Source organism: Thioclava sp. F36-7 (genome assembly GCF_002020075.1).
Classification (GTDB): domain Bacteria; phylum Pseudomonadota; class Alphaproteobacteria; order Rhodobacterales; family Rhodobacteraceae; genus Thioclava; species Thioclava sediminum.
The window spans coordinates 111,341-222,606 of the sequence record NZ_MPZR01000003.1 but is presented as its reverse complement, the minus strand read 5'-3'; the positions used below and the strand labels follow the sequence as shown (position 1 = coordinate 222,606).

Sequence of the window (111,266 nt, the reverse complement as noted above, 5' to 3'; positions counted from 1 at the left end):
GCTCTCGCAAGAGCGCGACGCCCGCGCCGCCGAAGCCCTTGCCGCACAGGACCGTTTCCAGACCGCCCTCGAGCAGGTCTCGAAGATGCAATCCACGCTGCTCGCCTCGGAAGAACGCAAGCGCGAGCTGGAAACCGGGATCGGCGTGATCCAGGCCACCCTGCGCCGCACCATGGACGAGCGCGACACCGCCCGGCTCGCGTTGGCCAAAGCCGAGGGCAAAGGCCCAGACGCGGGTCCGACGCCGATCGCCCGCGCCGAGGACATGGAAAAGACGGTCGACATGCTGTCCACCGCGCTCGGCGAGACCGCGAAGGAACGCGACACGGCGAATGCCGATGCCAAGACCGCGCAACTGCAGATGGACAAGATCGCGCTGCAGAAGCGTCTCCTCGAACAGCGCAACGACGAGATTTTCACCACGCTCGAAGGGGCGGTGAAAATCTCGATGGAGCCGCTCGACAAGGTCTTCAAACAGGCCGGCATGGACCCCGATCACGTGCTCAAGGAAATCAAACGGGGCTATTCGGGCACCGGCGGGCCGCTCTCGCCGATCTCGCTCTCGACCAAGGGCACGGCCGATCTCGATGGCGACACCGCGCGCGCCGAGAACATCCTGCGCAAGCTCGACGAGATGAACATGTATCGCATCGCCGTCGACAAGCTGCCCTTCTCGATGCCCGTGAAGGCGCATTTCCGCTTCTCGTCGCCCTTCGGCTGGCGCTGGGGCCGGATGCACGAGGGCGTCGATATGGCCGCGCCGATCGGCACCAAGGTCTATGCCCCCGCCGATGGCGTCGTGATCGCCGCCGAGCACGAACGTGGCTACGGCAATATCGTCAAGATCCGCCACGAGTTCGGCATCACCACCCGCTACGGCCACCTCAACAAATTCCACGTGAAAGTCGGGCAAAAAGTGTCGCAAGGCGAGTGGATTGCTGATATGGGCAATACCGGACACTCCACGGGACCGCATCTGCACTACGAGATCCGGCTCGGAGGCAAGCCAATTAACCCGATGACCTTCATCAAGGCTGGTAAGAATGTTTTCTAAATCGAAAATCCATGAACCGGGCCCCAAGGCCGACGGCGACAAGCCCAAAACCGGTGAGAGCTCGACCACTCCGAGCCGCCCGACGTCCAGCTCGAGCGACTACACGCCGAGCGCCGCGCCGCGCTCGAAGCCCGCACCCTCGGTTCTCTCCTCGGACCTGACCATCACCGGCAACGTCAAGACGACCGGCGACATCCAGATCGAAGGCACCGTCGAAGGCGACATCCGCGCCCATCTGCTGACCGTCGGCGAAAGCGCCACGATCAAGGGTGAGATCATGGCGGACGACGTCGTGGTCAACGGCCGCGTCGTGGGCCGTGTGCGCGGCCTGAAGGTGCGCCTGACCTCGACCGCACGCGTCGAAGGCGACATCATCCACAAGACCATCGCGATCGAGAGCGGTGCGCATTTCGAAGGTTCGGTGCAGCGTCAGGACGACCCGCTGCAAACCGGTCAAGGCACGCGGAAACTCGCGCCCCCGGCCTCCGAGACCGCCGCCGCAGCACCGGCGCCGACGGGGTCGGAACAGAAATAAAATCAGGCGATAGCCAGAGCAGGAGGGGCGGCCGATCGGGTCGCCCTTTTATTTTGCGCCGGTACATGCGGCGAGGCGGGCAACAGGGGCGCTGCCCCTCTTCGCATGCGCGAATTCACCCCGGGATATTTCGACCAAGCCGAAAGATGGCGCCTTGCTTTCGCCTTGGCGAAAATATCCCGGGGGCGCGCGCAGCGCGTGGGGCGGAGCCCCTCTCCCCATCGCACCACCGGGGCCTTCCCAAAACAAAAGCGCGCCGCGTGGGGGTGCCACGGGCGCGCGAGGTTGGAATGGCGGGGCATGAGACCGGGTTCGGTCCCTGCCCCGCTCGGCTTATTTCACGACCGTCTCCGGCCCCATCGCCATCGTCGGCAGCCAAGTCGACAGGAATGGCACATAGGTGACAAGGATCAGGAAGACGAAGAGCACGGCGAGGAAGGGCGCGGCCGCCTTCACGACCCGCATGATCGGCATCCCCGCCACCCCGGAGGTCACGAAGAGGTTCAGGCCGACCGGTGGCGTGATCATCCCGATCTCCATGTTCACCACCATGATGATGCCGAGATGGATCGGATCGACGCCCAGCTCGATCGCGATCGGGAAGACCAGCGGCGCGACGATCAGGATCAGGCCCGAGGGTTCCATGAACTGGCCGCCGATCAGCAGGATGATGTTGACGATCACGAGGAACATGATCTTGCCCAGACCTGCGCCGAGCAGGGCCTCGGTGATCTTCTGCGGGATCTGCTCGTCGGTCAGCACGTGCTTGAGGATCAGCGCGTTGGCGATGATGAACATCAGCGTGATCGTCAGCTTGCCCGCCTCGAACAGCGTATCGCGCGTGCCCTTGTGCCAGATCGCGGTGAAGATTGCCTGCGGCTTCTTCAGAAGAGAAGTTTTCTGCTCGCCCTCATCGAGCGGGCCCATGTCGCGATAGATGAAGTTCGCGACGAACCACGCATAGACAGCGGCGACGGCAGCGGCCTCGGTCGGGGTAAAGATGCCGCCCGTGATGCCGGGAATACCGTAGAGGCCGACCATGATGATCGCGATCAGCATCAGGCCCCAGAACGCGTCGACGAAGCTTGCGGCGACTTCGCCCCAGCCTTGCCACTCGCCTTTCGGCAGGTTGCGCTTGATCGCGAAGAACAGGATCGTAGCCATCAACATCACGCCCGCCAGAAGGCCCGGAATGACGCCCGCGAGGAACATCCGGCCCACCGACACGTCGGTCGCCGAGGCATAGACTACCATCACGATCGACGGCGGGATCAGGATGCCGAGCGTGCCCGCGTTACAGATCACGCCAGCGGCGAAATCCTTCGAGTAGCCCACCTGCCGCATCGCCGCGATGACGATGGAGCCGATGGCGACCACGGTCGCGGGCGACGAGCCCGAAAGCGCCGCAAACAGCATACAGGCGAAGACGCCCGCGATGGCCAGACCGCCCGGCAGGTGGCCCACCACGGCGATGGCGAAGCGGATGATGCGCTGAGCGACCCCGCCGGTCGACATGAAGCTCGAGGCGAGAATGAAGAACGGGATCGCCAGCAGCGTCGCGTGATTGTCCATCGCGTCGTAGAGCGACTGCGCGATGGAGGCGAGCGAGGCGTCCGAGAAGATCAGCAGGAACAGCGTCGACGCGAGGCCCAAGGAGACCGCGATCGGCACGCCGATCAGCATGAAGCCGATCACCATCACGAAAAGGAACAGGATATCCATACCTCAGTCACCCTTGTTGATATGGGCCACGTCGGCCACTTGGTCTTCGGCTTCGTGGCTCACGATCAGCGCCGAACGCTTGCCCACGGCGACCCCGATTGCCGCCTGCACGAAGCGGATCAGCAGAAGCGTCACGCCGATCGGCAGGATCAGGTAAGGGATGAAGCGCGGCAGCTTGTCATAGGCCTCGCCCATGTTGAACCGATCGCCCAGCCAGACGGCGAGCCAATGCGCGATCGGCACCTGATCCGTCTCGTAGAAGGCGCGGTCGCGGGTGTCCTGAAAGCCCGTCGGGAACCAGCGGCCCGAGGTCTGCTCGAACCCGGCGAAGGGGGCCCAGTAATCCCATGCCCCTTTCAGCAGCAGTACCGCGTAGAGAATGCAAAGGCCCGCCGCGACGAGGCTCATGGCCTTACGCGGCCCGGGGCGCAGCATGTTGATGATCGCATCGACGCCGAGATGCGCGGTCACTTTCACCGCGTAGCTCATGCCCAGCAGAACCAGCCAGGCGAAGAGGATCAGTGTCGTCTCAAGCCCCCAGATCAGCGAGGAGTTGAAGACGTAGCGCAGCACGACATTGACGAAGGTGATCACGGTCATCGTGCCGAGGATCAACGCGATCAGCGTCTCCTCCAGATGATGGATCGCCCGCGAAAACCCGTTGCGCGGCTCATAGCGCTGGCTCATGGCTCACTCCGGTCTGAGGTCGAGAGTTGAAAGTGGCGCGCGCAGGTGTGTGGGGGACCGCGCGCGCCGTGAGATCGGGCGACGAGTGGGGGTCGTCGCCCGTCCGTTCCTGATCAGTGCTTGGCGTTGATCGCCTGCGCTGCGTCGATGTTTTCCTGACCGACGTCATCGGTGAACTGGTCCCAGACCGGTTTCATCGCATCGACCCATTGCTGGCGCTGCTCGGGCGTCAGTTCGCGGATCGTCGCACCGGCGTCGAGGATCGCCTGACGGTTCTCTTCGTTCACCTGATTGATCGCGGCGTTACGCTCTTTGGTGACCTCGTCGAGGATCGACTTGATCTGGTCGCGCATCGCCGGGTCGAGGCTGTCCCACCAGTCGACCGAGGTCACGACCATGTAGTCGAGCAGGCCGTGGTTGGTCTCGGTGATGCCGTCCTGCACTTCGTAGAACTTCTGACCGTAGATGTTCGACCAGGTGTTTTCCTGCCCGTCGACAACGCCGGTCTGCAGCGCGCCATAGACTTCCGAGAAGGCCATCGGCTGCGGCGAGGCACCCAGCGCTTCCATCTGTGCGATCAGCACGTCGGACGGCTGCACGCGGAACTTCAGACCCTTGGCATCGCCCGGCACGAGCAGCGGCTTGTTGGCCGAGAACTGCTTGAGGCCGTTATGCCAGAAATCGAGACCCAGCAGACCGCGACGCACCATCGCCTCTTTCATATTCTGACCGATGTCGGAATTCTGGAATTCGTCCACGGCGTCCATGTTCTTGAACATGAAGGGCAGATCGAAGATGCGGTACTTCTTGGTGAAGGTCTCGAATTTCGAGAGGCTCGGCGCAGCCATCTGCACGTCGCCCTGCAGCATCGCTTCCAGCACCTGATCATCGTTGTAGAGGGTCGAGTTCGGGTAGACCTCGACGCAGGCCTTGCCGTCCATCTCTTCGTTCACGCGCTTGGCGAACAGCGCCGCCGCGATCCCTTTCGGGTGCTTGTCGGTATTGGTGACGTGGCTGAACTTGATGACCATCTCGCCTTCGTCGCAGCCCGTCGGATCGGCCATTGCGACCGAGGCCGAAGCCATGAGAGCGAGCGCCGAAACGGCGGCGGTAAATTTCTTCATAATGTCCTCCCGGAATTCATGTCACGCCGGTCCTCCCCGGCATTGGGGTCAGCAGAAAGCCGCCGAGAGATCCGATCAACTGTTTCGTGAAGCTCTTGTGACGAAGACATTATCCACGCGGAATCAGGGCCTTACGAGGACACCTTCATTACAGCGCGCGGAGGTGTGTGCGAAATCCCGCACAGATAGATACGGCTTAGTGCGAATCCTCGCCCGCCGCTAGTCGCGGTATTCCTCGGGCCGCAGCCCGTGGCGCGCGAGCTTGTCGTAGAAGGTCTTGCGCGGCAGTTTCAGCGCGGAGGCCGCCTCGGTCGCATTGCCGCCCGCGCGGGTCAGCGCCTCGGCCAGCAGCGACTTCTCGACCGCCGCCATGCGCTCGGACAGGCCCAGTTCCTCCGGCGGCTCGCCCGCCTCCAGACCCATCGCGAAGCGCATCGCCTCGGACATCAGCGCGCGGGCGTTGCCGGGCCAGTCGCGCGCCATCAGCTGCGCGGTCATCTCCGGCGGGATTTCCGGGGCGCGCAGATTGGCTTGTTCGCAGGCGGTAGCGACGTAATGGCGAAACAGCGCGGGAATATCCTCGGGGCGCTCGGACAGCGAGGGGATGCGCACTTTCAATGCCTCCAGCCGCCAGTAGAGATCGGGGTGGAAGCGCCCGGCCCGCGCCTCGCCCGGCAGGTCGCGATAGGTGCCCGCGATGAGGCGCGTAGCGGGCCGCGTCTCCAGCAATTCGATCAGCGCGAACTGTGCGGGGCGCGGCAGATCGGCCACCTCATCAAGATAAAGCGTCCCGCCCTCGGCCTGTGCGAAGCCCGCCTCCAACGCCGCTACGTCGAGGCCCGCCGCGGCGAGCTTCACGAAGGGCCGCCGCGCATTGGTGGACAGCAGGTGGATCACCTCGGCCAGCTTGGAATTGCCCGCCCCCGGCGCGCCGGTGATCAACACCTCGGCGCCCGAGCGCGCGGCGCGTCGGGCGGCTTCGCGCAAACCCTCCGCCACCGGAGAGCTACCCACCAAAATCCGCGCCGCCGCGTCGCCGCGCTTGCCCGCAGCCCGCGAGAAGCGCGCCTCCATCACCCGCGCGCGGGTTTCCAGCGCCTTCTCGACAACGGCCAGCAAGTCTTTCCCCGTGCAGGGCTTTTCCAGAAAATCGAACGCACCCGACGCCATCGCACGCACCGCCATCGGCACATCGGCCTCGCCGGTCAGCAGAACTACGGGCAACTCGGCGTCGGCCTTCTGCACGAGGTCCAGCAGCGCGAACCCGTCCTTGCCCGGCATCCGGATATCTGTGACCACGACCCCCTCGAACTCGGTCGAGATATGGTCCTTCGCCTCGATATAGCTGCCCGCGAGCGTCGGCTTCAGCCCCGCCAGTTCCAGCGTCTGGCCCAGCGCCTCGCGCACCGCGCGGTCGTCATCGACAAAGAGAACCCGGCGCATCATGTCTCCACCTCGATCGGTTTGGGTTGGGCCGTGGCTTCGCGCAGCTCGATGGTGAAACGCGCCCCGCCGCCGGGCACATTCTCGCCCCGCAGGGTGCCGCCGAACCCTTGCACCAGCCCGTAAGAGATCGAGAGGCCGAGGCCAAGCCCCTCCGCCGATCCCGCCTCCTTGGTCGAGTAGAACGGATCGAAAATGCGGTCCGGATCGGCAATGCCCGGCCCGGTATCGCGCAGGCTGAGGCGGATCATGCCATCCGCGCGCGCCATGCGGATCGTCAGGCGGCGCTCGGGCTGCCCCTCCATCGCCTCGATCGCATTCGAGATCAGGTTGATGACGACCTGGCTCAGCCGCACCTCACCACCCATCACGATGGCGGGGAAGTCGGGGCGCTGCCAGTCCACGGTGACGCCAGCGCGCCGCAGTCGCTCGTCGAGCATCTCCAGCGCGCTCTCCACCACTGCCGCGAGCCCCACGCGGGTCGCGGGTTCGCTTTCCTGCCGCGCGAATGCTCGGAGGTTGCGGATGATGCGCGCCATACGATGCGCCATCGCGCCGATCTTGCCGAGCGTCTCGCCCGCCTCCTCGGTCCGACCGCGATCGAGCAGCAATTCGGCATTCTCGGCATAAGACGAGATCGCCATCAGCGGCTGGTTCAACTCGTGACTGATCCCCGCCGACATTTGCCCCAACGCCGAGAGCTTGCCCGCCTGCACGAGTTCGGCCTGCGTGCGGCGCAATTCCTCGTTCGCGGTCGACAGTTCCGCCGTGCGTTCGGCGACGCGGACCTCGAGCGCGGCATTGGCCTCGGAGAGGGCCTGCCTGCGCTCCCACAGGGCGAACATCACCGCCCCTACGGCGAGGAACCCGGCCGCGGTCGAAAGGGCAGCGAGCCGCGCCGCGCGCAGCACCGGATCGGCGGCTGCGAGGGCATGCCCCTCCATCTCGATCACCGGCAAGGCGCGCGAGACGTCCAGTGCGGGACCGGAAAGCGAGCCATCTCCCGACACCAGGCGATGACCCGCAAGGTTGCGTTCGCGCAGGTGCAACACCCCGGCGAGCGACCCCGCCGGATAGGTCGCGGGATCGGGCTTTGCACCGGGCTCGGACAGCAGCACCAGATCGGTGCGGTTGGTCAGGAAACTCACGCCGCTATCATCGGTGAACCAGACCGGCACCGGGTTGCCGCGCCCCTCGGCCTCGACATCCTCGGCATTCAGCCGCAGCAGCACGATCCCCGCAACATTGCCGCCCGAAGCAAAGACCGGGGCTGCGAAGACGAACAGCCGATCGCCCGTATCAGGATCCACGAAATGCTCGGAGCCGGTTGCGCCTTGCGCCGCCCGCGCCAGCGCCCGGTTCATCGTGACCCGGTCGGGGCTATCCGCCGGACCTGCGAGCACCGTGCCCCCCGGCGCGATCAGCCAGATGTCGCGCGCGCCCGCATGATCGGCGAGGCGTTGCAGCGTCAGGCTCACCGCCGCATCGCGCCATGTGCCGACCGCCTTGCCCCCTTCGGCGAACCGCGCCGCCAGCGCGACCACGTCGGGATGATCGGCGGCCAGCACCGCCACCTCGCGAAACTGCAACAGCGCAGCCACCAGACGATCCGAGGCCAGCCGCAGATCGGACTGTCCCTGCGCTTCGATCCGCGCCAGACCCTCGCGTGCCGAAACCCGCCACACCCCGATAGAGGCGGCGAGCGTCAGCGCGATCCAGATCAGCAATATGGCGACACGACCCAGCATCAGCACTCTCCCGCCCCTTTCCTTGCGCCAACCGCGCGGCAATGCAAGGCGGAGCGTTCGCTTGGTCTTGCATCCCCGGGCGCGTTGCGGCCAATCTGGCCCCGAGTAACCGGAGCGCCGATGCAGACCCTTTCCCAATCCCCGCTCGATCCCGATTTCGTCCAGAACCCCTACCCGTTCTATGATCGGGTGCGGCAGGGCGGCCCCTTCGTGCAATGGCCCGAATACGGGTTTCGCGTCACCGCGCGCGCTGCGATCGTCGGCGCGGCGCTGCGAGACCGGCGCTTGGGGCGCGAGGCCCCGCCCGAGCAGGCGGTGGACATTCCTAAACATCTCGAACCCTTCTACGCGATCGAGCGCCATTCGATGCTGGAACTGGAGGCGCCGACCCACACCCGGCTGCGCAAGCTGGTGACAAAGGCCTTCACCCCGCGCCGGATCGCAGGGATGCAAGACGAGATCGCCACGCTCTGCCACCGGCTGATCGACGATCTGCCCGAGGGTGGCTGCGACCTGTTGGAGCATTTCGCCAAGCCCCTGCCGGTGATCGTGATCGCACGGCTTCTGGGCGTACCCGAAAGCGACGCGGACAAGCTCTTGGCGTGGTCGAACGCGATGGTGCAGATGTATCAGGCGCGCCGAGATATCAGCCTCGAGGAAGACGCGGCACAGGCTTCAGCGGACTTCGCCGCCTATCTGGGGGATCTGATCGAGACCCGCCGCAAAGCGCCCGGGGAAGATCTGATCTCGGAGCTGATCGCGGTCGAGGAAGAAGGCACCCATCTGACCCGCGACGAGCTGATCTCCACCGTGATCCTGCTGTTGAACGCGGGCCATGAGGCGACCGTCCACCAGATCGGCAACAGCGTGAAAACCCTGATCGAGCAGACCGTCGCACCGCATTGGCTGGAGCCCGCGCGGATCGACGGCACCATCGAGGAGCTGCTGCGCTTCGATCCGCCGCTGCATCTGTTCACGCGCTGGCTCTATGAGGACATGGAGTTTCAGGGACAGGTGCTGCGCAAAGGCGAGCGGATCGGGCTGTTGCTCGCCGGTGCGAACCGCGATCCGTCGGCTTGGGACGATGCGAGCGTCTTCGACCCGTCGCGCCCCGTGCGCACCAATTTCGGCTTCGGCGCGGGGGCGCACTTCTGCATCGGTGCGCCGCTGGCGCGGCTGGAACTGAAACTCGCCCTGCCGATGCTGATGGAGCGGCTACAGGGGCTCGATCTGCCGCGCCGCCCCTATTACGCGGATCTCTACCACTTCCACGGGCTGGAGAAGCTGCAGGTCACCTATACCAAGCGCTGAGCCTCACAGCGGCAGCGCGGTGGTGGATTTCAGCTCCTCCATCGACAGAAGCGCGGTCACGTTGTGGATTTTCACTTCCGAGATCAGCGCCTGATAGAAGCGGTCATAGGCGCGCGCATTCTCGACCCGCACTTTCAGGATGTAGTCGATATCGCCTGCCAGACGGTGCGCCTCCATCACTTCGGGGCGCGCGCGCAGGGTGGCGAGGAACTTGTCCTGCCACTCGGCCTCATGCTCCGACGTGCGGATCAACACGAAGAAGCAGGCATCGAAGCCAAGCGCCTCGGGATCGAGGATCGCGGTCTGCTTTCCGATCACCCCCGCCGCGCGCAATTTGCGAATCCGGTTCCAGACCGGGGTCTTGGAAGACCCTGTTTTCCGCGCGATTTCGTCGAGCGACTGGCTCGCGTCGTCCTGAAGCTCCGCAAGGATTTTCCGATCCAGCTCGTCGATCTGCACCGCCATTCCGATTTCCCTCCGCTTGTTAGGAGATTGTCACTCCCTCCAAATCCATAAGGAACGAATGTCCTTATTGGCAAGGGCATATGGTCAAAAACCGGAATAATTTCCTATATTCACGCTCAAGACGCAGACGAGGAGCGTGACATGGAAACTCTCGAAACTCAGACCCAGGTGACACTTGCTGGCGCCGGTCCGGGCGACCCGGACCTGCTGACCGTGGCGGTGCTGCGCGAGATGATGTGCGCCGACGTGATCCTGCACGACACGCTGGTGAGCGCCGAGGTGCTCGCGCTCGCGGGCCCGCAGGCGCAGCTGATCGAGACCGGCAAGACCGGTTTCGGCCCGTCGATGAAGCAAGGCGACATCTCGTCCCTGATCGTCCGCCTCGCGCAGGAAGGCCAGCGGGTACTGCGCCTGAAATCGGGCGATCCGGGCGTGTTCGGTCGGCTGGGCGAGGAGCTGGACGCGCTCGACGCGGCCGGGATCGCCTATCGGGTACTGCCGGGCATCACCGCAGCCTCCGCTGCCGCTGCCTCGCTCGGCCAGAGCCTGACGGAACGTGGCCGCAATCGCGAGCTGCGCCTGCTCACCGGGCATGACGCAGACGGGCTGGCCGAACAGGATTGGTCGGCGCTGGCCCGCCCCGGCGCGGTCGCCGCGATCTACATGGGCAAGCGCGCCGCGCGCTACGTGCAGGGACGCCTGATGATGCATGGCGCCTCCCCCGCGACCCCCGCCTGTGTGGTCGAGAACGCCTCGCGCGCCGATCAGGTCATCCGCCCCGCGACGCTCGCCACCCTGCCCACCGTTACCGCCGAGGCCAAAGGCCCCGCCGTGATCCTACTCGGGCTCGCCCCGCGCGACGCCCGCACCGCCCTCAAGGAGGCCGTGCTATGAGCAAGAAATTCATCCCCGGCGTGATCAGCGCCAATGACCTGCGCGAAGGCCATGTCGTCTACATGAACGATGCGGGCCAATGGGTGCTGCGCCTGAAAGACGCTGCCTTCCTCGACGATCCGGTGATCGCGGACATGTGGCTCGATCTGGCCAATGCTCAGCCTGAGAAAGTCGTGGGCGCCTATCTCGCGCCTGCCACGCTCGGTCCGAACGGCCCCGAGCCCGCGCATTTCCGCGAGGCCTTCCGCGCCGCCGGCCCTTCCATCGAGCTACCCGGGAGCTGATCCATGTTCCAACCCAGCGATTTCGACCGCGCCGCCGTCCGCGCGCGCGCCGAGCAGTTTCGCCATCAGGTCGCGCGCCGCCTCGACGGCAGCCTGACCGAGGACGAGTTCAAGCCGCTGCGCCTGATGAACGGGCTCTACCTGCAGCTGCACGCGTATATGCTGCGCGTGGCGATCCCATATGGCACGATCGAGGCCCGGCAGATGCACCAGCTCGCCAAGATCGCCGATGCCTGGGATCGCGGCTACGGCCATTTCACCACACGCCAGAACATCCAGTTCAACTGGCCGAAACTGATCGATGTGCCGGACATGATCGACGCGCTCGCCGATGTCGGCATGCACGCGATCCAGACCTCGGGCAACGCGATCCGCAACACGACGACGGATGCCTTCGCAGGTGCCGCCGCCGATGAAATCGCCGATCCCCGCCCTTACGCGGAACTGATCCGTCAATGGTCCACCGACCATCCGGAATTCCAGTTCCTGCCGCGCAAGTTCAAGATCGCGATCAACGGCGCCGAGGCCGACCGCGCCGCGATCCGCGCCCATGACGTGGGCCTGCAACTGGTCGAGCGCGATGGCGAGATCGGGTTCCAGGTCTTCGTGGGCGGCGGTCTCGGCCGCACCCCGATGATCGGCAAGGAAATCCGCAGCTTCCTGCCCGCGGTCGATTTGCTGCCCTATCTGGAATCGATCGTCGCCGCGTGGAACCTCGCAGGACGGCGTGACAACAAGTATAAGGCGCGCATCAAGATCACCGTGCACGAGCTTGGAATCGATACGTTTTCCGAGATGGTCGAGGCCGAATTCCCGGCCCGGCGCGCGGCGTTCAAGGGCGCGGACCAAGCGATCCTCGCCGATCTAAAGACGCAATTCGCCCCGCCCGCGCTGCCCGCCCGGGAGAGCGAGAGCTTCGAGACCGCGCTCGGTGTCGACGCGCTTCTGCGTGACTGGGCCGCGCGCTCGGCCTCGCCCCATCACAACCCCGATTACGCGGTGGTCACGGTCAGCCTGAAGGATCACGGCGCGCCTCCGGGCGATGCCACCTCGGACCAGATGCGCCTGCTCGCCGATCTGGCCGAACGCTACGGTCAATCGGAGCTGCGCATCAGCCACGAGCAGAACGTGATCCTGCCGCATATCGCGAAGGCCGATCTGCCCGCGCTGTTCGAGGCCCTGCGCAAGGGCGGTCTCGCCACGGCGAATATCGGACTGACCTCGGATATCATCGCCTGCCCCGGCATGGATTACTGCGCGCTGGCCACGGCCCGCTCGATCCCGCTGGCACAGCAGATCTCGACCCATTTCCGCGATCTCGGGCTGGAGCAGGAGATCGGTGCGCTCAAGATCAAGATCTCGGGCTGCATCAACGCCTGCGGCCACCACCATCTGGGCCATATCGGCATCCTCGGTCTCGACCGTGCGGGCGTGGAGAACTACCAGATCACGCTGGGCGGCGACGCGACCGAAACGATGGCGCTTGGCGAACGTGCCGGCCCCGGCTTCGCCTATACGGAGGTGATCCCTGCGCTGGAGCGTCTCCTGCGCGCCTATCTCGAGCTGCGTGAAAGCGCCACCGAGAGCTTCCTCGACGCGCTGCGCCGCCTTGGCCCGGACCCGTTCAAGGAAGCGCTCTATGCAGAGGCTCAACGCCATGCCGCTCAGTGATGGAACGGATATCGCCCCCCGCGTCGCCGGGCTGAACGAACGCTACCGCCACCACGCCGCAACCGCGGTGATGGAGCGGGCGTTGCGGGACCCCGATGTGGGCAATGTCGCGCTGGTTTCGTCCTTCGGGGCGGAATCGGTGGTGTTGCTGCATATGGTCTCGGTGATCGCGCCCGGCACGCCGGTGCTGTTCATCGACACGCAGATGCTGTTTCCCGAGACGCTCGCCTATCAGCGCGACGTCGCGGCCAAGCTGGGCCTGACCAATGTGCAGGTGATCCAGGCCGATGAGGCCGCGATTGCCCGCGACGACCCGGACGGCACGCTGCACCAGTACAGCACCGACGCCTGCTGCACCCTGCGCAAGACGGTGCCGCTGGAAAATGCGCTGTCGGGCTATGACGCGTGGATCACCGGGCGCAAACGCTTTCAGGGCGGCCAGCGCGCGGCGCTCGATTTCTTCGAGATCGAGACCGACAGCCGGATGAAGATCAACCCGCTCGCCCATTGGGACAAGCAGGACGTGCAGGATTACATGGTCGAGAACCGCCTGCCTCGCCATCCGCTGGTGGCGCAAGGCTACCCTTCGATCGGCTGCGCACCCTGCACCTCGCCTGTGAAACCGGGCGAAGACGAACGTGCGGGCCGCTGGCGCGGCGCTGCCAAGACCGAATGCGGCATCCACTTCATCGGCGGCAAGGCCGTCCGTGTGAACAGTGAAGGCCAAGTGATTGAGAACAAGGAGAATGTGGCATGAGCGTGATCGTTCGCGACGACGGCTTCCACAATGACGACTTCACCGGGGCGAGCCTCGACATCGCGCCGGAGACCGATGCGGGCTACCTGCCTGCGCTGATCGAAGGCGCCGAGATGATCCGCGTCCTGTTCCCGACCTTCTCGGACGGGCGCGGCTTTTCGCTGGCGCGCCGCATCCGTGCGCTCGGCTATACCGGGCGTCTGCGCGCGGCGGGCCCGCTGATCGCGGATCAATACGCGATGGCGCGGCGCGTGGGCTTCGACGAGGTCGAGATTCCGCCGGAACTGGCCGAGCGCCAGCCGCAGGCGCAATGGCTGTTCCGCGCCGACTGGGCCGCGCATGACTACCGCGCGCGGCTCGCCGGCTGAGGCTTTCACCCGTCCGCGATATCCGATAGACCATAACGAAACCGGCAATTGAGCCAGATCAAGGGCCAGCGCTGACGCAAGCTGTATCCGATCTGTATATTTGCCAGACCGAGGCGCCTGCCCCGGCCCGAGAGAGATGTGACAATGAACGAGAGCGCCGTGACCGAGATCCCCAAGGTGAAGACCCTGCCCGACGCGCAGACCGTGACCGAAGTGACCCATTGGACGGACCGGCTGTTTTCCTTCCGCGTGACCCGGCCGCAAAGCCTGCGCTTCCGCTCGGGCGAGTTCGTGATGATCGGGCTGATGGGCGACAATGGCAAACCGCTGCTGCGCGCCTATTCCATCGCCTCACCCAACTGGGACGAGGAGCTGGAATTCTACTCGATCAAGGTGCCCGACGGCCCGCTGACCTCGAAGCTGCAGCATATCAATGTGGGCGACCAGATCATCCTGCGCCCGAAGCCCGTGGGCACGCTGGTCCATGACGCGCTGCTGCCGGGCAAGCGGGTGTGGTTCCTCGCCACCGGCACCGGCATCGCGCCCTTCGCCTCGCTGATGCGCGACCCCGAGACCTACGACAAGTTCGACGAGGTCATCATGATGCATACCTGCCGGACGGTCGAGGAACTGGAATATGGCCGCCAGCTGGTCGAGAACCTGATCAACGATCCGCTGATCGGCGAGATGGTGGACGGCAAGCTGAAATACTACCCGACCACGACCCGTGAGGAATTCCATCACATGGGCCGGATCACCGACAATCTCGAGAACGGCAAGGTGTTCAAGGATCTCGGCCTCGAGCCGATGAACCCCGAGACCGACCGCGCGATGGTCTGCGGCTCGCTCGCCTTCAACAAGGACGTGATGGCGGTGCTCGAAGGCTTCGGGCTGCGCGAAGGCGCGAATTCCGAGCCGCGCGAATATGTGGTCGAGAAGGCCTTCGTCGGCGACGGTATCTGATCTGGTTCAGGGGGCGCTGCCCCCTCGGGCTTCGCCCTCACCCCCGGGATATTTCTCAAGAGCGAAGATGGGCGTCTGTCCTGTCTTCGCTCTTTTCAAATATCCCGGGGGGCGCGCGGGGGCAGAGCCCCCTTGTGACCCAGCGTTTTTTCCGCCGCGACTTGGGAGATCGCCTCATCGTTGCTATCTTAAAGGCATGACTGAGGGGATCACCACGATGACGCGCCACCAATTGAGCCACAGCTTTCGCGAACATGTCGCCGATGGCGTCGTCCATGTGCTGGGCGTCGTTTTCGCCGTGGCAGGCGTCAGCGCACTGATCGTCTGGGCGTCGCTGGCCGCACCGGCCGGGCGGGTTTGGCCGCTCGCGGTCTATTCGGTGGGGCTGATCGCCTCTTTCTCGCTCTCGGCCGCCTATAACCTCACCCTGCATGCACCGATGCGCGCGGTACTGCGGCGCTTCGATCACGCCGCGATTTATCTTCTGATTGCGGGCACTTACACGCCGATGGCGCTGATCGGCCTCGGCGGGGTCGCCGGCTGGGCGCTGACCGCGACGGTCTGGGCGCTTGCGACCTTCGGCATCGTGATGAAGCTCGGCTTTTTCCACCGCGCGGAGCGCACGGGGTTCTGGCTCTATCTGGCGATGGGCTGGCTCGGGATGATCGCGATGTGGCCGCTGATCGTGGCCCTGCCGCTGCCCGCGCTGATCCTGCTGGTCGTGGGCGGGCTGACCTATACGGTCGGCGTAATCTTCTACCAGACCGAGCGCATCCCCTTTTCGCGCGCGATCTGGCACGGCCATGTGCTGGCCGCGGCCGCGACGCATTACGCCGCTGTGATCGTGATCTCGCACTGAGCGGAATTTACAGCGGCTCGATATCGCCCATCGCACGGGTCTCGTGGAATTCCGAGACGAAGCGCGCCAGCGCCCCCTCGTCGATCGCCGCGCGCAGGCCCGCCATCAGCTCCTGATAGTAATGCAGGTTGTGCCAGGTCAGCAGCATCCCCGAGATCATCTCGCCGGAGCGGAAGACGTGGTGCAGATAGGCGCGCGAGTAGTTCGAGCAGGCCGGGCACGTGCAGGCCTCGTCCAAGGGCCGCGGATCATCGGCATGGCGGGCGTTCTTGATGTTCACCTGACCGCGGCGGGTCCAGGCCTGGCCGGTGCGCCCCGAGCGCGACGGCAGCACGCAATCCATCATGTCGACGCCGCGCTCCACTGCGCCCACGATATCGTCGGGTTTGCCGACGCCCATCAGGTAGCGGGGTTTGTCCGGCGGCAACATGCCCGGCGCATAGTCGAGCACGCCGAACATGGCTTCCTGCCCCTCGCCCACGGCGAGGCCGCCGACGGCGTAGCCCTCGAAGCCGATTTCCTTGAGTTTCTCGGCACTTTCCTCGCGAAGCTCACGCGTCACGCCACCCTGCTGGATGCCGAACAGCGCATGGCCGGGACGGTCGCCGAAGGCATCGCGCGAGCGTTGCGCCCACCGCATCGAGAGGCGCATGGACTTCGCCACTTCTTCCTCGGTCGCGGGCAGCGCCGGGCACTCGTCGAAGCACATCACGATATCCGAACCCAGCAACTTCTGGATCTCCATCGAGCGTTCGGGCGAGAGCATATGTTTCGAGCCGTCGACATGGGAGGCAAAGGTCACGCCTTCCTCGGTCAGCTTGCGCAAGCTCGCGAGGCTCATCACCTGAAAGCCGCCCGAGTCGGTCAGGATCGGCTTGTCCCAATTCATGAACTTGTGCAGCCCGCCCAGACGCGCCACCCGCTCCGCGCCGGGGCGCAGCATCAGGTGGTAAGTATTGCCCAGAAGAATATCCGCGCCGGTCGCGGCCACCGATTCCGGCATCATCGCCTTCACGGTGGCGGCGGTGCCCACGGGCATGAAGGCCGGCGTGCGGATTTCGCCGCGGGGCGTCGAGATCGTCCCGGTGCGCGCAGCACCATCGGTGGCCTTGAGGGTGAAGCTGAACTTGGTCATCTGGGGCTCTCCTTCGGCCCCGGCTGATAGACCCAAAGCGGCGCGAAGGGAAGGCCACGTGGGGCGCAAGGGCATGGACCGGAATCGCATTTTGGCCTTACGCTAGGGCAAAAGGAGGCTCGCCATGTTTCGTTCCATCCTTCTAACCCTCTGCGCCACGCTCGCGCCGTTCGCCGCGGCTGCGCAAAACCAGCGCATCAGCCATTGTATCGCGATTGCCGATGCCGCGCCGGGGATTGAGTATCTGCACAAGGCAAGCTGGTCCGACCCGGTGCCGGAGCAATCGGTGCGGTTGCATTACATCGACCATTCGATGGTTCTGTTGCAGACTGAGGGCGGGCTATCGGTCGTCACCGATTTCAACGGCTGGACCGGCGGGGCGCGCTTTGCCCCTGATTACGTCACGATGAACCACGCCCATTCTAGCCACATGACCGATATGATCCCCGAAGGCACGGTGGCCCTGAAAGGCTGGTCGGATCAGTTCGGCGTCGCCGCCGAGCACCACCTGGACCTCGGCGAGATGCTGATCCGCAATGTGCCCACCGCAATCCGCAGCTTCGGCGGGGTCGAGGAGAACGGCAACTCGATCTTCGTCTTCGAGGTGGCCGGGCTCTGCATCGGCCATCTGGGCCATCTGCATCACGAGCCCGACCCCGCGCAATATGCGGCGCTGGGGCGGCTCGATGTGGTGATGGCGGCGGTGGACGGCTCCTACACGGTCGATCAGCCGACGATGATCCGTATCCTGAACCGGCTGCGCTCGCGCATCGTGATCCCGGTCCATTGGTTCGGCGAGCCGACCCTGCAGAGATTTCTCGACGGGATGAAAGACGAGTTCGCGGTAGAGCGGCCCGGCGTGAGCGAGGTGATCGTTTCGCTCAGGACCCTGCCGCGCGAGCCGACCGTGATGGTGCTGGAGCCGGAGCGACTGCAATAAGCTCCTCTCAACTCTCCGCCTTCTTCTCCCAGCGGCCGCCCTCTTCCGACCAGTAGATCGCCTTCGCGCCCGCGCCGGTCAGGGTCTTCCATTGCCCGCGCGCATGTTGCACCGCCTGAGGGTCGTTGCCGTCGAACAGAATCCAGACGCGCTTATGGGCGTCGGTTTCCTCTGCTGCGACCTCGGCGCCGTCCACGGCCATCATCGCCTCGCGCCCGTCGCCTGCGGGCGTGGTGCCCAGCAGGATCGGCTGCAGCGCGTCATGCGGCCCGCCTGCGAGCCCGTGCGGCAGGAAGCTCGCCTCGTTGCCTATCAGCCAGAGCCTCTGGTCGAGCCAGTCGAGCCGCGCGGAATCGGTCCCGCGCAATTCCACCTTCCAACCCTGCTCCACCGCCCGGGAGGCGAGGTTCAGCACCACCTCCTCGAGGCTGGAGCGGGTCAGATGGTAGAAATTGACCTGACCCATCTCAGGCTTCGAACTTGTCGCGGATCAGACGGTCGAGCATGCGCACGCCCCAGCCGGTCGGGCCTTTCGGGGCCAGCGTGGTCTCGTTCGGCGGAAGCGCCACGCCCGCGATGTCGATATGGCACCACGGCACCTCGTCCTTCACGAAGCGCTTGAGGAAGGCAGCCGCGGTGATCGCACCGCCCCAACGGTTGCCGACATTGCGCATATCGGCCAAACGCGATTTCAGCGCCTTGTCATAGGCGGGCTGCAGCGGCATGTGCCACGCGCCCTCGCCCTCGGTCTTCGCCGCTTTAAGAATGTCGGCTACGAACTTGTCATCATTGGCGAAAAGGCCCGCGTTCTCGTGGCCGAGGGCGACGATCACGGCCCCGGTCAGCGTGGCGAGATTGACCATCGCCTTGGGCTGGAACCGGTCCTGCGCGTACCAGAGAACATCGGCCAGAACGAGGCGGCCCTCCGCATCGGTGTTGATGACTTCGATCGTGTCGCCCTTCATCGAGGTCACGATATCGCCGGGGCGTTGCGCGCGCCCGTCGGGCATGTTCTCGACCAGACCGACGAGGCCCACGACATTCGCCTTGGCCTTGCGCAGCGCCAGCGTCCGCATCACGCCCGAGACGACGCCTGCGCCGCCCATATCCATCGTCATCTCTTCCATGCCCGCGCCGGGCTTGAGCGAGATGCCGCCCGCATCGAAGACGACGCCCTTGCCGACGAGCGCGAAGGGCGCCTCGCCCTCCTCGCCGCCCTTCCACTGCATCACGACCAGCTTCGAGGGCATCTCCGAGCCCATGCCGACGCCCAGAAGCGCACCCATGCCGAGCTTCTTCATGTCCTCTTCTTCGAGGATTTCGACATCGAGGCCCAGCTCCTGCATCGCGGCGAGGCGGGCGGCGAAATCGTCGGTGGTGAGGATATTGGCGGGCTCGTTGACGAGATCGCGGGTGAAGAACACGCCCTCGGCCAGTGCTGCATGCGGGGCCGCGGCGGCGGCGACCTCTTCGGGCTTGTCGACCATGATCGTCACCGGCCCGTAGGCCTTCTTGTCCTCGCCGGTGTGATAGTCGAAGCGATAGGCGCGCAACGCGAGGCCCAGCGACAGATCGGCCGCGCGCGGATGGTTCTGCGCCACCACGAGCGCGCCCGCCTCACCCAGTTTGGCCCCGATCGCAGCCCCCGCCTTGCGGGCCTCGTCGGCGCTGGCCTTGCGGTCGAGCCGCACCAGCTGCACCGCTTCGGCGGCGATCGCGGCGGGCCAGCTCAACTCCATCGCATCGCCCGCACCGAGCCCCGCGAAGGCTTCCGAGTCCACCGCGCGCTTGATCGCGCCTTTCATCGCCCGATCCAGCTTGCGCCCGGCCTGCCCCAGCTTGCCGTCACCGCCCACGACCAGCGCGATCCGCCCGCTTTGGGTAGCGAAGCCCTCCGGATCGGTTTCCTTGAAGGCGATAGCAACAGGTTGGGTCATGTGGGGTTCTCCGAAGATGAGACCGGCGCGCGCGTCGGCGGCGCTCGGTCGCGATTGGCATCAAATTGCGCGCGAGCCTAGCCCTGCCTCCGGAAAATGAAAAGCACCCCCGCTGTGCCCTTCCCTCACTTCGCCCGACAGGCTAGAGAAAGGGAAATATTCGGGGGTATTGAGAGGGTCGTGACGCAACTGGACAGATATGTTTTGTCCAAATTGATGGCGCTGTTCGGGTTTTTCGCGCTCGTGCTGGTCTCCGTCTATTGGGTCAACCGGGCTGTGATCATGTTCGACAGCCTGATTTCGGATGGCCAGACCGCGACGGTGGTGCTGGAATTCACCGCGTTGACCTTGCCTTACGTCATCCGCATCGTCCTGCCGGTCGCCGCCTTCGCCGCCACGATCTACGCGTTCAATCGGCTCGATCAGGACAGCGAATTGGTAGTGATGCGCGCCACTGGCACCTCGAACTGGCGGCTGGCGCGTCCGGTGCTGGTCTTCGGGCTGATCGCCTCGGTGATGATGGCTTTGCTGGTGAATTTCCTCGTCCCCGCCGCGAAGGCCCGGCTGGCCGAGCGCCAGCAGGAGGTCGCGCAGAACCTGACCGCGAAATTCCTCACCGAAGGCACGTTCCAGCATCCCGCGCCGGGCATCTCGATCTATATCCGGCGCATCTCCGATCTGGGGGAGTTGCAGGATATCTTCGTCTCCGACAGCCGCTCGGCGCAGACGAGCACAATCTACACCGCCGACAAGGGCGTGATCGTGAAGACCGAGACGGGGCCGAAACTGATCATGTTCTCGGGCATGGCCCAGACCCTGCGCAAACCGTCGGACCGCTTGTCGGTCACGCGGTTCAGCAATTTCACCTATGATATCGGCTCGTTCCTGAAGGCCGGTAAGGCGCGGGCGCCGAAGATCGACGAGATGACGACGCCGCGCCTCGCCGCGATGATGGCGGGGACCGATCTGGACGCGACACCGGGCGCGGAGAGCGCCAAGGCAGCCCGCGACGCGCTGCGGCTGGAGCTTGCCCGGCGGATCACCCAGCCCCTGCTGGCGCCGATCGCGGCGCTGATCGGCTTCTCGGCGCTGATGATGGGCACATTCTCGCGCTTCGGCATGTGGCGGCAGATGTCGCTCGCCATTGGCGGGCTGATCGTGGTGCAGGTGCTGCAAAACGCTGCCGAGACGAGTTCCGGGCGCGACCCCTCGCTCTGGCCGAGCCTGATCGCGCCGACGCTGGGCGGGATCGTGATGGTGCTGTTCATGCTGTGGTGGTCGGGGCGTCCGCGCCGTATCCGGCCCAAACGGGAGGCTGCCGCGTGACGCTTGCCCTCTATCTTGCGAAACGGTTCCTCCGCAGCTTCCTGATCGTCGCGGCGAGCTTCTGGGGCATCCTGTTCCTGATCGACGTGGTCGAGGAAATCCGCCGCTTCTCCGATCAGGGGCTGAGCCTTCTGCAGCTCTCGGTGCTCTCTGCGCTCAATATCCCCGAGACGATTTACACCATCCTGCCGCTGATCGTGATGCTGTCGGCGGTGGCGCTGTTCGTCGCGCTGGCGCGCAGCTCGGAACTGGTGGTGATCCGGGCGGCGGGCCGGTCCGCGCTGCGGATGCTGGCCGCGCCGATCGCCGCGGCGCTGGTGCTTGGCCTGCTGGCGCTTCTGGTGGGCAACCCGCTCGTCTCGGCGACCTCGAAGCGCTACGAGATACTCGTCGATCACTACACCTCCGATGGCGGCTCGACCGTCTCGATCGGGCGCGAAGGCGTGTGGATGCGGCAAAGCGCGGGCCTCGCGTCGGACGGCAAGTCGCTGGCGCAGGCGGTGATCCATGCCGAACGCGCCAATGGCGATGCCACGACCCTGCATGGCGTGACCTTCCTGATCTTCGACCCTAATCGCGGCCCGGTGCGCCGGATCGACGCGAAGACCGCGACGCTGGTGCCGGGCGCATGGCAGTTGCAGGACGTGAAGGACTGGCCGCTGGGCGAATCCACCAACCCCGAGCGCGACGCCACGACCCAAGACAGCCTCTCGCTGCCCTCGGACCTGACGGTCGCCAGCATCCGCGACAGTTTCGGCAAGCCCTCCGCCGTGCCGATCTGGCAATTGCCGAGCTTCATCGCGTCGCTCGAGGATGCGGGCTTCTCGGCGCGGCGCCATATCGTGTGGTTCCAGATGGAGCTGGCGCTGCCGGTGCTACTGGCCGCGATGGTGCTGATCGCTGCCAGCTTCACGATGGATCATGTGCGCTTTGGGGGCATCGGCGCGAAGGTTCTTTTGGCCTTGGCGGCGGGTCTGGGCTTGTTCTTCCTGCGCAATATCGCGCAAGTTCTGGGCGATAACGGACAGATTCCCGTTCTGCTCGCGGCTTGGGCGCCGCCGGTGATCGGGTTGATGCTGCCGCTGGCGCGGCTACTGCACCGGGAGGATGGGTGATGCGGCGGCAATTCGGCGCCTTGGCAGGACGGGCGAGCGCCTTGGCGCTGATCGTCGCGCTTGGCGTGGCGGGACCGCAGACGGTGCGCGCACAAGACGCCACCGCGACAGCCTCCACCACGACACAGGACGCGGCGATCCCCTCTTCGGACGAATTGGCGACGTTGCTGGCCGACCGGGTCTCGATCCGCAATCAGAACGAGCTGGTCGCAGAAGGCAATGTCGAGGTCTTCTACAAGTCGAACCGGCTTTCGGCCAAGCGCGTGGTCTATGACCAGAAGGCGGACAAGCTCTACCTCGAAGGTCCGATCCGGCTGGTGCAGCCCGGTCAGTCGCAGGCGGTGATCCTCGCCTCGCAGGCGGAGCTCTCCTCGGATCTGCAGAACGGCATCCTTCTTAGCGCCCGGATGGTGATGGCGCGCGAATTGCAGCTCGCCGCCGCCCGGATCGAGCGGCGCGACGGCGCGATCACGATCATGAACAAGGTCGTGGCCTCGTCCTGCGAGGTCTGCCGGACCAATCCGACGCCGCTTTGGGAAATCCGCGCGAGCCGCGTCGTGCATAACGCGACCACGCGGCAGATCGTCTTCGAGGATGCGCAGTTCCGCGCGGCGGGCGTGCCGATCGCCTATCTGCCGCGGCTGCGCCTGCCCGCGCCGGGCGTGCGGCGGATGACGGGCTTCCTCGCCCCGCAGTTCCGCACCACGAGCGGTCTCGGACCGGGGCTTCTGGTGCCCTATTTCATCGCGCTCGGGCCCAGCCGCGACCTGACGGTGACGCCCTATTTCGCGACCTCGCGCACCGAGACGCTGAACCTGCGCTACCGGCAGGCCTTCAACTGGGGCAAGATGGAATGGTCGGGCGCGCTGAGCAATGACGACATTCGCAGCGGCACGCGCGGCTATCTCTTCGGCGATCTCGAGGCACAGCTGCCCCGCGAATTCCGCCTGACCGCGCAGCTTCGGCTGGTCAGCGACGACAGTTACCTGCTCAATTACGGGCTCGGCGACGACGATCGGCTGTGGTCGGGTGTCGAGCTCGAAAGGGTACGCCGCGACGAGCTGATCTGGACCCGCGTGGGCAACGTTCACTCGCTGCGCGCGGATGAGAGCAACTCCACCGAACCGATGCTGAGCGGCACCGGCGAATGGATCCGCACCTTCCGCCCCGCTGGGATCGGCGGACAGGGCAGCCTGCGGTTTTCCACCTTGGCGACGCGGCGCGCTTCGAGTTCGACGCTCGATCTCAACGGCGACGGCCGCCCCGACGGGCGCGACATGGTGCGTGGCTCGCTCACCGCCGACTGGCGCCGCAACTGGCTGTTCGGGCCGGGTATGCTGGGCTCGCTCGAGGCGCAATTCGCGGGCGACATCATCGAGACCAATCAGGACCCCGCCTTCAGCGACACGATCCTGCGCGGCCAACCCACCGTCGCCGCGGAAATCCGCTGGCCCTGGGTGAAGACGAGCGGTCGCGCCGCCTATGTGATCGAGCCAGTGGCGCAGATCGTCTGGGCGCCCGATCATCTGGCGGACGCCCCCAACGAGGACAGCCAGCTGCCCGAATTCGACGGCGGCAACCTGTTCTCGCTGACCCGCTATCCGGGCGAGGACGCGCGCGAGACCGGCCTGCGCGCCAATGTCGGGCTCGGCTGGACGCGCTATGACAGCTCCGGCTGGTCGCTGGGCGTCGCGGCGGGCCGCGTCTTCCGCCAGCGCGATCTGAGCCAGTTCTCGCAGGGCACGGGGCTGTCGGGGACGAAATCCGACTGGCTCCTCGCAACCCATCTGGCCACCGCGAACGGGCTGACGCTGTCGAACCGCGCGCTGTTCGACGATAACTTCTCCGTGTCGCGCGACGAGTTGCGGCTGTCGCGGGCCGGCGACGACTTCAACGTCTCGGCAGGATATCTCTGGCTCGAGAAAAACCCCGCCGAAGGGCGCGACGACAACATGTCGGAACTGATGCTCGACACGGGATGGCGTTGGGGCAACGGCTGGTCGGGCACGCTCAGCACACGTTACGATTTCACCGCCGAGCGCGCCGCGCGCGCCAAGCTCGGCCTGCGCTACCAGACCGAATGCATCGCGGTTGATCTTTCCCTCTCGCGCCGCTTCACGTCATCCACTAGTGTAGCCCCGGAGACCGATTTCGGCCTTTCCGTCCAACTCGTCGGCTTCGGCGCGAGTGGCGGTGCGCCCGCGCGGCGAACCTGCGGAGGGTGAGGCTGAGGATCGCAAAGCGGCCCAGCGGGCCCAGAGGATCAACGAGGCCCAAAGGGCCAAGACTGAACGAGACGAAACGGACAGGCACGCTCATGACGATGATGACCCGACTGCTCACCCTTCTGGCGCTGATGCTCGCCCTGCCTTTCGCCGCAGGGACGGCGCAGGCGCAATCGGGCGGCAGCTTCGCGCCCGTCGTTACCGTCAACGGGATGGGCGTGACCGATTACGAGATCAGCCAGCGCCAGCGCTTCATGCAGCTGCTCAATGCCGGCTCGAACTCCCGCGAGGATGCCGAGAAGGCGCTGATCGAAGATCGCCTGCGCGTCTGGGCCGGCAATCGCATCGGCATCAAGCTCGACGAAGCCGCGATTCAGCAGGGCATGGACGAATTCGCGGGCCGCGCGAACATGACCGGCGAGCAATTCGTGCAGGCGCTGCAGAAGGAAGGCGTCGATCCGAACACCTTCCGCAACTTCACCGAGGCCGGTCTCGTCTGGCGTCAGGTGATCCGGGCGCGCTTCGGGCCGCAGGTGAACATCACGAAAGCGGACATCGACCGCGCGATGAAGCCCGAAAGCCAGACCGGCAAGGGCGTGAAAGTGCTGATCTCCGAGGCGATCGTGCCCGCCCCGCCGGGCCGCGAGCGCGCGGCGATGGGTCAGGCGCGGCAACTGTCGGCCGCGCAGGGCGAAGGCGCATTCGCAGCACTCGCACGTCAATATTCGGCCGCTCCCTCGCGGGATCGCGGCGGGCGTCTGGACTGGATGCCGATCGACAAGCTGCCGCCGCAACTGCGCGGCGTGGTGCTCAAGCTCAAGCCCGGCACGGCGACCCAGCCGATCGAACTCAAGGGCGCGGTCGCGGTTTTCATGCTGCGCGCGATCGGTGACGGCGACGCGCCGTCGGGCCCGCAGTCGCTGAGCTACATGACCTTCGCGATCGGCCAGACCGGCTCGCAGCAATCGGCCAAGATCCAGAGCCAGGTGGCCGCGGCGCGCCAATGCAACCAGCTCTACACCATCGGCAAGGGCTTCCCGCCGAGCGCGCTCACCATGCATGAGGACGTGGCGCAGGCGCAGGTGCCGACCAATGTCGGTCTCGCGCTGTCGCATCTCGACGTGGGCGAGAGCGAAGTGATCCCGCAGGGCGCAAACGATCTTCTGGTGATGCTCTGCGATCGCAAGGTGGCCCCCGAGGGCGACCAGTCGGCCCCCGACCGCGATCAGGTCCGCGCGGCACTGGAGAGCAAGGCCCTCGAAGCCTATGCCAACGGTTACATGGCCGATCTGGAAGCCGACGCGGTGATCGTGCGCAAATGAGCGCCCAGCCGACCGATCGCACCGCGGCCCGTGCGCCCGACCGCCCCGTGATCCTCAGCTGCGGCGATCCCTCGGGGGTTGGCCCCGAGATCGCCGCCCGCGCCTGGGAGCATTGCGGCGCGAAACTGCCCTTCGTCTGGATCGGCGATCCCGCGCATCTGCCGCGCGGCACGAAGATCCGCGAGATCGACCGGCCCTCCGATGCGCTGCGCCATGCCAGCGCCGGGCTGCCGGTGCTGCCCCATCAATTCCCCGCCGCCGCCCTGCCGGGCGAGCCGGATCCGGCCAATGCGAAAGCCGTGATCGACGTGATCGCGCGCGGCGTCGATCTGGTGATGCGCGGCGAAGGCACCGGGCTGACGACCGCGCCGATCAACAAGAAGGCGCTGAAGGACGGGGCAAAGTTCACCTTCCCCGGCCATACCGAATATCTGGCCCATCTCGCGGGCGTCGAGCGGGTGGTGATGATGCTGGCCTCGTCGCGTGTCGACCCGCCGCTGCGCGTGGTGCCCGCCACGATCCATGTCGCGCTCTCCGAGGTGCCGAAACTCCTGACCCCGCAGCTTCTGCGCGAGACGGTGCGGATCACCTATGAAGGGCTGCGGCGCGATTTCGGCTTCTCTGCCCCACGGATCGCCGTGGCGGGGCTGAACCCCCATGCGGGCGAAGGCGGCGCGATGGGCTCCGAGGAAGGCGACTGGATCGCCGACACGCTCGACGGTCTGCGCGAAGAGGGCTACGCCGTCGCAGGCCCGATGCCAGCCGATACGATGTTCCACGCCCGCGCCCGTCAGACTTACGACGCCGCGATCTGCGCCTATCACGATCAGGCGCTGATCCCGATCAAGACGCTCGATTTCGACGGCGGGGTGAATATCACGCTCGGCCTGCCCTTCGTGCGGACCTCGCCCGATCACGGCACCGCCTATGACATCGCGGGCCAGGGCCGCGCCAACCCCGCCTCGCTGATCGCGGCGCTGGAGATGGCGGCCCGGATGGGAGCCGCGCGTCATGACTGAGGCTGTGTGATGGCCACGATCGACGGGCTACCGCCGCTGCGCGAGGTTCTGCAGACGCATGATCTGGTGGCAAAGAAGAGCCTCGGGCAGAACTTCCTGCTGGATCTGAACCTGACCGCGAAGATCGCGCGCTCTGCGGGCGATCTGACGGGTGCGGACGTGCTGGAGGTCGGCCCCGGCCCGGGCGGTCTGACGCGCGGGCTTCTGGCCGAAGGCGCGCGCAAGGTCCTCGCGATCGAGAAGGACACGCGCTGCCTGCCCGCTTTGGCCGAGATTGCCGAGGCCTATCCGGGGCGGCTCGAGGTCATCAACGGCGATGCGCTGCAGATCGATCCGCTCGCGCATCTGACACCGCCGATCAAGATCGCCGCGAACCTGCCCTATAACGTCGGCACCGAGTTGCTGGTGCGCTGGCTGACGCCGAAAGAGTGGCCGCCCTTCTGGGAGAGCCTGACGCTGATGTTCCAGCGCGAGGTGGCCGAGCGGATCGTGGCGAAGCCGGGCAGCAAACATTACGGGCGGCTCGCGATCCTCGCGCAGTGGCGTGCCGAGGCGAAGATCGTGATGAGCCTGCCGCCCGAGGCCTTCACGCCCGCGCCGAAGGTTCATTCGGCAGTGGTGCATCTGCGCGCGCTGCCCGAGCCGCGCTATCCGGCCGATGCGGCGACGCTCAGCCGGGTCGTCGCTGCGGGTTTCAACCAGCGCCGCAAGATGCTGCGCGCCTCGCTGAAGGGCGTGGCCCCGGATATCGAGGCGAAGCTGGAGCAGGCCGGGATCGCACCGACCGAGCGCGCCGAACGCGTGACACTGGAGCAGTTCTGCCGACTTGCACGCATCGTCGCGGGTCAGGAATGATCCGCCCGGCGCGCGAGGACGACCTGCCGCGCATTGCCGAGATCGCCGAGGCGGCCTTCTCCCCCTACATTCCCCGGATCGGACGCCCGCCCGCACCGATGCTCGCCGATCATGCCGCCGAGCTGCCGCATCTCTGGGTCTGCGAGGGGACGAGTGGGGTCGCGGGCTATATCGGGCTCTTTGCGGATGACGGCCCGCCGCCCCGGTTGCAGATCGAGCCCGTCGCCGTCGAACCGGCCGCGCAGGGCCAGGGGATCGGGCGGCAGTTGAAGGCGTTCGCCGCGGCGCGCGCCCGCGAGATCGGCGCGGAAAAGCTGTGGCTTTACGCCAATGCCGCGATGGAGGAGAGCCGCGCGGTCTATGCGCGGCTCGGTTTTGTCGAGCGCGACCGCCGGATGGATGGCGGCTATGACCGGGTGTTTCTGGACAAAGACCTGACCGCCTGAGCGCCGCCCCTGCCCCATCATGCAAAAAGGCCCGCCGATCCGGCGGGCCTTTTGCTATCTCTTGTCCGAGGCTTTACTCGCCAGACGCTTTGGGCAGCTCGGCGCTCGCCTCTGCCTTTTCAGCCTTGTCGGCTTTCGGGGCGCGCGGCTTGCGCGGGGCGCGCGGACGCTTGGGCTTTTCGGCCTTTTCCGCTTTCTCGGCCTTCTCAGGCTGTTCCGCGGCTTTCGGTGCCTCTTCGCTGCTGCGGCTTTCCGGCGTCTCGACGAGGGTGGAATCCTCTTCGAGCTCCAGCTGCGGCATCGGCGGCATCATCTCGGGGCTTTCGGCGCGCTTGTTGCGACCGGAGGATTTCGCCTCGCTGCGCTCTTCGCGACGCTCGGACGTATTGTTGTCCTGAGCTTCACCCTTCGACTGGGCCTCGTTCTGGCCGTCGTCCTGCTGAGCGTGGTTCTGGCCGCTGTTTTGACCGCCCTGCTGACCGTTACCGCCTTGGTTCTGACCACCGTTATTCTGGCCACCATTGTTCTGGTTGCCGTTATTCTGGTTGTTCTGCTGGCGCTGCTGGTTGCGGGCCTCTTGCTCGCGAGCCTGTTCTTTCTGCGCCTCGCCCAGCATTCGCGTGTAATGCTCTGCGTGCTGCAGAAAGTTTTGTTCGGCCACGCGATCGTTGCCGAGCTGCGCATCGCGCGCAAGCTGAAGATATTTGTCGATGATCTGCTGCGGCGTACCGCGCACCTTGCCTTCGGGGCCGGAGCTGTCGAAGACGCGGTTAACGATATTGCCCATCGACCGTTGACGGTTCGACTTATTGCGCGAACGGGATTTCGAAGATCTCATGGCTTTCGTTTTCTTGGCCCGTTGTCACGGGCTTTTCGGAAATGGCCGCTAATGCGTGGCCTGCGGGCTGAACTGTCACGCTGGGCATACTTGCCCGGTTTCGTTCCTAACACCCGCGCTGTGAAGCTGAGCCGTGCGGTGGATCAATATCCGCCCTGCACAGGCTTGACTAAACATGCGGGGGGCCACCTTTCAAGTCAGAAAATCGGTCAAATCCGCGATTTCCGCCGATTCGCGAGGTTTTCCCCAAGTTTTTGCGCGATTTCGCGCTCAGGAAGCGCCGCAATCCGCCGTATCCCCGGATTTATGCGCCAAAACGACGCGGTCGCGCCCATCGAGATCCTGGCGCGTCTCGATCCGCTCGAAACCTTGGGCCGCGAAGAGGTCACTGACCGCCTGCGCCTGTGTCGGGCCGATCTCCACCGCAAGACGACCGCCTGCGAGCAACCGCGCCCCTGCCCCGCGTGCAATCGCACGATAGGCGTCGAGCCCATCGCCGCCGGGGGTCAGCGCCGAGAGCGGCTCCCAGTCGCGCACATCCTGCGAGAGCCCCGCCATTTCGTCTTGGGCGATATAGGGCGGGTTCGAGACGATGAGGTCGTAGCGCCCCGGCACATTGGCAAACCAGTCTGAAATCAGGAACTTGGCGCGTTTGGCCACACCGAGCGCCTCGGCGTTGCTTTTCGCGACCTCCAGCGCGGCGTCCGACAGATCGGTGCCCGTCCCCGCCGCGAAGGGCATGGATTTCAGCAGCGAAATCAGGATGCAGCCGGTGCCCGTGCCAAGGTCGAGCGCGTGGACGAAGGGCCGCTCCAGCGCCACCTCGACCAGCAATTCCGTCTCCGGGCGCGGGTCGAGCGTGTCGCGGGTGACGCGGAATTCGTGGCCCCAGAAGAGGCGCTTGCCGGTGATCTGGGCGACGGGCTGGCGCGCTTCGCGGGCGGTGAGTGCCGCCTCGAACCGGGCAGTAGCGTCCTCTGGCAGCGCATCTTGCAGCGCCAGCGTCAGCCGGTCGGGTGCAATCTGGAGCGCATGGGCCAGAAGCCTGCGCGCATCGGTCTGCGCGCCCTCGATCCCGGCCTCGCGCAGACGCCGGGTCGCGGCGACAAGCGCATCCTGCGCCCTCACGCCTCCATCTCCGCGAGCTTGGCCGCCTGATCGTCGGCAATCAGCGCGTCGACCACCTCGTCGATCTCGCCTTCCATAACCTTATCAAGGGAATAGAGCGTAAGATTGATGCGGTGATCGGTCAGCCGCCCTTGCGGGAAATTATAGGTGCGGATGCGCTCCGAGCGGTCGCCGGAGCCCACCAGAGACTTCCGCGTCTCGGCGCGCTCGGAGGCTGCGCGGTCGCGTTCGGCCTCGAACAGCCGCGCGCGCAGCACCGCCATCGCATTGGCGCGGTTCTGGTGCTGAGATTTCTCCGACGAGGTCACGACGATCCCGGTCGGGATATGGGTGATGCGCACCGCCGAGTCCGTCGTGTTGACGTGCTGGCCGCCTGCCCCGGAGGCCCGCATCGTGTCGATCCGGATGTCATTGGCGGGGACGTCGATATCGACCGCCTCGACCTCGGGCAGCACCGCCACGGTCGCGGCCGAGGTATGGATACGCCCGCCGGCCTCGGTTTCCGGCACGCGCTGCACGCGGTGAACGCCGGACTCGTATTTCAGCCGAGCAAAGACACCCTCGCCCTCGATCCGGGCCACGGCTTCCTTGACGCCGCCCAGCTCGGTCTCGGTCAGCTCCATCATCTCGAACCGCCAGCCGTGTTTCTCGGCGTATTTCTGATACATCCGCAGCAGGTTGCCTGCGAAAAGCGCCGCTTCTTCGCCACCCGTGCCGGGGCGGATCTCCAAGATCGCGGGGCGCGCGTCGGCGGCGTCCTTCGGCAGAAGCGCCACGCGCAAGGCCTGCTCCATCTCGGGGATACGGGATTTGAGGCGCGGCAATTCTTCCTCGGCCAGATCGCGCATTTCCGGATCGGCCATCCACCCCTCTGCCTCTTCCAGATCGGCACGCGCCTGACGCCAGGCCTCGATCTGGGTGACGACCGGTTTGAGTTCGGAATATTCGCGGCTGATTTCGGCGATCTTGGCGGGCTCCGCACCAGCATTGAGTAGCGCCTCGAGGTACTCGAAGCGCGCGAGGATCTGGTCGAGTTTCTCTTCGGGCAACATGGGATCGGTTTGGCGCGAAGCGTGCGGGGCGTCAAGGCAGGAGCGTTGGGAGGAGCGCGCCGCTTTCTCCCTTTGGCCCGGGGCGGCCAGCCCCGGGCCGCGCCCGACCCTCCCCCCCCGGGAGGGCGCATTGGCGATGTCGTCGCAGGCTCAAGCGTCCGCCGAGCTTGCAAGATAAAGCGCCCGGCCACAGGCGACGCCACGCGCCCACCCGAGGCTCGGGCGCGCACCTTCTCAACCAACGTGTCGTCATGGACGCCAGGTCATCACATATCAGCAGACAGCCCACGCCTCCCTTTACGGCTCGGGTCCTATCACCTAGATAAACAGTCGAGTAATTCGATAGGCGCCCGCGCGCGCCCCCGCCGATGAAAGAGGCTTCCATGACCGCCACGCCCGAAGAGCCGCTTGAAGGCACCCCGCTGATCAAGCCCTCGACGACCGATCACCCGCTCTACGAAAGTGTCGTGGAAGCGTGCCGCACCGTCTATGACCCGGAAATTCCGGTGAACATCTACGATCTCGGCCTCGTCTACACGATCGAGATCAGCCCCGAGAATGACGCGAAGGTGATCATGACGCTCACCGCGCCGGGCTGCCCTGTCGCGGGTGAGATGCCGGGCTGGGTTCACGATGCCGTGGCCTGCGTGGGCGGTCTGCGCGATGTCGATGTCGAGATGACCTTCGATCCGCAATGGGGCATGGACATGATGTCCGACGAGGCGCGGCTCGAACTGGGCTTCATGTGAGGTCCGGAGGGGGCTCTGCCCCCGCACCCTGCGGGTGCCCCCCGGGATATTTCGGACCAAGAGGAAGGGAGCCACGCGGCTCCCTTTTTGCTTCCTCGCATTTGCGCACAGGGGCGTTGCGCGTAGCTCACCTTGCCCATCGCGCTGCAAGACCCATCTCATGCTGCCGAACGTCAAACCCGATGAGAGGCCCGACTAGATGACCGACATGGCTGATACGCTATTCTCCCCCACGAAGCTCGGCGCGATCGAGATCGCCAACCGTTTCGTGATGGCCCCGCTGACCCGCAACCGCGCGCCCGATCTGCATCCGACCGACATGACGGTGGAATATTACCGCCAGCGCGCAGGCGCGGGCCTGATCATCACCGAAGGCACGCAGATCTCGCCGATGGGTCAGGGTTATGCCTGGACGCCCGGTATCTATAACGACGCGCAGGTCGCGGGCTGGAAGAAGGTCACCGAGGCCGTGCATGGCGCGGGCGGCAAGATCGTCGCGCAGATCTGGCACGTGGGCCGGATTTCGGTGCCGCAGCTTCTGGATGGGCGCGACCCTGTCGGCCCCTCGGCGATCTCGGCCGAGGCGAAAACCTTCGACGGTGAAGGCTTCGTCGCGACCACCACGCCCCATGCGCTGACGGTCGAAGAGATCGCCGCCACGGTCGAGGATTACCGCAACGCGGCGCGCAACGCGAAAGCTGCGGGCTTCGATGGCGTCGAGATCCACGCCGCGAATGGCTACCTGATCGACCAGTTCCTGCGCGACACCTCGAACAAACGCGAGGACGCATATGGCGGCTCGATCGAGAACCGCACCCGCTTCCTGCGCGAAGTGGTGGACGCGGTGACCGAAATCCTTGGCGCCGAGCGCGTGGGTATCCGCCTCTCGCCGTGGTCGAACGCGAATAACGTCGGCATCGACAGCAACACCGCGGAGCTGTTCGGCGCGGTGGTCGATTTCCTCAACACGAAGCCGATGGCCTATGTTCATTTCGTGGAAGGCCAGACCGGCGGGCCGCGCGAGTGGCCCGAGGACGGGATCGAGACGCTGCGTGCGAAGTCGAAAGCGCCCTATATCGCGAATAATGGTTACGACAAGGCGATGGCCGAAGCGGCGCTGAAAGAGGGCGCGGCGGCTGTGGCCTTCGGCAAGCTGTTCATCGCGAACCCGGACCTGCCGAAGCGCTTCGAGAAGGACGCGCCGCTCAACACGCCGAACCCGGACACGTTCTACGGCGGCGGTGCTGAGGGCTATACGGATTATCCGTTCCTCGATGAATGACGCAGGCTATTTCGACTGCTAAATAGTTAATGCAGGCTTTTTTACTTGCATATCGCCATGCGCAGGCATTACAACCTGCGTATGGCTTATTTTTGCGTCCTCACCGGCGATATCGTCGCCTCGACCCGACTCTCGACCTCCGAGCTGAGCGCGGCGCTTGATGCGATCGAGGGGGCGGCGGAAGCGTTGCGGCCCGCGCTTGGCGCCGCGCATTTTGCCCGCAATCGCGGCGATGGCTGGCAGATCGCGATCACCGAGCCGCGCCATCAGGCAAGGCTGGCAGTGCTGATCGAGGCCGAGTTGCGCGCTCTGGGCGAGGCATTCTCGACCCGGATCGCGATTGCGGAGGGGGATGGCACGCTGCCTGCGGATGGCGACCTGAACGGGGCGTCGGGGCCGGTCTTCACTGCCTCGGGGCAACTGCTCGACAGCCTCGAGGGGCCGCGCATCGCTCATGCGGCGGGCGGGGCGCTTGGCGCGGCATTGCGGCTGTTCGATCATCTCTCGGAGGAATGGACGCCAGCGCAGGCGCGCGCGATCGCGCCGATGCTGCGCATCAAACCTCCGACCCAGACCGCCGCCGCATCCGAGATCGGCATCACCCGGCAATCGCTGGCACAGGCCTTGGCAAGCGCGGCCTACCCGGCCATCGTGGAGGCCTTGGCGATGATCGAGGAGACCCCATGATCGAGACTTTCGCGGCGCTTCTCTTCGCCCATGCCTTCACCGATTTCGCGTTTCAAAGCAGAGACATGGCGGTGAAGAAGGCCGGGCGGGAATTGGCTGCGCTGGCCACGCATATCGCGATCCTTGCCGGGCTGACGCTGTTGGTGGGGCTGCAGCTGAGCTGGGCGCTGATCGGGGTGCTGGCGCTGGTCGCCCTCAGCCATCTGGTGATCGACATCGCCAAGAGCTTCGCGCCCGCCAAACTTCCCCTCGCCGCCTTCCTCGGCGATCAAGCCGCTCATCTGGCTGCGACCGCGCTGATCGCCGCCGCCTTCCCGACGTTCTGGGCCAACTCGCTCTGGGCGAACCTCACTTGGCTCCCCGGCGCTCTGACGCTCGCCACCGGGCTTCTGATCACCACCCGCGCGGGCGGTTTCGCGGTGGGGATGCTGATGGCGCAATATGAAAACGACGCACCGCCTGAGGGGCTGCCGCAGGGCGGGCGGATGATCGGGCTGCTCGAACGCGGGCTGATCTTTCTGCTGGTACTCGCCGGTCAGCCCTCCGGCATCGGCTTCCTGATCGCGGCGAAGTCGATCCTGCGCTTCGAGGCGGTCTCCAAGGACGGGGCGAATCCGAAATCCGAATATGTGATCATCGGCACGCTGGCCTCTTTCGGCTGGGCGCTCGCCGCCTCTTACGCCACGCTCGCGGTTTTGGGACAGCTTCCGCCCCTTGGAATCCTGCCCGTCCCCGACTAAATTACTCGGTGAAGGAGAGCCCCCATGTTCAACGTCCCCGGACAAGATCCCGTCACCCTGACCGACGCCGCCGTCGCGCAGATCGCCAAGCTGATGTCGCGCGAGGATGCGGCTGGCTTCCGCATCGGCGTGAAGAAAGGGGGCTGCGCGGGCATGGAATACACGATGGAGGTCGCGGCCGAGGCCGGACCTATGGATATCGTCGTGGAAAAGGGCCCCGCCCGTGTGCTGATCGCGCCGATGGCGCAGATGTTCATGCTGGGCACCGAAATCGACTATGAGACCGGCCTTCTGGAATCGGGCTTCAAGTTCCGCAATCCAAACGTGGTCGATGAATGCGGCTGCGGCGAGTCGATCAAGTTCGCCGATATGGAAGCCCCCCAGACCAACGGCTAAGTCTCGCCCCCGCGCCAATTTGCCCTTTGCGAGCCTGCGCCCCCTGCCCTAATGTCGGCCGCAACGACATCAGGGAGAATAATCGCACATGCGCAAGAAACTGGCTGCCGGCAATTGGAAGATGAACGGGCTCAAGAGCAATCTGGGCGAGGTCTCGGCGCTGACCGAAGCGCATCCGTCCCCCGCCTGTGACGTGCTCCTGTGCCCGCCCGCGACGCTGATCGGCGCGATGGCCGAGGCCGCTGGCGGCAAGCTCGCGGTCGGCGGGCAGGATTGCCACATGAACGAGAGCGGCGCGCATACCGGCGACATCTCGGCCCAGATGATCGCGGATGCGGGCGGCTCTTACGTCATCGTCGGCCATTCCGAGCGTCGTGCGGATCATCACGAAAGCGATCTGATCGTGCGCGCCAAGGCCGAGGCGGCGATTGGCGCAGGTCTGATTGCGGTAATCTGCGTGGGCGAAACGGAGGCGCAGCGCGACGGCGAACAGACGCTCGACGTGATCGGCGAACAGCTTGCGGGCTCCGTCCCCGATGGTGCGACCGCAGCCAATTGCGTGATCGCCTATGAGCCCGTCTGGGCGATCGGCACGGGCCGCACGCCGACTCTGGAGCAGATCGCCGAGGTGCATGACTTCATGCGCAACACGCTGGTCGCGCGCTTCGCGGACGCGGGCAACGGGATGCGCCTGCTCTATGGCGGCTCGGTCAAACCCTCCAACGCGGAAGAGATTTTCGCGACCTCCAACGTCGATGGCGCGCTGGTGGGCGGTGCCTCGCTCAAGGCCAGCGATTTCGGCGCGATCATCGCCGCTCTGGACGCGAGCTGAGCCAAGTCCCGCTCCGGCCCACGGAGGCCACAGACACAAGGGCCGCGCGGCTTTTCAACGCCGCGCGGCCCACGCAATTTCCCCCGCGCCGCCTTGCGGGCGCCGCCCCGATCTCGTATCACGCGGGCCAAGCTTTCAAGAGGATGACAGATGCGCGCCGAGACGCAGAACACCGTCGAACAGATCCGCAAGTCCCTGACCTTGCTGGGCCAGCGGATGGACCTCGAGACCGCGCCGCACCGGATCGAGGAATTCAACGCGATGATCGAAGACCCCACCCTGTGGGACGATCAGGCGCGCGCGCAGAAACTGATGCGCGACCGGCAGCAACTGATGGACAAGTTCGAAACCTATAACCGGATCAAGCAGGATCTGGAGGACAATGTCGAACTGATCGAGATGGGCGAGATGGAAGACGACGAGGAAGTCGTCGCCGAGGCCGAGGCCTCGCTGGCCGCGCTGAGAGAAACCGCCGCATCGAAAGAGCTTGAAGCGCTGCTCGATGGTGAGGCGGATGCCAACGATACCTTCCTCGAGATCAATGCGGGCGCGGGCGGCACGGAGGCCTGCGACTGGGCTTCGATGCTGCAGCGGATGTATGTCCGCTGGGCCGAGAAGCGCGGCTACGAGGTCGAGCTGCAATCCGAAGAACCGGGCGCCGAGGCCGGGATCAAATCCTGCGCCTACAAGATTTCCGGCCCCAACGCTTATGGCTGGCTGAAATCGGAATCGGGCGTGCACCGGCTCGTGCGGATCTCGCCCTTCGGCAAAGGCACGCGCGAAACCTCTTTTGCGTCGGTCTGGGTCTATCCGGTGGTCGACGACAATATCGAGATCGAGGTGAACCCCGCCGATATCCGCATCGACACGTTCCGCTCTTCGGGGGCTGGCGGTCAGCACGTCAACACGACCGACTCGGCGGTGCGGATCACCCACCACCCGACCGGGATCGTGGTCACCAGTTCCGAGAAGTCGCAGCACCAGAACCGCGATATCGCGATGAAGGCGCTGAAATCGCGCCTCTATCAGATGGAGCTGGAAAAGCGCACCGCGGCGATCAACGAGGCCCACGAGAACAAGGGCTCGGCCGGCTGGGGCAACCAGATCCGCTCTTACGTGCTGCAGCCCTACCAGATGGTGAAGGACCTGCGCACGCAGTACGAGACCTCGGACACGCAGGGCGTGCTCGACGGCGATCTCGACGGATTCATGGCGGCGACGCTGGCGCTTGGCCTCGAAGGCAAATCCCGCGCCGACGCGCAAGCGGAGAGCTGATCGCGAATGGCGGCGCGGGTTCATATTACCGGCGCCGCGGGTTCGGGCACATCTTCGCTGGGGGAACGTCTGGCCGACCGGCTGGGCGTCACCCATCTCGACACCGATCAGTTCTATTGGGCCGAGAGCGACCCGCCCTACACCGTCAAGCGCCGCCCCGCCGAGCGGCTGGCGTTGATGGAAGAGGCGAAAGAGCCGGAGGGCTGGGTAATATCCGGCTCGCTCGACGGCTGGGGGGAGCCCGCAATCGCAGGCGCCGACCTGATCGTCTTTCTCACCGCCCCCACACCGATCCGCCTTGCGCGCCTGCGCAAGCGCGAGGCGGCGCGCTTCGGAACCCGTATCCGCAAGGGCGGCGATATGGAGGCCAATCACGGCTCTTTCCTGACCTGGGCTGCGGGCTATGACGATCCCTATTTCTCTGGGCGCTCGCTGAGCCGCCATCACGAATGGCTGGCAGGCCGGTCCGAGCCGGTGCTGGAACTGTCGGGCACGCGACCGCTCGACGAGCTGCTGGCCGAGTGCGTTTCCGCGCTCGGAATGAAACCCTGAACGGTTTTGGCGCGTATCCTCTCCAGTAGCGAGAGGATGAGCACCGTGGACTTCAAGGACAAACGCATCTGGATCATGGGCGCGAGCTCGGGCATCGGGCAGGCGCTGGCGCGCGAACTGGCCGCGCGCGGGGCGCGGCTGGTGCTGTCGGCCCGCTCGGTCGAGCCGCTGGACGCGTTGAAGGCGGAGCTGTGTCAGGGCGAGGTCGTGCCCTGCGACGTCTCCGATCCCGAGAGCCTCGACGATGCGCGCGGCGAGATCCTGAGCCACGGAAAGCTGGACGCAATGATCATCACCGCAGCGCTCTACGATCCCGGCCGCGTCGACGAGATTGAGCGCGACGCGGCGCGCAAGCTGGTGGAGGTGAACCTGCTCGGCACGCTGTGGTTCGCGCAGGCCGCGCCGGGGCTGCTGCGCGAGGGCGGGCAACTGGTGATCTTCGGCTCGGTCGCGGGCATCTTCGGGCTGCCGAAGGGGCAGCTCTATTCCGCCTCGAAAGCCGCCGTCATCAACCTCGTCGAGAGCCTGCGCGTGGAATATGCGCCCGCGATCGACGTGCGGCTGATCTCTCCCGGTTTCGTGAAGACTCGTCTGACCGAGAAGAACGATTTCGCCATGCCCTTCGTCATCGAAGCCGATGAGGCCGCCCGCCGCATCGCCGACGGGCTGGCCAAGAACCGCTTCGAGACCCACTTCCCCCGCCGCCTCACATGGCAGCTCAAGCTATTGAAACGACTTCCTTATGCCCTCTCTCTACGGCTGACGAAACGGATGGGCGGCTGAGCCTCGCGGCGACGCAGCGCGCAATTCTCTGGACAGATCACGCCCGCGTGACGCAACGTGAAGTTGCGGGCCTTGGGGAGAGGGCCCTCAGTCAGGGAGAACACACATGCAAACGATCGCGTCGCCACCCTCCGAGGTGCCGCATATCCGCGACCTTCAGGTCTCGGAAATACCAGACATCCTGAAAGCAGGATGGAACGATTTCAAACGCGCCCCGGCCTTCGGGCTGATGTTTTCGGGCTTCTATGTGCTCGGCGGCATCGTGCTCTGGACCGTGTTCGCAGCCCAGGGCGAGGAATGGTGGCTGATCCCCTTCGCGCTCGGCTTTCCGCTGCTCGCGCCCTTCGCGGCGATGGGGCTTTATACCGTCAGTCGCAGGCTGGAAGCTCAAGAGCCGCTGGTCTGGCGTGAGGTGATCGCCTGCTGCGTTTCCGAGAAGGACCGCCAGACGCCCTCGATGGCGATGCTGATCCTGATGATGTTCATGTTCTGGGTCTTCGTGGCGCACACGACCTTCGCGCTGTTCATGGGGCTGTCGGCCTTCACCAATGTCTCCAGCTCGCCCGAGATCCTGTTGACCGGGAACGGGTTGATGATGCTGACGATCGGCTCTGCGATCGGGGCGGCCTTCGCGGCGATCCTGTTTTCCTTCACCGTGGTCGGCCTGCCGCTGATCATGGACCGCGAGATCGACATCATCACCGCCATCATCACCTCGATGCGGGCGGTCGCGGCCAACCCGGTCTCGATGGCGATCTGGGGCATGGTGATCGCGGCGAGCCTGTTCATCGGGATGGTGCCGGTCTTCCTTGGCCTGTTCATCGTGTTGCCGGTTCTGGGCCATGCCAGCTGGCACATGTATCGCCGCCTGACGGCCTGAAACCGAAGCGACGTTTTGCGAAGGGGCGCGAATTTCGCGCCCCTTTGTCATGGATTTATTGAAAGGCGAAAAATGTGAACATATAGTGAACACATGGCAAGAATGACCCTCGATCAGAAACTGGCGATCCTCTCGGATGCGGCAAAATACGATGCCTCTTGCGCGTCGAGCGGAGGGCAGCGGCGCGACTCCAAGGATGGCAAGGGGATCGGCTCGGTCACAGGCTCCGGCATCTGTCACGCCTACACGCCGGACGGGCGCTGCATCAGCCTGCTGAAAATCCTGATGACGAATTTCTGCATCTATGATTGCGCCTATTGCGTGAACCGGGTCAGTTCCAACACCCCCCGCGCGCGGTTCTCGCCCGAGGAGGTCGTGACCCTCACGCTGGAATTCTACCGCCGCAACTATATCGAGGGGCTGTTCCTATCCTCCGGCATCATCCGCTCGCCCGACGACACGATGACCGACATGGTACGCATCGCGAAGCTCCTGCGGGTGGAGCATAATTTCCGCGGATACATTCACCTGAAGACCATCCCCGACGCCGCGCCCGAGCTGATCGAGGAGGCCGGGCTTTACGCCGACCGCCTCTCCATCAATGTCGAGCTGCCGACCGACCGCGCGGTGCAGGACTACGCGCCGGAGAAGGACCCCGCCCAGATCCGCCGCGCGATGGGCGATGTGCGGCTGCTGCGCGACGCCCGCAAGGAGCGCAGCTTCACCGGCAAGCGCCCCCCGAAATTCGCGCCCGCCGGGCAATCGACGCAGATGATCGTCGGCGCGGACGGGGCGAATGACACGACGATCCTGAAGACCTCGACGCGGCTTTATTCGAGCTATGCGCTCAAGCGCGTCTATTACTCCGCCTTCTCGCCGATCCCGGACAGTTCCGCCGCCTTGCCCCTGATCAAGCCGCCCTTGATGCGCGAGCATCGGCTCTATCAGGCGGATTGGCTGCTGCGCTTCTACGGCTTCGACGTGGACGAGATTTCGCAAGGCACGACCGACGGCAATCTCGATCTGACGGTCGACCCGAAGCTCGCCTGGGCGCTAGCGAACCGGCATCTGTTTCCGCTCGACGTGAACCGGGCCGAGCGCGAGATGCTGCTGCGGGTACCGGGGCTGGGGGTGAAGACGGTGGGTCGGGTGCTGGCGACGCGCCGCCACCGGACGCTGCGCTACGAGGATCTGCGGCGGATGGGGGCGAACCTGAAGCAGGCGAAGCCCTTCATCACGTTGCTGGATTGGCATCCGCGCGCGCTGACCGATGCCGCCGACCTGCGCGCCCGTTTCGCCCCGCCGCCGCAGCAGTTGCGGCTGTTGTGATGCGCACGATCACCCTGCCCGAGATCGGCACGTTCGAGGCGTGGCGAGACGAGGCCCGCGCAGCCTTGGGCGCTGGGATCCCACCCGAAGAGCTTCTGTGGCATCGCGGGGCGGGTGAGGCCGATCTCTTCGCCCAGGATGCCCCTGCCCCCACAGGCGGCGCTGTGAGCGTGCCGAAGGGCTTTGTCGATCTCGCCCGCCTCGTGATCTGCCATCGCGCCCCCGAGCGCTTCGCACGCGCCTACGCGGTGCTCTGGGCACTGCGATCCGACAAGCGCCTGCTGGAGGACCGCGCCGATCCGCGCATCGACCGGGTGAACCGCATGGCGAAGGAGGTCTCTCGCGACCGCCACAAGATGACCGCCTTCGTGCGCTTCCGCGAGATCGGCGACCCGGACGCCCCGCGCCGCCGCTTCGCCGCGTGGTTCGAGCCCTCGCATTACATCTGCGAACTGACCGCGCCGTTCTTCGTCAAACGCTTCGGCGATATGGACTGGTCGATCTTCACCCCCGATCTGACCGCGCATTTCGAAGCGGGCAAGCTGCGCTTCAGCGACGGCCAGCCGCGCCCTGACTTGCCCGAGGATGGCGCGGAAGACCTCTGGCGCACCTATTTCCGCAACATCTTCAACCCGGCGCGACTGAAGGTCGGCGCGATGCAATCCGAGATGCCGCGCAAGTATTGGCATAACTTGCCCGAGGCCGGGCTGATCCCCGAGATGATCGCGACCGCGCAGGCGCGCGCCGAAGAGATGGCTTTGAGTGCCCCCACACTCGCCCCTGCCCGCGCTGGCAAGATCACCGAGCGGCTGGCAAGCGACCGCGCCACCGCGCCGCCCGTGGGCGACCGCGCGGAGCTGCTCGCCGGACTGAATGGCTGCCGCCGCTGCCCGCTTTGGGAGAACGCCACGCAGCCAGTGCCGGGCGAAGGGCCGCTCGATGCGCCACTGATGATCGTGGGCGAGCAGCCGGGAGATTTCGAGGATCTTGAGGGACGCCCCTTCGTCGGCCCCGCCGGGCAGCTCTTCGACGAGGTGGCAGCACGTGCAGGCCTGTCCCGCGAGCGCGCCTTCCTCACCAACGCGGTAAAGCATTTCAAATTCACCCCGCGCGGCAAGCGGCGCATCCATCAGTCTCCCGACCGGCAGGAAATCCACCACTGCCGCTGGTGGCTCGATCAGGAGCGCGCGCTGGTGAAGCCGAAGGCGATCCTCGCGATGGGAGCGACCGCGCTGGAGAGCCTCACCGGGGATCGGCGTGGCCTTCTCAAACGGCGCGGCACGGTGGAGGTGCTCGAGGACGGCACGCCGATGCTGATCACCGTCCATCCATCCTATCTGCTGCGCCTGCCCGACATGGAAAAGCCCGCGATGATGCGGGCTTTCGAGGCGGATCTGGCCCGCGCGGCGCAGATGGTGAGCTAGGCCTCAGCCCAGCACGGCAAGGCTCGGGAAGGTTTCCAGCAGCCAGAAGCTGATCGCCGAGAACGCATTCGTCAGCAGCAGAATGCCAACAACGACCAGCAGCGCGCCCATCGTCTTCTCGATGATCCCCATATAGGCCTTGAGCCGGTTCATCACGCCGATCGCGCGCTGGATGAACAGCGCGGCCAGCAGGAACGGAATGCCCAGCCCCAGCGCATAGACCGCCAGCAGCGCCGTCCCGCGCGCCTGATCGCCGCCTTGGGCGGCCAGCGACAGGATCGCGCCCAGCTGCGGGCCGATGCAGGGCGTCCAGCCAAAGGCAAATGCGAGGCCCAGTACGTAAGCACCAAGCGAGGAGCCGCCCCGGTCGCCCGCATCCAGCCGCGCCTCGCGATCAAGGATCGAGATGCGGAAAACCCCGAGGAAATGCAGGCCGAGGATCACGATCACCCCGCCTGCGATCCGTCCGAACAGCACCTGATTGGTCAGGAAGAACCGCCCGAAAGTCGAGGCGGCGAACCCCATGAACAGGAACACCGTCGACAGGCCCAGCACGAAAAACAGCGCCGGGACCACCGCCGAGCGCTTGCCCTCGCGCAGATCGCCCATGCTCACCCCGCCCATATAGGCGAGATAGGGCGGCACGATCGGCAGCACGCAGGGGCTGAGGAATGACAACAGACCCGCAAAAAGCGCCACAAAGGCGGCGGGCAGGAACGCAGCGGAGACGAGATCGATTCCAAACATGTTCTTCCTCTACCCCATTCCTCGCGCGCGGTCACCGGGTCGTGAGATAACAACAGCGTGGACAAATCAGCGCGGGCGCGCGAGAACCTCCGCCATGACGCCCGATATCGAAATCGATGCGAAGGGGTTGCTCTGCCCCCTGCCCGTTCTGCGCCTGCGCAAAGCGCTCGAGTCGGCCGCGCCCGGCGCGCTGGTCCAGCTGGTCGCGACAGATGGGGCGAGCTGGATCGACGTGCCGCATTTCTGCGCGCAGACCGGACACGAACTGGTCGAGGCAGAGGATTGGGAAGGCGTGAAAGTCTATCTGGTGCGCAAGGGATGATGACCCTCGCATCCTGACCGAGCAACTAAGCCCCTTGCCGAGCGCAAAAGCGCGTGCCAATCTCCGGCCATTCTCAGGGCGGGGCGAAATTCCCCACCGGCGGTATGCGGCGAAATCCGCGAGCCCGCGAGCGCCTCGCCGTCGTGCGAGGGTCAGCAGATCAGGTGCGAGGCCTGAGCCGACGGTTACAGTCCGGATGGAAGAGAATATGCAGCCGACCCCGTGCCTTAGCGCGTGGGCGCGGATTGCATGTGATCGCCTTGGGTGACGTGTCGCTATGCAAGGAGATCACGATGACACACACCCGTTACGCCTTCATCAAAGCCAATTGGCACGCCGATATCGTCGACCGTGCGCTCGAGGGATTTCTCGAAGAGATCCCGGAGGCGCAGGTCGATGTCTTCGACGTGCCCGGCGCGTTCGAGCTGCCGATGAAGGCCCAGCAGCTGGCCCGCACGGGCCGCTACGGTGCCATCGCGGCGGCGGCGCTGGTCGTCGATGGCGGGATCTATCGCCATGATTTCGTGGCGCAGGCCGTGGTGAATGGCCTGATGCAGGTGGGGCTGGAGACGGGCGTGCCCGTGCTGTCGGTCTCGCTGACCCCGCATCAGTTCCAGGAGACCGATCACCACCGGGCGATCTTTGGCAGCCATTTCGTCGAGAAGGGCCGCGAGGCGGCGCGGGCGGCGCTGCAACTGACCCGCCCGGCTCAGGACCTGGCCGCCTGAGCGCGGAAAACCAAAGAGGAAAACGAAAAAGGCCGGGCGCTCTGCCCGGCCTTTCTCAAATCTGAAGGTGCCTCAGCGGCTCCACCAACCCCGTTTCTTGGGCTTGGGCGCCTCCTCGGTCATCGTCTCGCCCTCTGCCTCAGTCTCGGCGAAGGCCGGACCACCGGGCAGTTCGACCGGCGCATCAGGCTGCGGCGTTTCCGGCGGCTGCTCGAAGGGAGTTTCCGGTTCGGGCGCGGGCGGCGCTTCCGGCGGCACGTCGACAGGGGTTTCCTGCGGCGTGGGCTCAGGCGTCTCGACCGGTGCGTCGGGCTGCGGCGTCTCCTGCGGCTCGGTCGGCGCGTCAGGCTGCGGAGTTTCCGGCGGCTCGGGCGTGTCCGGCGTCTCTGCGACGGGTTCCTCGACCTTCTTGCGCGCACGGGAGCGACGCTTGGGCTTGGGCGCCTCCTCGCTTGCTTCGGCCTCAGCCGCGTCGGCCTTGACCTCTGCGGCGCTACCTTCGACGGCGGCTTGCGCATCGGCCTCCGGGTCCACCTTCTTGCGCGACCGCGTGCGACGCTTCGGCTTGGGCGCTTCTTCCTCGGCCTTGGCTTCGGTGCCCTCAACGGGGGCCTCCGCGGTCTCGGCTTCGGCTTTCGGCTCTTCCACCTTCTTGCGGGCGCGCGAGCGGCGCTTGGGCTTCGGCGCTTCTTCCTCGGGCTGAGCCTCGGTCTTCGCGTCGGTTTGCGCCTCGGTCTTGGCCTCGTCCGCCGGAGCTTCTGCCGCCTGCGCGGGTTCGGCCTTGGCGGGCGCTTCCTGCCCTTCGGTCACGTCCGAGGACTGATCGCCCGTGGACTGGTCCTTGGCGTGCTGGTCATCCGACGACTGATCGCCGTTCTCCGAGGAGTCGCTATTCTCCCCGTTCTCGCCATTCGACTTCCGGCGACGACGACGACGACGACGTTTCTTCTTCGGCTGTTCCTCGGCGTCGGTCTCGACCTTCTGGGTCTGCTCCTCGGCCTCGGCCTCGGCTTCAACTTCGATCTCCGCCTCGTCCTCGGCGTCGTCGATCTCGGCCATCAGGCTGGCCGAAGCAGACACCACAGGGCTGTCCACTTCCGCGACATTGCGCGTCGCGGTCTTGAACTTCTCGATGGTGAAATCGGGCGAGACGAGTTCCGGCGCGGCTTCGATACGCACGGACATGCCGTAACGGGCCTCGATCACCGCCACATGCTCGCGCTTGGCGTTCATCAGGTAGTTGGCGACCGCGACGGGCGCACGCACCAAAACCTCGCGGGTCCGCTTGCGGGTGCCCTCTTCCTCGATCGCACGCAGGACGCTCAGCGCAAGGCTGTCATCGGAGCGGATCAGGCCGGTGCCGTGGCAATGGGTGCAGGGCTGCGTCGTGGATTCGATCATGCCCGGACGCAGGCGTTGGCGGCTCATCTCGAGCAGGCCGAAACCAGAGATGCGGCCGACCTGAATGCGGGCGCGGTCGGTCTTGAGACGCTCCTTCATGCGCTTCTCGACGGCGTTGTTGTTCTTACGCTCGTCCATGTCGATGAAGTCGATCACGATCAGACCGGCGAGGTCGCGCAGGCGCAGCTGGCGGGCCACTTCGTCGGCGGCCTCAAGGTTGGTCTTGAGCGCGGTTTCCTCGATCGAGCCTTCCTTGGTCGCCCGGCCCGAGTTCACGTCGATGGCGACGAGCGCTTCGGTGACGCCGATCACGATATAACCGCCGGACTTGAGCTGAACGGTCGGGTTGAACATCGATGCGAGGTAGCTCTCCACCTGATGGCGCGCGAACAGCGGCAGCGACTCGGCGTAGTGCTTCACGTTCTTGGCGTGGCTCGGCATGATCATCTTCATGAAGGCCTTGGCCGCGCGGTAGCCGCGCTCGCCCTCGACGAGAACCTCGTCGATATCCTTGTTGTAGAGGTCGCGGATCGACCGCTTGATCAGATCGCCTTCCTCGTAGATCGGCGCCGGCGCGACGGATTTCATCGTCAGGTCGCGGATCTGCTCCCACAGGCGCATCAGATATTCGTAGTCGCGCTTGATCTCGGTCTTGGTGCGCTGCGCGCCCGCCGTGCGCACGATCAGGCCCGCGCCCTTCGGCACGTCCAGCTCGCCCGCGATTTCCTTGAGCTTCTTGCGGTCGGCGGCGTTGGTGATCTTGCGGCTGATGCCACCACCGCGCGCGGTGTTGGGCATGAGCACGCAGTAGCGGCCTGCCAGCGAGAGATAGGTGGTCAGCGCTGCGCCCTTGTTGCCGCGCTCTTCCTTGACGACCTGCACCAGCATGATCTGGCGGACCTTGATCACTTCCTGGATCTTGTAGCGGCGCGGACGCGGCTTGCGGGCCGGACGAATTTCTTCTTCGACATCCTCGTCGGCGACGGACTCGATGCCGCTATCGGCTTCAGCCGCGTCGTCGTCATCGTCGTCGCTGTCGTCGGAGTCATCCTCGTCGGAAGCGGTCTCAGCCGCAGCGGCGGGCTTTTCATCAGCCTCCTGAGCGGGCGCGTCCTCGGCTGGGGCCTCGGAGGTGTCCGTCTGCGCTTCGGCTTTGGTCTCGTCGCTGGAGGCGTCGGTGCTCTCGCCTTCCGCCTCGGGATCGACAACGCCCATGCCCGGGATCTCGTCCGAGCTGACGACCGCCTCGTCCTGTTTGGCCTTCTCGGCCTTGTTCGACGACCGGCGCGAACGGCGGCGACGCGAGGATTTCGGCTTGTCCTCTTCCTCGGCCGCGGCCTCGGCGAGCTGGCGTTCTTCTTCCAGCAGCGCTTCGCGGTCGGCGACCGGGATCTGGTAGTAATCGGGGTGGATTTCCGCGAAGGCGAGGAAGCCGTGCCGGTTTCCGCCGTAGTCGACGAAGGCCGCCTGCAGCGACGGTTCGACGCGCGTTACTTTCGCGAGGTAGATATTGCCGGCGAGCTGCCGTTTGTTGATGGTTTCAAAGTCGAATTCCTCAACTTTGTTGCCGTCCACCACCACGACGCGGGTCTCTTCCGCGTGGGTGGCATCGATAAGCATCTTCTTTGCCATGTAAATCCAATAGGTCAGCCCTTTGCGACCGGCCCGGGGGCGCGGCGCTGTCTTGGGCTGAAACTGTCCTTGAGGCGAGGGTGCGGACATGCGTGCAGACGGCGGTGGCGTCGAGCCTGCCCGTCCTCATCTGCGATATCCCGTCACGCATCATCGCGGTTCTTTCCAAGGCGCGATCGGCTTAGCCGCTTGGCGCCCAATTAACGGCCTCCGTCCCGGCAAATGCGGAAGAGGGAGACAAACTTGCGGCCTTTCGGCCAATCGGTTGAGCCGGGGCCCCTTGCGCATCATCTGCGCCGGATCGGCCAAGGCATCAGCGAATTTCGGTGGGTCCACACTTATGGCGTGAAACCGACTGGTTCCGACCATAGCGGTACAGCCTACGGGAACACAATCGAATTTTCGTAAGGGAAGGGTTAATCGCCCCCCGGAGTCTCGCGATGTTCAGCGAATAAGCAGGCCTGTTCCGGGGATTTTCCGCCGTAGGCCGGAAAATGCCGCGGCGCGGTGCCATTCAGGCCCGCGCCGCTCACGTCGTCTTGTTCGAAGGCCACCCGCACGCTTCGCACCTAGAGGCGAAGATGCGGGCGCGCGGACCTTACAGGTAATCCGCGCGTGCGAGGCCGTATTTGGCCATCTTCTCGTTCAGCGTCCGGCGCGGCAGGCACAGCTCCTCCATCACCGCCGAAATCGAGCCCTTGTGGCGCCGCATCGTATTGTCGATCAGCATCTTCTCGAAGCTCTCGACATATTCCTTGAGCGGCTTGCCCTCGGTCGTGATCGCCGCCGGGCCCGCCTCTTCGTCGTCAGTCATCAGCAGCGACGCGATCGAGCCCGACCCCCGGCGCGATTGCAGCACCGCGCGTTCGGCCACGTTGATCAGCTGGCGCACATTGCCCGGCCACGGCGCCTGCAGCAGTTGCGCCGCTTCTTGCGCGGTCACCTCCGGCACGTCGCAGCCATATTCGTCGGCGAATTGCTCGGACATGCGGTTGAACAGCGTCAGGATATCTTCACCGCGCGCCCGCAGCGGCGGCAGGGTGATCTTCAGCGCGGCGAGGCGATAATAGAGATCGGGGCGCAGCGCGTCCTCGACCGTCTTGCCTTCGCCATGCGTATTGCAGATCGCCACGATCCGCGTCTCCGCAGGTGCACCCTGATCGTTGATGAATTGCAAGAGCCGCGCCTGCAGCGACTGGCTCAGCGCCTCGACATCCTCGAGGCACAGCGTACCGCCGCGGGCCTCTTCCATCAGCGGCAGACCGCCCTCTTCGACCGGGCCGAACAGCTTGGCCGAGAGGGCTTCCTCGGTCAGCGCGGCGCAGCTGACCATCACGAATTTCTTGCCCGCGCGGGGGCCCGTCGCGTGCAGCGCATGGGCCACCAGCGTCTTGCCGGTGCCGGTCTCGCCATCGATCAGAACGTGACCGTCCGCCTGCGACAGATCGAGAATATCTTCGCGCAGACGCTCCATCGGCTCGGATGTGCCGATCAGCTTGCCCATCACCTTCTCGCCCTCGGCCAGATCGCGGCGCAGCGCCCGGTTATCCAGCGTGGTGCGGCGCGCCTGCGTGGCACGTTTGGCCAGCTCGGTCATCCGATCCGGCGAGAACGGCTTTTCCATGAAGTCCATCGCGCCGAGGCGCATCGCCTCGACCGCCATCGGCACATCGCCGTGGCCGGTGATCATGATGACCGGCAGACCGCTATCGATGCCCATCAGCCGCTTGAGGAAGGCCATCCCGTCCATGCCGGGCATCCGGATGTCGGTGATCACCACGCCAGGCCAGTCGGGGCCGATCTCCTTCAGCGCGTCTTCTGCGCTGGCATAGGTCTCGGCGTCGAAGCCCGACAGCGCCAGCCATTGGCTGACCGACTGCCGCATATCTTCCTCGTCATCGACGATCGCTACCTTCATTAGTCTTGCCATGTCTTACTCCGCGGCCTTTATGGCCCTGTTCTTGTCCGCCAGGAGGGGCAGCTGAACTTCGAACACTGCACCCCCGCTTTCGGAATTATGGGCGGTCAGACGACCCCCGAAATCACTGATGATGGAGGACGAGATCGCGAGGCCCAGCCCCGTCCCTTCCCCCGGTTTCTTCGTGGTCCAGAACGGCTCGAACAGCTTGTCGAGATCCGAAATACCGGGACCGTTATCACGCACGCTCAGCACGGCCGTCTCACCCGAGGTAAGCAACAACTCCACTTGAGGTTCCTCAACCGACTTGGTGGCATCGAGTGCATTTCGCAACAGGTTGATGATCACCTGCTCCAGCCGGATGCGATCTGCCATCACCATGACAGGGCTGCGCGGCATGGTGCGCGAGATGTGCAATTTGCGAATTTTCAGCTGCGGCTCCATCATCGAGAGCGCTTCCGACAGCGCCACCCGCAGGTCCACCGGCTCGAAGGCCTCGCCGCCCTTGCGGGCATAGGATTTCAATTGCCGCGTGATCGCGCCCATCCGGCCGATCAGGTCGTCGATGCGCTGGAAGGACGACAGCGCCTCCTCGACCCGGGCACGCTGCAACAACAGCTTCGCGCCAGCCAGATAGGTCTTCATCGCGGCCAGGGGCTGGTTCAATTCGTGGCTCACCGCCGCCGACATTTCCCCCAAAGCCGCGAGTTTCGAGCTTTGCGCGATCGTCTGTTCGGCCACGGCCAGATCCTGCTGCGCCTTCTCGCGCTCGGCGATCTCGCGGCTCAGCCGGGTGTTGAGCTGGCGCAACTCTGCCGATTCCGCGCGCAATTCCTGGCTTTGCCGCCGCGCGCGCCGCGACAGCGCGTAGAAGACCAGCGCCAGCAGGATCGCAAAGCCCATGATCTCGAGCGCGAGCACCGCATTCACCCGCTCGCGCACGGAATCGTAGCTGGTGAAGGCGATCATCTTCCAGCCGCGGAAGGGAATGCGCGCCTCGGTGCGCATCACCGCGCGGCCCTTGAGATAGGCGTCGGGCGCGTCATTAGCCCAATCGGCGGTCGCCTGCAGCGCGCGCTCGATCGCGGAAGGGGCCGAGCGCGCGGCCAGCGCCTCCGACATCGTCACCCCGCGCCAGCGCGGCTCGGTCGTCAGGATGATCTTGCCCTCGCTGTCGACCACGGCCAGCGCATCGGAAATCCCGGCCCAGGCGCGTTCGAATTTCGACAGATCCGCCTCGACCACGATCACGCCGACGGGCTTGTTGTTCTGGATGACGGCGCGCGAATAATCGAACTCGGTGCCGCCCGCCTCGGGCTCGTTGAGCGAGAAGATCGTCCCCCGCGAGCGGGTCGCATCGACGAAGAAGGGCGCATTCGGGAAGGGCGTGCCGATCTGCGTGCGATTGGTCGACGCCACCACCCGGCCCTGCATGTCCAACAGCCGGATCGAGGCCACAGCGACCTCTTTCTTGGCCGTGATCAGCTGCGCCGAGGCGGTGGAATAGTCCGTGGTATCAAGAGCTTGCGTCAGCTCCGGATCGCGCGCAAGCAACAGCGGCACAACGGATGTCCGCTGCAGTTCCGACATGATGTTGCCGGTGTAAAGCGCAAGCCGCAGCTCGGTGCGCACGCGCGTCGTCTCTGTGAAACGCTGGGTCAGCCATTGGTTGGTGATCCACATCACCGCCCCCGCCAGCGCGAGGATCAACACCACGGCGACACGCAGCAGCCAACGGGCGCGTGGCGAGCGCGCCATGACGCCGAGCCCGCCCTCACCTTCGGGCGGCTCTTCAGGTAAAATCGTCGAACGTGTCTGCACGTGCGTCATGCGCGAAGTCTAAGCCAAGGCCCAGAGCGCAACAAGCGCGCGAGATCAGGCGGTTGCCAGCATCCCGCTCAACGCGCGGAAAAGCGCCGCCCCATCGGCGCCGCCCTGCGCAGGCTCGATCGCGCGCTCGGGGTGAGGCATCATGCCCAGCACCCGGCGGTTCTCGCTCAGCACGCCCGCGATATCGTCGACGGAGCCGTTGGGGTTCTCGACATAGCGGAACGCCACGCGATCCTCGCCCTCGATGCGGGCAAGGCCTTCGGGATCGATCTGGTAATTGCCGTCATGGTGGGCGACCGGGATCACGATCTCCTGCCCCGCCTCATAGCCCGAGGTATAGGCGCTGTCGGTCGTCGCGACGCGCAGAGCCAGCGGTTTCGAGACGAATTTCAGCCCTGCATTGCGCATCAAGGCGCCCGGCAGCAGCCGCATCTCGGTGAGCACCTGAAAACCGTTGCAGATGCCGATGACATAGCCGCCCTTGCCTGCGAAATCGGCCACCGCCTGCCCGATGGGCGAGCGCGAGGCGATCGCGCCGCAGCGCAGATAATCGCCATAGGAGAACCCGCCCGGCACACCGATGATGTCGATGCCTTCGGGCAATGCGGTTTCCTTGTGCCAGACCTTGACGACATCCGCCCCGGCTGCCGCGAAGGCCATGCTCAGGTCGCGGTCGCAATTCGATCCGGGGAAGGTGATGACGGCGGCTTTCATGGGTGCAAACTCCTGGCCTTGAGGGTCGAACCTGTCGGGTAAGGCCTGTACGGCCTTCGGCTTGGTACAAATATCCCGGGGGGAATTGGCCGGCAGGCCAAGGGGGGCAGCGCCCCCTGCCCTGCCCGGATCAGGCGATCTCGATGGTGTATTTCTCGATCACGGTATTGGCGAGGAGCTTCTCGCACATCTCCTTCACCTCGGCCTCGGCAGAGGCTGCATCGGTGGCGCTCAGGTCCAGTTCGATCACCTTCCCCTGACGCACGCCTTCGACGCCGCCGAACCCCATATGGCCCAATGCGTGACGGACGGCCTCGCCCTGCGGGTCGAGCACCCCATCCTTCAGCATGACATGAACGCGGGCTTTCATCACGAGCGGTCCTTTCAGTTGATCAGCGTCGGTTTGATCGGCTGGGTATTGGTCGGCAGCACGCCAAGGCGCTTGGCGACTTCGGTATAGGCATCGGTCAGGCTGCCCAGATCGCGGCGGAACACGTCCTTGTCGAGCTTCTGGCCCGTCTTGACGTCCCACAGGCGGCAGCTGTCGGGGCTGATCTCGTCGGCCACGATCAGGCGCATGAAATCGCCATCCCAGACGCGACCGATCTCGATCTTGAAATCGACCAGCTTGATGCCGACGCCGTAGAACACGCCGGTCAGGAAGTCGTTCACGCGCAGCGCAAGCGCCACGATGTCATCGAGATCCTGCTGGCTCGCCCAACCGAAGGCGATGATATATTCCTCGGGCACGAGCGGATCGCCCAGATCGTCGTTCTTGTAGCTGTATTCGACGATCGGACGCGGCAGCGGCGTGCCCTCTTCCATGCCCAGACGCTTCGCGATCGAACCGGCGGCGAAGTTGCGCACGATCACTTCGAGCGGCACGATCTCCACCTGACGGATCAGCTGCTCGCGCATATTGAGCCGTTTGATGAAGTGGTTCGGCACGCCGATATTGGTCAGGCCGGTCATGAAATACTCGGACAGGCGGTTGTTGAGCACGCCCTTGCCCTCGATCACGTCCTTTTTCTGAGCGTTGAAGGCGGTCGCGTCGTCCTTGAAATACTGGACCAGCGTTCCGGGCTCGGGGCCTTCATACAGAACCTTCGCCTTGCCTTCGTAGATCTTCTTGCGCCGGGGTGCCATCGCGTCTCCGTTCTCACTTGGCGCGGCGGTGCCAGGGCCTGCGCCGCATGCCGTCAGGAATGCCGCGCCCGCCCCTGCGCGCCGTCCGCGAAAGGGTGTTGCCCGCCCTATAGGACAAGCCCGCGAGTCTCGCAAGGTAAAGCGCACGCCACTTCACGCAGATGCACAGCCCCGTCAAACCGGCCAAATCGCGGCCCTTTCCTCTTGCGGCGCACGCCGTGCATGTGCATATCGGAGGTAACGGAGACTTTACCGGGAGGGACGAGGGCCATGACCACCTTCGACGATCGCGAAAATGCCTATGAGAACAAGTTCGCGCATGATGCCGAACTGCAGTTCAAGGCCGATGCCCGCTGCAACAAGATGCTGGGCCAATGGGCCGCAGAGCTTCTGGGCAAAACCGGCCCCGAGGCCGATGCCTATGTCCGCGAGGTCGTGACCTCCGATTTCGAGGAAGCGGGCCACGAAGACGTGTACCGCAAGCTCTCGGGCGATCTTGGCGACAAGGCCGATGAACAAACGATCCGCGCGAAAATGGCCGAATGCATGGCCGAGGCGCGCCGTCAGGTGGTCGACGAGGCCGAGTGAGCCCTCGCCGATGACGCAGATTGAAAGGCCGGATGCCGCGCGCGTCCGGCCTTTTGCATTTCCGCCCGAGATTGCAGCGCCTTCATCAAGAACATGAAGGAAACGAATTTGCCAATTCCTGCCTGTCATGGCAGGACAAACCCAACCGCCGCGCCCGACGCGGCCCTTTGCATTTGACGAGGCCCTTATGACCGCCCCGAAAACCGACGCGCTGAGCCGCCTTCTGGAAACCCGCGATTGGCTGATGGCCGATGGCGCGACCGGCACCAACCTGTTCAACATGGGGCTGGCCTCGGGTGATGCGCCGGAACTGTGGAATGCCGACGAGCCCGCGAAGATCGCGAAGCTTTATTCGCTGGCCGTCGAAGCGGGCTCGGACCTGTTCCTGACCAACAGCTTCGGCGGCAATGCCTCGCGGCTGAAACTGCACAATGCGCAGAACCGCGTGCGCGAGCTCAACCGCCTCGCCGCCGAGATCGGTCGCGACGTGGCCGACAAGCAGTCGCGCCCCGTGATCGTTGCGGGCTCGATGGGCCCCACCGGCGAGATCTTCGCGCCGATGGGCACGCTGACGCATGAGCTGGCGGTCGAGATGTTCCACGAACAGGCCGAGGGCTTGAAAGAAGGCGGCGCGGATATCCTCTGGGTCGAGACGATCTCGGCACAGGAAGAATACAAGGCCGCCGCCGAAGCCTGCCATCTGGCGGGCATGCCCTGGTGCGGCACGATGAGCTTCGACACGGCGGGCCGCACGATGATGGGGCTGACCTCGCAGGCGATGGTCTCGATGGTCGAAAATCTGGCTCACCCGCCGCTGGCCTTCGGCGCGAATTGCGGCGTCGGCGCGGCCGACCTGCTGCGCACCGTTCTGGGCTTTGCCGCCACCGGGACCGAGCGCCCGATCATCGCCAAGGGCAATGCGGGCATCCCGAAATATGTCGACGGCCATATCCATTACGACGGCACGCCCGAGCTGATGGCGGAATATGCGGTGATGGCGCGCGATTGCGGCGCGACGATCATCGGCGGCTGCTGCGGCACGATGGCCGAGCATCTGGTGGCGATGCGCGAGGCGCTGGAGACGCGTCCGCGCGGCGAGCGCCCGACGCTCGATCAGATTTCCTCGGTTCTCGGCGGGTTCTCGTCGGAGGATGACGGGCTGAGCGGCGATGCGCCCAAGCGCGAACGACGGGGCCGTCGCCGCAGCTAAGCGCGGTGTGAGGGGCTCTGCCCCTCGGCCTTGCGGCCTCACCCCGGGATATTTGAACCAAAACGAAGGAAGGGCCGGGGTTTCCCGGCGGATGGAGCATGCACGCGTCTCAGATGAGATCAGAACAGTTCGAGCTGATCGCCCGGCCGGGGCGGTACGCGAAACTGCGTCACGTCGAGATCAGGCAGATGACGCGAGAAGCCCAGCCGCTTGCAGCTCAGCTTGAACCGCTGCTGCAACAGTTCCGCCATCTCGCCCTCGCCCTTCATCCGCTCGCCGAAGCGCGGATCGTTGAGCTTGCCGCCGCGCATGTCGCGGATCCGGCCCAGCACCTTCTCGACCTTGCCGGGGTGATGCCGCTCCATCCAGTCGGCGAAAAGCGGCGCCACCTCATGCGGCAGCCGCACCGGCATCATCGATGCGGCCTTGGCCCCTGCCCTGCGCGCCTCGGTCAGGATCGCCTCCAGCTCGTGATCGGTGAGCCCCGGGATCATCGGCGCGGCCATGACGCGCACCGGGATACCGGCACGCGACAATTCGCGGATCATGCGGATACGGGTCGGCGGGCTGGGCGCGCGCGGCTCCAGATCGCGGGCGAGTTTGGCGTCGAGCGTCGTGACCGACACACCGACCTGCGCCAAGCCTGCCTCGGCCATCGGCGCGAGGATGTCGAGATCACGCAGAATGGTCGAGCCGCGGGTGACGATGGAGACCGGGTGGCGATAGGCCTGCAGCACTTCCAGCACGGCGCGCATGATCTCCATCTTGCGCTCGAGCGGCTGGTAGGGATCGGTATTCGTCCCGATGGCGAGCACATTCGGACGGTAGCTTTTCTTGCGCAGCTCCTCTTCGAGCACCTGCGACGCCTCGGGCCGTGCGATCAGCCGGGTCTCGAAATCCAAGCCAGCCGAGAGGCCGAGATAGCCGTGGCTGGGCCGCGCGAAACAGTAGATGCAGCCATGCTCGCAGCCGCGATAGGGATTGAGCGAGCGCTCGAAGGGCACATCGGGCGACTGGTTGCGGGTGATGACGGAGCGCGGACGCTCCACCGAAACCTCGGTGCGCGTCAGGCGTTCCTCTTCGGGGATGTCCCAGCCGTCATGCTCGGGCGCGCGGGTGAAGGGCTCGAACCGGCCCACGGGGCGCGCCGCGGCACCGCGCGCGCGCAGACGCTCGGATGGGGTCGAGGGAGGAAGGTCGAATGGCAGACTCATGCCCGGAATTTAGAACGAAATGAGAACATTTGCCAAGTAGAGTCCGGATGCGGACCTACCAACACCATGCGAGGTCGGACAAAACACCGCGCATGTCGCAAATCGCCAAGACTTGACGGGGCCACGGCCTCACCACAGGGTAACACCGGCTAGCAGGAGACTATTGGACATGGCCGAAGACGAAGACGATATCATCCTCTCTGAACTCGACGACGACGAGCTCACCGCGCAGATGATGGATGACCTCTATGACGGTCTCAAGGAAGAGATCGAAGAGGCCACCCGCATCCTGCTCGACCGCGGCTGGACGCCGTATGACATTCTGACCAAGGCCCTCGTCGCGGGTATGACTATCGTGGGCAACGACTTCCGCGACGGTATCCTGTTCGTGCCGGAAGTGCTGCTGGCGGCGAACGCGATGAAGGGCGGCATGGCCATCCTCAAGCCGCTGCTGGTCGAAACCGGCGCGCCGCGCATGGGCAAGATGGTCATCGGGACGGTGAAGGGCGATATCCACGATATCGGCAAGAACCTCGTTGCGATGATGATGGAGGGCGCGGGCTTCGAGATCGTCGATCTGGGGATCAACAACCCGGTCGAGAACTACCTCGAAGCGATCGCGCGCGAAGAGGCCGACATCCTCGGCATGTCCGCGCTGCTGACCACCACGATGCCCTATATGAAGGTCGTGATCGACACGATGAAGGAACAGGGCATCCGCGACGACTACATCGTTCTGGTGGGCGGTGCGCCGCTCAACGAGGAATTCGGCAAGGCGATCGGCGCCGACGCCTATTGCCGCGACGCCGCTGTAGCGGTGGAAACGGCGAAGGATTTCATCGCCCGCAAGCACAACCAGATGAGCGCCTGATCGCCGATCGCGCGCGCATCTAGGCTGATATGCATGGAGAAGGCCCCGATTTTTTCATCGGGGCCTTTTCATGTGCGCTTCCCCGCCCCATACTTGAAGAGAAGGGGGAAACGAGAAATGCCGCTGCCACATTTTCTGCTGCTGATCCTGTTTGTGATCGTTCTGGCGGGCTTGACGATCTGGGCCTTTGCCGCATCGGGCGTGCCGATGGCGATGCTCGGGCTGATGGTTCTCGTCGCAGCAGGCGTTGCCCGGATGATGGCACGGGTGGAATGACCGCCCAGAAAGCTGCCTCGCTTCCCGGCGACACGATCCTATCCGAAAATGGTTTAGCTCCCGAGGGCTCGGGGCGTCTTCTGCTGATCGCCTGCGGGGCATTGGCGCGGGAAATTCTCGCGCTCAAGCGGATCAATGGCTGGGATCACATCGACCTGACCTGCCTGCCTGCCAATCTGCACCTGTACCCCGAGAAGATCACCGCCGCCGTCGAAGAGGCGGTGCTGCGCTATCGCGACGAATATGACGATATCTTCGTGGTCTATGCCGATTGCGGCACGGGCGGGCAATTGTTGGAAAAGTGCAAATCCCTGGGGGTCGAGATGGTCGAAGGTCCCCATTGTTATTCGTTTTTTGAAGGCAACGCGGCCTTTGCCGAGACCGCCGAGGACGAAATCACGGCCTTCTACCTCACCGATTTCCTGACCCGGCAGTTCGACGCTTTCGTCTGGAAGCCGATGGGCTTTGACCGCCACCCCGAGCTGATCCCGATGATGTTCGGCAATTATGACCGGCTGATCTATCAGGCCCAGACCGACGATCCCGCGCTCGACGCGAAGGCGCGTGAGGCCGCGGAGCGGCTCGGCCTGCGCTATGAGCGGCGTTTTACGGGCTATGGCGATCTGGCCACCAGTCTCGCGAATTTTGCCACGAAATCGGGCAATCCGGCTTAATCCTCTTTGAATTTTTCTTAAAACCCGACCTGCGGGGCTTGGCATCGCTACGTCACCCGGGTATTGGCTTCGCCAAATCTCACATCCCTCCGGCCCGCCCCTCCCCGGTCGCGGGCCTTTCTAATTGCAGGACAACCGTATGACCTTGTCGCAATGGCGCAGCCAGTGGACTGGCAACTTCCGCGCTGACATTCTCTCCGGTCTCGTGGTGGCGCTCGCGCTGATCCCCGAGGCCATCGCTTTCTCGATCATCGCAGGCGTGGACCCGAAAGTGGGCCTCTACGCCTCCTTCATGATTGCCACGATCACCGCTTTCTTCGGTGGCCGCCCGGGCATGATCTCGGCCGCGACCGCCGCGACCGCGGTGCTGATGGGCACCTTGGTGCGCAGCTACGGGCTCGACTACCTACTGGCCGCAACGGTGCTGGCGGGCGTGCTTCAGGTGATTGCCGGGGCGCTGAACCTCGGGACGGTGATGCGCTTCGTGTCGAAATCGGTGATGACGGGCTTCGTGAATGCGCTCGCCATCCTGATCTTCATGGCGCAATGGCCCGAGCTGAACCCGGCCAATGTGCCGGTCGTGGCGACCTATGCGCTGGTGGCACTCGGCCTTGCGATCATCTACCTGCTGCCGCGCTTCTTCCGCGCCATTCCCTCGCCGCTGATCGCGATCCTCGTGCTCAGCGCGGTCTCGATGGGGCTGGGGCTCAACGACGTGCACACGGTATCCGACATGGGCGCCCTGCCCGATCAGCTGCCCTCGCTGCTGATCCCCAACGTGCCCTTCACCTTCGAGACGCTGCAGATCATCCTGCCCTATTCGGTGGGCGTGGCGGTCGTCGGCCTTCTGGAAAGCCTGATGACGCAGAACATCGTCGACGAGATGACCGACACCCGCTCGGACCGTCGTCAGGAATGCTTCGGTCAGGGTATCGCCAATTTCTGCACCGGCTTCATTGGCGGCATGGCGGGCTGCGCGATGATCGGCCAGTCGGTGATCAACGTCACCTCGGGCGGCCGCACGCGCCTGTCGACCCTGACCGCGGGGATCGCGCTTCTCATCTTCTGCGTGGTGCTGGGCGAATGGGTGGGCCGCATCCCGATGCCCGCGCTGGTGGCGATCATGATCATGGTGTCGATCGGCACGTTCAGCTGGGCCTCGCTGGGACAGCTGCGCACGATGCCGATGTCGTCCAACGTGGTGATGCTGGCCACCGTCGCCTTCGTCGTCGCCACCCATAACCTCGCGATCGGGGTGCTGGTGGGCGTGCTGCTCTCTGGTATCTTCTTCGCGGGCAAGATCGCGCGGATGACCGAGATCTCCTCGCGCTACAACGAGGCGCATCACCTGCGGACCTATTACATCAAGGGCCAGATCTTCTTCGCGACCGTGGAAGAGTTCAACCGCGCCTTCGACTTCCAGGAGAAGCTCGACCGCGTGGTGATCGACCTGACCCACGCCCATATCTGGGACATCTCCTCGGTCTCGGCGCTCGACCGGGCGGTGGGCAAGTTCCGGATGTCCGGCACGGATGTGAAGGTCGTGGGCATGAACCACGCGACCGAGACGATCATCGACAAGCTGTCGAATGGCGGTCAGGTCGCGGCGGGGCACTGAGGGGGCTCTGCCCCCGCTTGCTGCGCAAGCCCCCCGGGATATTTTCACCAATACGAAAAAGGGCGAGCCGGAGACGGCGCGCCCTTTTCTTTAAGCTTCCTCAGGCTTCCAGCTCGGTGTCCCAGTAGAGGAAGTCCATCCAGCTTTCGTGCAGATAGCCCGGCGGGAAGCGACGCCCGATGCGCAGCATATCCTCGGGCTGAGGCTGGCGCGCGGGCTTGAGAAGATGCATCCCGGAGCGCTCCAGCGGCTTGTTGGCCTTGCGCAGATTGCACGGCGCGCAGGCGGCCACGACATTCTCCCAGCTGGTGATTCCACCGCGCGAGCGCGGGATCACATGGTCGAAGGTCAGATCGCCCCGCTTGCCGCAATACTGGCACTTGAATTCGTCCCTCAGAAAAAGATTGAAGCGCGTGAAAGCCACGCGCTTCTGGGGTCGGACATATTCTTTGAGGACGACGACGGAGGGGATTTTGAAGGCCTGCCTCTGGCTGCGCACCACCTCTTCGTATTCGGCGAGGATCGTCACCCTGTCGAGGAAGACCGCCTTTATCGCCTCCTGCCAAGGCCATAGCGAGAGCGGGTAATAGGAGAGCGGCCGGAAATCGGCGTTGAGCACCAGCGCCGGGTGCTGTCTCAGCGCCGCCGGTTCGCGGGTGAATTGGGTTCGAAAATTCGTCCTGTCGCACTCGTCCAGCATGGGTGACTCCGTCCTCGCCCTGTCGCCTGCCTCGGCTCAGGGGCGGGGTCCGCCCCTGCCTTATCCATGACTATATATGGCGTTCGCGATCTGGCAAGCCTCTTGATCTCGCGATTGCTGCCATGCGGCATGGGTAGCAAACAGCCATGACAAAGAAATGACGCTGCGCGAGCGTTTGGCAAGGTTGCAGGTGCCGCGGCGATCGGCGGCCGCGGGCATCTCAGCCCGGCAGTTTGTCTTGCAGGAAGGACAGCGCCACCGAGAGCCCGTCGGGCGCGATCCCGTGGCCGGTGCCCTTCATCACATGGGCATAGGTATCGAACCCCGCCGAGACCAGCGCATCGCCCGCCTTGCCCATATCGGCGAAGGGCACGACCGGATCCTGATCGCCATGGATCAGCAGAACCGGCGGCTTCGAGATCGCCTCAGTGCCCAAGGCTTCCGGGCGCAGAAGACGGCCCGAGAAGGCCACCAGCCCCGCGACAGGCTCGGCCCGACGCGGCAGCACTTCGAGCGCGGTCATGGTGCCTTGCGAGAAGCCGATCACGGCGAGCTGCGCGGGCGTCAGCCCCTGCTCTTCCAACACGGAATCGAGGAAAGCATCCACGTCGGCCGCAGCGTCCTTGAGACCTTGGGCGGATTCCGCTTCGCTGGAATTGTCGATCCAGGGGATCGGGAACCATTGCCGCCCGTAAGGCGCCGCGCGGCAGGGCTCGGGCGCGTCGGGCGCCAGGAACAGCGTGTCGGGCATGTGCTGGCCCAGCGGATCGGCGAGGCCCAGCAGGTCCGCCCCGTCCGCGCCATAGCCATGCAGAAACACCACGGCGGATTTCACCACCCCCGATTGCGGCTCTTTGCGTCCGGCGTCCAGCTTGCGGGTCATGGGGCAACTCCTTCACGATCTTTACAGGCCGCGTAATAGGCCCAGAGGCCGCGCGCCGCAACCGCGCGCCACGGCGACCAGGCTGCCGATAGCTCATTGAATTGCTTGCGCTTGGGCCGCTCGGGCAAATCGAACAGGAGCCGCGCTCCTTCGGCCAGCGCGAGATCGTCCACCGCGAAGACATCGGCGCGGCCCAGAGCGAAGATGAGATACATCTCCACCGTCCAGCGCCCGATGCCGGGGATCGGCAGAAGCTGGGCGACCACCTCCTCGTCGGGCATCGCGCGCAGACCCTCGAAATCGACGCCGGAATTGGAGAGCGCCTGCAGGTAGCGCACCTTCTGGCGCGAGAGACCACAGGCGCGCAGGTCCTCTTCCGAGGCGCCCGCGATGGAGACCGGATCGCCATAGCCCGCGCCGATCACCTTGTTGCGGATGGAATTGGCGGCGGCGACGGAGACCTGCTGGCCGATGATCGCGTCGCGCAGCGCCTCGAACCCGTCCTCGCGGCGGCGCAGAGGCCACGGCCCCGTCAGCGCGCAAACCTCGGCAAAACGCGGCTCTGTGCGGCAGAGAAATTCGGTGCCCTCGGCGATATCGTCTTCGCAGGTAATGATACGTCCAACCATGCGCGACACCCTGCCTCATGCCGCGCCCGCTTGCCAGCCCCCAATCGCCACGCTAGCAAGCTGTCATGAGTGACATGACCGCCCCTCCCGCCTCTCGCGAAAAGCGCAATACGATCGTGCTGGTTCTGGCCCAGGCGCTTCTGGGCGCGCAGATGCCGATGATCTTCACGGTGGGCGGTCTTGCGGGCCAGATGCTCTCGCCCAATCCCTGCCTCGCGACGCTGCCCTTGTCGCTGATCATTCTGGGCTCGGTCCTCTCGGCGCAGCCGATGTCGGAATTCATGGCCGCGAAAGGCCGCCGCGCGGGCTTCATCTTCGCCAATGCGATGGGCGCGCTGGGGGCTGCGACCGCGGCCTATGCGCTCTATCACGGGTCGTTTGCGCTGTTCATGCTGGGGTCGTTCTTCACCGGCACTTATATGTCGGCGCAGGGGTTCTACCGGTTCGCGGCGACCGACACCGCCAGCGCGGAGTTCCAGCCCAAGGCGATCTCCTATGTGATGGCGGGCGGGCTTGTGGCCGCGATCATCGGCCCGCAGCTGGTGAAAGTCACGAGCGAGGCGATGGTCGTGCCCTTCATGGCGACATATCTCGCGATCATCGCGATCAATGCGCTCGGGCCGATCCTGTTCTCCTTCCTCGACATCCCCGCCCCGGGACGGCGCAAGAAGCACGAACATCACGAGGGCCGCACCCGGCGCGAGCTGCTGAAAGACCCGGTGATCCTCGTGGCGATGATCTGCGCCATGGTCTCCTATGCGCTGATGAACCTCGTGATGACCTCGACGCCGCTTGCGGTCGTGGGCTGCGGGTTCGAGCAGGCAGACGCGGCCAATATCGTCTCGGCTCACGTGCTGGCGATGTATTTGCCGAGCTTCTTCACCGGCCACCTGATCGCGCGCTTCGGCAAAGAAGTGATCGTGGGCACCGGCCTCGTGATTCTGGCCGCGGCGGGTGCAATGGCGCTGAGCGGCGTCGATCTCGCACAGTTTTATGCCACGCTCATCCTTCTCGGTCTCGGATGGAACTTTGGCTTCATCGGCGCGACCTCGATGCTCGCCTCCGCCCATAGCCCTGAAGAGCGCGGCCATGTGCAGGGGATGAACGATTTCGTGGTCTTCGGTGGCGTCTTCCTCGCCTCGCTCGCCTCGGGCGGGCTGATGAACTGCACCCAGAGCGGCAATGCACAAGCGGGCTGGCAAGCGGTCAATCTCGCGATGATCCCCTTCCTGACGCTGGCGGGCGCCGCGCTGATCTGGCTGGTGCTGCGCCCGAAAGAGACCCGCTAAAGGGGGGCGCCGCCCCCTCGGGCTTTGCCCTCTCCCCCGGGATATTTCGCAAGAGCGAAGTCACAGCCGCCCGCCCTTCGCTCTTGCGAAAATATCCCGGGGTGGGAATTCGCGACAGCGAAGGGAGGGGCGGCGCCCCTCCGACAACGGTTCAATTCAGAGTAAGGCTCAGGCCAGCTTGGCGATGCGCTCTTCGAGCACGTCGAAGGGCACGCCCGGTTCGTCCTTGGCGCAGCGGATCACCAGCGAGGTCTTCACGCTGGCCACGTTCTCGGCAGCAGTGAGTTGGCCGGTCAGGAAGCTCTGGAAGCTCGATAGGTCCGGCGCCACGCATTTCAGCACGAAATCGATCTCGCCATTGAGCATGTGGCACTCGCGTACGAGCGGCCATTCGCGACAGCGCGACTCGAAGTTCGACAGATCCGCTTCGGCCTGACTGTGCAGGCGCACCATCGCGAAAACCTGCACTTCGAATCCCAGCTCGCGCGGGTTCACATCGGCATGGTAGCCACGGATGTAGCCCGCCTCTTCGAGCGTGCGCACGCGGCGCAGGCAGGGCGGGGCCGAAATGCCCACACGCTTGGCCAGTTCGACATTCGTCATCCGCCCGTCCGCCTGCAGTTCGGCAAGGATTTTACGGTCGATGTCGTCGAGCCGGGAGGTGGGCATGTTGAAACAATCCTTCGTGCGTTGCGGCAGAACTTACCGCTGGAAGAGAGGATGCGCAATAATATTTCGCGGACCGCTCCGCAAGTGCTATTTGTCGCGGAAAGCGGGGGCTTTTCGGCGGGCCTCGCTCCGACTATATCCGTCGGGCAGAATTCCAAGGAGGCAGGCATGTCCGAGACGAAGAAAACCAAGGTTCTGATCATCGGCTCCGGCCCTGCGGGCTACACGGCGGCGGTCTACGCGTCGCGTGCGATGCTCGAGCCGGTTCTGGTGCAAGGCATGCAGCCGGGCGGCCAGCTGACCATCACCACCGAGGTCGAGAACTGGCCCGGCGAGAGCGAGATTCAGGGCCCCGACCTGATGGTGAAGATGGAAGAGCATGCCCGCGCGATGGGCACCGAGATCATCATGGACATGATCACCGAGCTCGACACCTCGAAGCGCCCCTTCGTCGCGAAAGGCGATTCGGGCACGACCTACGAGGCAGCAGCAGTGATCCTTGCCACTGGGGCGCAGGCGAAATGGCTGGGGCTTCCCTCGGAAGAGAAGTTCAAGGGCTTCGGCGTCTCGGCCTGCGCGACCTGCGACGGTTTCTTCTATCGCGGCAAGGAAGTCGTTGTGATCGGCGGCGGCAACACCGCCGTGGAAGAGGCGCTGTTCCTGACCAATTTCGCCTCAAAGGTGACGCTGATTCACCGCCGCGACACGCTGCGCTCGGAGAAGATCCTGCAGGATCGCCTGTTCAAGAACCCCAAGATCGAAGTGGAGTGGAATCACACGGTCGAGGAAATCCTAGGCGACGAAAATCCGCTCGGCGTGACCGGTGTGCGGGTGAAATCCACCGCCGACGGGTCTGAGAAGGTGATCCCCTGCGACGGGTTCTTCGTGGCGATCGGGCACGCGCCGTCGTCCGAGCTGGTGAAGGACAGCCTGAAGATGCAATCGGGCGGCTATGTCTGGGTGGAGCCGGGTTCGACCCGTACCTCGCAGCCCGGCATCTTCGCTGCGGGCGACCTGACCGATCACACCTATCGTCAGGCCGTCACCTCGGCGGGTATGGGCTGCATGGCCGCGCTCGACGCCGAGAAATTCCTCGCCGAGCAGGGCGAGGCTGAGTGATCCCTTTTCACGGCACGGTCTGGCGGATCCTCTCTGCCGACCGCGCCGACGAGGCTTGCGAACCGGCCCGCCATCCGGAGGGCCGGTTTCATTATTCCGGGCAAGTGGCGCTCTATGCTTCGTTGAGTGCCGAAGGCGCTGGCGTGGCGCTGAGGCGCTATGTGCGGGCGGGCGATCCGTCGCGGGTGATCGTGCCGCTGGAGGTCATGACAGAGGCGATGGACGACCTGCGCGGCACGCCCGATCAGGCGGCGGCGTCCGTGGTCTGGCAGGATGGGAGAGCGAGCGGCGCCCCCTCGCCCACTTGGCGCTTCTCGGATCGAGCACGCGAAGGTGGCGCACAGGGGCTACTCTACGCCTCGCGCTCACGCCCTGATCTGAGCCATCTGGTGCTCTTCGAGGTCTCGCCCGCAACAGTGCGGCAGGCGGGCCCTGCGCAACCGTGGCACCCGCCCTACCCCATCCCATCTGCGTGAGACGTCATTGCACCGTCGCGCGCGCCCTCTAGTGTGGAGGCAACCGAAGGGAGGGCGTTCATGCGCTGGCGCGGGGTCAATCACGTCGAATTTTCGGTGCTCGACTATGACAAGTCGATCGCCTTCTACGATGCGATGTTCGGATGGCTTGGATATAAGAGCTTCTGGACGCTCGATATCGGCTATCGCTCGACCTATTACATGGCGCGCTTCCCGATGCCGCATTCCTATATCGGCATCCAGCCCGCGCATTCGGGCGAGAAACTGGATCACGCGGCGCGCGCCGTGGGCATCCATCACATCGCGCTCTGGGCGAAGTCACGCGTCGAGGTGGATGCGTTTCACCGCGATTTCCTAATCCCGCGCGGGCTGTCGGTGACGGACGCTCCGCAGGAATATCCCGTTTATGCGCCGGGCTATTGCGCGGTGTTCTTCGACGATCCGATCAACGGGATTCACTGGGAACTGGCGCATATCCCGCGCATTCCGGGCCTCGGGGCGATCCGCAGGTTCCGCGGGGCGCTGAAGGCCGCGCAGGCGGAGCATCCAGAATGGGACGGCCCGCCCGAGAAGATCGCGTTTCGCGACCTGCCCGGGCGGCGTTGAGGGGGCGGCGCTGATTACGCCAAATGTCCGAGGAAGGCGTCGATTTCCTCGGGCGTCGTGGCCCAGGAACAGACCAGTCGCGCGGCCAGAAGCTCGTCCTCGGGGCCTTCGAGCGACTGGTCGAACGGCCAGAGGTAGTAATAGGCCCCCGCCGCATTCGCGCGCTTATGCGCCCCGCGCGGCAGGGCGGCGAAGACCGCGTTGGCCTGCGTCGGGTGGATCAGCTTCGCGCCCTCGATCCGGCCGATGCCTTCCGAGAGTTTGCGTGCCATTTCATTGGCATGGCGCGCGGTCTTCAACCAAAGATCATCGGCCAGATAGGCCTGCATCTGGGCCGCGAGGAAGCGGTGTTTCGAGAAGAGATGGCCGCCACGCTTGCGGCGCAGCTCGAACTCCCAGGCGCGTTTGGGATCGAAGATCACCACCGCCTCGACGCCCATGCAGCCATTCTTCGTGCCGCCGAAGCTGAGCACGTCGACGCCCGCCTTCCAGGTCATCTCCGCCGGGGTGCAGCCCGCCGAGACGAGCGCATTGGCGAAGCGTGCGCCGTCCATATGCACGGGCAGATGGAAGCGGCGGGCGACATCGCTCAGGGCTTTCACGTCCTCGGGCGAATAGACCGCGCCCGCCTCGGTCGAGTTGGTGATAGAGACCATGCCGCGCTGCACGTTATGGATGCCGCCGCGCCCGGTATGCGCGATGGTGCGCGCGAGTGCGTCCGGGTCCATCTTCGCGTCCGGCCCATCGACCAGAACCAGCTTCGAGCCATTGGTGTAGAACTCCGGCGCGCCGCATTCGTCTTCCTCGATATGGGCGTTGCGGTGACAGAAAATCGCGCCCCAGGGCTGGGTCAGAACCGCGCAGGAAAGCGCATTGGCCGCCGTCCCGGTCGCGACCAGATAGACGCGCGCCTCGGGCGCCTCGAAAATCTCGCGGATCTTCGCCTGCACGCCTTCGGTGATCGGGTCGTCGCCATAGGAATGCACATGACCCTCATTCGCGGCCATCAGGCCCTCGAGAATGGCGGGATGGGCGCCGGAAGTGTTGTCGGAGGCAAAATTCATGAGAGATCCTCGATCGTGTATTCGTCCCACTCGTCTTCGGGCACTTCGAATTCGGGCACGGTCCAGCCGCGCACGCTTTCCCCGGCCTCGTGGACCGTCTCGCGCGAGCCCGAGATCAGGTAGTGCCAGTCATGCAGCGGCTTGTCTTCGAAGCGCAGCCGGTAGGCGCAGGTCGCGGGCATCCAATAGGCGATCTTGTGAATCGTCTTGGGGCTGAGCGTGACGCATTCGGGAACGAACTGGTGGCGAATGTCATATTGCGTGCAGCTGCAGCTCTCGCCATCGAGCAGCCGGCAGGCGACGCGGGTGAAGACGACCTCGCCCGTATCCTCGTATTCGAGCTTGTTCAGGCAGCATTTGCCGCAGCCATCGCACAGCGCCTCCCATTCGGGGGCGGTGAGCTTTTTCAGCGGCAGTTTCCAGAACTCGGGGCGCAGTTTGGTCATGCGGCGGAAAATGGGGCAGCGGCGGGGAAATGGAAAGGGCAGATCGGCGGATCGTGAGCGGATCTGCGATTTGGACATGGCGGGACGGGCAGACCGACGACTTTTGGCGCGGGGCGACCAGCCCCGGGCCGCGCCCGACCTCCGCCCGGGAGGGCGCATTGGCGATGGTGTCGCGGGTTCAAGCGTCATCCGGGCTTGCGAGATAAAGCGCCCAGCCACTGACGACATAAAGCGCCCACCCGAGGTCGGGCGCGACCCTCAGCGTTCAGCCAGTATCTCCCGCGCGCGGGCGCAATCGGCATCCATCTGCGCGACCAGCGCCTCGAGTCCGTCGAACTTCATCTCGGGGCGCAGGAATTCGACCAGCGCGACCGAGACATGCTCGTCGTAGAGGTCACCTTTGAAATCGAAGACGAAGGTTTCGAGATTCGGAGTATTCTCGCCGAACATCGGGCGCACGCCGAGGCTCGCAGCCCCAGTATAGCTGCCCTTATGCGGCCCGGTCAGCACGTCGAACTTCACCGCATAGACGCCGAGCTTGGGCAGATGCAGCCCGGCCATCGACATATTCGCGGTCGGATAGCCCAGATCGCGGCCGCGCTTGTCGCCATGCAGCACCGCGCCCTCGATCCGGTGCAGGTGGCCCAGCATAGCGGCGGCATCCTCGGGGCGGCCTTCGGCCAGCGCGGTGCGGATCGCGGTCGAAGACGCCTCGACGCCTTCGACATGCAGAAGCGGTGCGACGGTGACCTCGAAGCCGTATTTCGCGCCCAGCTCCGTCAGCATGGCGGTGTCGCCTTCGCGCCCCTTGCCGAAGCGGAAATCGCCGCCCACCGCGACATGGGTCACGCCCAGCCCCTCGGCCAGCACTTCGCGCGCGAAAGCGTCGGCGCTCATATCGGCCAGTTCTTCGTTGAAGGGCAGCTCATAGAGCCGCTCGACCCCGAGCTTGGCGAGCCGGTTGGCGCGCGCCTCGGGGTTCATCAGCCGGAACGGCGGCAGGGTCTTGCCTGCCCGGGCTGCGAAGAATTCGCGGGGATGGGGCTCGAAGGTGATGACGCCCAACGGCGCATCTTTCCCGCGAGCCTGATCGATCACCGATTGATGGCCGAGATGGATGCCGTCGAAATTGCCCATCGCGACGGAAGGCCCGCGCGCGGATTTCTCCAGCGATTTCCAAGTGGTCAAGCGTTTCATCCACCCCGCCCTCCGGCGAGGTCGCCGGGTCAGTCGAACTTGCGCGAGGGCGCCAGAACCAGCGCCTCGCCTTTCACGACCACCGTATCGCCCACCGCGCAGTGGGTTTCAAGCGTGACACGGCGACGCGAATGGTCGATCGCCGTCACCTTCACCTCGGCATAGACCACATCGCCGGGACGCACGGGGGCCATGAATTTCAGCGACTGGCCCAGATAGACCGTGCCATGACCGGGAAGCTGCTCGCCGATGACTGCCGAGATCAGCCCCGCGGTCAGCATGCCATGCGCGATTCGACCCTCGAAAATGGTGTCTTGCGCATAGGCATCGTCCAGATGGACCGGGTTATGGTCGGTGGAGACCTCCGCGAACATCTCGATGTCGCGGTCGGTGACCTCCTTGCGGAGGTAGCGCACCATGCCGATTTCCAGATCTTCGATGCAGATCGTGCCACGGGGCAGGTTGTCGAGCATATCCATAGGTCCCAGCCGGAAGTTTATGTTGCACTGCGGCATAGCACATGCGGCAGAGCACAGGCAAGACGCCTGCGCAACTTTTTTACCCTACCGCGACAAAAGGCGCAACAAAGTTACCGCCTGGATTTTACGCTCCGCTCAGTTCAGCTGACCCATCGTGTAGAGCGGGTCGCGCTGGCGCGCCTCCAACCAGGTGCGCAGCAATTCGGGATCGGGGTTCTGCGGATCGCTGCCGAACTGATCATGCGCCAGACCGCTGGAGATGAAGAGGCAGTCGATCCCCTCCCCCGCAGCACCGGCCACATCGGTATTGATCCCGTCGCCGATGGCGAGAATGCGCGCATCCTCCGCACCGCCCAGACGGCTCAGCTTGCGCCGCGCGAGATCGTAGATCGGCGGATGGGGCTTGCCGAAATACATCGCCTCGCCGCCCATTTCCTCATAAAGCGCAGCCAGCGCGCCGGCGCAGTAGATGCGCTTGTCGCCCAGATCGACGACGATATCGGGGTTCGCGCAAAGCATCGGCAGTTCCCGCATCTTCGCGAGCAGGAACTTTGGGCGGTAATCCTCGGGGACTTCGTTCACCTCGTCGAAGGGACCGGTGCAGACGATGCCCTCGGCCTCGTCGAAATCGACGCGGGTGATCTCGGCCTGCCCCTGCCATTCTTCCGGCACCTCGGTGAAGAACCCGTCATCCTTGGACGGGCCCAGATGCCAGACCTTTTTGCCCACCGCGCCCGCGAACATCGCATCCTGCGCGGCATCGCCGGAGGAGACGACGAGGTCATAGGCGTCGCGCGGGCAGCCCAGCTTGTCGAGCGACTCCATCACGAATTTCGCGGGCCGCGGAGCGTTGGTCAGAAGCACGACCTTGCCGCCCTTCGCACGATACGCCTGCAGCGCCTCGACGGCCGCGGGAAACGCCTTGACCCCGTTATGCAGGCACCCCCAGAGGTCGCAAAACAGCGCGTCATAGGGATCGGAAATCTCGGACAGCGAAGAGATGATGCGGGTCATGGCGGCCTTTCGTCAGCAGGGTTTGGCGCGGTCAGAGCCCCCGCAGGCGGGGGCCGCGCGCTTACCGAAGCTATATGGCACGGGCATGACGGAAGGCAAAGCGGTCGGCCGCTCAGTCCTCCTCCGTCGCGGCCCCGTAACCGTAGCCATAGGCGTAGCCGTATTCGGGGGCGGCGAAGCGGAATTTATTGACCACCACGCCCATCACATTGGTGCGTTCGGCCAGCTCGCGCTCGCAGATATCGATTTCCTGAATCGTGGTCTCTTCGGTCGCGGCGATCATCAGCACGCAATCGACATGGGCGGCGAGCGAGAGCGTATCGTCGCTGACCAGCACCGGCGCGGTGTCGAAGATCATCAGGTCGGGGGCGTAGATCGTCTCGATCCGCTCCAGCGCCTCCGCGGCGCGGCGCGACTGGATCAGTTCGGCCGGGGTCTCGACCGGTTTGCTATTCGCGCCAATCGCGAGGTTGCCGCCCAGCCGCAACGCGTGATCGGCAAACTCGGCCGTCCCGCCAAGCACTTCGGAGATCTGCGGCCCACGCGGCGCGTCGAGCAGCTTCAACAGCGAGGGCTTGCGGAAATCGGCCTCGATGAGCAGCGTGTGCCGCTCTTGCTGCCGTGCGAGGCTCAGCGCGAGATTGAGTGCGACGGTCGACTTCCCGCAGCCCGCCGAGGGCGAGGTGATCGCGAGCCGCCGCCAGCCATTGGCCCGCATCTGCTGCACGATCTTGGTGCGCATCAGGTCGATCGGGGCGCTCTCGGCGCTGCCATCGGGGCTGACGATGCGCTTGCCGCGCAACCGCCCCAAATTCGGGGCGATCGGCGTCAGCGCCTGCCACGCGCCCGCCGTGATACCGTCGCTGCCGGGGACGACCTGCGCCCGGACCGAAGGCTCGGAGGCTGCGCGGCCCGAGCGGGCGGCGCGGGCTTTGGCAATCGCGTCTCGCAATCTTTCGGCCATCTCTCGCCTCCTTGCCTCAGAACAGCCGGTCGAGCGGCATGTAGAACGCGCCGAACAGCACCAGCACGGCGACAAAAGCCGCGCCGACCATCGAGCCGGAGACCAGCACCTTGCGGCGACGGCGGCGCGTGTCTTCGGGCGTGCTCAGATAGGGAAGCGTCGCGAAAGCGGAGATCCCCAGATGGCGCTGCAGGTCCTCGGGGCGGCGGATTCCGGTGCTGAGCAATTCGCGCAGCGCAATCGCCACGAGACCAAACAAAAGCCCCACCCCGACGCCTGCCAGCGCGAGCGTCTTGCGATTGGGTTTTACCGGCTCTCCCGGCGCGACCGCCTGATCGATCACGGTCAGCTTTTCGCCCTTGGCCAGCGACTCGATCGTGTCGCCCGTCTCGGCTACGGCGCGCGCTTTCACGGCGCTGTCGTATTGATCGGCGAGATTGTCGTGATCGCGGCGCAGCGCCTCGAGCGCCGATGCGTTGGCGGGCACTTTCGCAATCGCCTCGCGGAGTTGCGCGATTTTCAGATCGGCGGCATCCCCGGCGGCCTGCGCCACGAAAAGCGTATCCGTCAATTCGCGCAGACGGCTCTCGAAGGCGGAGTTGGCTTTCGGCAGCGGCAGCGTCACCTGCTGCGACAATTCCTGAATCTGCGCGCCCAGCGCCGCGAGGCGTGCGTCATCGGCGGGCAGCAGCGGTTTGAGCGCGTCTCGCTGCGCCTCGAGCCGGGACAGTTCGCGCGCGGAGGGCGGATAGATCGCGTCGCGGTCCACCACACGCCCCGCCGCTTCGCGCAGCCGCACCAGCCGGTCGATCTCCGTCTCGGTCTCGTTCACATGCGCAAGACGGCTCTCCGCACCCGCCTGCACAGCGGCGAGACGGTCGCGCAGCAGCGGCAGTTCTTCGGGCAGCGCGTCGCCGTTCTCCTGTTTGAACTGCAACATTGCGCTGGAGGATTTCGCCAGTTCGCCTTCCAGCCGATCCACCTCGCGCGAGAAGAAATCGAGCGTGTCGCGCGCGGCCTTGGTGCGGATATCGCTGTCTTCCTTGAGGATGCGCGTCACCAGCTCGTTCGCGACCCGCGCAGCGCGAGCCGGGGCGCCTGCGCGAAAGGACACCGTCATGAAGGTCGCGTCTTTCGGGGCGGAGCGCGACTTGCTCTGCTCGGAGATCTCGATCTCGACCGAGTTCTGCAGCGCCTCGAAAACCGCATCGGCATTGCGCGCGCCAGACTCGGTGCGCAGGTCAGGAAACAGCGCCATCCGCCGCGCCATGTCGAGCAGGCTTTCGCGCGAGAGCACCCGCTTGCGGATCACCTGCAGCTTGGCATTGGTGTCGGTGCGCACGGTCGAGGCCGCCAGACCGTCCGGGATGCGGTCCCCCTCGACGACGAGAAGCGCCTTCGCCTCGTAGATCGGCGTAATCATCCGCCCCGCCGCCAGACCGACAAGCGCGCCCAGCAGCACCGCCAGCAAGAGCCAGTGGACCCGCCGGGCAAACAGGGCTGCGTAGAAGCGGAGCTCCCGCATCAGCGCCCTCCCCTGTGGAGGAAGGCGGGCGCGGCCTCAGCAGTCGCTGCAGTGTCAGGCGCGGGCGCGATCACGCGCGGCTTGGCGCGCTGGGTCTCGACCGGCAGATAGAAGACGTTGTCCTCGATCACCCTGTCGATGATCTCGCCGGTGACGATCTCCGAACGCGCCGAGTAGGCGTAGACCATCCCCAGATCGGCCAGCTGGTTCATCAGCCGCGGCAGGCCGCCGCAATGGGCGTGCAGTTTCTGCGCGGCCTCGGGGGTGAATATCTCGCGCGTCGCGCCTGCGACCTGCAGGCGATGGGCGATATAGGGCTGCGCGCAATCGGCGGGCATCGGCCCGAGATGGAAGCCGGAAGACACACGCTGCGCGAACTGGCGCAGCTCGGGCCGTGCGATCAGGTCGCGCAGTTCCGGCTGCCCCATCAGGATCAGCTGCACCAGCTCGTCCTTGTCGGCGTTGATATTGGTGATCATGCGCAGCTCTTCGAGCACGCCCGCATCGAGGTTCTGCGCCTCGTCGATCACCACAACCACGCGCCGCCCGGCGGCATATTCCTGGATCAGAAGCTGCTGGAACCGGTCGTAGATCAGGACGTAATCCTCGCCCGCCTCCACCCGCTGGCCGAGCGACAGCATGATCCAGCGGATCACGTCATCGCGCGAGCCGCGCGCGTTCGACACGAGCGCGATTGTCACGTCCTCGGAGATCGTCGCCATCAGGTGACGCAGCAGCGTTGTCTTGCCCGCCCCCACCTCGCCGGTGATCAGCGTGATCGGCGCGCGCGAGAACAGCCCGTATTCGAGCATCGTCGCCGCGTGCTTGTGCTCTGGAGACCAGAACAGGAAATCGGGATCGGGCAGCAACGAAAAGGGACGCTCTGCCAACCCGAAGAATTCGGTGTAGATTTCGTTCATGCCTGTACCGGGCCTTTGGCCTCTGGGATTTGTTTGCGCCAGTAAGCTGCATCTCCCCGCCTTACGCAAGAATTCGTGAGCAATTCGCGAGTGGCTGAGGCGAAACTGTCGCAAAAACGCGTCTATTCCTAGGAAAACTGGCTATTTAGACAGGGGGGCGCTGTTCAAATCTCTTTATAGATGACGTCGGAGCAGCTAGCCTTTCTGCCAAGCGCCGGTCAGAGCGCAGTAGCAGAGCAGGCAAGACAGATGCCCCGATACCAGTATGCGCGCGCGAGCTTTTTCGCGCTTTGCGCGGCGCTCGCATTGAGCGGCTGCAAGAGTGACGCAGACAAGGCCGAAGCCCATTATCAATCGGCCCAGACCCTTCTGGCCGAGGGCGATCCCGTCCGCGCGATGGTCGAGCTGCGCAACGTCTTCGAATATGACGGCACCCATAAGGCCGCACGGCGCGCCTATGCCGATCTGCTGCTGGCGCAGGGACGTCTGCAGGAAGCCTTCAGCCAATATCTGCGTCTGCTCGAACAATATCCCGAGACGGTCGAGGTGCATCGCATCCTTGCGGAGCTGTCTCTGCGCACGGGCAACCTGCCGCGCGCGCAAAAGCAGGTCGACGCGGTACAGGAACTCGCCCCGGACGATCCCGGCGCGCAGGCGGTGCAGCTGGCGCTCGACCTGCGAGAGGCCAGCCTGTCGCGCGACACGGGCCGCCAGTCCGAAATCGCGGCGCAGGCCAAGGCGCTGACCGCGGCGCATCCCGAGATCCTGACCGGCTGGCATGTGCTGATCGACGCACGCAACGCCCAAGGCGACGACGCGGCGACGCTGGCCGCCCTCGATGCGGCGCTGGCCCGCGATCCGGCGCAATACCGGCTGCAGGTTCTCAAGCTGGAACTGATCTCGAAGCGCGGCGCGAACGCGGAGATCGGCGCGCAGCTCGAAGTGATGCAGGGGCTATTCCCGGAAGACCCGAAAACCCGCACGGCCCTCATCGCATGGTATGTGCTGCGCGACGATCCGGCGGGGGCGGCGCGTTTCCTGCGCAAGCTCGCGACAGATCGAGACCAGCAGACGGGCGGCTATCTGGAACTCGTGCGTTTTCTGGCCCGCGCGAAAGGTGCCGAGGCCGCGCGGGCGGAACTCGACTCGCTCATCGCGCAGTCGAAGGGCCAGTCGAATGAGGCGATCTTCACCGCGATGCGGGCCGATCTGGATTTTCAGGCCGGGGACCGGGCGGCGGCTTTAACGCGGATGCAGGCGCTGATCGAAAGCCATCCCGACAGCGAGGAGATGCGCCAGCTGCGCTCTGCTTACGCCCGGATGCTCGACCATGACGGGCAGCGCGATAAGGCGAAAACCGAGATCGCGGCCATCCTGAAGACCGATCCGACCAACGTCCCTGCCCTGCAGCAGCGCGCGGCGTGGCGGATCGAGGAGGATCGCCTCGATCTGGCGATCACCGATCTGCGCAGCGCGCTGCAGCAAGCCCCCGACAATCCGCAGACCCTGACCCTGCTGGGCGAGGCCGATCTGCGAGAAGGCGCGCCCGATCTGGCGATGGGCCGCTTCAGCCAGGCCTATGATGCGGCGGGGCGCACCGCGCCCGAGGCGATCCGCTATGTCGATTTCCTCTTCGCGCATGACCGCGCCAGCGCCGCGCGGACGGTTCTGGCCGAGGCCGTGGCGGTCACCCCCAACAGCCCCGGGCTGCTCAAGCGGCAGGCCGATCTGGCGTTGGCCGATCGCGACTGGATGCTCGCCCATCGCATCGCGGACCGGCTCGGCACATCTTCCGCCCCGGGCACGGAGGCGCTGGCGCAGTCGATCCGCGCCGCGATCCTGATGGGGCGCGGCCGCAGCGAGAGCGCGATCGAGACGCTGAAAACCCTGGTGCAGATGCCCGCGACCGGCGAAGACGGCGTCACCACGGCCCCTGCGGTCTCGGCGGCGGCGGTCTCGGCTGTGGTGCAGGCGCAACTGGCCTCCGGGCGGGGCGGCGAGGCACGCGCCTATCTTGAGGCGCAACTGAACGAACAACCCGGCAATCGCGGCTTGCGGCTGCTGGAGGCCAACCTCTGTGCGATTCAGGGCGACACCGTTCGGGCCGAGACCGGGCTGCGCACGCTGATGCATGAAGACCCGGCCGATCCGCGCCCGGCCCGCCAGCTTTATCGCCTGCTTGCGGCCCAAGGACGCGAGGGCGACGCGCTTGCCGTGATCGAGACCGCGCTGGAAAAGGCCCCGCAGGCCGATCCGCTGCTGCTGCTCTACCGGGCGCGCTCGGAGGAGAAGTCGGGCCGGTTCGACGCGGCGATCGCGACCTATGACGATCTCTACACCCGCGACAGCGGCGACCTGATCGTGGCCAATAACCTCGCGAGCCTGCTGAGCACCCATCGCGGCGACCGCCCCAGCCTCGAGCGCGCGGCGCAGATCGCGAAACGCTTCCGCGAGCGGCCCGAACCCGCCTTCAAGGACACCTATGGCTGGGCGGAATACCGGCTGGGCAATTACGGGGTCGCGCGCCCCCTGCTCGCCGCTGCCGCCGCCGGATTGCCGGAGAACGCGCTTGCGCAATATCACTACGCCGCCGTGCTGATCGCGCTGGAAGAGCCCGATCTGGCCGAAGCCGCCCTGCGCGATGCGCTGCGCCTCGCCGGAGAGCCGTTGCCGCCCGCAATGCGGGGCGCGCAGGCGCAGCTTGCGGCGTTGACCGGAGAGGGCTCGTCGGGCAACACCCCGCGCCCGGCCCCGGCCCAGCGCTGATTTTGTCTTTGGATCAAAGCTCTCGCAGGGTAAGCTCATGCTAAGCGCCGCGTCAGACGGCCTATGAGCGAGCAGTCGAGATGATCACCACGAGCCCCCCTCTGCGCGAGGTGCGTGCCCTGCCATGGGGGACGCTCGGCCTGCTGACGCTGGCCGTCCTCTCCTATCCGTTCTTCGCATTGGGGCTAGCCAGCCTCGGGGCCGCATGGTCCACGCCGGAATATAGCCACGGACCGCTTATCCCGCTGATTTCGCTCTATCTTTTTGCGCGCGAATTGCATCACGCACCGCTCACGCTGGAGGCCCGCCCGCAGCGCTGGCAAGGCGTCGCGGTGATCGCAGTGGCGCTCGCCCTCGCCGTCTTCGGGACGCGCGCGCAAATCGCCGATCTCGTGACCTATGCACTGATTATCTGGATGATGGGGCTGGTGTTGCTGAGCATGGGCTGGCAGGCGGGCAAACGCCACTGGAAGCCGGTGCTGCATCTGATCTTCATGCTGCCGCTGCCACAGATCCTCTACTGGAAGCTCACGATCGCGCTGCAACTCGTCTCGTCGGAGCTGGGCGTGATGCTGGTGCGCGCCGCGGACATCCCGGTGCATCTGAGCGGCAACGTGATCGACCTCGGCGTCTACAAGCTGCAGGTGGCCGATGCCTGTTCGGGGCTGCGCTATCTCTTCCCGATCCTCAGCTTCTCCTACCTGTTCGGCATCCTCTATCGCGGGCCGTTCTGGCATAAGGCGGTGCTGTTCGTGATGGCCGCGCCGCTGACGGTGCTGCTGAATTCGCTGCGCATCGGCATGGTCGCGATCCTTGTCGACGCTTATGGGATCGAACAGGCCGAGGGCTTCCTGCATGTCTTCGAGGGCTGGGTCATCTTCGGCGCGGCGATCGCCATCCTCAGCCTCACCGCGATCGGGCTGCAACGGCTGGTGGCGGAGCCGAAACCGCTCTCCGAGGCGCTCGATCTGGACTATCGCCGTTTCGCGCCGGAAGCACGACGCTTGCGCAACCTCGCGCCGTCGCGCGATCTGGGGCTCGCGGTCATCGTGACGGGGGTCGCGCTGGCTCTCTGGTCGGGCCTGCCGCAGATGACGACGCTCCCGCCGGAGCGCGCGCCCCTGTCGTCCTTCCCGACGCAGATCGATGGCTGGCAGGGCACGCGCCGCCCGCTGGAGCCCGCGACCGAGCAAGTCCTAGCGGCCAGCGATTATCTCAACGCGGTCTATGCCGACCCCGCTCAGGACGCGCCGGTGAACCTGTTCGTCGCCTGGTATGCCGATCAGAGCCAGGGCGACGGCATCCATTCGCCCGAGGTCTGCCTGCCGGTCGGCGGTTGGGAGGTCAGCGCCTTCCGCCCGCATCGCATCGCCCTGCCCCACCGCGCCTCCTTTGAGGTCAACCGCGCGATCATCACCAAGGGGCTCAACCGGCAACTGGTCTATTACTGGTTCGACGGGCGTGGCCGCGCGATGACGAGCGACTGGCGCGCGAAGCTGTTGGTGATCGTGGATGGGATCACGCGCGGGCGGACCGATGGCGCGCTGGTGCGCTATGTCACGCCGATCCGCCGGGACGAGGATATCCGCGCAGCCGACCGGCGGCTTACGCGCTTCATCGGGCAGTCGCTGCCCCAGCTGAGCGCCTCGATTCCGGATTGAGCGGGCTTACGAGCCCAGCGCGACGCTCCCGCCCCAGCAGCCCGGGATCGGGTTGCGCGTGTCGAAGACAAGCGGGCAGGTTTCCACGGCTTTGATCGCACGATCCACGCGCGCATCGGCCATCGCGGGCGTCAGCCCGATCGCGAGCGCATGTGCCACCGGATCATAGAGCGCGCGGCCCGTCAGATCACCGGTCGCGTGAGGCGTGGCTTCGCGCAGATCACCCGCGAAGGCAGAGCTGGCCACACTGGTCACAACCAGTGCGGTAAAAGCCACCGCCGATGTCCTCCAATGCGCCATATAAGGTCCACGTCGAATGCTTAACGATATAGGGCGAACCGTCTCCCAGTCCGCCCCTTGAGTTTGTGGCGCAAATGGGGCGGCGCGCAACTGGAATCTTGGCGAAACTTGAGCAAAAAGAACGATTTATAAGAAACAATTCCGCTCAATCAGCAGGCTTTATTTCCCCAGCTTGGAGAATATCCGATCGTAGGCCGCAAGGAGCTGTCGGGCCGAGAAATCCCAGGAGAGCGCATCGAGCACCCGCGCCCGGCCCAGCCGCCCCATCGAACGCGCGCGTTCGGGCGCCTCTATCAGCGCCGCGATCCGGGCGGCGAAGTCCTTCGGATCATTGGCACGGGCATAAAGCGCGGCCTCCCCTGCAGAGGCCCGCCCTTCGGTCAATTCGAACTGCACCAAGGGCTTCTCGAGCGTCATGTATTCCATGACCTTGTTCATGGTGGAGATGTCGTTCATCGCGTTTTTCGGATCGGGCGCGACGCCGATATCGATCGCATTCATCGCCGCCAGCATATCCTCGCCGTAGAGCGGGCCGGTGAAGGTGAAATAGTCACTCAGGCCCCGCGCCGCGACGTCGGCCTCCACGGTAGGCAGTTCGGGCCCGAAGCCCACGATCACCACATGCAGATCGCTGTAGCCGAGCTTGCGCACCAGATGCTCGACCGCCTGAACCAGCAGGTCCATCCCCTCCTGCTGCCCGATCACGCCGATATAGCCGAGCACGGTCTTCGCGCCCTTGCGATAGGCGGGATCGCCGGGCCCGGGCAGGAAGGTCTCGACGCGCGGGGCGGAGCGGACGACGAAGACGTCTTCGGGGGCCATGCCGCCGCGGGTGATCGCGATCTTGCGGAAGCTCTCATTGGTGGCCATCGACACCGAGGCGCTGGCGAAGGTGATCCGCTCCCAGATGCGCATCACGGCCCACAGGAGCCCCTTCTTGCCGAACTTGGCTTCGAACAGCTCCGGGCAGACGTCGTGATGGTCGAACATGTAGCGCACGCCCGACAGCCGGTAGCGCCAGGCCAGAAGCCAGATCAGATCGGGCGGGTTGCAGCCCTGGATCACGTCGAAGCCACGCTCGCGCTTCACCCGTTTCGCCAACCGGAACCACGCCTTGATCGCGTGCCAGTATTCACGCGCATAGGCGACCGCGCCGGAATGGGCTTCCGGCGGCGCGGGGTGGCGGTAGATATGGATGCCCTCGATCTTTTCATAGGCCGCGTCCCAGCCGCGCCCCATCGGACAGATCACCGAGACCTCGTAGCCCGCCGCGCGTAATGTCGTGGCCTCCAGCCAGACCCTGCGATCCAGCGGCACCGGCAGGTTCTCCACCACGATCAGAATGCGTCTCGCCATGCCCCTCAAGACCCGCCCTTGCCACGGGGGCGGTTTGCCGCCCATTTTTATGTGAGCCCCTTTCGCTCACGTCTTACGACGGTTATGTCCCAGCCACGCGTTGGTTTCCACCCCGCATAACTCCGGATTTCCCCATATGTTGCGCTCTCTACTCTCCCGTCTCAAACCAGAGACCGCTCCCTCCTCGGCACCCAACGGGCTGCCCCGTCCGGAGGCGCCGATCTGCGTGATCGGGGACCTTCACGGCCGCGCCGATCTCTTGGGCAAGATGTTCGAGCGGATCGGGCAGGAACCGGAAGGCGCGAAGGCCCGGATCATCACGCTGGGCGACATGATCGACCGTGGCCCGAATTCGGCGCGGGTGCTGGCGACGCTTCATGCGGCGCAGCTTGCCAATCCCTCGCGGATGATCTGCCTGATGGGCAATCACGAGCGGATGATGCTCGACTTCCTGCTGTCGCCCGATGCGCGCACCGCCGGCTGGCTGCGCGTGGGCGGATTGCAGACGCTGCAGAGCTACGGCATCGCGGCGCCCGATCCGCGCGAGACCGACCCGGAGGTGCTGGATGCACTGCGGATGGACCTCGCCCGCGCGCTGGGGCCGGACCTGCTGGCATGGCTCGATGCGCGCCCCGCGATGTGGCGCGAAGGGCGCTTCGCCGCGACCCATGCGGGGGCCGACCCCTATCACCCGATGGAACGCCAGAGCCGCGATGCGCTGCTCTGGGGTCATCCCCGGTTCGGGCAGATGACGCGGCGTGACGGGGTCTGGATCGCCTTCGGCCATTGGGTCGTGGAGCAACCTGTCGCCGATCAGGGCCGCATCGCGGTCGATACCGGCGCCTATGAGACCGGGCTCTTGAGTGCGGCTTGGCTCGACAAGGGCGGACTGCGCTTCCTGCAAGTCGAAGGCTGAAAGACGATGGGCGCCCCCCGAAGGGAGCGCCCGTTGGCAGGTTACAAGCCGTCTCTCTCTCGCAACCGGTGTTGGAATTACTTCCCCGTCTGGCGCAGCACCACCGCGACAGTCATCACGCAGAGCCACAGATCGTTCAGCAGCGACAGTCTCGCGTAATAGCGTTCGTCGAAGCGCACGCGATCCACGAAGGCGGTGGTCGAACGCCCGGCGACCTGCCACAGCCCGGTGATGCCGGGGCGCATCTTGTAATAGGCTAGGCCCATCGCGCTTTTGTAGCTGGCCTCCTGGTCGAGCATGAAGGGGCGCGGCCCCACGAGGCTCATCGTCCCGAACAGCACGTTGAAGAACTGCGGCAGCTCGTCGAGGCTGGTGCGGCGCAGGAAGCGGCCGATGCGGGTGATCCGCGGATCGTCGTCGAGCTTCTGGTTCACTGACCATTCCAGCGCGAGCGCGGGGTTTTCGTTGCACATACGCACGAGCTGCGCCTCGGCATCGACATGCATGGTGCGCAGCTTGTAGCAGCGGAACCGCTTGCCGCCCTGCCCGACGCGGATCTGCGAATAGAAGGCGGGACCGCCATCGGCGCGCACCGCCAGAGCCAGAAGCGCGATCAGCGGCAGCAGAACCGGAAGGATCGCGAGCACGGCGAGAATGTCGAACAGACGCTTGCCCATGCCCTCGTAGCGCAGAATGCGCGACCGCGCCTGGGTGGCATCCGTTACACTTGCAAGCTCGAAATTGGTCGAGAGATCCGACATTTTCGCCCCTATTACCCTACCTCAGAGTGCGAACCTTCGAGCCCGCTTTTCTTTAACCCGGTTTTCATCTTTGATTCGTCCATAATTGTGACGAAAGCCGACAATTGTTGCGGCTCGGGGCTATAAAGAGATCACGGAAAAAAATCACAAGTCGTTGATCACTGTTATTTATCTTGTTGTTTTTTATGTCACATTTTTTCAGCACTGCGGAAATCCGCAGCCTCACGGCACTCGCGCATAAGGCGATTAGCGCCAAAACTTCCCTAAGGTCACTTTTGGTTAAAAGGTTATGAAACCGGACGCCCGCGCAGACCCGCCGACAGGGTGGATTTACCGGCCCCTCTTGATCCCACGGCACAACTGCCCATATCGGCTGGGAAGATGTTATGGAGATTAACATGACCCGAGACGATGCCCGCGCCCTCTATATCGAGCAGCGCGTCGCGAATGAGAAGAAGTCCGCCCTTCTGGGCTATGTGCTGTGGTTCATGCTGCCGATGCTTGGCGTGCACCGGATGTATATGGGGCGCGTCTTCTCCGGCGTGGTGATGCTGGCGCTGACCGGGATCGGCACGCTCCTGTCGCCTATCCTGATCGGCTTCATCCCACTTGGCCTCGCAGGCCTGTGGTGGCTGATCGACGCGCTTCTGATCCCCGGCATGGTCTCGCAGGATATGGCCGAGACGCGCTGGCGGCTGATGCAGGAAGCTTAATCCGCCTGCCGGATCGGGTGCTCGGCCAAGGCCTGCGCCTGATCCGGGCTCAGGCTTTCGGGCCGCACCACTTGGGTGTGGATCGAGAAGATCACGGCATTCGTGCGCGGCAGCCGGAACAGGCATTGCCGCTCCACCCGTATATAAGGGGCGTCGGCGGGCGCGTGAGCGAATTCGTATTCAGAGCGCGGATCATGCAGATGTGCCGCCGAGCGCGAAGCAGTCCCACGCATCAGGCCCCTGCCCTCACGCACACCATCCAGCAAGCGCTGCACCCGTTTGCCGAGATCGTCGGTGTAGATCTCGATCGGTTCGTGAATGCGCATCATCGGGCGCATGAATTTCTCGCGCAGCGTCCAGCCCGAGGGAAAACACAGCACGCCGCCGGTCAGAACATGCTCGGCATGACCGAACGCGGCCTCATCGGCTTCCATCAGGCAGAGATCGCATTGCAGCAGCCGCCCGAGCGTGGCGAGCGGGTCCGTGCGATCCAGCGCGACCACCGCCCCATCGGGCCGCGTGACCGTATCCGCGCCGAAGCCAAACCCCAGCGCCGGAAGTATCGGCAAGATCAGATCGTAGAGCTCTTCCGCCGCAGGCCGTCCGTGATCCGACAGGCCCAGCACCAGATCGCGCGCCTCCCCGATCAGCCGGTCGCGCAGGCCCATCTGTGCAGCATAGGCATCATCGACCTCGAGCCAATCCTCATATGTCACCGGGATCACCCCCGGCAGCCGCCGCGTGCGCGGATCGGCCCAGGGCGCGAAGCTCAGGCGATTTTGCAGGATCGGTGTGGCGACAAGGTCTTTCATCCCCGCAGATTGCCGCGCGTCCCCGCCCGCGACAAGAGCGTCCGCGTCAGGGCTGCCCCGCGCTTCGCACATAGTCCGAGATCATCTCGTAATCCTTGCGCGGCCCCTGCACCCGCCAGATCGCCCGCCACTTCGGCCACGCGTCGAAGTCATAGCGCACCCGGTAATCGTCGGGGTCGCACCAATGGCTCGCGGCCGGACTCAGCGGATCGAAACTGTGAAAGGGGCGCCCATCTTCGAAGGCCACGGCGATCTGCCCGCCCTCGGCTCGCCAGAAATAGCTGCGCTCGGCATGAAAGCTCTGACCGCCCGGCATCACCAGCTCGCCGCTCTCGCGATAATGCAGCCCGACCCCTTCGGGCGCGAAGCAGGCATGACCGTCAAAACGGGCCTCATTGCCATCCGCATGCAGGATTTGGCGCGTCAGCACCCAGTTCCCCTCGAAATCCGACAGCTGCGGCATTGTCTCTCCCTTGCCCCAAAGGCAGGTGCAGTCTAACAAGCGCGCAACCACACGCAATCAAGAGGCCGCCGATGATCCCGCGTTATGCCCGCAAAGAGATGGTCGACATCTGGGAACCCGCCACCAAGTTCAAAATCTGGTACGAGATCGAGGCGCATGCCTGCGATGCTCAGGCCGAGCTGGGCGTGATCCCGAAAGAGAATGCCGAGGCCGTCTGGAAGGCCAAGGATGTCGAGTTCGACGTCGACCGTATCGACGAGATCGAAGCCGTCACCAAGCATGACGTGATCGCCTTCCTGACACACCTTGCCGAGCATGTTGGCTCGGAAGAGGCCCGTTTCGTCCATCAGGGCATGACCTCGTCGGATGTGCTCGACACCTGCCTCAACGTGCAGCTGGTGCGCGCCGCCGACATCCTGCTGACCGATCTCGACAAGGTTCTGGCGGCGCTGAAGAAGCGCGCCTACGAGCATAAGGACACGGTTCGCGTGGGCCGCTCGCACGGCATCCATGCCGAGCCCACGACCATGGGCCTGACCTTCGCGCGCTTCTACGCCGAGATGGACCGCAACAAGGCGCGCCTGCAGGCCGCCAAGGAAGAAGTCGCGACCGGCGCGATCTCGGGCGCTGTCGGCACCTTCGCCAATATCGACCCGCGCGTGGAAGAGCATGTCTGCAAGATGCTCGGCCTCAAGCCGGAGCCGATCTCGACGCAGGTGATCCCGCGCGACCGCCATGCGATGTTCTTCGCCACGCTCGGCGTCATCGCCTCGTCGATTGAAAACGTCGCGATCGAGATCCGCCACATGCAGCGCACCGAAGTGCTCGAAGGTGCGGAATTCTTCTCGATGGGCCAGAAAGGCTCTTCGGCGATGCCGCACAAGAAGAACCCCGTCCTGACCGAGAACCTCACCGGCCTCGCCCGCCTCGTGCGGATGACCGTGATCCCGGCGATGGAGAACGTGGCACTCTGGCACGAGCGTGACATCTCGCACAGCTCGGTCGAGCGTGGCATCGGCCCCGACGCGACCGTGACGCTCGATTTCGCGCTGAACCGTCTGGCAGGCGTCGTCGACAAGATGATCATCTACCCCGAGAACATGCTCGCGAATATGAACAAGTTCCCCGGTCTGGTGATGAGCCAGCGCGTTCTGCTGGCGCTGACGCAAGCCGGCGTGTCGCGCGAAGACGCCTATGCGATGGTGCAGCGCAACGCGCTCAAGGTCTGGGAAGACCGCGTCGATTTCCGCGAACAGCTGCTCGCCGACAAGGATGTCGTGGCCGCTCTCGGCGTCGACGGCATCAACGAGAAGTTCGACATGGGCTACCATACCAAGCATGTCGACACGATTTTCGCCCGCGTTTTCGGCGAATAATCGAGAAACAAGCCCGTTCCGCGCCGCCTATGTCAGCCGACTATAGGCGGCGCGTGCGATTCGGGCTTACGCTGGGGCATCTAGCAAAGGGAGATTGCAGATGACCCGAACCATCCTTGCAGCCGCCGTGCTGATCCTCGCTCCTCTGGCCGCGTCGGCCGAGTGCTTTAGCGGCCATCAGGCTTCCATGTCCTGCCCGCAGGGCCAGGTCTGGGACAAGGACGCGAGTGCCTGCGTCCTGCAGTCCAGCTGACCGCTGAGACGGTAATCCCGTCTTAACGGCCTCCGTGCAAAGCTGACCGCGAAACCGCATTGGCCGCCCGCGCGGCCGATGCCCAGCACGGAGGTTCTCGCGGTGAATGCGATCGCGCCCATGGCGCTCGGTCATATGGCCGGGTCCGACTCGGCTGGCGACAAATCCGCCCGGCCGGGACCGCTTACGCGGCGCCAGAAAGCTGCGATCATCGTGCGGCTGCTCGCCTCCGAAGGGCTGAAACTGCCGCTGACGGAGCTGAGCGACGATCACCAGACCGAACTGACCGAGGCTGTGGCACAGCTGCGTCTGGTCGACCGCGCTACCATCGCGAGCGTGGTGGAAGAGTTCTGTGAAGAACTTGAAGCTGTGGGCATCGCCTTTCCCGGCGGGCTGGAAGGCGCGCTGTCACTGCTCGACGGGCAGCTCTCGCCTTCGGCCTCGAACCGGTTGCGCAGGCTGGCCTCCAGCTCATCGCGCGCCGACCCGTGGGAGCGGATCGCGGGGCTCACCGCAGAGGTGCTTCTGCCCGTGCTGGAAGGCGAAAGCGTCGAAGTAGGCGCAGTGATGCTGTCGAAGCTGTCGGTCGCGAAATCTGCCGAACTGCTCGGGCTGCTGCCCGGAGAGAAGGCGCGGCGGATTGCCTATGCGGTCTCGCTGACCGGCAATGTCGCGCCCGAAACCGTGCTGCGGATCGGGCAGGCGCTCGCAGCGCAACTGGATGCCACCCCGCCCAAAGCCTTCGATTCCGGGCCGGTGGAGCGGGTGGGCGCGATCTTGAACTACTCGGCCTCCGCCACCCGCGACGCGGTGCTCAAGGGGCTGGAGGAAGAGGACAAGACCTTCGCCGACGAGGTGAAGAAGGCGATCTTCACCTTCGCCAATATCCCCGCCCGCATCGATACACGCGACATCCCGAAAGTGCTGCGCGTGGTCGACCAGGCGCAGCTGACCGTCGCGCTTGCCGGGGCGACCGGCCCGTTGCAGCCCGCGGCGGAGTTCATCCTCACCAACATGTCCCAGCGCATGGCGCAAAGCTTGCGCGACGAGATGGCGAATCTGGGAAAGGTGAAAGAGAAAGACGCCGAAGAGGCGATGAGCGCGGTCGTCGCCGCAATCCGCGAGATGGAAGCCGCGGGAGAGATCTTCCTCGTCGCGGAGGACGACGATTGAGCGAAAGATTCTGTCGCCGCGCCCCGTTTGGCGCCACTCTTCGCGCCAAAGCCGCACCCTGCCCCGCAATGTTATCGCAAACACCGCGTGTTTACGCTAACATACTGTTTCAAAACCTTTTCCCGAATTGCATGCAATGGTATCCAGCGCCGAAATCACGCGCTTCGGAGAGATCATCATGACCGTCACCATCGGGATCAACGGCTTCGGCCGCATCGGGCGCTGCACGCTCGCGCACATCGCGGAAGCCGCGCGCAATGACGTGCAGGTCGTCAAGATCAACGCCACCGGCCCGATCGAGACCAATGCGCATCTTCTGAAATATGACTCCGTCCACGGCCGCTTCGGCGGGCAGGTGAAGGTCGCGGGCAACACGCTCGACCTCGGGCGCGGCCCGATCGACGTGATGTCGACTTATGACCCGGAAGAGCTCGACTGGGACGGCGTCGATGTCGTCCTTGAATGCACCGGCAAGTTCAACGCCCGCGACAAGGCCGCCGTCCATCTGGGCCGCGGCGCGAAGCGGGTTCTGGTCTCCGCTCCCGCCACCGATGTCGACAAGACCGTGGTTTACGGCGTGAACCATCGAGAACTGACACAGGCGCATCACGTCGTCTCGAACGGGTCCTGCACCACGAACTGCCTCGCGCCGCTCGCCAAGGTGCTCAACGACACGATCGGCATCGAATCGGGCGTGATGACGACGATCCATTCCTATACCGGCGATCAGCCCACGCTCGACCGCCGCCACAAGGATCTCTACCGCGCCCGCGCCGCCGCGATGGCGATGATCCCGACCTCCACCGGCGCCGCGAAAGCCCTCGGCGAGGTGCTGCCCGAACTGCAAGGCCGCCTCGACGGCACCGCGCTGCGCGTCCCGACCCCCAATGTTTCCGCGGTCGATCTGACCTTCGAGGCGCGCAAGACCGTCACCCGCGACGAGGTGAACGAGATCGTCCGCGAGGCCGCCGCTGGCTACATGGGCATGGTGCTGGGCTACGACCCCGAACCGAAAGTCTCGATCGACTTCAACCACACGCAGCAATCCTCTATCTTCGCGCCGGACCAGACCAAGGTCGTGGGCAAGCTTGTCCGCGTTCTGGCCTGGTACGATAACGAATGGGGGTTCTCCTGCCGCATGGCCGATGTGGCCGGGGCGATGGGGCGACACGTGCACTGACGCGCCAAACAAGGGCGCGCGAAGGGGATAGATGACCAATCGGATCGCGCTCTGGCTTGGGGCCCTCCTCATTTTGCTCATTTTGGCGGATGTGTTTGCCGATGACGGCCGCATCCTGCTGTTTCTGGCGAAAAAAACTGCCGATCTCGTTCAATATGTCGCTTTCTGGCGCTAGCATCGGGCTGCACCCCGTTGACCTTTGGCGCTGAACGCGCTTGTTAGCGTTAACGGAAGACCTGCCCGTGCAACTCCCTGCCGGGCAGCCAGCCAGAGGAGACGGATATGACGGTTAAAGTTGCCATCAACGGGTTCGGTCGCATCGGCCGCAACGTGCTGCGCGGGATCATCGAGTCGGGGCGCACCGACATCGAAGTGATCGCGATCAACGATCTCGGCCCGGTCGAGACGAACGCGCATCTGCTGCAATTCGACTCCGTGCACGGCAAATTCCCCCATGAGGTCACGACCGGCGAAGACTGGATCGATGCCGGCCGCGGCAAGATCAAGGTCACCGCAATCCGTGACCCGAAAGAACTGCCCTGGGGCGATGTCGATGTCGCGCTGGAATGCACCGGCATCTTCACCGCGCGCGACAAGGCAGCCTTCCACCTCGAGAACGGCTCGAAGCGCGTTCTGGTCTCGGCCCCCGCCAGCGGCGCCGACAAGACGATCGTCTTCGGTGTGAACGACGGTGCGCTGACCGCGGACGACCTCGTCGTGTCGAACGCATCGTGCACCACGAACTGCCTCTCCCCCGTCGCCAAGGCGCTGAACGACGCGATCGGGATCGAGAAGGGCTTCATGACCACGATCCACAGCTACACCGGCGACCAGCCGACGCTGGACACGATGCACAAGGATCTCTACCGCGCCCGTGCGGCCGCGCTGTCGATGATCCCGACCTCGACCGGCGCTGCGAAAGCCGTGGGTCTGGTGCTGCCGGAACTCAACGGCAAGCTCGATGGCGTCGCGATCCGCGTGCCGACCCCGAATGTCTCGGTCGTCGATCTGGTCTTCGAGGCCGGCAAGGACACCAGCGTCGAAGAGGTCAATGCCGCGATCAAGGCCGCCGCTGACGGCCCGATGAAAGGCATCCTCGGCTATACCGACAAGCCCAACGTCTCGAGCGACTTCAACCACGACCCGCATTCGTCGATCTTCCACATGGATCAGACCAAGGTCATGGAAGGCCGCATGGTCCGTATCCTGAGCTGGTACGACAATGAATGGGGCTTCTCGAACCGCATGGCGGACACTGCCGTCGCGATGGGCAAGCTGATCTGAGCGTGATCGGGGCACCGCCCCGGACATTGCGAACATGACGAAGGGGCGGTCCATCTTGGGCCGCCCTTTTTCGTTCACCCCTCACACACGGCTCGCAGAGCATGCACGCGCCCTCTCACCCGCGCCGCGAGCCTTGATGCATGGTGATAGAACCCTTTGAAATCCGGGACGTTTTGGGGCCATGGAGCGCGCCACCTCGGTGCCTCCGCCTTAGCTGAACCCCGTCACGAAAGGGAATATCCCATGGAACGCAGCAAGAAATTCCTCGCCCTCGCCCTCTCCTCCGCGCTGATCGCGGGCCCCGCGAGCTTTGAGATGGCCAATGCCGCCACCACGAGTTCCAACAGCAATTCAAGCGGCACCACAATGCAGAGCGCGCAGAGCCAAGACAATGACGCCGTCTCGCAGACCACGGCAAGCTCGACCGACAAGGACTTGCTGACCACGGTCAATGACGCCTACACCGCGATGCGCGAGGTGCGCGCGGCGCGTCTGGCGATCTTCGACGGCAATACCGACATGGCGACCAAGATGACCAAGGACGCCACCGCGAAAATGCAATCCGCCGAGAAGGCCGAGAGCAAATGGGGCGTGCCCTCGAAAGCGGGCAAGAAAGGCGTGACCTACCTGCCCTTCGACAGCTCCATTGCGCTTGGCGAAAGCTTCACGGTGACGCCGGATAACCAGAAAGCGGTCGGCAAGGCCAATCAGCAGATGGCGCAGGGGAACGCAAAAGCCGCCGCCAAAACGCTGAAGGACAACGATATCGACGTGTCGATTTCGGCGGCGATGGTGCCCGCGAAAGCGTCGCTCGCCCATCTGCAGGACGCCTCCAAGCTCATCAAATCGGGCAATTACTACGAGGCGAACCTTGCGCTGAAAGGCGTCGAGGATTCGGTGGTGATCGACCAATGGGGGCTCGACAACCTGCCGCAGCAGGCGGGGAACGCCACGAAATCCTCGGAAAATGCGAGCGGCAGCACTCAGATGAAGCAGAAATCGCAGCAGAGCGGCACGTCAGGCAACGCCGCCTCGAACGGCTGATCAGCGGTTTGCGTAAGCCTTGACCAAGGCATCGCGCACGGCGGGGGTGACGAATTTCGAGACATCCCCGTCGAGCCGGGCGATTTCCTTCACCAGCTTCGAGGCGATCGCCTGCCGCCGTGCATCGGCCATCAGGAACACCGTCTCGACCGAGGCGTCGAGCGCGCGGTTCATCCCGACCATCTGGAATTCATATTCGAAATCGGCCACCGCGCGCAGGCCGCGCACGATCACGCTCGCGCCGACATCCTTGGCGCAGTCGATCAGCAGATTTTCGAAAGGATGGACGACGATCTCGCCGCCGCGACGGTCGGTGATTTTCGCGCATTCGTCCTGAAGCATGGCGACGCGTTCCTCGAGCGAGAAAAGCGGCCCCTTGTCCCGGTTGATCGCGACCCCGATCACGAGCCGATCCACCAGAGCCATCGCGCGCTCGATGATATCGAGGTGGCCCAGCGTGACCGGATCGAAAGTTCCGGGGTAAAGACCGATCCGCATAGCATCCTCCCTCGTCGCCCGCCAAAAAGCTCAGCGCACGCAACTATATTGCGTGGCTAAATGCAAGCGGGAAGGTGCCGCAATGCGGCATCAGTTGCCCATGATCATGCCCTGAAGCGACTCTTTCTCCATATGGAGCTCGTTCAGACGCGCCTTGACCACGTCCCCGATCGAGATCACGCCGACCATCTTGCCGTTCTCGCGCACGGGCATGTGCCGGAAGCGGCCCTCGGTCATCAGGCTCATCACCTCTTCGGTGCTGTCCATCGGCGCGCAATGCTTGACGTCGCGGGTCATGACATCACTGGCGGTCATCACCAGGCAATCCGCACCGCGCCGGGCGATTTCACGCACGACGTCGCGTTCCGAGACGATCCCGTCAACGGTTTCCCCGTCTTGCGAGACGATCACCGCACCGATGCGTTTCGAAGAAAGCGTGGCAATCACCTCGCTCAGCTTCATGTCGGGGGCGACGGTGAAAACTTCCATCTCGCCCTTGTTCTTGAGAATCTGCATAACCTGCATCGGCGTCTCCTTGAAAAACGTCGTCTAAACCCAAGCGTCCCACTGCTTTCATAGATTTGTCAACGGCTTTGCGGTTCACGGGGCCGCCAGTTATGTTTCAACCGCAGCGTGTTCGAGCCGCGCAACCTCGTCGCGAAGCCCCTGCCCCAGCGCTTCGGCGAAGCGGGTCAGACGCTCGGATCGGCGGTCATCGGCGTGGCGGATCAACCAGAAGGCGCGGTTGAGCCGGATCTCGTCGCCCAGCACACGCTGCACGCCGGGGGCGAAGGGGATCGCGAAGTCATGGACAATGCCCACGCCCGCGCCCGCCTCGATCATCCGGGTCTGCACGGCGGCTGAATTCGACGCGAGCCCCATCACCTCGGCTTCGGTCTCGGCGAAGTAATCCAGCTCCTTGTCGAAGATCATGTCGGGGATGTAACCGATCATCCGGTGATGGCGCAGATCCTCCTTGCAGGTGATCGGCGGCGCCTTCGCGAGATAGTCGCGATGGGCGGCGAGGCTGAGGTGATAGTCGCTCAGCTTCTGCACGGTCAGGCGGCCCGCCGTCGGGCGCGACACTGCGATCGCCATATCCGCCTCGCGCTTCGAGAGATTGAAGACCCGCGGCAGGGCGACGACCTGAATCTCCAGCCCGGGATTGTCTTCTGCGATCTTCGCGCAGACCTGCGGCAGAAGATAATTCGCGCAGCCATCGGGCGCGCCGATCCGCAACTGCCCCGTCAACTGGCCCGCGATGCCGGAGAGCTCTTCATCGGCGCCCGCGAAGACCTGCTCCGCCGCTTCGGCATGCGGCAGGAGCCGGTCGCCCGACTCGGAGAGCGCATAGCCCTGCGGCGATTTCACGAAAAGCTTCGCCCCCACCCCCTCTTCGAGCCGCGCGATGCGCCGCCCTACCGTGGCCGCGTCCAGCTTCAAACGCCGCCCGGCGCCCGACAGGCTCTCGGCCCGTGCGACGGCAAGGAAAATCCGCAGGTCGTCCCAGTCCATATCGCGTCCCTCTTTGCAAAAATGCAAAACGCTTTTGAACTACTTCCTCTTTTATGCTCAATTTCGCAAGGCTAGAGTGCGCCCAAGCCAAGATTATCTGTAGGAGGAGCGTCTCATGGAAGAAATCGGTCACTGGATCAACGGCAAGCGCGTTGCGGGCACTTCGGGCCGCTTCGGCGAAGTCTTCAACCCCGCCACCGGCGAGCAGATCGCCAAGGTCGCGCTGGCCACCCCGGCCGAGCTGGATGCCGCAATCGCGGACGCCGCGAAAGCGCAGCTGGAATGGCAGAAGGTCAACCCGCAGCGCCGCGCCCGCGTGATGATGAAATTCGGTCAGCTGATCGAACGCGACATGGAAAAACTCGCCGAGGCTCTGTCGAAAGAGCACGGCAAGACCATCCCCGACGCGAAGGGCGACGTGCAGCGTGGCCTCGAAGTGATCGAGGTCTGCATGGGCGCGCCGGCGATGCTCAAGGGCGAATACACGGGCGACGCTGGCCCCGGTATCGACCTCTACTCGATGCGTCAGCCGCTGGGCGTCGTGGCCGGCATCACGCCGTTCAACTTCCCCGCCATGATCCCGCTGTGGAAAATGGGCCCGGCGCTTTCGGCCGGTAACGCGATGATCCTCAAGCCGTCCGAGCGCGTGCCGACCACCGCGATCATGCTCGCGGAACTCGCGCAGGAAGCCGGTCTTCCCGATGGCGTTCTGCAGGTCGTCAACGGCGACAAGGAAGCCGTGGACACGATCCTCGATCACGAAACGATCCAAGGCGTGGGCTTCGTGGGTTCGACGCCGATCGCGCAATACATCTACGGTCGTGCGGCCACCAACGGCAAGCGCGCGCAGTGCTTCGGCGGTGCGAAGAACCACATGATCATCATGCCCGACGCGGACATGGACAAGGCTGCCGACGCGCTGATCGGCGCGGGCTACGGCGCCGCTGGCGAGCGCTGCATGGCGATCTCGGTTGCGGTTCCGGTAGGCGACGGCACGGCGGATGCGCTCGTTGAGCGTCTCGTTCCGAAGATCGAGAAGCTGAAAGTCGGCCCCTATACCGGCGGCGACGACGTGGATTACGGCCCCGTCATCACCAAGCAGGCGCAGGAGCGGATCAAGTCGCTCATCAATTCGGGTGTCGATCAGGGTGCGAACCTTGTCGTCGACGGCCGCGACTTCTCGCTGCAGGGCTATGAGGACGGCTTCTTTGTCGGCCCGTCGCTCTTCGACAACGTCACTCCCGACATGGACATCTACAAAGAGGAAATCTTTGGCCCGGTCCTGTCGATGGTGCGCACGAAGTCCTATGACGAAGCGCTCGATCTGGTCATCGACAGCCCCTACGGCAACGGCACCGCGATCTACACCGCCGATGGCGATGTGGCACGCGACTTCGCGGCGAACGTCAATGTCGGCATGGTCGGCATCAACTTCCCGATCCCCGTTCCGCTGAGCTACTACACCTTCGGCGGCTGGAAAAAGTCGGCCTTCGGCGACCTCAACCAGTACGGTCCCGACGCCTTCCGCTTCTACACCAAGACCAAGACCGTTACGGCGCGCTGGTTCTCGGGCATCAAGGACGAAGGCGCGGCGCTGAACTTCAAGGCGCTCGACTGATCTTTCGGCGGGGCGATTTGCGAACCGCCCTACCCCACAGATAGGAAAACGCCCCGCCGATGGACGGGGCGTTTTTTCATGGGATCTGTCGGTGCAGATCAGTCGATGTCCCAGTCGTCCTCATGCGAGACGCCGCCCAGTGCCAGCCAATCCGCGCGCACCCGCGCCACACGACTGTCGCCCCAGGTACGGAAGACGATCACGAAGCCCTCAGGCGTGACGCCGTCGCTGGAGATGTCCATCCGCGAATTGTGCTTACTGTCCACGTCCCACATCGACAACGAGACCTGTACCATCGGCGTCGCGCGGAAAGCTTCCGGGAAGGCAACCTTCTTGCGCAGCTCGCGCGGGCCCTCGCCCGTCCACATGGCGCCGCCATCCTGATAGTCGGAGAACAGCACGAGCGAGCCGCGTTGCATCCCCAGACGGTGGCTTTCGATCGTGATCATCGCGAGAGGGCCTCTTTCTTTCAACCTGAGGCAGAGCTTACCGCAACTGCGGACAATAAAAAGCCCCGGAAAATCCGGGGCTTCTTAAATCTTTTCGCGAGAGGTCTCAGCTCAGCATATGCGAGCCAAGGGCCTCCATGTCAGCCAGCAGCTTCGCGGTCATGTCGGCCACCGAAGGATGCGCCTCGTCATGGACGCGGCGGGCTTCCTCGATCAGGCGATCGTGGACCTCCTTGGTGAACTCTTCCGCGGGCAGCGAACGCTCGGCCAGAACCGTGATCCCCTCGGGGGTGATCTCGGCGAAGCCACCCGTCACCGCGTAGCTCTGGGTTTCCGACCGCGTCACCATCGTCAGCTTGCCGGGACGCAGCGTGGTCAGCATCGGCGCGTGGCCGGGCATGACCGTGAGGTCACCATCCGCACCAGGCACCATGACCTCGACCGCCGCCTCTTCCGAGGCCAGCTTGCGCTCGGGCGCAACGAGATCGAATTGCATCGTGTCGGCCATAATGCCTCCTTACGCCGCAGCGGCGAGTTTCTCGGCTTTCGCTTTCACGTCCTCGATGCCGCCAACCATGTAGAAGGCTGCTTCGGGCAGGTGATCGTATTCGCCTGCAACAACCGCCTTGAACGACTCGATGGTGTCTTCGAGCGGAACCTGAACGCCGTCCGAACCGGTGAACACTTTCGCAACGTCGAAGGGCTGCGAGAGGAAACGCTGGATCTTACGGGCACGTGCCACGGTCAGCTTATCCTCTTCGGACAGTTCGTCCATGCCGAGGATGGCGATGATGTCCTGCAGAGCCTTGTAGCGCTGGAGGATCTCCTGCACCTGACGGGCGACCTTGTAGTGCTCTTCGCCGACGATGCCCGGATCGAGGATACGCGAGGACGAGTCCAGCGGGTCCACAGCCGGGTAGATGCCGAGTTCCGAGATCGCACGCGACAGAACGGTCGTGGCGTCAAGGTGGGCGAAGGTGGTGGCCGGAGCCGGGTCGGTAAGGTCATCCGCGGGCACGTAGACGGCCTGGATCGAGGTGATCGAGCCAGCTTTCGTCGAGGTGATGCGTTCCTGCATCGCGCCCATGTCGGTGGCCAGCGTCGGCTGGTAGCCCACTGCCGAGGGGATACGGCCCAGAAGTGCCGACACCTCGGAACCTGCCTGCGTGAAGCGGAAGATGTTGTCCACGAAGAACAGAACGTCGGTACCCGACTGGTCGCGGAACTGCTCTGCCAGGGTCAGACCGGTCAGAGCGACACGCGCACGCGCACCCGGAGGCTCGTTCATCTGGCCGTAGACCAGAGCCACCTGCGAGCTCGACAGATCGTCGGGCTTGATGACGTTGGATTCGATCATCTCGTGGTAGAGGTCGTTCCCTTCACGGGTCCGCTCGCCCACGCCGGCGAACACGGAGTAGCCCGAGTGCACCTTCGCGATGTTGTTGATCAGCTCCATGATCAGAACGGTCTTGCCGACGCCAGCGCCGCCGAACAGGCCGATCTTACCACCCTTGGAGTAAGGTGCGAGCAGGTCGATGACCTTGATGCCGGTCACGAGGATTTCCGAAGCGGTCGCCTGGCTCTCGAAGTTCGGCGCGGGCTGGTGGATGGCGCGGGTCTCGTCCGATTCCACGGGGCCCTTCTCGTCCACGGGCTCGCCGATCACGTTCAGGATGCGGCCGAGGGTGGCGTTGCCGACCGGCACCGAGATCGGCTTGCCGGTGTCTTTCACTTCGGCGCCGCGCACGAGACCTTCGGTCGCGTCCATTGCGATGGTGCGCACCGAGTTTTCGCCGAGGTGCTGAGCCACTTCGAGAACGAGGCGCTTGCCGTTGTTCTCGGTTTCCAGCGCGTTGAGGATCGCAGGCAGCTCGCCGTCGAACTGCACGTCGACGACGGCGCCGATGACCTGGGTCACTTTACCATTGCTTGCCATGTCTGTCTTTCTCCGGTTCCGTCAGAGCGCCTCGGCGCCCGAAATGATTTCGATGAGTTCCTTGGTGATCGCGGCCTGGCGCGTGCGGTTGTATTCGATCGTCAGCTTGTCGATCATATCGCCCGCATTGCGCGTCGCAGAGTCCATCGCAGACATCCGCGCACCTTGTTCCGAGGCACCGTTTTCCAGCAGAGCCGTGAAGATCTGCGTGGCGACCCCGCGCGGCAGCAGATCCTCGAGGATTTGCGTCTCGCTGGGTTCGTAGTCGTAATTGACGCTCGGCGTTTCTTCGCCCTCTTCCGGTTCATAGGAAGCGGGGATGATCTGCTTCGCGGTCGGGCGCTGCGCGATCACGCTCTCGAAGATCGAGAAGAAGATCGTCGCGACGTCGAACTCGCCATTGTCGAAGCGACCGATCAGGTCGCGGGCGATCTTCTGCGCGTCGTCATAGCTCAGGCGCTTGACGTCGCTCAGATCGACGTGGCCGATGAAGTACTCGCCGTATTCACGGCGCAGCGCATCGCGGCCTTTCTTGCCGACGGTGAGAATCTTCACCTCTTTGCCCTCGGCCAGCAGCTTGTCAGCCGTCTGGCGCGCGAGCTTCGCAATATTGGCGTTGAAGCCACCGCACAGGCCGCGTTCGGCGGTCATGACCACCAGAAGCTGCACCTTGTCCGAGCCGGTCCCCGAGAGCAGGCGCGGCGCATTGTCCGATCCCTGCACCGAGCCCGCGAGCCCGGCCATCACGGCATGCATCCGTTCGGCATAGGGGCGCGCGGCCTCCGCCGCCTCTTGGGCGCGGCGGAGTTTCGCGGCGGCGACCATTTGCATCGCCTTGGTGATCTTCCGCGTGTTCTTGACGCTTCCGATCCGGTTTTTAAGGTCCTTAAGGCTGGGCATGTCCCTGTCCTTTCAGGCCAATCACGCGTAGGTCTTGGCGAATTCGTCGATAGCGGCTTTCAGCTTGTCGGCCGCGTCACCCTTGATCTTCGGATCCTCGTTCGTGAGCCAGTCGAGGATGTCCGTGCGCGAGTTGCGCAGGTAATCCAGAAGACCCTGTTCGAACTTGCCGACCTCGGAAACCGGGATGCTATCGAGGAAGCCGTTGGTGCCGGCGAAGATGACGGCCACGATTTCCGCGTTGGTGAGCGGCGAATACTGCGGCTGTTTCATCAGCTCGGTCAGGCGCGCACCACGGTTCAGCAGCTTCTGAGTAGCGGCGTCGAGATCCGAGCCGAACTGAGCGAAGGCCGCCATTTCGCGATACTGTGCCAGTTCCAGCTTAACCGGGCCTGCCACGGTCTTCATCGAGTTCGTCTGAGCCGACGAGCCAACGCGCGACACCGACAGACCGGTGTTCACGGCGGGACGGATACCTTGGTAGAACAGTTCCGTCTCGAGGAAGATCTGACCGTCGGTGATCGAGATCACGTTGGTCGGGATGAAGGCCGACACGTCGCCGCCCTGGGTTTCGATGACCGGCAGAGCGGTCAGCGAACCGGCGCCGAAGTCTTCGTTCAGCTTCGCCGAACGCTCCAGCAGGCGGGAGTGCAGGTAGAACACGTCGCCCGGGTAGGCTTCGCGGCCCGGCGGGCGACGCAGAAGCAGCGACATCTGACGATAAGCGACAGCCTGCTTCGAGAGGTCATCATAGATGATCAGCGCGTGCATGCCGTTGTCGCGGAAGTATTCCGCCATCGCGGTCGCGGTGTAGGGCGCGAGGTACTGCATCGGCGCGGGGTCCGACGCGGTCGCGGCGATCACGGTGGTGTATTCGATCGCACCGGTCTCTTCGAGCTTCTTCACCAGCTGCGCCACGGTCGAGCGCTTCTGGCCGATCGCGACGTAGAAGCAGTGCAGCTTGTTGGACGGATCAGCGTCGTTATACGACTTCTGGTTCAGAATGGTGTCGAGCGCGATTGCGGTCTTACCGGTCTGACGGTCGCCAATGATCAGCTCGCGCTGGCCACGGCCGATCGGGATCATAGCGTCAACCGACTTGAGGCCGGTCGCCATCGGCTCGTGAACCGATTTACGCGGGATGATGCCCGGAGCTTTCACGTCGGCGACGCGACGCTCTTTCGCTTCGATGGCGCCTTTGCCGTCGAGCGCGTTGCCGAGACCGTCGACCACGCGGCCGAGCAGCGCTTCACCGACCGGCACGTCCACGATGGAGTTCGTGCGCTTGACGGTGTCGCCTTCTTTAATGTCTTGGTCCGAACCGAAGATCACGACACCGACGTTGTCGGTCTCGAGGTTCAGTGCCATCCCGCGGATACCACCGGGGAATTCAACCATCTCACCGGCCTGGACGTTGTCGAGCCCGTAGACGCGCGCGATACCGTCGCCAACCGACAGCACGCGACCGACTTCGGCCACTTGGGCGTCCTGCCCGAAATTCTTGATCTGCTCCTTGAGGATCGCAGAAATCTCAGCTGCTTGGATGCCCATTTATCCGACCTCTTTCATGGCGTTCTTGAGAGAAGCGAGCTTCGAACGGATCGACGTGTCGACCATGCGCGAGCCCAGCTTTACGATCATGCCACCGATGAGGCTTTCATCGACGGCGGTGTTCAGTTTGACGGTCTTGCCCGTCTGGTTTTTCAGCACTTCGGCGAGCTTCTTGGCCTGTGCGGCGCTGAGCTTGCTGGCCGAGGTGACATCTGCGGTCACTTCGCCCTTCTCGTCCGCGATCAGGTCCGACAGCGCCTTGAGCAGCTGCGGCAGCACGAAGAGACGACGCTTGGCGCCCATCAGCTGCAGGCCGTTCTTCATCGGGTCCGACAGGCCCATCTTGCCTGCCAGAGCGCCGATTGCGGCTGCCTGCTGGTCGCGCGTGTAGACCGGCGATGCAATCACCTCACGCAGCTCGTCAGAGCCAGCCAGCGCCTCCGACAGCGCGGAGACATCGGCTTCGAGCGCGGCGAGGGCATTTGCTTCGCGCGAGAGTTCAAAAATGGCCAGCGCATAGCGGCCGGCGATGCTTGCGGAAATCGAAGCTGGTTCGGACACGTCCACCCTTCCGATGCGTTTTGCCCCGACCCGGAACAGGCCTTGGGGCGCTCCCCCGGCGCGCTTGAGACATGCCCTCCGCGCCGCTTATCGGGGAGGTCACTAGCAGAGCAATCCCCCCCTCGCAACCATCTTGAGCACGAGAATGTGAGCAGAAGGCCTCCAATCTGCCCTTCGTCGCGGGAAGGTGACAGGGAGGGGAGGATTTTGTGGGCGCTAACAGGAATTTGGACCGGTTGGTCACGGAACGCCGCGCGGGGGTGATTCACCTCAATACGCGTTGGCAGTTCGATAATTATCCGCCTCCCGCGACGGAACACATGAGAGTTGCGCGACGGGCGGTACGCGAACGTGATTGTTGCGTCTCGACTGTTTTTCCCGCGGGAGGCATTAACTCCCTGTCAGGCCGGGTCCGTCGCCGGTTTTACCGCCCCTTCGAGAATCGACAGCGGTTTGCGGACCCGCGCGCCGAGGCCGGAATCATGGCGCGCATGGACCTGCTTGGAGACTTCGAGCATCACCACGCCCGCCGCCAGCACGCCCGCTGCCTTGGTGCCCAGCCGTTCCCACATCGCGGCCGAGCGCAGCCAGAAGCGGCGATGGCTCGGCGGGATGTAGAGCGCGCCGGTATGGCGCTCGGGCACGAAGCCGGACCGCCGTGCGAGCTGGTCGAGCTGTCCCAGCGTGTAGGGCTTGCCGAAACCGAAGGGCGTGGTTTCGCGCGGCGCCCAGAGCCCGGCGCGGTTCGGCACGATGAACAGCGCCCTGCCCCCCGGCCCCAGCACCCGCCAGCATTCCTGCATCAAGGCCTCGGAATTGTCGGAGGTCTCGAGCCCATGGATCACGATCAACCGATCCACCCGGCCCGTCTCGAGCGGCCAGCGTGCCTCGTCGCACAGGACCGAGACATTGGGCATCCCCGCAGGCCACGGCATCACGCCCTGCTCGGCCGGCATCAGCCCGATCACCCGGCGCGCAGGCTCGAGGTACGGGCGCAGCAGCGGCACAGCGAAGCCGTAGCCCGCCACTGTCTGCCCCGTCATCTGCGGCCCCGTCGCGGGCCACATCGAAACAACGCGATCCCGGATTGCCCGCTGCGCCGCACGGCCTAGCTGGGTCCGGTAGTAGAAATTCCGCAGGTCGAGTACGTCGAGATGCATTGCGCCTTTCGCTTCCTTCGGCTTACCTATGTTGCAAGATAATCAAAGCGGTAGAAAACACCATGGCCGTTGAGCTTCTCATCATTCCCTGTCTCGCCGACAACTATGCTTATGTCGTGCACGAGGCGGCGACGGACACAACCACCGTGATCGACGTTCCCGAAGCGCCGCCCATTCTCAAGGCGCTGAACGAACGGGGCTGGAAAGCGAATCTGATCCTGCTGACGCATCATCACGCCGATCACATCGATGGCGTTCAGGCGCTGTCGGCGGCGACGGGGGCCAAAATCGTCGGGGCCAAGGCGGATGCGCATCGCCTTCCCAAGCTCGATCAGGAGGTTTCGCCCGGCGAAAAGCTCGCGATCGGGATGGAGCATGTCGAGGTTCTGCCCGCCGATGGGCATACGGTCGGCCATATCGCCTATTACTTCCCCGAAGGTGGTCTGCTGTTTTCCGGCGACAGCCTGATGAGCTGGGGCTGCGGGCGTCTCTTCGAGGGTTCGGCGCAGCAGATGTATGACACGCTCGCCGCGTTCTGCGAGCTGCCCGACGATACGCTGGTCTGTTCGGGGCACGAATATACCGAGGCGAATGGCCGCTTTGCGCTGTCGATCGAGCCGGAGAACCCGAATCTGCTGGACCGGATGGAGGACGTTCGCGCGACCCGCGCGCAAGCCCGGCCCACCGTTCCGGTAGAACTCGCACTGGAAAAGGCCACCAACCCGTTTCTGCGCGGCGACGATCCGAAACTGCGCGCGGCGCTCGGCCTGCCCGAAAGCGCGACGCCCGTCGAAGTCTTCACCGAAGCCCGCGCCCGCAAGGACCGGTTCTGAGCCTCACCGTCGCGCGTCGCGCAGCACGCTCAGCGCCAGCGCGGCGAGCACCGTCCCCATCGCCCAGCGCTGCACCCGCATCCAGAGCGGACGCGTCGCGAGGAATTGCGCCAATGCGCCGGCGCCCATCACGATTGCAGCATTTACGCCCACCGAGATGACGATCTGCACCGCGCCCAGCGCCAGTGACTGCGCCAGCACCGATCCCGCCGCGGGGTCGATGAATTGCGGCAGCAGCGAAAGATACATCACCGCGATCTTCGGATTGAGGAGGTTGGTGACGAAGCCCATCGCGAACAGCTTGCGCGGCCCGTCGACCGGCAGATCGCGGGTCTCGAAGGCCGAGCGCCCGCCCGGCCGCACCGCCTGCCATGCCAGCCAAAGCAGATAGAGCGCCCCGGCCATCCGCAGCGCGTCATAGGCATAAGGCACGGCGAGCACGATCGCAGTGATCCCGAAGGCCGCACAGAGCATGTAGAAGACAAAACCCAGCGCCACCCCACCCAGTGAGACCAGACCCGCGCCGCGCCCCTGACAGATCGTGCGCGAGACCAGATAGATCATGTTCGGACCGGGGCTCAGCACCATGGCAAGCGCCACGGCACCGAAAGCGAGGAGATGGGACAGGTCGGGCATCGGAGGGCTTTCTCAGTGGTCCGTGCAGATTAAAGCGGCGCCTGCGCGCCGCAAGCCCGCGCTCAGGCGAGCTTCGCGAAAGCCCCCTCGAGATGGGGCGCGTATTTCTCCCAGTCCTGCGAGCTGCCTTTGTAGATCGGCTTGCGCACCTGCGTGTTCGACGTGGTCGCGACCGTGCGGGCGTTGTCCTGAGGGCGCAGGCAGGCATCCTCCCAAGGCAGCCCGAGCGCCTCGATCAACGCACGGCTGCGCGCCTCAGGGTCTTCCGTCAGCGCCTCGTAGTCGCAATCGACAATCGTGCCGGGCTGCACCGCCCAATGCGCCATCAGATCGCGATAGAGCCCGTGATAGGCTACGAGATCGTCGAGATCATGCGCGTAGCCATTCCCCGCGCTGGAAAAGAAGTTGCGATAGATCGACCAGAGCGTCGCGCGCGGATCACGATGGACATGGACGATCAGCGCGCGCGGAAACAGCGCCCGGATCGCGCCGATCCAGCGGAAATTGAGCGGCATCTTGTCGGTCACGAAGGGCTTGCCTTCGGCCAGCCCGGCGAGCGTCTCGTAATAGGCGGCGCGGATGCGCCCCGCCTCCCGGGTCAGGGCCTCCGGGTCGCTCCAGTCGAGCGCGCTCATCTCGCGATCGAGCGTGGCGATTTCATCACCGGGCGCGACCTGACTGTGCTGGGTGACGATCTGCTCGACCAGCGTCGTGCCCGAACGCGGCAGGCCCAGCAGGAAGATCGGCACCGGAGCAGCCCGGTCAGCCTCGGTCTCGGGGATCGGCGGGTGGGGCGTGTCAAAACGCCTGCGCAGCTGCGAAAAGAGCTTGCGATCCTGCGCGATACCGTAGCCTAGCTCTACTTTGCGGCTTGCATTGGCCGAACGCCAGAGCTCAAAGGCCCGGTCCGTGCTGCCCACATCATGCAGCGCCTTAGCGAGAGCAAATTCGAGCAACATCTGATCATGCTCCGAATGGCCTTCCGCCGCGACCTGCGTTTCGAGTTGTGAAAGCAGCGGATCATCTGGCGCGAAACGATGCAGGCGCGAGAGGTTCCACCAGGCCTCGGCATACCTCGGGTCAGCGGCCAGCGCCGCCTCGAACCGCACCTGCGCCCCGACCATGTCGCCTTCGGCAAGCAGTATATTGCCAAGATTGTTCAGCGCAAAAACATGGCTCGGATCGATCGACAGGCCCTTTTCCAAGCGGGCTCGCGCCTCGGCGAAATCGCCCTGTGACCGCATCAGATTGCCGAGATTGTTGAGTATATTCACATCGCTCGAGGTCGCTTCCACCGCGGCCTCGAAGCATTTGCGCGCTTCGGTATGCCGCCCGAGCGCGAGCAGAGCATTCCCCTCATTGTTCAGCGCGACCGGATCGCCCGGACGCAGCGCCAACACGCGCTCGAACTCGGCGATTGCCTGTTCGTGCTCGCCCAGTTCCATCAGCTCATTGCCCAGATTGCCGTGCGTGTCGGCGTGATCAGGACGCAAGGCGATCAGGCGGCGATAGGTCCCGGCCGCCCCGGCGTGGTCCCCCAGCGCCCCCTGCCCCGCCGCGCGGAATTCGAGCAACAGTATGGTGTCAGGATGGATCCGCAGCGCGCGGTTCGCCTGGTCGACCAGCTCGCGATTGCGCCCAGTCTGCATCAGCCCCATCAACTGCTGAACCAGCGCGCGCGGCGGCCCCGCAGCGGGTCTCGCCTTACTGGCCTGCTCCAGCGCCTCAAGCCCCGCTTTCGCGCGCTTGTTGCCGGGAAAGCGCCCGAGCACTTCGCGGTAAAGCGCCTCGGCCTGCGCAATTTCCCCGCGCTTCGCGTGACCACGCGCAGCAAGCAGCATCTTCTCGACGGACACGGCCATTGGCATTCACTCGCAAAATCGCCCACCCGAACATCGCGAGCGCCACGCCATCACGAGCACGGCAGAGGACCTACCGCAGCGCACTCGCAAGGGGCACCTAAGGAAAGAAAACGAGACCGCTCGGGAATCGGGGGAGGCTTACCTAAGGACACTCACAATTTAGTGAGCCTCCCGGAAGGCGCAACCCCACGGCTCAATCGAGCTTCGCGAACGCCGACTCCAGATAGGGCGCGTATTTCTCCCAAGCCTGCGAGCTGCCCTTGTAGATCGGCTTGACCACCTGATCGCGCGAGGCGGTGCGCGCGATGCGCTTGTTGTCCTGCGGACGCAGGCAAGCCTCGTCGAAGGGCAATTCGAGATAATCGATCAGCGCGCGGATTTCCGTCTCCGGGTTCTCCACGAGCTGTTCGTAGTTCAGATCGTAGATCGTCTCGCCGAAGAGCGTTTTCCAATGCGCGGAAAGGTCCTGATGCAGTGCCCGATAGTCCACGAGATCGTCGAGGCTATGGGCGTAGGCATTGCCGTCGGACGCGAAATTCAACCGGTAGATCGACCAGATCACGGCGCGCGGGTCGCGTTGCAGATGAACGATCTTGGCGTCAGGGAATAGCGCGCGAATTGGTCCGACCCAGCGGAAGTTTAGTGGCATCTTGTCGGTCACGAAGGGCGCGCCGTTGGCATGCGCGCGCAGCGCCTCACGATATTCTGCGCGGATTTCGTCCGCCTTTGCACGGAAGTCCTCAGAGTTCGTCCAGTCAAGTCTGGACATCGCACCGCCCAGTTCAGTCATTTCACCGCCCGGCGCGACCATCGGATGAGCGCTCACAATCTGTTCGGTCAGGGTCGTGCCGGAGCGCGGCAGGCCGACGATGAAGATCGGCGCGGGACCATCTTGCGGCGCCTCAGAGATCGCGGCGGGCGCAGCCGGGAAGGCCTGCTTGATTTGCGCGAACAGCGTCTCGTCCTGCTCAATCGTGTAGCCCACCAGATTTTTGCGCCGCGCGTTGCCGCGCGCGTAGAAAGCAAAAGATTTTTCGGTATTGCCGATATCCTCGTAGGCTTTTCCGAGCGCGAATTCGAGCTTAACCCGTAGCCTATCGTGATGCTCCGGCGCCTCGAGCAGGGCTTCAAGACGCGCGACGATAGGGTCGCCTTCGGAAATACGCGTCGTCATGATCAGGGAGGCGATCGTCTCGACATCATCCGGATTGATCGCAAGCGAGCGATTGTAATAGTCAACCGCGCCGGGCTTGTCGCCATGCTCATGTCGCACATCGCCCATCGTCTTCAGAGCCCTATAATTGTCGGGCAATTTCCTGAGCACTTCGGACAGATGACGTTCCGCTTCCTGCGTCTTCTTGCTCAGGACCAAAACGTTGGCGAGGTTAAGCTCCGCCTCGACGAAATCGGGCGCGGCCTCGTGAGCGGCGCGATACATCTCGAGTGACTCTTGTTGCTCCCCAGCGCGGCGCTTGGCATTGCCGATATTGTTTAGCGCAACCGCGTCACCGGGGCGCAACTCCAGAACGCGCTCAAACTCGGCCACGGCCTCGTCGTCGCGGTTCAGCGCCATCAACTCGTTGCCGTAGCTGCCATGCGCGTCGGGCGCGTCGGGGAACATGCCCACCAGTTCGCGATAAAGCGCCGCCGCGCCCTCGTGATCGCCCAGAGCCGAGAGCGCCGCTGCACGGACCTCCATCGCGACCGGCGCACGCGGGAATTGCTTGAGAACGCGGGCGGCGGCCTCGGCGGCCTCACGGTCGCGGCCCGACTTCTTCAGCCCGAAGAGCTGATCGATCACCGGGCGCGGCGGGTTCATCGGGCGGGTCGCGCGCGACTGCGCGATCTCGGCCAGCCCGGCCTGCGCTCGCTTGTTGCCGGGAAACCTTGCCAGCACCTCGCGATAAAGCGCCTCGGCCTCGGCGTAGGCTCCGCTTTTCGCGTGCGTCTTCGCCGCGCGCAACGTCTTGTCTATCGGTCCGGCCATCGCGCTCTCCCCGTTTTCGTCCCGCCTGAGAATTCGCGTGCGACCATAGACGCGCCGCGCGTGAAGGCAAGACGTCAGACGCCCATCGTCACCCCCCGCGCTTGCATCCGCGCGTGCCAGGCGCGATACCTGACGCAAGTTAACCCCAGCGAACCGATGCCGATCTCACACCTGCCCAAGAATGTCCGCCGCCAGTTGCGCCGCTTTGGTCCCTCCATGGGGCGCAGGCCCGCGGTCGACATTCTGCGCGGCGCGGTGGGCGCGGGCGTGGCGATCCTCGCCGTGACCTTCCTTGTGGCCACCCTGCCCCATTCGCGACAGGCCGGGATCTACCTCGTCTCCAGCTTCGCCTCGATGGCGGTGCTGTTGTTCGTTTTGCCGAATTCGCCTCTGGCGCAGCCATGGTCCGCGATGATGGGGATGATGATCTCCGCCGTGGTGCCGGTCGCGGTGCTGATGGTGACGCCGCCGCCCTATGCGGACGGGCTGGCGGTCGGCGGGTCGATCGCGGCGATGATGGCGGCGCGCGCGCTGCATCCGCCTGCGGCCGGGATCGCGCTGTTGGTAGTTTTGGAACACGAGGCGGGACGTCGGCTCGGCTTCGATTTCGCGATCTTCCCGATCGCGGTGATGACCGTGCTGATGATCGGGTTCGCGATGCTCTGGAACCGGCTGTTCGGCATTTCCTACCCGACGCGCCCGCTCGCCTATCACCCGGCCCATGTCGGACGCGCGCGCGGCCCGGCCCGCTCGCTGAGCCAGCGCGACCTGTCGAACCTTCTGGTCGAGTTCAACCAATCCGCCAATATGGACCCGGCCGATCTGGCGCGGCTGATGGCGGTGGCCGAACACCGCGCCGCCGAGTCCCTTCTCGCCGACACCCATGTCCGCGATCTGATGACGCAGAACCCCGTCACCGTCAGCCCCGAAGCGCCGCTGTCTGAGATCGTGCGCAAGATGACCGCGCTCAACGTGCACACGCTGCCGGTGGTCGATAATTCCGGCTATTATCTGGGCGTGGTCGATCAGCACGACGCGCTCGATGAGCTGTTCAAGGAATTCGACATCCTGCGCCGCCCCTTGCGCTTTCGCGCGGCCCCGCCCGAGGCAGAGGTCCGCGCGATCTTCCATACCGATATCGAGACGGTCGAGGGCGATACGCCGGTGGGCGAATTGCTCGAACGGCTGGCCCGGCGCGAGGCGCGCGTCGTGCCGGTGACCGAAAGCGGACGGCTCGTCGGGATCCTGACCCGGACCGACATCATGGCGCTGCTGCTGGAACATTCGCCCGCGGCCCATACCGAGGCGGAGCTCGACGAGGAAGTCGAGGACGACGAAGAGGACGATACCTCCGCTGAGGAGCCCTCATCCAAATCGCCGCCCGCCGCACGCGGTGACGACACGCCTGCGCGCGCGGGCAACACTGACCCTGAAGAGGCCGAACTGGCGGCGGAATTGCACCAAAGCACCGCGCGCCGTCCGCCGGTCTATGAGGACACGCAATACGACACCGCTGAAAGCCGCGGCGAGTCGCCCAAGTAACCGGCAATACGCTTGAACGCGCGAAAACCCTCCCCATATGGGAGAGGTCACACGCAACCCCCCAAGATATTGCGCGCCTCATCGGTATCCCTGCACCGTCGCGCCCGTTAAATGACCGTTTTTTCCGCACGAATCGGAGTCTGGTCGGATTTTGGGCATGAAAAGACTTGAAGCGCGGCGATTTCCACCGAACTTTAATCTTATAGGGCAACACTAGGCTGGGTATCCTCCCGCGCCGCCCTCCGAGGAAAGGAGCAGATAATGCCGTCGTTTTCCAATACGCTCGAACAGGCAATCCACGGGGCGCTGGCGCTCGCCAATGCCCGAAAGCATGAACTCGCGACGCTAGAACACCTGCTCCTCGCCTTGATCGACGAGCCGGACGCCGCGCGAGTGATGAAGGCCTGCGCCGTCGACACCGACGAATTGCGCCAGACCTTGGTGGAGTTCATCGACGATGAGCTGTCCACCCTCGTGACCGAAATCGAAGGTTCGGAAGCCGTGCCGACCGCGGCCTTCCAGCGCGTGATCCAGCGCGCAGCCATCCATGTCCAAAGCTCGGGCCGCTCGGAAGTGACCGGGGCCAATGTGCTCGTCGCGATCTTCGCGGAACGCGAAAGCAACGCCGCCTACTTCCTGCAAGAGCAGGACATGACCCGCTACGACGCGGTGAACTTCATCGCGCATGGCGTGGCGAAGGACCCCGAGTTCGGCGAGACGCGCCCGGTGTCGGGTGCCGAGGAAGAGGCCAAGGCCGAAGGCGCGACCCAGGCCGAAGCCAAGGATTCCGCGCTCGAGAAATACTGCGTGAACCTCAATGCGAAATCCGAGAAGGGCGATGTCGACCCGCTGATCGGGCGTGAGCACGAGGTGGAGCGCTGCATTCAGGTGCTTTGCCGCCGCCGCAAGAACAACCCGCTTCTGGTGGGCGATCCCGGCGTGGGCAAGACCGCAATCGCGGAAGGCCTCGCGCTGAAGATCACGCGCGGCGAAACCCCGGAGATTCTCGCCAATTCGACGATCTACTCGCTCGATATGGGCGCCCTGCTCGCGGGCACCCGCTATCGCGGTGACTTCGAGGAGCGCCTGAAGGCCGTGGTGAAGGAGCTTGAAGAGCATCCCGACGCGATCCTCTTCATCGACGAGATTCACACCGTGATCGGGGCTGGCGCGACCTCGGGTGGCGCGATGGACGCGTCCAACCTCCTGAAGCCCGCGCTTCAGGGCGGCAAGCTGCGCACCATGGGCTCCACCACCTACAAGGAGTTCCGTCAGCATTTCGAGAAGGACCGCGCGCTGAGCCGCCGGTTCCAGAAGATCGACGTGAACGAGCCGTCGGTGCCGGATTCCATCAAAATCCTGATGGGTCTGAAGCCCTATTTCGAGAAGCACCACGACATTCGCTACACCAATGACGCCATCAAGACGGCGGTGGAGCTGTCGGCGCGCTATGTCCATGACCGCAAGCTGCCCGACAAGGCGATCGACGTGATCGACGAGGCGGGCGCGGCCCAGCATCTCGTGGCCGAAAGCAAGCGGCGCAAGACCATCGGCCCGAAAGAGATCGAGGCGGTCGTCGCCAAGATCGCGCGGATCCCGCCGAAATCGGTCTCGAAGGACGATGCCGAGGTGCTCAAGGATCTCGAGAAGTCCCTCAAGCGCGTCGTGTTCGGTCAGGACAAGGCGATCGAGACGCTCTCCTCCGCGATCAAGCTGGCCCGTGCGGGTCTGCGCGAGCCGGAGAAGCCGATCGGCAACTACCTCTTCGCGGGTCCGACCGGCGTCGGCAAGACCGAGGTCGCCAAGCAGCTCGCCGATACGCTCGGCGTGGAACTGATGCGCTTCGACATGTCGGAATACATGGAGAAACACGCCGTCTCGCGTCTGATCGGTGCGCCTCCGGGCTATGTCGGCTTCGATCAGGGCGGCATGCTGACCGACAGCGTCGACCAGCACCCGCATTGCGTGCTGCTGCTCGACGAGATCGAAAAGGCCCACCCGGACGTCTACAACATCCTGCTGCAGGTGATGGATCACGGGAAGCTCACCGACCATAACGGCCGGACCGTCGACTTCCGCAATGTGATCCTGATCATGACCTCGAATGCGGGCGCCGCCGAACAGGCGAAGACCGCAATCGGCTTCGGGCGCGATCGGCGCGAGGGCGAGGATACGGCCGCGATCGAGCGGACCTTCACGCCCGAGTTCCGCAACCGTCTGGACGCGGTGGTCAGCTTCGCGCCGCTGCCGCGCGAGGTGATCTTGCAGGTGGTCGACAAGTTCGTGCTGCAACTCGAAGCGCAGCTGATCGACCGCAACGTCCATATCGAGCTCACCCCGGCTGCCGCGAACTGGCTCGCCGAGAAGGGCTACGACGACAAGATGGGCGCGCGTCCGCTGGGCCGGGTCATTCAGGAGCATATCAAGAAGCCGCTCGCCGAAGAGCTGCTCTTCGGGAAGCTGACCAAGGGCGGCGTCGCCAAGGTCTCGATCAAGGACGACAAGATCGTCATCAAGGTCGAGGAACCGGGCAAGAAGCGGATCTCCGGCTCCAAGCCGCGCCTGCTGACCGCCGAATGATCTAGACCGTGCTCCGCGCGGTATTGATAAGCCTTCTCGTCCCGGCCGTGCCCTGCATGGCCGGGACTTTTCTATCCGACGCGCCGAAGTTGGAGATGCCGGTCGAGTGCACGCTTGGCCAAGACTGCTACATCCAGAACTACGTCGACCGCGACCCCGGCCCCGGCGCGCGCGATGCGGGCTGCGGCTGGCTGACCTATGACGGGCACAAGGGCACCGATTTCGCACTGCTGACCGAAGCGCAGATGCAGGCGGGCGTGCAGGTGATCGCCGCCGCCCCGGGCCGGGTGATCGCCACCCGCGACGGCGAGCCCGACGGGGCTTATGTCGACGGTCAGACGGCTGCAGGCAAAGAATGCGGAAACGGGATCGTCATCGATCTCGGACACGGCTGGCAGACCCAATATTGCCACCTGCGCGAAGGCTCCATTTCCGTAAACCGGGGCGACCGGGTAAAAGCCGGCGAACCGCTCGGCCTCGTCGGGCAATCGGGCCAAGCGGAATTCCCGCATCTGCATCTCTCGCTGCGCCACGAGGACACCGTAGTTGACCCGTTCGACCCTGACATGCAGGACGCCTGCGCCAGCGATGCGACGCAAACGCTCTGGACCGCCCCGATCACCTATCGGCCGAGCGGTTGGCTCGAGGCCGGGTTCAGCGCCGCGCCGCCACGCTTCGAGACAGTCTTGGCTGGCGCCCCCCTGTCCCCGCCCAGCGACACCGCACCCGCGCTTGTCTTGTGGGGCTACGGCTTCGGCCTGCGAACTGGGGACACGATCGGGTTCGAGATCACCGGCCCGAACGGGATTAGCATCGACACGACCAGCGAGGTCGACACGTCAAAAGCCCGGTTCTTCCGCTATGTCGGCAAGAAAGCCCCGCCGGGCGGATGGCCGAAAGGGCGCTACGACGGCCAGATCACGCTCAGCCGCGACGGCGCGGTGATCGCCCGTCGAACCCTCACCGCCCGGATCGACTAGCCCTCACGGAATCCGCGCGGCAGGCCCCGGCTGACCCGAGGGCTTCTCCCCGGCCTTGGCCTTCTGCGTGGTCTCTTCCTCGAAGGCCTCGGGCGGCAGGAGCGAGATCAACCGCCCGCCCGGCTCGACCTTCATCTCGGCCGGATCGATCACGAAGCGCAGATCGCCGCTTTTCGCCACGACCATCACGGGCTTCGCCTTGGGCCGTTTCTCACGCCACTGGGTCAGCGTGTATTCCTCGGTGATCCGGGTGACGCGGAAACGCCATCCCTCGGACAGCAGCTTCTCCCAATTCTCCAGCGTCCGCCCCTCGCCAAAGCGCCGCCCGCCCAGTTGCGTCGGCAGCGCGTGACGCTCGCGGTCGTCCTTCTGGCGCGGCACCTGCCAGACCTTGTCGCGGCCCAGCTCGGGCGCGAGATCGGTCGCGACGAGCGTGTTGTAGGCGTCGTTATCTGTGGCGGCGAGCAGGGTCGAATAGGCCATCAGCTCGACCTTGTCCTCCGCCGCCTCGCCCAGAATGTCGCCGTAGAAGGTCTTGAGCCCATTGGCGCGCGGGCGGATCAAATGGGCGTGGTTCGGGTCGGTGATCAGCACCGGCACCTCGGCCTTGTTCAGCGTCTCGGCCAGCGCCGTGGTGAAGCGCGAGCCGCCCACGATCAGCAGGCCCGGCTTGTCGGCATTGGCGAGCCCCAGCTTCCGCGCGAGCGGCGCCAGCGTGAAGCCGTGCACGATCACCGTCACCAGCACCAGCACGAAGGCCAGCGGCCCGATCCGCAACCCGTCCGCGACGCCGATCTCGGCCAGACGCTGCCCGAAGAGGCCCGCCACCGCGACCAGCACCACCCCCCGCGGGCCGGTAAAGGCGATCAGCAGCCGTTCGTTGCGCGGCAGTGCTGTGCCGATCAGCGAGATCAGCACCGTCAGCGGCCGCGCCACCAGCACCACGAGAATAACGAAGAGGAGCGCGTGCCAATCGAGGGCGGCAAGCTGGTCGATCTCGATATTCGCGGCGAGCAGGATGAACACGCCCGAGACCAGCAGCACCGTCGCATGCTCCTTGAAACGGCGCAGTTCCTCGTAGGACGGCAGGTCGGCATTGCCGATCACCAGCCCCATCACGGTGACCGCCAGCAGCCCGCTTTCATGCAGCACGTGATCCGTCACCGCGAAGGTGCCCAGAAGCGTCGCGAAGAGCACCGGCACCTTCATGAATTCCGGCACCCACCCGCGCGAGAAGCTGCGCGCGATGCCCCAGCCGATCGCGCCGCCGATCGCGGCCGCAAAGCCGATACCGAGCGCGAGATGCCACACCGCCTCGCCCATCGGCAAGTTGGAGCGCAGCGTGAACACCACCTCGAAGGCCAGAACCGCCGCCAGCGCGCCGATCGGATCGTTCACGATGGCTTCCCATTGCAGCAGACGCGCGGGGCGGCGGGCAAGTTTCGCCGTACGCAGAAGCGGCGCGATCACCGTGGGGCCGGTCACGACCATGATCCCGCCGAAAACAGCCGCGCTTTCCCAGCTGAGCCCCGCGCCCCAAACAAGCGCGAGCACCGATAGGAACCAACCCAGAGGTGCG

109 protein-coding genes and 1 riboswitch (2 of these 110 running past the window's edge) are annotated in these 111,266 nt (G+C 64.9%); of the genes, 58 read left to right on the top strand and 51 right to left on the bottom strand.

The window, feature by feature from the left end; translation table 11 throughout:
- On the top strand, positions 1-1,054 hold the 3' portion of the coding sequence (locus BMI89_RS06880; protein WP_078570329.1) for a M23 family metallopeptidase. Its footprint begins 263 nt before the window's first position; 1,054 of the gene's 1,317 nt are visible here — the last part of the coding sequence; the start codon falls outside the window, past its left edge; the stop codon is at positions 1,052-1,054.
- Positions 1,044-1,589: a polymer-forming cytoskeletal protein gene (locus BMI89_RS06875; protein WP_078570328.1), complete on the top strand. Its 546-nt coding sequence runs from the start codon at positions 1,044-1,046 to the stop codon at positions 1,587-1,589. The genes BMI89_RS06880 and BMI89_RS06875 overlap by 11 nt, the downstream gene beginning before the upstream one ends.
- A 333-nt stretch (positions 1,590-1,922) precedes the next feature.
- Here the strand turns inward: BMI89_RS06875 and BMI89_RS06870 are convergent, their stop codons facing one another.
- The 5 genes from BMI89_RS06870 to BMI89_RS06850 form a co-directional block, all read right to left on the bottom strand.
- Positions 1,923-3,311 carry a TRAP transporter large permease subunit gene (locus BMI89_RS06870; protein WP_078570327.1) on the bottom strand — a complete coding sequence of 463 codons (1,389 nt, stop codon included), beginning with the start codon at positions 3,309-3,311 and terminating at the stop codon, positions 1,923-1,925.
- A gap of 3 nt (positions 3,312-3,314) precedes the next feature.
- On the bottom strand, positions 3,315-3,998 hold the full coding sequence (locus BMI89_RS06865) for a TRAP transporter small permease (protein ID WP_078570326.1): 684 nt from the start codon (positions 3,996-3,998) through the stop codon (positions 3,315-3,317).
- 113 nt (positions 3,999-4,111) lie between these two features.
- Positions 4,112-5,122 (bottom strand): TRAP transporter substrate-binding protein, encoded by a 1,011-nt coding sequence (locus BMI89_RS06860; protein WP_078570325.1) that lies wholly within the window; start codon positions 5,120-5,122, stop codon positions 4,112-4,114.
- Between the two features lie 219 nt (positions 5,123-5,341).
- Positions 5,342-6,568 carry a sigma-54 dependent transcriptional regulator gene (locus tag BMI89_RS06855; RefSeq protein ID WP_078570324.1) on the bottom strand — a complete coding sequence of 409 codons (1,227 nt, stop codon included), beginning with the start codon at positions 6,566-6,568 and terminating at the stop codon, positions 5,342-5,344.
- The gene (locus BMI89_RS06850; protein WP_078570323.1) at positions 6,565-8,313 is read right to left on the bottom strand and encodes an ATP-binding protein; all 1,749 of its coding nucleotides are present in this window, start codon (positions 8,311-8,313) and stop codon (positions 6,565-6,567) included. The genes BMI89_RS06855 and BMI89_RS06850 overlap by 4 nt, the downstream gene beginning before the upstream one ends.
- A gap of 120 nt (positions 8,314-8,433) precedes the next feature.
- Here BMI89_RS06850 and BMI89_RS06845 point away from each other — a divergent pair, with 120 nt between their 5' ends.
- Positions 8,434-9,624, top strand: coding sequence for a cytochrome P450 (locus BMI89_RS06845; protein ID WP_078570322.1), 1,191 nt, complete (start codon positions 8,434-8,436; stop codon positions 9,622-9,624).
- A 3-nt stretch (positions 9,625-9,627) separates the two neighbouring features.
- Here the strand turns inward: BMI89_RS06845 and BMI89_RS06840 are convergent, their stop codons facing one another.
- Positions 9,628-10,089 (bottom strand): Lrp/AsnC family transcriptional regulator, encoded by a 462-nt coding sequence (locus BMI89_RS06840; RefSeq protein WP_078519325.1) that lies wholly within the window; start codon positions 10,087-10,089, stop codon positions 9,628-9,630.
- Positions 10,090-10,230: 141 nt separating this feature from the next.
- Here BMI89_RS06840 and cobA point away from each other — a divergent pair, with 141 nt between their 5' ends.
- The 7 genes from cobA (at position 10,231) to BMI89_RS06805 (ending at position 15,885) form a co-directional block, all read left to right on the top strand.
- Positions 10,231-10,983: a uroporphyrinogen-III C-methyltransferase gene (gene cobA / locus BMI89_RS06835; protein ID WP_078570321.1), complete on the top strand. Its 753-nt coding sequence runs from the start codon at positions 10,231-10,233 to the stop codon at positions 10,981-10,983.
- Positions 10,980-11,267, top strand: coding sequence for a DUF2849 domain-containing protein (locus tag BMI89_RS06830; protein ID WP_078570320.1), 288 nt, complete (start codon positions 10,980-10,982; stop codon positions 11,265-11,267). The genes cobA and BMI89_RS06830 overlap by 4 nt, the downstream gene beginning before the upstream one ends.
- A gap of 3 nt (positions 11,268-11,270) precedes the next feature.
- A complete protein-coding gene (locus tag BMI89_RS06825) occupies positions 11,271-12,938 on the top strand; it encodes a nitrite/sulfite reductase (RefSeq protein ID WP_078570319.1) in 1,668 nt (555 codons plus the stop codon).
- Positions 12,925-13,695 (top strand): phosphoadenylyl-sulfate reductase, encoded by a 771-nt coding sequence (locus tag BMI89_RS06820; RefSeq protein ID WP_078539441.1) that lies wholly within the window; start codon positions 12,925-12,927, stop codon positions 13,693-13,695. The genes BMI89_RS06825 and BMI89_RS06820 overlap by 14 nt, the downstream gene beginning before the upstream one ends.
- Positions 13,692-14,063, top strand: a complete 372-nt coding sequence (locus BMI89_RS06815) for a DUF934 domain-containing protein (RefSeq protein ID WP_078546761.1) — start codon at positions 13,692-13,694, stop codon at positions 14,061-14,063. Before BMI89_RS06820 ends, BMI89_RS06815 begins: the two co-directional genes overlap by 4 nt.
- A 144-nt stretch (positions 14,064-14,207) precedes the next feature.
- A complete protein-coding gene (locus BMI89_RS06810) occupies positions 14,208-15,026 on the top strand; it encodes a ferredoxin--NADP reductase (RefSeq protein WP_078570318.1) in 819 nt (272 codons plus the stop codon).
- A 217-nt stretch (positions 15,027-15,243) separates the two neighbouring features.
- Positions 15,244-15,885: a hemolysin III family protein gene (locus BMI89_RS06805; RefSeq protein ID WP_078570503.1), complete on the top strand. Its 642-nt coding sequence runs from the start codon at positions 15,244-15,246 to the stop codon at positions 15,883-15,885.
- Positions 15,886-15,892: 7 nt separating this feature from the next.
- Here BMI89_RS06805 and tgt read toward each other — a convergent pair whose 3' ends face one another.
- The gene (tgt, locus tag BMI89_RS06800) at positions 15,893-17,020 is read right to left on the bottom strand and encodes a tRNA guanosine(34) transglycosylase Tgt (protein ID WP_143593840.1); all 1,128 of its coding nucleotides are present in this window, start codon (positions 17,018-17,020) and stop codon (positions 15,893-15,895) included.
- A gap of 124 nt (positions 17,021-17,144) precedes the next feature.
- On the opposite strand from tgt, the gene BMI89_RS06795 reads away from it, so the two are divergent.
- Entirely contained in the window at positions 17,145-17,960 is an 816-nt protein-coding gene (locus tag BMI89_RS06795; protein WP_078570316.1) for an MBL fold metallo-hydrolase, read from the top strand.
- A gap of 7 nt (positions 17,961-17,967) precedes the next feature.
- On the opposite strand, the gene BMI89_RS06790 is transcribed toward BMI89_RS06795, so the two are convergent.
- Both BMI89_RS06790 and BMI89_RS06785 read right to left on the bottom strand, forming a co-directional pair.
- Positions 17,968-18,426, bottom strand: coding sequence for a DNA polymerase III subunit chi (locus BMI89_RS06790; protein ID WP_078570315.1), 459 nt, complete (start codon positions 18,424-18,426; stop codon positions 17,968-17,970).
- A 1-nt stretch (position 18,427) separates the two neighbouring features.
- Entirely contained in the window at positions 18,428-19,897 is a 1,470-nt protein-coding gene (locus tag BMI89_RS06785) for a leucyl aminopeptidase (RefSeq protein WP_078570314.1), read from the bottom strand.
- A 180-nt stretch (positions 19,898-20,077) separates the two neighbouring features.
- Here BMI89_RS06785 and lptF point away from each other — a divergent pair, with 180 nt between their 5' ends.
- From lptF to BMI89_RS06750, 7 genes are all read left to right on the top strand, one after another.
- Entirely contained in the window at positions 20,078-21,223 is a 1,146-nt protein-coding gene (gene lptF / locus BMI89_RS06780; RefSeq protein ID WP_078570313.1) for an LPS export ABC transporter permease LptF, read from the top strand.
- Entirely contained in the window at positions 21,220-22,338 is a 1,119-nt protein-coding gene (lptG, locus tag BMI89_RS06775) for an LPS export ABC transporter permease LptG (RefSeq protein ID WP_078570312.1), read from the top strand. Before lptF ends, lptG begins: the two co-directional genes overlap by 4 nt.
- A complete protein-coding gene (gene lptD, locus BMI89_RS06770) occupies positions 22,338-24,563 on the top strand; it encodes an LPS assembly protein LptD (protein WP_078570311.1) in 2,226 nt (741 codons plus the stop codon). The genes lptG and lptD overlap by 1 nt, the downstream gene beginning before the upstream one ends.
- A gap of 92 nt (positions 24,564-24,655) precedes the next feature.
- Positions 24,656-25,885 (top strand): peptidylprolyl isomerase, encoded by a 1,230-nt coding sequence (locus tag BMI89_RS06765; RefSeq protein ID WP_078570310.1) that lies wholly within the window; start codon positions 24,656-24,658, stop codon positions 25,883-25,885.
- The gene (gene pdxA, locus BMI89_RS06760) at positions 25,882-26,904 is read left to right on the top strand and encodes a 4-hydroxythreonine-4-phosphate dehydrogenase PdxA (protein WP_078539451.1); all 1,023 of its coding nucleotides are present in this window, start codon (positions 25,882-25,884) and stop codon (positions 26,902-26,904) included. Before BMI89_RS06765 ends, pdxA begins: the two co-directional genes overlap by 4 nt.
- Positions 26,905-26,913: 9 nt before the next feature.
- Complete coding sequence (gene rsmA, locus BMI89_RS06755; protein ID WP_078570309.1) at positions 26,914-27,759, top strand: 16S rRNA (adenine(1518)-N(6)/adenine(1519)-N(6))-dimethyltransferase RsmA; 846 nt, start codon at positions 26,914-26,916, stop codon at positions 27,757-27,759.
- Positions 27,756-28,205, top strand: a complete 450-nt coding sequence (locus BMI89_RS06750) for a GNAT family N-acetyltransferase (protein WP_078570308.1) — start codon at positions 27,756-27,758, stop codon at positions 28,203-28,205. The genes rsmA and BMI89_RS06750 overlap by 4 nt, the downstream gene beginning before the upstream one ends.
- 73 nt (positions 28,206-28,278) lie before the next feature.
- Here the strand turns inward: BMI89_RS06750 and BMI89_RS06745 are convergent, their stop codons facing one another.
- The 3 genes from BMI89_RS06745 to prfA all read right to left on the bottom strand — a co-directional run bounded on the left by BMI89_RS06745 (position 28,279) and on the right by prfA (position 31,223).
- A complete protein-coding gene (locus BMI89_RS06745) occupies positions 28,279-29,043 on the bottom strand; it encodes a DUF4167 domain-containing protein (RefSeq protein WP_078546741.1) in 765 nt (254 codons plus the stop codon).
- A gap of 270 nt (positions 29,044-29,313) precedes the next feature.
- Positions 29,314-30,171, bottom strand: a complete 858-nt coding sequence (gene prmC, locus BMI89_RS06740) for a peptide chain release factor N(5)-glutamine methyltransferase (protein WP_078570307.1) — start codon at positions 30,169-30,171, stop codon at positions 29,314-29,316.
- A complete protein-coding gene (prfA, locus tag BMI89_RS06735) occupies positions 30,168-31,223 on the bottom strand; it encodes a peptide chain release factor 1 (protein ID WP_078570306.1) in 1,056 nt (351 codons plus the stop codon). Before prfA ends, prmC begins: the two co-directional genes overlap by 4 nt.
- 383 nt (positions 31,224-31,606) lie before the next feature.
- On the opposite strand from prfA, the gene BMI89_RS06730 reads away from it, so the two are divergent.
- From BMI89_RS06730 to BMI89_RS06675, 12 genes are all read left to right on the top strand, one after another.
- The gene (locus tag BMI89_RS06730) at positions 31,607-31,972 is read left to right on the top strand and encodes a DUF59 domain-containing protein (protein ID WP_093476840.1); all 366 of its coding nucleotides are present in this window, start codon (positions 31,607-31,609) and stop codon (positions 31,970-31,972) included.
- Positions 31,973-32,180: 208 nt separating this feature from the next.
- Complete coding sequence (locus tag BMI89_RS06725; protein ID WP_078570502.1) at positions 32,181-33,254, top strand: alkene reductase; 1,074 nt, start codon at positions 32,181-32,183, stop codon at positions 33,252-33,254.
- An 81-nt stretch (positions 33,255-33,335) separates the two neighbouring features.
- The gene (locus BMI89_RS06720; RefSeq protein WP_143593838.1) at positions 33,336-33,941 is read left to right on the top strand and encodes a MarR family transcriptional regulator; all 606 of its coding nucleotides are present in this window, start codon (positions 33,336-33,338) and stop codon (positions 33,939-33,941) included.
- The gene (locus BMI89_RS06715; RefSeq protein WP_078570304.1) at positions 33,938-34,681 is read left to right on the top strand and encodes a DUF3307 domain-containing protein; all 744 of its coding nucleotides are present in this window, start codon (positions 33,938-33,940) and stop codon (positions 34,679-34,681) included. Before BMI89_RS06720 ends, BMI89_RS06715 begins: the two co-directional genes overlap by 4 nt.
- Positions 34,682-34,705: 24 nt before the next feature.
- Positions 34,706-35,077, top strand: coding sequence for an iron-sulfur cluster assembly accessory protein (locus tag BMI89_RS06710; protein ID WP_075774555.1), 372 nt, complete (start codon positions 34,706-34,708; stop codon positions 35,075-35,077).
- 88 nt (positions 35,078-35,165) lie between these two features.
- On the top strand, positions 35,166-35,909 hold the full coding sequence (tpiA, locus tag BMI89_RS06705) for a triose-phosphate isomerase (protein ID WP_078570303.1): 744 nt from the start codon (positions 35,166-35,168) through the stop codon (positions 35,907-35,909).
- A 150-nt stretch (positions 35,910-36,059) separates the two neighbouring features.
- The gene (gene prfB, locus BMI89_RS06700) at positions 36,060-37,184 is read left to right on the top strand and encodes a peptide chain release factor 2 (protein WP_078570302.1); all 1,125 of its coding nucleotides are present in this window, start codon (positions 36,060-36,062) and stop codon (positions 37,182-37,184) included.
- Between the two features lie 6 nt (positions 37,185-37,190).
- Complete coding sequence (locus tag BMI89_RS06695; RefSeq protein ID WP_078570301.1) at positions 37,191-37,736, top strand: AAA family ATPase; 546 nt, start codon at positions 37,191-37,193, stop codon at positions 37,734-37,736.
- Positions 37,737-37,772: 36 nt separating this feature from the next.
- Positions 37,773-38,519: an SDR family NAD(P)-dependent oxidoreductase gene (locus BMI89_RS06690; protein ID WP_078570300.1), complete on the top strand. Its 747-nt coding sequence runs from the start codon at positions 37,773-37,775 to the stop codon at positions 38,517-38,519.
- Between the two features lie 106 nt (positions 38,520-38,625).
- Entirely contained in the window at positions 38,626-39,399 is a 774-nt protein-coding gene (locus BMI89_RS06685; RefSeq protein WP_078570299.1) for a DUF2189 domain-containing protein, read from the top strand.
- A 93-nt stretch (positions 39,400-39,492) separates the two neighbouring features.
- Positions 39,493-40,728: a putative DNA modification/repair radical SAM protein gene (locus BMI89_RS06680; RefSeq protein WP_078570298.1), complete on the top strand. Its 1,236-nt coding sequence runs from the start codon at positions 39,493-39,495 to the stop codon at positions 40,726-40,728.
- Positions 40,728-42,152: a UdgX family uracil-DNA binding protein gene (locus BMI89_RS06675; protein ID WP_078570297.1), complete on the top strand. Its 1,425-nt coding sequence runs from the start codon at positions 40,728-40,730 to the stop codon at positions 42,150-42,152. The genes BMI89_RS06680 and BMI89_RS06675 overlap by 1 nt, the downstream gene beginning before the upstream one ends.
- A 3-nt stretch (positions 42,153-42,155) precedes the next feature.
- Here BMI89_RS06675 and BMI89_RS06670 read toward each other — a convergent pair whose 3' ends face one another.
- Positions 42,156-42,899, bottom strand: a complete 744-nt coding sequence (locus tag BMI89_RS06670) for a cytochrome c biogenesis protein CcdA (protein WP_078570296.1) — start codon at positions 42,897-42,899, stop codon at positions 42,156-42,158.
- Positions 42,900-42,993: 94 nt separating this feature from the next.
- Between BMI89_RS06670 and BMI89_RS06665 the strand changes: the two genes are divergently transcribed.
- Both BMI89_RS06665 and BMI89_RS06660 read left to right on the top strand, forming a co-directional pair.
- A complete protein-coding gene (locus tag BMI89_RS06665; protein ID WP_078519357.1) occupies positions 42,994-43,221 on the top strand; it encodes a sulfurtransferase TusA family protein in 228 nt (75 codons plus the stop codon).
- Between the two features lie 65 nt (positions 43,222-43,286).
- Positions 43,287-43,433, top strand: a riboswitch (FMN riboswitch).
- 81 nt (positions 43,434-43,514) lie between these two features.
- Positions 43,515-43,949, top strand: coding sequence for a 6,7-dimethyl-8-ribityllumazine synthase (locus BMI89_RS06660; RefSeq protein WP_078546717.1), 435 nt, complete (start codon positions 43,515-43,517; stop codon positions 43,947-43,949).
- Between the two features lie 72 nt (positions 43,950-44,021).
- Here the strand turns inward: BMI89_RS06660 and BMI89_RS06655 are convergent, their stop codons facing one another.
- The 6 genes from BMI89_RS06655 to purC form a co-directional block, all read right to left on the bottom strand.
- On the bottom strand, positions 44,022-46,982 hold the full coding sequence (locus tag BMI89_RS06655; protein WP_078570501.1) for an Rne/Rng family ribonuclease: 2,961 nt from the start codon (positions 46,980-46,982) through the stop codon (positions 44,022-44,024).
- A gap of 598 nt (positions 46,983-47,580) precedes the next feature.
- Positions 47,581-48,912, bottom strand: coding sequence for a sigma-54 dependent transcriptional regulator (locus tag BMI89_RS06650; RefSeq protein WP_078570295.1), 1,332 nt, complete (start codon positions 48,910-48,912; stop codon positions 47,581-47,583).
- Positions 48,913-48,915: 3 nt separating this feature from the next.
- The gene (locus BMI89_RS06645; protein WP_078539471.1) at positions 48,916-50,658 is read right to left on the bottom strand and encodes an ATP-binding protein; all 1,743 of its coding nucleotides are present in this window, start codon (positions 50,656-50,658) and stop codon (positions 48,916-48,918) included.
- 117 nt (positions 50,659-50,775) lie between these two features.
- Entirely contained in the window at positions 50,776-51,444 is a 669-nt protein-coding gene (gene purQ / locus BMI89_RS06640; protein WP_078546713.1) for a phosphoribosylformylglycinamidine synthase subunit PurQ, read from the bottom strand.
- 130 nt (positions 51,445-51,574) lie between these two features.
- Positions 51,575-51,814, bottom strand: a complete 240-nt coding sequence (purS, locus tag BMI89_RS06635; protein WP_078539473.1) for a phosphoribosylformylglycinamidine synthase subunit PurS — start codon at positions 51,812-51,814, stop codon at positions 51,575-51,577.
- 14 nt (positions 51,815-51,828) lie between these two features.
- A complete protein-coding gene (purC, locus tag BMI89_RS06630; protein ID WP_078519364.1) occupies positions 51,829-52,590 on the bottom strand; it encodes a phosphoribosylaminoimidazolesuccinocarboxamide synthase in 762 nt (253 codons plus the stop codon).
- Positions 52,591-52,860: 270 nt separating this feature from the next.
- Here purC and BMI89_RS06625 point away from each other — a divergent pair, with 270 nt between their 5' ends.
- Positions 52,861-53,178 carry a DUF1476 domain-containing protein gene (locus BMI89_RS06625; RefSeq protein WP_078519365.1) on the top strand — a complete coding sequence of 106 codons (318 nt, stop codon included), beginning with the start codon at positions 52,861-52,863 and terminating at the stop codon, positions 53,176-53,178.
- Between the two features lie 187 nt (positions 53,179-53,365).
- Complete coding sequence (bmt, locus tag BMI89_RS06620; protein WP_078570294.1) at positions 53,366-54,388, top strand: betaine--homocysteine S-methyltransferase; 1,023 nt, start codon at positions 53,366-53,368, stop codon at positions 54,386-54,388.
- Between the two features lie 119 nt (positions 54,389-54,507).
- On the opposite strand, the gene BMI89_RS06615 is transcribed toward bmt, so the two are convergent.
- Positions 54,508-55,602, bottom strand: a complete 1,095-nt coding sequence (locus BMI89_RS06615; RefSeq protein ID WP_078570293.1) for a PA0069 family radical SAM protein — start codon at positions 55,600-55,602, stop codon at positions 54,508-54,510.
- A 169-nt stretch (positions 55,603-55,771) separates the two neighbouring features.
- On the opposite strand from BMI89_RS06615, the gene BMI89_RS06610 reads away from it, so the two are divergent.
- From BMI89_RS06610 to BMI89_RS06600, 4 genes are all read left to right on the top strand, one after another.
- On the top strand, positions 55,772-56,473 hold the full coding sequence (locus tag BMI89_RS06610; protein WP_078519368.1) for a B12-binding domain-containing protein: 702 nt from the start codon (positions 55,772-55,774) through the stop codon (positions 56,471-56,473).
- Between the two features lie 117 nt (positions 56,474-56,590).
- Positions 56,591-56,749: a hypothetical protein gene (locus tag BMI89_RS20835; protein WP_165756922.1), complete on the top strand. Its 159-nt coding sequence runs from the start codon at positions 56,591-56,593 to the stop codon at positions 56,747-56,749.
- Positions 56,746-57,423 (top strand): DUF1638 domain-containing protein, encoded by a 678-nt coding sequence (locus BMI89_RS06605; RefSeq protein ID WP_078570292.1) that lies wholly within the window; start codon positions 56,746-56,748, stop codon positions 57,421-57,423. Before BMI89_RS20835 ends, BMI89_RS06605 begins: the two co-directional genes overlap by 4 nt.
- Before the next feature lie 139 nt (positions 57,424-57,562).
- On the top strand, positions 57,563-59,041 hold the full coding sequence (locus tag BMI89_RS06600) for a SulP family inorganic anion transporter (RefSeq protein ID WP_078519370.1): 1,479 nt from the start codon (positions 57,563-57,565) through the stop codon (positions 59,039-59,041).
- Between the two features lie 100 nt (positions 59,042-59,141).
- On the opposite strand, the gene BMI89_RS06595 is transcribed toward BMI89_RS06600, so the two are convergent.
- The 3 genes from BMI89_RS06595 to BMI89_RS06585 form a co-directional block, all read right to left on the bottom strand.
- Entirely contained in the window at positions 59,142-59,741 is a 600-nt protein-coding gene (locus tag BMI89_RS06595; RefSeq protein ID WP_078519371.1) for an HNH endonuclease, read from the bottom strand.
- Between the two features lie 220 nt (positions 59,742-59,961).
- The gene (locus BMI89_RS06590) at positions 59,962-60,624 is read right to left on the bottom strand and encodes an alpha/beta fold hydrolase (protein WP_078570291.1); all 663 of its coding nucleotides are present in this window, start codon (positions 60,622-60,624) and stop codon (positions 59,962-59,964) included.
- Entirely contained in the window at positions 60,621-61,253 is a 633-nt protein-coding gene (locus tag BMI89_RS06585) for a DNA-3-methyladenine glycosylase (protein ID WP_078539483.1), read from the bottom strand. Before BMI89_RS06585 ends, BMI89_RS06590 begins: the two co-directional genes overlap by 4 nt.
- Before the next feature lie 65 nt (positions 61,254-61,318).
- Here BMI89_RS06585 and BMI89_RS06580 point away from each other — a divergent pair, with 65 nt between their 5' ends.
- Entirely contained in the window at positions 61,319-62,542 is a 1,224-nt protein-coding gene (locus BMI89_RS06580; protein WP_246831977.1) for an MFS transporter, read from the top strand.
- 168 nt (positions 62,543-62,710) lie between these two features.
- Here BMI89_RS06580 and BMI89_RS06575 read toward each other — a convergent pair whose 3' ends face one another.
- Positions 62,711-63,211 carry an Lrp/AsnC family transcriptional regulator gene (locus BMI89_RS06575; RefSeq protein WP_078519374.1) on the bottom strand — a complete coding sequence of 167 codons (501 nt, stop codon included), beginning with the start codon at positions 63,209-63,211 and terminating at the stop codon, positions 62,711-62,713.
- Positions 63,212-63,379: 168 nt separating this feature from the next.
- Between BMI89_RS06575 and trxB the strand changes: the two genes are divergently transcribed.
- The 3 genes from trxB to BMI89_RS06560 are packed head-to-tail and all read left to right on the top strand — an operon-like array spanning position 63,380 to position 65,412.
- Positions 63,380-64,330, top strand: a complete 951-nt coding sequence (gene trxB / locus BMI89_RS06570; RefSeq protein WP_078519375.1) for a thioredoxin-disulfide reductase — start codon at positions 63,380-63,382, stop codon at positions 64,328-64,330.
- A complete protein-coding gene (locus BMI89_RS06565; protein WP_078570290.1) occupies positions 64,327-64,806 on the top strand; it encodes an RES family NAD+ phosphorylase in 480 nt (159 codons plus the stop codon). Before trxB ends, BMI89_RS06565 begins: the two co-directional genes overlap by 4 nt.
- 60 nt (positions 64,807-64,866) lie before the next feature.
- Positions 64,867-65,412 (top strand): VOC family protein, encoded by a 546-nt coding sequence (locus BMI89_RS06560; protein WP_078570289.1) that lies wholly within the window; start codon positions 64,867-64,869, stop codon positions 65,410-65,412.
- A gap of 14 nt (positions 65,413-65,426) precedes the next feature.
- Here the strand turns inward: BMI89_RS06560 and BMI89_RS06555 are convergent, their stop codons facing one another.
- The 8 genes from BMI89_RS06555 to BMI89_RS06520 all read right to left on the bottom strand — a co-directional run bounded on the left by BMI89_RS06555 (position 65,427) and on the right by BMI89_RS06520 (position 73,021).
- Positions 65,427-66,476, bottom strand: coding sequence for a low specificity L-threonine aldolase (locus tag BMI89_RS06555; protein WP_078570288.1), 1,050 nt, complete (start codon positions 66,474-66,476; stop codon positions 65,427-65,429).
- Positions 66,473-66,922, bottom strand: a complete 450-nt coding sequence (locus BMI89_RS06550; RefSeq protein WP_075774736.1) for a YcgN family cysteine cluster protein — start codon at positions 66,920-66,922, stop codon at positions 66,473-66,475. The genes BMI89_RS06555 and BMI89_RS06550 overlap by 4 nt, the downstream gene beginning before the upstream one ends.
- Before the next feature lie 258 nt (positions 66,923-67,180).
- A complete protein-coding gene (locus tag BMI89_RS06545) occupies positions 67,181-68,119 on the bottom strand; it encodes a bifunctional riboflavin kinase/FAD synthetase (protein WP_078570287.1) in 939 nt (312 codons plus the stop codon).
- 29 nt (positions 68,120-68,148) lie between these two features.
- Positions 68,149-68,592 carry a MaoC family dehydratase gene (locus BMI89_RS06540; RefSeq protein WP_075774735.1) on the bottom strand — a complete coding sequence of 148 codons (444 nt, stop codon included), beginning with the start codon at positions 68,590-68,592 and terminating at the stop codon, positions 68,149-68,151.
- 141 nt (positions 68,593-68,733) lie between these two features.
- Positions 68,734-69,612, bottom strand: coding sequence for a TIGR01459 family HAD-type hydrolase (locus BMI89_RS06535; protein ID WP_078570286.1), 879 nt, complete (start codon positions 69,610-69,612; stop codon positions 68,734-68,736).
- A gap of 112 nt (positions 69,613-69,724) precedes the next feature.
- Positions 69,725-70,576: a CpsD/CapB family tyrosine-protein kinase gene (locus BMI89_RS06530; protein ID WP_078570285.1), complete on the bottom strand. Its 852-nt coding sequence runs from the start codon at positions 70,574-70,576 to the stop codon at positions 69,725-69,727.
- 16 nt (positions 70,577-70,592) lie between these two features.
- The gene (locus tag BMI89_RS06525; protein ID WP_078570284.1) at positions 70,593-72,101 is read right to left on the bottom strand and encodes a hypothetical protein; all 1,509 of its coding nucleotides are present in this window, start codon (positions 72,099-72,101) and stop codon (positions 70,593-70,595) included.
- Positions 72,101-73,021, bottom strand: a complete 921-nt coding sequence (locus BMI89_RS06520) for an AAA family ATPase (RefSeq protein ID WP_078570283.1) — start codon at positions 73,019-73,021, stop codon at positions 72,101-72,103. The genes BMI89_RS06525 and BMI89_RS06520 overlap by 1 nt, the downstream gene beginning before the upstream one ends.
- A gap of 249 nt (positions 73,022-73,270) precedes the next feature.
- Between BMI89_RS06520 and BMI89_RS06515 the strand changes: the two genes are divergently transcribed.
- A complete protein-coding gene (locus tag BMI89_RS06515; RefSeq protein ID WP_168176777.1) occupies positions 73,271-75,787 on the top strand; it encodes a tetratricopeptide repeat protein in 2,517 nt (838 codons plus the stop codon).
- Between the two features lie 80 nt (positions 75,788-75,867).
- A complete protein-coding gene (gene xrtD, locus BMI89_RS06510; protein ID WP_078570281.1) occupies positions 75,868-77,448 on the top strand; it encodes a VPLPA-CTERM-specific exosortase XrtD in 1,581 nt (526 codons plus the stop codon).
- 6 nt (positions 77,449-77,454) lie between these two features.
- Here the strand turns inward: xrtD and BMI89_RS06505 are convergent, their stop codons facing one another.
- Together BMI89_RS06505 and BMI89_RS06500 are read right to left on the bottom strand one after the other, a co-directional pair.
- Entirely contained in the window at positions 77,455-77,724 is a 270-nt protein-coding gene (locus BMI89_RS06505; protein ID WP_078570280.1) for a hypothetical protein, read from the bottom strand.
- 183 nt (positions 77,725-77,907) lie between these two features.
- Positions 77,908-79,104, bottom strand: coding sequence for a glycosyltransferase family 4 protein (locus BMI89_RS06500; protein WP_078570279.1), 1,197 nt, complete (start codon positions 79,102-79,104; stop codon positions 77,908-77,910).
- A gap of 226 nt (positions 79,105-79,330) precedes the next feature.
- Between BMI89_RS06500 and BMI89_RS06495 the strand changes: the two genes are divergently transcribed.
- On the top strand, positions 79,331-80,020 hold the full coding sequence (locus tag BMI89_RS06495; RefSeq protein WP_246831824.1) for a metallophosphoesterase: 690 nt from the start codon (positions 79,331-79,333) through the stop codon (positions 80,018-80,020).
- A gap of 77 nt (positions 80,021-80,097) precedes the next feature.
- Here BMI89_RS06495 and BMI89_RS06490 read toward each other — a convergent pair whose 3' ends face one another.
- Positions 80,098-80,781 carry a sugar transferase gene (locus tag BMI89_RS06490; protein ID WP_246831976.1) on the bottom strand — a complete coding sequence of 228 codons (684 nt, stop codon included), beginning with the start codon at positions 80,779-80,781 and terminating at the stop codon, positions 80,098-80,100.
- 398 nt (positions 80,782-81,179) lie between these two features.
- Between BMI89_RS06490 and BMI89_RS06485 the strand changes: the two genes are divergently transcribed.
- Entirely contained in the window at positions 81,180-81,494 is a 315-nt protein-coding gene (locus BMI89_RS06485) for a TM2 domain-containing protein (RefSeq protein ID WP_075774515.1), read from the top strand.
- On the opposite strand, the gene BMI89_RS06480 is transcribed toward BMI89_RS06485, so the two are convergent.
- Positions 81,491-82,306: a DUF3445 domain-containing protein gene (locus tag BMI89_RS06480; protein ID WP_078570498.1), complete on the bottom strand. Its 816-nt coding sequence runs from the start codon at positions 82,304-82,306 to the stop codon at positions 81,491-81,493. The genes BMI89_RS06485 and BMI89_RS06480 overlap by 4 nt on opposite strands.
- Positions 82,307-82,352: 46 nt before the next feature.
- Entirely contained in the window at positions 82,353-82,769 is a 417-nt protein-coding gene (locus BMI89_RS06475) for a DUF6314 family protein (RefSeq protein WP_078570278.1), read from the bottom strand.
- Between the two features lie 71 nt (positions 82,770-82,840).
- Here BMI89_RS06475 and purB point away from each other — a divergent pair, with 71 nt between their 5' ends.
- From purB to BMI89_RS06445, 7 genes are all read left to right on the top strand, one after another.
- The gene (gene purB / locus BMI89_RS06470; protein ID WP_078539499.1) at positions 82,841-84,145 is read left to right on the top strand and encodes an adenylosuccinate lyase; all 1,305 of its coding nucleotides are present in this window, start codon (positions 82,841-82,843) and stop codon (positions 84,143-84,145) included.
- A gap of 100 nt (positions 84,146-84,245) precedes the next feature.
- Positions 84,246-84,398 carry a chitin-binding domain-containing protein gene (locus tag BMI89_RS20560; RefSeq protein ID WP_098410593.1) on the top strand — a complete coding sequence of 51 codons (153 nt, stop codon included), beginning with the start codon at positions 84,246-84,248 and terminating at the stop codon, positions 84,396-84,398.
- 135 nt (positions 84,399-84,533) lie between these two features.
- Entirely contained in the window at positions 84,534-85,571 is a 1,038-nt protein-coding gene (locus tag BMI89_RS06465) for a FliG C-terminal domain-containing protein (protein ID WP_078570497.1), read from the top strand.
- 178 nt (positions 85,572-85,749) lie between these two features.
- Positions 85,750-86,751 carry a type I glyceraldehyde-3-phosphate dehydrogenase gene (gap, locus tag BMI89_RS06460; RefSeq protein WP_078570496.1) on the top strand — a complete coding sequence of 334 codons (1,002 nt, stop codon included), beginning with the start codon at positions 85,750-85,752 and terminating at the stop codon, positions 86,749-86,751.
- Positions 86,752-86,782: 31 nt separating this feature from the next.
- Positions 86,783-86,926, top strand: a complete 144-nt coding sequence (locus BMI89_RS06455; protein WP_078546665.1) for a glyceraldehyde-3-phosphate dehydrogenase — start codon at positions 86,783-86,785, stop codon at positions 86,924-86,926.
- A 107-nt stretch (positions 86,927-87,033) separates the two neighbouring features.
- Positions 87,034-88,035 carry a type I glyceraldehyde-3-phosphate dehydrogenase gene (gene gap, locus BMI89_RS06450; protein WP_078570277.1) on the top strand — a complete coding sequence of 334 codons (1,002 nt, stop codon included), beginning with the start codon at positions 87,034-87,036 and terminating at the stop codon, positions 88,033-88,035.
- Between the two features lie 243 nt (positions 88,036-88,278).
- A complete protein-coding gene (locus tag BMI89_RS06445; RefSeq protein ID WP_078570276.1) occupies positions 88,279-89,079 on the top strand; it encodes a YfdX family protein in 801 nt (266 codons plus the stop codon).
- On the opposite strand, the gene coaD is transcribed toward BMI89_RS06445, so the two are convergent.
- From coaD to BMI89_RS06430, 3 genes are all read right to left on the bottom strand, one after another.
- Complete coding sequence (gene coaD / locus BMI89_RS06440; protein ID WP_078519395.1) at positions 89,080-89,577, bottom strand: pantetheine-phosphate adenylyltransferase; 498 nt, start codon at positions 89,575-89,577, stop codon at positions 89,080-89,082. It lies immediately after the preceding gene.
- Positions 89,578-89,667: 90 nt separating this feature from the next.
- Positions 89,668-90,102 (bottom strand): CBS domain-containing protein, encoded by a 435-nt coding sequence (locus BMI89_RS06435; RefSeq protein ID WP_078539502.1) that lies wholly within the window; start codon positions 90,100-90,102, stop codon positions 89,668-89,670.
- Positions 90,103-90,192: 90 nt separating this feature from the next.
- On the bottom strand, positions 90,193-91,092 hold the full coding sequence (locus BMI89_RS06430) for a LysR family transcriptional regulator (RefSeq protein WP_078570275.1): 900 nt from the start codon (positions 91,090-91,092) through the stop codon (positions 90,193-90,195).
- Positions 91,093-91,207: 115 nt separating this feature from the next.
- Here BMI89_RS06430 and BMI89_RS06425 point away from each other — a divergent pair, with 115 nt between their 5' ends.
- On the top strand, positions 91,208-92,710 hold the full coding sequence (locus tag BMI89_RS06425; protein ID WP_078570274.1) for a CoA-acylating methylmalonate-semialdehyde dehydrogenase: 1,503 nt from the start codon (positions 91,208-91,210) through the stop codon (positions 92,708-92,710).
- A gap of 98 nt (positions 92,711-92,808) precedes the next feature.
- On the opposite strand, the gene BMI89_RS06420 is transcribed toward BMI89_RS06425, so the two are convergent.
- From BMI89_RS06420 to BMI89_RS06390, 7 genes are all read right to left on the bottom strand, one after another.
- Entirely contained in the window at positions 92,809-93,159 is a 351-nt protein-coding gene (locus BMI89_RS06420; RefSeq protein WP_078539504.1) for an H-type lectin domain-containing protein, read from the bottom strand.
- Between the two features lie 106 nt (positions 93,160-93,265).
- Positions 93,266-93,667, bottom strand: a complete 402-nt coding sequence (locus tag BMI89_RS06415; protein WP_078519400.1) for a F0F1 ATP synthase subunit epsilon — start codon at positions 93,665-93,667, stop codon at positions 93,266-93,268.
- A 9-nt stretch (positions 93,668-93,676) separates the two neighbouring features.
- Positions 93,677-95,095, bottom strand: coding sequence for a F0F1 ATP synthase subunit beta (gene atpD / locus BMI89_RS06410; RefSeq protein ID WP_078570273.1), 1,419 nt, complete (start codon positions 95,093-95,095; stop codon positions 93,677-93,679).
- Positions 95,096-95,116: 21 nt separating this feature from the next.
- Positions 95,117-95,995: a F0F1 ATP synthase subunit gamma gene (locus BMI89_RS06405; RefSeq protein WP_078570272.1), complete on the bottom strand. Its 879-nt coding sequence runs from the start codon at positions 95,993-95,995 to the stop codon at positions 95,117-95,119.
- A 21-nt stretch (positions 95,996-96,016) separates the two neighbouring features.
- On the bottom strand, positions 96,017-97,546 hold the full coding sequence (atpA, locus tag BMI89_RS06400; RefSeq protein ID WP_078570271.1) for a F0F1 ATP synthase subunit alpha: 1,530 nt from the start codon (positions 97,544-97,546) through the stop codon (positions 96,017-96,019).
- Positions 97,547-98,107, bottom strand: coding sequence for a F0F1 ATP synthase subunit delta (locus BMI89_RS06395; protein ID WP_078519403.1), 561 nt, complete (start codon positions 98,105-98,107; stop codon positions 97,547-97,549). It lies immediately after the preceding gene.
- Between the two features lie 401 nt (positions 98,108-98,508).
- Positions 98,509-99,267, bottom strand: coding sequence for a methyltransferase domain-containing protein (locus BMI89_RS06390; RefSeq protein ID WP_078570270.1), 759 nt, complete (start codon positions 99,265-99,267; stop codon positions 98,509-98,511).
- Between the two features lie 62 nt (positions 99,268-99,329).
- On the opposite strand from BMI89_RS06390, the gene gloB reads away from it, so the two are divergent.
- Positions 99,330-100,100: a hydroxyacylglutathione hydrolase gene (gloB, locus tag BMI89_RS06385; RefSeq protein ID WP_078570269.1), complete on the top strand. Its 771-nt coding sequence runs from the start codon at positions 99,330-99,332 to the stop codon at positions 100,098-100,100.
- Positions 100,101-100,103: 3 nt separating this feature from the next.
- Here gloB and BMI89_RS06380 read toward each other — a convergent pair whose 3' ends face one another.
- The 3 genes from BMI89_RS06380 to BMI89_RS06370 form a co-directional block, all read right to left on the bottom strand.
- Positions 100,104-100,736 carry a LysE family translocator gene (locus BMI89_RS06380; protein WP_078570268.1) on the bottom strand — a complete coding sequence of 211 codons (633 nt, stop codon included), beginning with the start codon at positions 100,734-100,736 and terminating at the stop codon, positions 100,104-100,106.
- 62 nt (positions 100,737-100,798) lie between these two features.
- Positions 100,799-102,598: a tetratricopeptide repeat-containing sulfotransferase family protein gene (locus BMI89_RS06375; protein WP_168176776.1), complete on the bottom strand. Its 1,800-nt coding sequence runs from the start codon at positions 102,596-102,598 to the stop codon at positions 100,799-100,801.
- Positions 102,599-102,791: 193 nt separating this feature from the next.
- Positions 102,792-104,585 carry a sulfotransferase gene (locus BMI89_RS06370; RefSeq protein WP_078570266.1) on the bottom strand — a complete coding sequence of 598 codons (1,794 nt, stop codon included), beginning with the start codon at positions 104,583-104,585 and terminating at the stop codon, positions 102,792-102,794.
- Between the two features lie 156 nt (positions 104,586-104,741).
- Here BMI89_RS06370 and BMI89_RS06365 point away from each other — a divergent pair, with 156 nt between their 5' ends.
- The 3 genes from BMI89_RS06365 to BMI89_RS06355 all read left to right on the top strand — a co-directional run bounded on the left by BMI89_RS06365 (position 104,742) and on the right by BMI89_RS06355 (position 109,687).
- On the top strand, positions 104,742-106,127 hold the full coding sequence (locus BMI89_RS06365; RefSeq protein WP_078570265.1) for an HPP family protein: 1,386 nt from the start codon (positions 104,742-104,744) through the stop codon (positions 106,125-106,127).
- 261 nt (positions 106,128-106,388) lie between these two features.
- The gene (gene clpA, locus BMI89_RS06360; RefSeq protein ID WP_078519409.1) at positions 106,389-108,707 is read left to right on the top strand and encodes an ATP-dependent Clp protease ATP-binding subunit ClpA; all 2,319 of its coding nucleotides are present in this window, start codon (positions 106,389-106,391) and stop codon (positions 108,705-108,707) included.
- 95 nt (positions 108,708-108,802) lie between these two features.
- Positions 108,803-109,687 carry a M23 family metallopeptidase gene (locus BMI89_RS06355; RefSeq protein ID WP_246831975.1) on the top strand — a complete coding sequence of 295 codons (885 nt, stop codon included), beginning with the start codon at positions 108,803-108,805 and terminating at the stop codon, positions 109,685-109,687.
- Positions 109,688-109,690: 3 nt separating this feature from the next.
- Here the strand turns inward: BMI89_RS06355 and BMI89_RS06350 are convergent, their stop codons facing one another.
- A protein-coding gene (locus tag BMI89_RS06350; protein WP_078570263.1) for a sodium:proton antiporter crosses the window boundary here: on the bottom strand, positions 109,691-111,266 show its 3' portion. It continues 305 nt past the right edge of the window; the window shows 1,576 of its 1,881 coding nt (coding positions 306-1,881); its start codon lies beyond the right edge, outside the window; it ends in the stop codon at positions 109,691-109,693.

Bases quoted from the DNA above. Each gene is read 5' to 3' on its own strand.
- BMI89_RS06810 (WP_078570318.1), top strand. From the start codon at position 14,208: ATGAACGAGAGCGCCGTGACCGAGATCCCCAAGGTGAAGACCCTGCCC.
- BMI89_RS06825 (WP_078570319.1), top strand. From the start codon at position 11,271: ATGTTCCAACCCAGCGATTTCGACCGCGCCGCCGTCCGCGCGCGCGCC.
- BMI89_RS06365 (WP_078570265.1), top strand. From the start codon at position 104,742: ATGCCGATCTCACACCTGCCCAAGAATGTCCGCCGCCAGTTGCGCCGC.
- BMI89_RS06680 (WP_078570298.1), top strand. From the start codon at position 39,493: ATGGCAAGAATGACCCTCGATCAGAAACTGGCGATCCTCTCGGATGCG.
- BMI89_RS06695 (WP_078570301.1), top strand. From the start codon at position 37,191: ATGGCGGCGCGGGTTCATATTACCGGCGCCGCGGGTTCGGGCACATCT.
- BMI89_RS06465 (WP_078570497.1), top strand. From the start codon at position 84,534: ATGGCCGGGTCCGACTCGGCTGGCGACAAATCCGCCCGGCCGGGACCG.
- BMI89_RS06745 (WP_078546741.1), bottom strand. From the start codon at position 29,043: ATGAGATCTTCGAAATCCCGTTCGCGCAATAAGTCGAACCGTCAACGG.
- BMI89_RS06525 (WP_078570284.1), bottom strand. From the start codon at position 72,101: ATGCGGGAGCTCCGCTTCTACGCAGCCCTGTTTGCCCGGCGGGTCCAC.
- BMI89_RS06425 (WP_078570274.1), top strand. From the start codon at position 91,208: ATGGAAGAAATCGGTCACTGGATCAACGGCAAGCGCGTTGCGGGCACT.
- BMI89_RS06875 (WP_078570328.1), top strand. From the start codon at position 1,044: ATGTTTTCTAAATCGAAAATCCATGAACCGGGCCCCAAGGCCGACGGC.
- BMI89_RS06550 (WP_075774736.1), bottom strand. From the start codon at position 66,922: ATGACCAAACTGCGCCCCGAGTTCTGGAAACTGCCGCTGAAAAAGCTC.
- gap (WP_078570496.1), top strand. From the start codon at position 85,750: ATGACCGTCACCATCGGGATCAACGGCTTCGGCCGCATCGGGCGCTGC.
- BMI89_RS06625 (WP_078519365.1), top strand. From the start codon at position 52,861: ATGACCACCTTCGACGATCGCGAAAATGCCTATGAGAACAAGTTCGCG.
- BMI89_RS06455 (WP_078546665.1), top strand. From the start codon at position 86,783: ATGACCAATCGGATCGCGCTCTGGCTTGGGGCCCTCCTCATTTTGCTC.
- BMI89_RS06380 (WP_078570268.1), bottom strand. From the start codon at position 100,736: ATGCCCGACCTGTCCCATCTCCTCGCTTTCGGTGCCGTGGCGCTTGCC.
- BMI89_RS06480 (WP_078570498.1), bottom strand. From the start codon at position 82,306: ATGAAAGACCTTGTCGCCACACCGATCCTGCAAAATCGCCTGAGCTTC.
- BMI89_RS06580 (WP_246831977.1), top strand. From the start codon at position 61,319: ATGAGTGACATGACCGCCCCTCCCGCCTCTCGCGAAAAGCGCAATACG.
- trxB (WP_078519375.1), top strand. From the start codon at position 63,380: ATGTCCGAGACGAAGAAAACCAAGGTTCTGATCATCGGCTCCGGCCCT.
- BMI89_RS06805 (WP_078570503.1), top strand. From the start codon at position 15,244: ATGACGCGCCACCAATTGAGCCACAGCTTTCGCGAACATGTCGCCGAT.
- BMI89_RS06540 (WP_075774735.1), bottom strand. From the start codon at position 68,592: ATGCTCGACAACCTGCCCCGTGGCACGATCTGCATCGAAGATCTGGAA.
- BMI89_RS06865 (WP_078570326.1), bottom strand. From the start codon at position 3,998: ATGAGCCAGCGCTATGAGCCGCGCAACGGGTTTTCGCGGGCGATCCAT.
- lptD (WP_078570311.1), top strand. From the start codon at position 22,338: ATGCGGCGGCAATTCGGCGCCTTGGCAGGACGGGCGAGCGCCTTGGCG.
- BMI89_RS06730 (WP_093476840.1), top strand. From the start codon at position 31,607: ATGACCGCCACGCCCGAAGAGCCGCTTGAAGGCACCCCGCTGATCAAG.
- BMI89_RS06445 (WP_078570276.1), top strand. From the start codon at position 88,279: ATGGAACGCAGCAAGAAATTCCTCGCCCTCGCCCTCTCCTCCGCGCTG.
- BMI89_RS06650 (WP_078570295.1), bottom strand. From the start codon at position 48,912: ATGGCAAGACTAATGAAGGTAGCGATCGTCGATGACGAGGAAGATATG.
- BMI89_RS06520 (WP_078570283.1), bottom strand. From the start codon at position 73,021: ATGAACGAAATCTACACCGAATTCTTCGGGTTGGCAGAGCGTCCCTTT.
- tpiA (WP_078570303.1), top strand. From the start codon at position 35,166: ATGCGCAAGAAACTGGCTGCCGGCAATTGGAAGATGAACGGGCTCAAG.
- purB (WP_078539499.1), top strand. From the start codon at position 82,841: ATGATCCCGCGTTATGCCCGCAAAGAGATGGTCGACATCTGGGAACCC.
- prfA (WP_078570306.1), bottom strand. From the start codon at position 31,223: ATGTTGCCCGAAGAGAAACTCGACCAGATCCTCGCGCGCTTCGAGTAC.
- tgt (WP_143593840.1), bottom strand. From the start codon at position 17,020: ATGACCAAGTTCAGCTTCACCCTCAAGGCCACCGATGGTGCTGCGCGC.
- BMI89_RS06435 (WP_078539502.1), bottom strand. From the start codon at position 90,102: ATGCAGGTTATGCAGATTCTCAAGAACAAGGGCGAGATGGAAGTTTTC.
- BMI89_RS06485 (WP_075774515.1), top strand. From the start codon at position 81,180: ATGACCCGAGACGATGCCCGCGCCCTCTATATCGAGCAGCGCGTCGCG.
- BMI89_RS06675 (WP_078570297.1), top strand. From the start codon at position 40,728: ATGCGCACGATCACCCTGCCCGAGATCGGCACGTTCGAGGCGTGGCGA.
- pdxA (WP_078539451.1), top strand. From the start codon at position 25,882: ATGAGCGCCCAGCCGACCGATCGCACCGCGGCCCGTGCGCCCGACCGC.
- coaD (WP_078519395.1), bottom strand. From the start codon at position 89,577: ATGCGGATCGGTCTTTACCCCGGAACTTTCGATCCGGTCACGCTGGGC.
- BMI89_RS06870 (WP_078570327.1), bottom strand. From the start codon at position 3,311: ATGGATATCCTGTTCCTTTTCGTGATGGTGATCGGCTTCATGCTGATC.
- BMI89_RS06515 (WP_168176777.1), top strand. From the start codon at position 73,271: ATGCCCCGATACCAGTATGCGCGCGCGAGCTTTTTCGCGCTTTGCGCG.
- BMI89_RS06785 (WP_078570314.1), bottom strand. From the start codon at position 19,897: ATGACCCAACCTGTTGCTATCGCCTTCAAGGAAACCGATCCGGAGGGC.
- BMI89_RS06765 (WP_078570310.1), top strand. From the start codon at position 24,656: ATGACGATGATGACCCGACTGCTCACCCTTCTGGCGCTGATGCTCGCC.
- BMI89_RS06840 (WP_078519325.1), bottom strand. From the start codon at position 10,089: ATGGCGGTGCAGATCGACGAGCTGGATCGGAAAATCCTTGCGGAGCTT.
- BMI89_RS06670 (WP_078570296.1), bottom strand. From the start codon at position 42,899: ATGTTTGGAATCGATCTCGTCTCCGCTGCGTTCCTGCCCGCCGCCTTT.
- bmt (WP_078570294.1), top strand. From the start codon at position 53,366: ATGACCGCCCCGAAAACCGACGCGCTGAGCCGCCTTCTGGAAACCCGC.
- BMI89_RS06530 (WP_078570285.1), bottom strand. From the start codon at position 70,576: ATGGCCGAAAGATTGCGAGACGCGATTGCCAAAGCCCGCGCCGCCCGC.
- BMI89_RS06355 (WP_246831975.1), top strand. From the start codon at position 108,803: ATGCCGGTCGAGTGCACGCTTGGCCAAGACTGCTACATCCAGAACTAC.
- purQ (WP_078546713.1), bottom strand. From the start codon at position 51,444: ATGAAAGCCGCCGTCATCACCTTCCCCGGATCGAATTGCGACCGCGAC.
- BMI89_RS06535 (WP_078570286.1), bottom strand. From the start codon at position 69,612: ATGACCCGCATCATCTCTTCGCTGTCCGAGATTTCCGATCCCTATGAC.
- BMI89_RS06475 (WP_078570278.1), bottom strand. From the start codon at position 82,769: ATGCCGCAGCTGTCGGATTTCGAGGGGAACTGGGTGCTGACGCGCCAA.
- BMI89_RS06595 (WP_078519371.1), bottom strand. From the start codon at position 59,741: ATGCTGGACGAGTGCGACAGGACGAATTTTCGAACCCAATTCACCCGC.
- BMI89_RS06555 (WP_078570288.1), bottom strand. From the start codon at position 66,476: ATGAATTTTGCCTCCGACAACACTTCCGGCGCCCATCCCGCCATTCTC.
- BMI89_RS06715 (WP_078570304.1), top strand. From the start codon at position 33,938: ATGATCGAGACTTTCGCGGCGCTTCTCTTCGCCCATGCCTTCACCGAT.
- BMI89_RS06645 (WP_078539471.1), bottom strand. From the start codon at position 50,658: ATGGCGCGCTCGCCACGCGCCCGTTGGCTGCTGCGTGTCGCCGTGGTG.
- BMI89_RS06370 (WP_078570266.1), bottom strand. From the start codon at position 104,585: ATGGCCGGACCGATAGACAAGACGTTGCGCGCGGCGAAGACGCACGCG.
- BMI89_RS06750 (WP_078570308.1), top strand. From the start codon at position 27,756: ATGATCCGCCCGGCGCGCGAGGACGACCTGCCGCGCATTGCCGAGATC.
- BMI89_RS06660 (WP_078546717.1), top strand. From the start codon at position 43,515: ATGACACACACCCGTTACGCCTTCATCAAAGCCAATTGGCACGCCGAT.
- BMI89_RS06830 (WP_078570320.1), top strand. From the start codon at position 10,980: ATGAGCAAGAAATTCATCCCCGGCGTGATCAGCGCCAATGACCTGCGC.
- atpA (WP_078570271.1), bottom strand. From the start codon at position 97,546: ATGGGCATCCAAGCAGCTGAGATTTCTGCGATCCTCAAGGAGCAGATC.
- BMI89_RS06500 (WP_078570279.1), bottom strand. From the start codon at position 79,104: ATGGCGAGACGCATTCTGATCGTGGTGGAGAACCTGCCGGTGCCGCTG.
- clpA (WP_078519409.1), top strand. From the start codon at position 106,389: ATGCCGTCGTTTTCCAATACGCTCGAACAGGCAATCCACGGGGCGCTG.
- BMI89_RS06420 (WP_078539504.1), bottom strand. From the start codon at position 93,159: ATGATCACGATCGAAAGCCACCGTCTGGGGATGCAACGCGGCTCGCTC.
- BMI89_RS06590 (WP_078570291.1), bottom strand. From the start codon at position 60,624: ATGACCCGCAAGCTGGACGCCGGACGCAAAGAGCCGCAATCGGGGGTG.
- BMI89_RS06430 (WP_078570275.1), bottom strand. From the start codon at position 91,092: ATGGACTGGGACGACCTGCGGATTTTCCTTGCCGTCGCACGGGCCGAG.
- BMI89_RS06710 (WP_075774555.1), top strand. From the start codon at position 34,706: ATGTTCAACGTCCCCGGACAAGATCCCGTCACCCTGACCGACGCCGCC.
- BMI89_RS06725 (WP_078570502.1), top strand. From the start codon at position 32,181: ATGGCTGATACGCTATTCTCCCCCACGAAGCTCGGCGCGATCGAGATC.
- BMI89_RS06605 (WP_078570292.1), top strand. From the start codon at position 56,746: ATGACCGCCCAGAAAGCTGCCTCGCTTCCCGGCGACACGATCCTATCC.
- xrtD (WP_078570281.1), top strand. From the start codon at position 75,868: ATGATCACCACGAGCCCCCCTCTGCGCGAGGTGCGTGCCCTGCCATGG.
- BMI89_RS06375 (WP_168176776.1), bottom strand. From the start codon at position 102,598: ATGGCCGTGTCCGTCGAGAAGATGCTGCTTGCTGCGCGTGGTCACGCG.
- purS (WP_078539473.1), bottom strand. From the start codon at position 51,814: ATGAAAGCCCGCGTTCATGTCATGCTGAAGGATGGGGTGCTCGACCCG.
- gap (WP_078570277.1), top strand. From the start codon at position 87,034: ATGACGGTTAAAGTTGCCATCAACGGGTTCGGTCGCATCGGCCGCAAC.
- atpD (WP_078570273.1), bottom strand. From the start codon at position 95,095: ATGGCAAGCAATGGTAAAGTGACCCAGGTCATCGGCGCCGTCGTCGAC.
- BMI89_RS06850 (WP_078570323.1), bottom strand. From the start codon at position 8,313: ATGCTGGGTCGTGTCGCCATATTGCTGATCTGGATCGCGCTGACGCTC.
- BMI89_RS06405 (WP_078570272.1), bottom strand. From the start codon at position 95,995: ATGCCCAGCCTTAAGGACCTTAAAAACCGGATCGGAAGCGTCAAGAAC.
- BMI89_RS06820 (WP_078539441.1), top strand. From the start codon at position 12,925: ATGCCGCTCAGTGATGGAACGGATATCGCCCCCCGCGTCGCCGGGCTG.
- BMI89_RS06545 (WP_078570287.1), bottom strand. From the start codon at position 68,119: ATGAAACGCTTGACCACTTGGAAATCGCTGGAGAAATCCGCGCGCGGG.
- BMI89_RS06560 (WP_078570289.1), top strand. From the start codon at position 64,867: ATGCGCTGGCGCGGGGTCAATCACGTCGAATTTTCGGTGCTCGACTAT.
- BMI89_RS20560 (WP_098410593.1), top strand. From the start codon at position 84,246: ATGACCCGAACCATCCTTGCAGCCGCCGTGCTGATCCTCGCTCCTCTG.
- BMI89_RS06855 (WP_078570324.1), bottom strand. From the start codon at position 6,568: ATGATGCGCCGGGTTCTCTTTGTCGATGACGACCGCGCGGTGCGCGAG.
- BMI89_RS06490 (WP_246831976.1), bottom strand. From the start codon at position 80,781: ATGTCGGATCTCTCGACCAATTTCGAGCTTGCAAGTGTAACGGATGCC.
- BMI89_RS06860 (WP_078570325.1), bottom strand. From the start codon at position 5,122: ATGAAGAAATTTACCGCCGCCGTTTCGGCGCTCGCTCTCATGGCTTCG.
- BMI89_RS06415 (WP_078519400.1), bottom strand. From the start codon at position 93,667: ATGGCCGACACGATGCAATTCGATCTCGTTGCGCCCGAGCGCAAGCTG.
- BMI89_RS06655 (WP_078570501.1), bottom strand. From the start codon at position 46,982: ATGGCAAAGAAGATGCTTATCGATGCCACCCACGCGGAAGAGACCCGC.
- BMI89_RS06720 (WP_143593838.1), top strand. From the start codon at position 33,336: ATGGCTTATTTTTGCGTCCTCACCGGCGATATCGTCGCCTCGACCCGA.
- BMI89_RS06685 (WP_078570299.1), top strand. From the start codon at position 38,626: ATGCAAACGATCGCGTCGCCACCCTCCGAGGTGCCGCATATCCGCGAC.
- BMI89_RS06690 (WP_078570300.1), top strand. From the start codon at position 37,773: ATGAGCACCGTGGACTTCAAGGACAAACGCATCTGGATCATGGGCGCG.
- rsmA (WP_078570309.1), top strand. From the start codon at position 26,914: ATGGCCACGATCGACGGGCTACCGCCGCTGCGCGAGGTTCTGCAGACG.
- purC (WP_078519364.1), bottom strand. From the start codon at position 52,590: ATGGCACCCCGGCGCAAGAAGATCTACGAAGGCAAGGCGAAGGTTCTG.
- BMI89_RS20835 (WP_165756922.1), top strand. From the start codon at position 56,591: ATGCCGCTGCCACATTTTCTGCTGCTGATCCTGTTTGTGATCGTTCTG.
- cobA (WP_078570321.1), top strand. From the start codon at position 10,231: ATGGAAACTCTCGAAACTCAGACCCAGGTGACACTTGCTGGCGCCGGT.
- BMI89_RS06815 (WP_078546761.1), top strand. From the start codon at position 13,692: ATGAGCGTGATCGTTCGCGACGACGGCTTCCACAATGACGACTTCACC.
- prfB (WP_078570302.1), top strand. From the start codon at position 36,060: ATGCGCGCCGAGACGCAGAACACCGTCGAACAGATCCGCAAGTCCCTG.
- BMI89_RS06665 (WP_078519357.1), top strand. From the start codon at position 42,994: ATGACGCCCGATATCGAAATCGATGCGAAGGGGTTGCTCTGCCCCCTG.
- BMI89_RS06845 (WP_078570322.1), top strand. From the start codon at position 8,434: ATGCAGACCCTTTCCCAATCCCCGCTCGATCCCGATTTCGTCCAGAAC.
- gloB (WP_078570269.1), top strand. From the start codon at position 99,330: ATGGCCGTTGAGCTTCTCATCATTCCCTGTCTCGCCGACAACTATGCT.
- BMI89_RS06390 (WP_078570270.1), bottom strand. From the start codon at position 99,267: ATGCATCTCGACGTACTCGACCTGCGGAATTTCTACTACCGGACCCAG.
- BMI89_RS06790 (WP_078570315.1), bottom strand. From the start codon at position 18,426: ATGGGTCAGGTCAATTTCTACCATCTGACCCGCTCCAGCCTCGAGGAG.
- BMI89_RS06575 (WP_078519374.1), bottom strand. From the start codon at position 63,211: ATGCCCACCTCCCGGCTCGACGACATCGACCGTAAAATCCTTGCCGAA.
- BMI89_RS06610 (WP_078519368.1), top strand. From the start codon at position 55,772: ATGGCCGAAGACGAAGACGATATCATCCTCTCTGAACTCGACGACGAC.
- BMI89_RS06600 (WP_078519370.1), top strand. From the start codon at position 57,563: ATGACCTTGTCGCAATGGCGCAGCCAGTGGACTGGCAACTTCCGCGCT.
- BMI89_RS06585 (WP_078539483.1), bottom strand. From the start codon at position 61,253: ATGGTTGGACGTATCATTACCTGCGAAGACGATATCGCCGAGGGCACC.
- BMI89_RS06615 (WP_078570293.1), bottom strand. From the start codon at position 55,602: ATGAGTCTGCCATTCGACCTTCCTCCCTCGACCCCATCCGAGCGTCTG.
- BMI89_RS06795 (WP_078570316.1), top strand. From the start codon at position 17,145: ATGTTTCGTTCCATCCTTCTAACCCTCTGCGCCACGCTCGCGCCGTTC.